101 protein-coding genes (2 of these 101 cut by a window edge) are annotated in these 111,926 nt (G+C 67.3%); 53 read left to right on the top strand and 48 right to left on the bottom strand.

Features of this window, described 5'->3' with window-relative positions; all coding sequences use genetic code 11:
• The 4 genes from P6144_RS16400 to P6144_RS16385 all read left to right on the top strand — a co-directional run.
• A protein-coding gene (locus P6144_RS16400; protein ID WP_277768873.1) for a FecR domain-containing protein crosses the window boundary here: on the top strand, positions 1 to 647 show its 3' portion. 376 nt of this gene lie to the left of the window's left edge; the window shows 647 of its 1,023 coding nt (coding positions 377-1,023); its start codon lies off the left edge, out of view; the stop codon is at positions 645 to 647.
• A gap of 542 nt (positions 648 to 1,189) precedes the next feature.
• Positions 1,190 to 1,843 carry a lasso peptide biosynthesis B2 protein gene (locus P6144_RS16395; protein ID WP_277768872.1) on the top strand — a complete coding sequence of 218 codons (654 nt, stop codon included), beginning with the start codon at positions 1,190 to 1,192 and terminating at the stop codon, positions 1,841 to 1,843.
• Complete coding sequence (locus P6144_RS16390) at positions 1,840 to 3,612, top strand: asparagine synthetase B family protein (protein ID WP_277768871.1); 1,773 nt, start codon at positions 1,840 to 1,842, stop codon at positions 3,610 to 3,612. The genes P6144_RS16395 and P6144_RS16390 overlap by 4 nt, the downstream gene beginning before the upstream one ends.
• 26 nt (positions 3,613 to 3,638) lie before the next feature.
• Positions 3,639 to 3,764, top strand: a complete 126-nt coding sequence (locus tag P6144_RS16385; RefSeq protein WP_277768870.1) for a hypothetical protein — start codon at positions 3,639 to 3,641, stop codon at positions 3,762 to 3,764.
• 45 nt (positions 3,765 to 3,809) lie between these two features.
• Here the strand turns inward: P6144_RS16385 and P6144_RS16380 are convergent, their stop codons facing one another.
• Complete coding sequence (locus P6144_RS16380; protein ID WP_277768869.1) at positions 3,810 to 5,918, bottom strand: Atxe2 family lasso peptide isopeptidase; 2,109 nt, start codon at positions 5,916 to 5,918, stop codon at positions 3,810 to 3,812.
• The gene (locus tag P6144_RS16375) at positions 5,912 to 8,506 is read right to left on the bottom strand and encodes a TonB-dependent receptor (RefSeq protein ID WP_277768868.1); all 2,595 of its coding nucleotides are present in this window, start codon (positions 8,504 to 8,506) and stop codon (positions 5,912 to 5,914) included. The genes P6144_RS16380 and P6144_RS16375 overlap by 7 nt, the downstream gene beginning before the upstream one ends.
• A 263-nt stretch (positions 8,507 to 8,769) precedes the next feature.
• On the opposite strand from P6144_RS16375, the gene P6144_RS16370 reads away from it, so the two are divergent.
• The 5 genes from P6144_RS16370 to P6144_RS16350 all read left to right on the top strand — a co-directional run bounded on the left by P6144_RS16370 (position 8,770) and on the right by P6144_RS16350 (position 12,243).
• A complete protein-coding gene (locus P6144_RS16370; RefSeq protein ID WP_277768867.1) occupies positions 8,770 to 9,501 on the top strand; it encodes a damage-inducible mutagenesis protein in 732 nt (243 codons plus the stop codon).
• Positions 9,422 to 10,978, top strand: a complete 1,557-nt coding sequence (locus P6144_RS16365; RefSeq protein ID WP_277768866.1) for a DNA polymerase Y family protein — start codon at positions 9,422 to 9,424, stop codon at positions 10,976 to 10,978. Before P6144_RS16370 ends, P6144_RS16365 begins: the two co-directional genes overlap by 80 nt.
• A gap of 248 nt (positions 10,979 to 11,226) precedes the next feature.
• The gene (locus tag P6144_RS16360) at positions 11,227 to 11,736 is read left to right on the top strand and encodes an Hsp20 family protein (RefSeq protein WP_277768865.1); all 510 of its coding nucleotides are present in this window, start codon (positions 11,227 to 11,229) and stop codon (positions 11,734 to 11,736) included.
• Positions 11,737 to 11,765: 29 nt separating this feature from the next.
• Entirely contained in the window at positions 11,766 to 12,032 is a 267-nt protein-coding gene (locus P6144_RS16355; protein ID WP_347275825.1) for a hypothetical protein, read from the top strand.
• A 1-nt stretch (position 12,033) separates the two neighbouring features.
• A complete protein-coding gene (locus tag P6144_RS16350; protein ID WP_277768864.1) occupies positions 12,034 to 12,243 on the top strand; it encodes a hypothetical protein in 210 nt (69 codons plus the stop codon).
• 88 nt (positions 12,244 to 12,331) lie between these two features.
• On the opposite strand, the gene P6144_RS16345 is transcribed toward P6144_RS16350, so the two are convergent.
• The 3 genes from P6144_RS16345 to P6144_RS16335 form a co-directional block, all read right to left on the bottom strand.
• Positions 12,332 to 12,589, bottom strand: a complete 258-nt coding sequence (locus tag P6144_RS16345; protein ID WP_277768863.1) for a GlsB/YeaQ/YmgE family stress response membrane protein — start codon at positions 12,587 to 12,589, stop codon at positions 12,332 to 12,334.
• Between the two features lie 84 nt (positions 12,590 to 12,673).
• Entirely contained in the window at positions 12,674 to 13,084 is a 411-nt protein-coding gene (locus P6144_RS16340) for a low affinity iron permease family protein (RefSeq protein ID WP_277768862.1), read from the bottom strand.
• 91 nt (positions 13,085 to 13,175) lie between these two features.
• The gene (locus tag P6144_RS16335; RefSeq protein ID WP_277768861.1) at positions 13,176 to 13,955 is read right to left on the bottom strand and encodes a transglutaminase family protein; all 780 of its coding nucleotides are present in this window, start codon (positions 13,953 to 13,955) and stop codon (positions 13,176 to 13,178) included.
• Between the two features lie 189 nt (positions 13,956 to 14,144).
• Here P6144_RS16335 and P6144_RS16330 point away from each other — a divergent pair, with 189 nt between their 5' ends.
• Entirely contained in the window at positions 14,145 to 14,387 is a 243-nt protein-coding gene (locus P6144_RS16330; RefSeq protein ID WP_277768860.1) for a hypothetical protein, read from the top strand.
• A gap of 35 nt (positions 14,388 to 14,422) precedes the next feature.
• On the opposite strand, the gene P6144_RS16325 is transcribed toward P6144_RS16330, so the two are convergent.
• Positions 14,423 to 15,214 carry a Crp/Fnr family transcriptional regulator gene (locus tag P6144_RS16325; protein WP_277768859.1) on the bottom strand — a complete coding sequence of 264 codons (792 nt, stop codon included), beginning with the start codon at positions 15,212 to 15,214 and terminating at the stop codon, positions 14,423 to 14,425.
• 175 nt (positions 15,215 to 15,389) lie between these two features.
• On the opposite strand from P6144_RS16325, the gene P6144_RS16320 reads away from it, so the two are divergent.
• Positions 15,390 to 15,641, top strand: a complete 252-nt coding sequence (locus tag P6144_RS16320; protein ID WP_277768858.1) for a hypothetical protein — start codon at positions 15,390 to 15,392, stop codon at positions 15,639 to 15,641.
• Positions 15,638 to 16,357, top strand: a complete 720-nt coding sequence (locus P6144_RS16315; protein ID WP_277768857.1) for a Crp/Fnr family transcriptional regulator — start codon at positions 15,638 to 15,640, stop codon at positions 16,355 to 16,357. Before P6144_RS16320 ends, P6144_RS16315 begins: the two co-directional genes overlap by 4 nt.
• 50 nt (positions 16,358 to 16,407) lie before the next feature.
• Here P6144_RS16315 and P6144_RS16310 read toward each other — a convergent pair whose 3' ends face one another.
• A complete protein-coding gene (locus tag P6144_RS16310; RefSeq protein ID WP_277768856.1) occupies positions 16,408 to 17,364 on the bottom strand; it encodes a methyltransferase in 957 nt (318 codons plus the stop codon).
• A 163-nt stretch (positions 17,365 to 17,527) separates the two neighbouring features.
• Here P6144_RS16310 and P6144_RS16305 point away from each other — a divergent pair, with 163 nt between their 5' ends.
• Positions 17,528 to 18,427, top strand: a complete 900-nt coding sequence (locus tag P6144_RS16305) for an iron-containing redox enzyme family protein (protein ID WP_277768937.1) — start codon at positions 17,528 to 17,530, stop codon at positions 18,425 to 18,427.
• A 104-nt stretch (positions 18,428 to 18,531) separates the two neighbouring features.
• Positions 18,532 to 20,676: a catalase gene (locus P6144_RS16300; RefSeq protein ID WP_277768855.1), complete on the top strand. Its 2,145-nt coding sequence runs from the start codon at positions 18,532 to 18,534 to the stop codon at positions 20,674 to 20,676.
• A 101-nt stretch (positions 20,677 to 20,777) separates the two neighbouring features.
• Here P6144_RS16300 and P6144_RS16295 read toward each other — a convergent pair whose 3' ends face one another.
• Both P6144_RS16295 and P6144_RS16290 read right to left on the bottom strand, forming a co-directional pair.
• Positions 20,778 to 21,005 carry a hypothetical protein gene (locus tag P6144_RS16295; protein ID WP_277768854.1) on the bottom strand — a complete coding sequence of 76 codons (228 nt, stop codon included), beginning with the start codon at positions 21,003 to 21,005 and terminating at the stop codon, positions 20,778 to 20,780.
• A gap of 72 nt (positions 21,006 to 21,077) precedes the next feature.
• The gene (locus tag P6144_RS16290; RefSeq protein WP_277768853.1) at positions 21,078 to 21,494 is read right to left on the bottom strand and encodes a DUF3597 family protein; all 417 of its coding nucleotides are present in this window, start codon (positions 21,492 to 21,494) and stop codon (positions 21,078 to 21,080) included.
• Between the two features lie 128 nt (positions 21,495 to 21,622).
• Between P6144_RS16290 and P6144_RS16285 the strand changes: the two genes are divergently transcribed.
• From P6144_RS16285 to P6144_RS16265, 5 genes are all read left to right on the top strand, one after another.
• Entirely contained in the window at positions 21,623 to 22,195 is a 573-nt protein-coding gene (locus P6144_RS16285; RefSeq protein ID WP_277768852.1) for a DUF4142 domain-containing protein, read from the top strand.
• 19 nt (positions 22,196 to 22,214) lie between these two features.
• Entirely contained in the window at positions 22,215 to 22,991 is a 777-nt protein-coding gene (locus P6144_RS16280) for a histidine phosphatase family protein (protein ID WP_277768851.1), read from the top strand.
• Positions 22,988 to 23,872 (top strand): NAD(P)H-hydrate dehydratase, encoded by an 885-nt coding sequence (locus P6144_RS16275; protein ID WP_277768850.1) that lies wholly within the window; start codon positions 22,988 to 22,990, stop codon positions 23,870 to 23,872. The genes P6144_RS16280 and P6144_RS16275 overlap by 4 nt, the downstream gene beginning before the upstream one ends.
• Before the next feature lie 87 nt (positions 23,873 to 23,959).
• Positions 23,960 to 24,118 (top strand): hypothetical protein, encoded by a 159-nt coding sequence (locus P6144_RS16270; protein WP_277768849.1) that lies wholly within the window; start codon positions 23,960 to 23,962, stop codon positions 24,116 to 24,118.
• Positions 24,115 to 24,264, top strand: a complete 150-nt coding sequence (locus P6144_RS16265; RefSeq protein ID WP_277768848.1) for a hypothetical protein — start codon at positions 24,115 to 24,117, stop codon at positions 24,262 to 24,264. Before P6144_RS16270 ends, P6144_RS16265 begins: the two co-directional genes overlap by 4 nt.
• On the opposite strand, the gene P6144_RS16260 is transcribed toward P6144_RS16265, so the two are convergent.
• The gene (locus P6144_RS16260) at positions 24,261 to 24,752 is read right to left on the bottom strand and encodes a YetF domain-containing protein (RefSeq protein WP_277768847.1); all 492 of its coding nucleotides are present in this window, start codon (positions 24,750 to 24,752) and stop codon (positions 24,261 to 24,263) included. The genes P6144_RS16265 and P6144_RS16260 overlap by 4 nt on opposite strands.
• Positions 24,753 to 25,037: 285 nt before the next feature.
• Between P6144_RS16260 and P6144_RS16255 the strand changes: the two genes are divergently transcribed.
• A complete protein-coding gene (locus P6144_RS16255; RefSeq protein WP_277768846.1) occupies positions 25,038 to 27,260 on the top strand; it encodes a hypothetical protein in 2,223 nt (740 codons plus the stop codon).
• 1 nt (position 27,261) lies between these two features.
• On the opposite strand, the gene P6144_RS16250 is transcribed toward P6144_RS16255, so the two are convergent.
• A complete protein-coding gene (locus P6144_RS16250) occupies positions 27,262 to 27,450 on the bottom strand; it encodes a hypothetical protein (protein WP_277768845.1) in 189 nt (62 codons plus the stop codon).
• 7 nt (positions 27,451 to 27,457) lie between these two features.
• Entirely contained in the window at positions 27,458 to 27,757 is a 300-nt protein-coding gene (locus P6144_RS16245; RefSeq protein ID WP_277768844.1) for a plasmid stabilization protein, read from the bottom strand.
• Between the two features lie 130 nt (positions 27,758 to 27,887).
• Between P6144_RS16245 and P6144_RS16240 the strand changes: the two genes are divergently transcribed.
• Together P6144_RS16240 and P6144_RS16235 are read left to right on the top strand one after the other, a co-directional pair.
• On the top strand, positions 27,888 to 28,670 hold the full coding sequence (locus P6144_RS16240) for an SDR family oxidoreductase (RefSeq protein ID WP_277768843.1): 783 nt from the start codon (positions 27,888 to 27,890) through the stop codon (positions 28,668 to 28,670).
• Complete coding sequence (locus P6144_RS16235; protein WP_277768842.1) at positions 28,667 to 29,785, top strand: glycosidase; 1,119 nt, start codon at positions 28,667 to 28,669, stop codon at positions 29,783 to 29,785. The genes P6144_RS16240 and P6144_RS16235 overlap by 4 nt, the downstream gene beginning before the upstream one ends.
• A gap of 27 nt (positions 29,786 to 29,812) precedes the next feature.
• Here P6144_RS16235 and P6144_RS16230 read toward each other — a convergent pair whose 3' ends face one another.
• A complete protein-coding gene (locus tag P6144_RS16230; protein WP_277768841.1) occupies positions 29,813 to 30,013 on the bottom strand; it encodes a hypothetical protein in 201 nt (66 codons plus the stop codon).
• A gap of 232 nt (positions 30,014 to 30,245) precedes the next feature.
• Between P6144_RS16230 and P6144_RS16225 the strand changes: the two genes are divergently transcribed.
• The 6 genes from P6144_RS16225 to P6144_RS16200 all read left to right on the top strand — a co-directional run bounded on the left by P6144_RS16225 (position 30,246) and on the right by P6144_RS16200 (position 35,186).
• Positions 30,246 to 30,752: a hemerythrin domain-containing protein gene (locus P6144_RS16225; RefSeq protein WP_277768840.1), complete on the top strand. Its 507-nt coding sequence runs from the start codon at positions 30,246 to 30,248 to the stop codon at positions 30,750 to 30,752.
• 43 nt (positions 30,753 to 30,795) lie between these two features.
• Positions 30,796 to 31,188, top strand: coding sequence for a hypothetical protein (locus tag P6144_RS16220; RefSeq protein ID WP_277768839.1), 393 nt, complete (start codon positions 30,796 to 30,798; stop codon positions 31,186 to 31,188).
• A 100-nt stretch (positions 31,189 to 31,288) separates the two neighbouring features.
• Positions 31,289 to 32,320, top strand: coding sequence for an ATP-dependent DNA ligase (locus P6144_RS16215; protein WP_277768838.1), 1,032 nt, complete (start codon positions 31,289 to 31,291; stop codon positions 32,318 to 32,320).
• A 244-nt stretch (positions 32,321 to 32,564) separates the two neighbouring features.
• Positions 32,565 to 33,170: an SRPBCC family protein gene (locus P6144_RS16210; RefSeq protein ID WP_277768837.1), complete on the top strand. Its 606-nt coding sequence runs from the start codon at positions 32,565 to 32,567 to the stop codon at positions 33,168 to 33,170.
• A gap of 34 nt (positions 33,171 to 33,204) precedes the next feature.
• On the top strand, positions 33,205 to 34,395 hold the full coding sequence (locus P6144_RS16205; protein WP_277768836.1) for a zinc-dependent alcohol dehydrogenase: 1,191 nt from the start codon (positions 33,205 to 33,207) through the stop codon (positions 34,393 to 34,395).
• Positions 34,396 to 34,400: 5 nt separating this feature from the next.
• A complete protein-coding gene (locus P6144_RS16200; protein ID WP_277768835.1) occupies positions 34,401 to 35,186 on the top strand; it encodes an SDR family NAD(P)-dependent oxidoreductase in 786 nt (261 codons plus the stop codon).
• Between the two features lie 158 nt (positions 35,187 to 35,344).
• On the opposite strand, the gene P6144_RS16195 is transcribed toward P6144_RS16200, so the two are convergent.
• Positions 35,345 to 38,548, bottom strand: coding sequence for a helicase-related protein (locus P6144_RS16195; RefSeq protein WP_277768834.1), 3,204 nt, complete (start codon positions 38,546 to 38,548; stop codon positions 35,345 to 35,347).
• 131 nt (positions 38,549 to 38,679) lie between these two features.
• The gene (locus P6144_RS16190; RefSeq protein ID WP_277768833.1) at positions 38,680 to 39,228 is read right to left on the bottom strand and encodes a PRC-barrel domain-containing protein; all 549 of its coding nucleotides are present in this window, start codon (positions 39,226 to 39,228) and stop codon (positions 38,680 to 38,682) included.
• 306 nt (positions 39,229 to 39,534) lie between these two features.
• Between P6144_RS16190 and P6144_RS16185 the strand changes: the two genes are divergently transcribed.
• The 4 genes from P6144_RS16185 (at position 39,535) to P6144_RS16170 (ending at position 43,639) form a co-directional block, all read left to right on the top strand.
• Positions 39,535 to 40,722, top strand: a complete 1,188-nt coding sequence (locus P6144_RS16185; RefSeq protein ID WP_277768936.1) for a DUF2252 family protein — start codon at positions 39,535 to 39,537, stop codon at positions 40,720 to 40,722.
• Positions 40,723 to 40,842: 120 nt separating this feature from the next.
• Positions 40,843 to 41,328: a hypothetical protein gene (locus P6144_RS16180; RefSeq protein ID WP_277768832.1), complete on the top strand. Its 486-nt coding sequence runs from the start codon at positions 40,843 to 40,845 to the stop codon at positions 41,326 to 41,328.
• Positions 41,325 to 41,741 carry a hypothetical protein gene (locus P6144_RS16175; RefSeq protein WP_277768831.1) on the top strand — a complete coding sequence of 139 codons (417 nt, stop codon included), beginning with the start codon at positions 41,325 to 41,327 and terminating at the stop codon, positions 41,739 to 41,741. The genes P6144_RS16180 and P6144_RS16175 overlap by 4 nt, the downstream gene beginning before the upstream one ends.
• A 191-nt stretch (positions 41,742 to 41,932) precedes the next feature.
• Positions 41,933 to 43,639, top strand: a complete 1,707-nt coding sequence (locus P6144_RS16170; protein ID WP_277768830.1) for a histidine kinase famiy protein — start codon at positions 41,933 to 41,935, stop codon at positions 43,637 to 43,639.
• Here P6144_RS16170 and P6144_RS16165 read toward each other — a convergent pair.
• Both P6144_RS16165 and P6144_RS16160 read right to left on the bottom strand, forming a co-directional pair.
• Positions 43,636 to 44,031 carry a BLUF domain-containing protein gene (locus tag P6144_RS16165; RefSeq protein ID WP_277768829.1) on the bottom strand — a complete coding sequence of 132 codons (396 nt, stop codon included), beginning with the start codon at positions 44,029 to 44,031 and terminating at the stop codon, positions 43,636 to 43,638. The genes P6144_RS16170 and P6144_RS16165 overlap by 4 nt on opposite strands.
• Before the next feature lie 148 nt (positions 44,032 to 44,179).
• Complete coding sequence (locus tag P6144_RS16160; RefSeq protein ID WP_277768828.1) at positions 44,180 to 44,383, bottom strand: hypothetical protein; 204 nt, start codon at positions 44,381 to 44,383, stop codon at positions 44,180 to 44,182.
• Between the two features lie 264 nt (positions 44,384 to 44,647).
• On the opposite strand from P6144_RS16160, the gene P6144_RS16155 reads away from it, so the two are divergent.
• The gene (locus P6144_RS16155; RefSeq protein WP_277768827.1) at positions 44,648 to 46,552 is read left to right on the top strand and encodes a PAS domain-containing sensor histidine kinase; all 1,905 of its coding nucleotides are present in this window, start codon (positions 44,648 to 44,650) and stop codon (positions 46,550 to 46,552) included.
• A 118-nt stretch (positions 46,553 to 46,670) separates the two neighbouring features.
• Positions 46,671 to 49,982, top strand: coding sequence for an error-prone DNA polymerase (locus P6144_RS16150; RefSeq protein ID WP_277768826.1), 3,312 nt, complete (start codon positions 46,671 to 46,673; stop codon positions 49,980 to 49,982).
• Between the two features lie 8 nt (positions 49,983 to 49,990).
• Here the strand turns inward: P6144_RS16150 and P6144_RS16145 are convergent, their stop codons facing one another.
• Both P6144_RS16145 and P6144_RS16140 read right to left on the bottom strand, forming a co-directional pair.
• A complete protein-coding gene (locus P6144_RS16145) occupies positions 49,991 to 50,350 on the bottom strand; it encodes a hypothetical protein (RefSeq protein ID WP_277768825.1) in 360 nt (119 codons plus the stop codon).
• 52 nt (positions 50,351 to 50,402) lie between these two features.
• The gene (locus P6144_RS16140) at positions 50,403 to 50,615 is read right to left on the bottom strand and encodes a hypothetical protein (protein WP_277768824.1); all 213 of its coding nucleotides are present in this window, start codon (positions 50,613 to 50,615) and stop codon (positions 50,403 to 50,405) included.
• Positions 50,616 to 51,012: 397 nt separating this feature from the next.
• On the opposite strand from P6144_RS16140, the gene P6144_RS16135 reads away from it, so the two are divergent.
• Both P6144_RS16135 and P6144_RS16130 read left to right on the top strand, forming a co-directional pair.
• On the top strand, positions 51,013 to 51,276 hold the full coding sequence (locus tag P6144_RS16135) for a DksA/TraR family C4-type zinc finger protein (RefSeq protein WP_277768823.1): 264 nt from the start codon (positions 51,013 to 51,015) through the stop codon (positions 51,274 to 51,276).
• Complete coding sequence (locus P6144_RS16130) at positions 51,276 to 51,662, top strand: hypothetical protein (RefSeq protein ID WP_277768822.1); 387 nt, start codon at positions 51,276 to 51,278, stop codon at positions 51,660 to 51,662. Before P6144_RS16135 ends, P6144_RS16130 begins: the two co-directional genes overlap by 1 nt.
• Here the strand turns inward: P6144_RS16130 and xth are convergent.
• Both xth and ligD read right to left on the bottom strand, forming a co-directional pair.
• On the bottom strand, positions 51,629 to 52,402 hold the full coding sequence (gene xth / locus P6144_RS16125) for an exodeoxyribonuclease III (RefSeq protein ID WP_277768821.1): 774 nt from the start codon (positions 52,400 to 52,402) through the stop codon (positions 51,629 to 51,631). The genes P6144_RS16130 and xth overlap by 34 nt on opposite strands.
• A complete protein-coding gene (gene ligD, locus P6144_RS16120; protein WP_277768820.1) occupies positions 52,399 to 54,282 on the bottom strand; it encodes a DNA ligase D in 1,884 nt (627 codons plus the stop codon). The genes xth and ligD overlap by 4 nt, the downstream gene beginning before the upstream one ends.
• A gap of 105 nt (positions 54,283 to 54,387) precedes the next feature.
• Between ligD and P6144_RS16115 the strand changes: the two genes are divergently transcribed.
• Entirely contained in the window at positions 54,388 to 54,564 is a 177-nt protein-coding gene (locus tag P6144_RS16115) for a DUF3606 domain-containing protein (protein WP_277768819.1), read from the top strand.
• Between the two features lie 27 nt (positions 54,565 to 54,591).
• Here P6144_RS16115 and P6144_RS16110 read toward each other — a convergent pair whose 3' ends face one another.
• On the bottom strand, positions 54,592 to 54,981 hold the full coding sequence (locus P6144_RS16110; protein WP_277768818.1) for a hypothetical protein: 390 nt from the start codon (positions 54,979 to 54,981) through the stop codon (positions 54,592 to 54,594).
• 33 nt (positions 54,982 to 55,014) lie between these two features.
• Complete coding sequence (locus P6144_RS16105) at positions 55,015 to 55,536, bottom strand: SOS response-associated peptidase family protein (protein ID WP_277768817.1); 522 nt, start codon at positions 55,534 to 55,536, stop codon at positions 55,015 to 55,017.
• Between the two features lie 49 nt (positions 55,537 to 55,585).
• Between P6144_RS16105 and P6144_RS16100 the strand changes: the two genes are divergently transcribed.
• A complete protein-coding gene (locus P6144_RS16100; RefSeq protein WP_277768816.1) occupies positions 55,586 to 56,212 on the top strand; it encodes an SOS response-associated peptidase in 627 nt (208 codons plus the stop codon).
• Between the two features lie 701 nt (positions 56,213 to 56,913).
• Here P6144_RS16100 and P6144_RS16095 read toward each other — a convergent pair.
• From P6144_RS16095 to P6144_RS16075, 5 genes are all read right to left on the bottom strand, one after another.
• Complete coding sequence (locus P6144_RS16095; RefSeq protein ID WP_277768815.1) at positions 56,914 to 59,769, bottom strand: pitrilysin family protein; 2,856 nt, start codon at positions 59,767 to 59,769, stop codon at positions 56,914 to 56,916.
• Between the two features lie 75 nt (positions 59,770 to 59,844).
• Complete coding sequence (locus P6144_RS16090) at positions 59,845 to 62,985, bottom strand: TonB-dependent receptor (RefSeq protein WP_277768814.1); 3,141 nt, start codon at positions 62,983 to 62,985, stop codon at positions 59,845 to 59,847.
• A 119-nt stretch (positions 62,986 to 63,104) separates the two neighbouring features.
• Positions 63,105 to 64,163 (bottom strand): FecR domain-containing protein, encoded by a 1,059-nt coding sequence (locus tag P6144_RS16085; protein WP_277768813.1) that lies wholly within the window; start codon positions 64,161 to 64,163, stop codon positions 63,105 to 63,107.
• Positions 64,160 to 64,675, bottom strand: coding sequence for a sigma-70 family RNA polymerase sigma factor (locus P6144_RS16080; RefSeq protein ID WP_277768812.1), 516 nt, complete (start codon positions 64,673 to 64,675; stop codon positions 64,160 to 64,162). The genes P6144_RS16085 and P6144_RS16080 overlap by 4 nt, the downstream gene beginning before the upstream one ends.
• Before the next feature lie 207 nt (positions 64,676 to 64,882).
• Positions 64,883 to 65,533, bottom strand: coding sequence for a TetR/AcrR family transcriptional regulator (locus P6144_RS16075; protein ID WP_277768811.1), 651 nt, complete (start codon positions 65,531 to 65,533; stop codon positions 64,883 to 64,885).
• Between the two features lie 101 nt (positions 65,534 to 65,634).
• On the opposite strand from P6144_RS16075, the gene P6144_RS16070 reads away from it, so the two are divergent.
• Complete coding sequence (locus P6144_RS16070; RefSeq protein ID WP_277768810.1) at positions 65,635 to 66,684, top strand: alpha/beta hydrolase; 1,050 nt, start codon at positions 65,635 to 65,637, stop codon at positions 66,682 to 66,684.
• A gap of 49 nt (positions 66,685 to 66,733) precedes the next feature.
• Here the strand turns inward: P6144_RS16070 and P6144_RS16065 are convergent, their stop codons facing one another.
• The gene (locus P6144_RS16065) at positions 66,734 to 68,920 is read right to left on the bottom strand and encodes a TonB-dependent receptor (RefSeq protein WP_277768809.1); all 2,187 of its coding nucleotides are present in this window, start codon (positions 68,918 to 68,920) and stop codon (positions 66,734 to 66,736) included.
• 182 nt (positions 68,921 to 69,102) lie between these two features.
• Here P6144_RS16065 and P6144_RS16060 point away from each other — a divergent pair, with 182 nt between their 5' ends.
• Positions 69,103 to 69,237 (top strand): hypothetical protein, encoded by a 135-nt coding sequence (locus P6144_RS16060; protein WP_277768808.1) that lies wholly within the window; start codon positions 69,103 to 69,105, stop codon positions 69,235 to 69,237.
• A 27-nt stretch (positions 69,238 to 69,264) separates the two neighbouring features.
• On the opposite strand, the gene P6144_RS16055 is transcribed toward P6144_RS16060, so the two are convergent.
• Genes P6144_RS16055 through P6144_RS16040 form a run of 4 tightly spaced genes read right to left on the bottom strand, consistent with a single transcriptional unit; the run spans position 69,265 to position 73,853 of the window.
• Positions 69,265 to 70,728 (bottom strand): bifunctional 3-(3-hydroxy-phenyl)propionate/3-hydroxycinnamic acid hydroxylase, encoded by a 1,464-nt coding sequence (locus P6144_RS16055; protein WP_277768807.1) that lies wholly within the window; start codon positions 70,726 to 70,728, stop codon positions 69,265 to 69,267.
• A complete protein-coding gene (locus P6144_RS16050) occupies positions 70,725 to 71,702 on the bottom strand; it encodes an amidohydrolase family protein (protein WP_277768806.1) in 978 nt (325 codons plus the stop codon). The genes P6144_RS16055 and P6144_RS16050 overlap by 4 nt, the downstream gene beginning before the upstream one ends.
• Before the next feature lie 22 nt (positions 71,703 to 71,724).
• Positions 71,725 to 72,672, bottom strand: coding sequence for an MBL fold metallo-hydrolase (locus P6144_RS16045; protein WP_277768805.1), 948 nt, complete (start codon positions 72,670 to 72,672; stop codon positions 71,725 to 71,727).
• Positions 72,673 to 72,731: 59 nt separating this feature from the next.
• Positions 72,732 to 73,853: a VOC family protein gene (locus tag P6144_RS16040; protein WP_277768804.1), complete on the bottom strand. Its 1,122-nt coding sequence runs from the start codon at positions 73,851 to 73,853 to the stop codon at positions 72,732 to 72,734.
• Between the two features lie 210 nt (positions 73,854 to 74,063).
• On the opposite strand from P6144_RS16040, the gene P6144_RS16035 reads away from it, so the two are divergent.
• The 3 genes from P6144_RS16035 (at position 74,064) to P6144_RS16025 (ending at position 77,810) form a co-directional block, all read left to right on the top strand.
• On the top strand, positions 74,064 to 74,927 hold the full coding sequence (locus P6144_RS16035; RefSeq protein ID WP_277768803.1) for a fumarylacetoacetate hydrolase family protein: 864 nt from the start codon (positions 74,064 to 74,066) through the stop codon (positions 74,925 to 74,927).
• Positions 74,928 to 75,011: 84 nt separating this feature from the next.
• Positions 75,012 to 75,719 (top strand): FCD domain-containing protein, encoded by a 708-nt coding sequence (locus P6144_RS16030; protein WP_277768802.1) that lies wholly within the window; start codon positions 75,012 to 75,014, stop codon positions 75,717 to 75,719.
• A gap of 99 nt (positions 75,720 to 75,818) precedes the next feature.
• Positions 75,819 to 77,810, top strand: a complete 1,992-nt coding sequence (locus P6144_RS16025; protein WP_277768801.1) for an acetoacetate--CoA ligase — start codon at positions 75,819 to 75,821, stop codon at positions 77,808 to 77,810.
• A gap of 104 nt (positions 77,811 to 77,914) precedes the next feature.
• On the opposite strand, the gene P6144_RS16020 is transcribed toward P6144_RS16025, so the two are convergent.
• The 4 genes from P6144_RS16020 to P6144_RS16005 are packed head-to-tail and all read right to left on the bottom strand — an operon-like array spanning position 77,915 to position 84,197.
• The gene (locus tag P6144_RS16020; protein ID WP_277768800.1) at positions 77,915 to 79,030 is read right to left on the bottom strand and encodes a hypothetical protein; all 1,116 of its coding nucleotides are present in this window, start codon (positions 79,028 to 79,030) and stop codon (positions 77,915 to 77,917) included.
• Positions 79,027 to 80,151 carry a hypothetical protein gene (locus P6144_RS16015; protein WP_277768799.1) on the bottom strand — a complete coding sequence of 375 codons (1,125 nt, stop codon included), beginning with the start codon at positions 80,149 to 80,151 and terminating at the stop codon, positions 79,027 to 79,029. Before P6144_RS16015 ends, P6144_RS16020 begins: the two co-directional genes overlap by 4 nt.
• Positions 80,152 to 80,173: 22 nt before the next feature.
• Positions 80,174 to 83,092: a glycosyl hydrolase 115 family protein gene (locus P6144_RS16010; protein ID WP_277768798.1), complete on the bottom strand. Its 2,919-nt coding sequence runs from the start codon at positions 83,090 to 83,092 to the stop codon at positions 80,174 to 80,176.
• A 40-nt stretch (positions 83,093 to 83,132) separates the two neighbouring features.
• Positions 83,133 to 84,197: a family 43 glycosylhydrolase gene (locus P6144_RS16005; protein ID WP_277768797.1), complete on the bottom strand. Its 1,065-nt coding sequence runs from the start codon at positions 84,195 to 84,197 to the stop codon at positions 83,133 to 83,135.
• A gap of 109 nt (positions 84,198 to 84,306) precedes the next feature.
• On the opposite strand from P6144_RS16005, the gene P6144_RS16000 reads away from it, so the two are divergent.
• The 3 genes from P6144_RS16000 to P6144_RS15990 all read left to right on the top strand — a co-directional run bounded on the left by P6144_RS16000 (position 84,307) and on the right by P6144_RS15990 (position 89,045).
• Entirely contained in the window at positions 84,307 to 85,359 is a 1,053-nt protein-coding gene (locus P6144_RS16000; RefSeq protein ID WP_277768796.1) for a family 43 glycosylhydrolase, read from the top strand.
• Positions 85,360 to 85,361: 2 nt separating this feature from the next.
• A complete protein-coding gene (locus tag P6144_RS15995) occupies positions 85,362 to 86,171 on the top strand; it encodes an FCD domain-containing protein (protein WP_277768795.1) in 810 nt (269 codons plus the stop codon).
• Positions 86,172 to 86,345: 174 nt separating this feature from the next.
• Entirely contained in the window at positions 86,346 to 89,045 is a 2,700-nt protein-coding gene (locus tag P6144_RS15990) for a TonB-dependent receptor (protein ID WP_277768794.1), read from the top strand.
• Between the two features lie 107 nt (positions 89,046 to 89,152).
• Here the strand turns inward: P6144_RS15990 and P6144_RS15985 are convergent, their stop codons facing one another.
• The 5 genes from P6144_RS15985 to P6144_RS15960 all read right to left on the bottom strand — a co-directional run bounded on the left by P6144_RS15985 (position 89,153) and on the right by P6144_RS15960 (position 98,627).
• The gene (locus P6144_RS15985) at positions 89,153 to 90,634 is read right to left on the bottom strand and encodes a tryptophan halogenase family protein (protein WP_277768793.1); all 1,482 of its coding nucleotides are present in this window, start codon (positions 90,632 to 90,634) and stop codon (positions 89,153 to 89,155) included.
• Positions 90,635 to 90,644: 10 nt separating this feature from the next.
• On the bottom strand, positions 90,645 to 91,682 hold the full coding sequence (locus tag P6144_RS15980; protein WP_277768792.1) for a cupin-like domain-containing protein: 1,038 nt from the start codon (positions 91,680 to 91,682) through the stop codon (positions 90,645 to 90,647).
• On the bottom strand, positions 91,679 to 92,380 hold the full coding sequence (locus P6144_RS15975; RefSeq protein WP_277768791.1) for a SapC family protein: 702 nt from the start codon (positions 92,378 to 92,380) through the stop codon (positions 91,679 to 91,681). The genes P6144_RS15980 and P6144_RS15975 overlap by 4 nt, the downstream gene beginning before the upstream one ends.
• Before the next feature lie 256 nt (positions 92,381 to 92,636).
• Entirely contained in the window at positions 92,637 to 95,798 is a 3,162-nt protein-coding gene (locus P6144_RS15970; protein WP_277768790.1) for a TonB-dependent receptor, read from the bottom strand.
• Positions 95,799 to 96,254: 456 nt separating this feature from the next.
• Positions 96,255 to 98,627 carry an ATP-binding protein gene (locus P6144_RS15960; RefSeq protein WP_277768789.1) on the bottom strand — a complete coding sequence of 791 codons (2,373 nt, stop codon included), beginning with the start codon at positions 98,625 to 98,627 and terminating at the stop codon, positions 96,255 to 96,257.
• A 173-nt stretch (positions 98,628 to 98,800) separates the two neighbouring features.
• Here P6144_RS15960 and P6144_RS15955 point away from each other — a divergent pair, with 173 nt between their 5' ends.
• Together P6144_RS15955 and P6144_RS15950 are read left to right on the top strand one after the other, a co-directional pair.
• On the top strand, positions 98,801 to 99,169 hold the full coding sequence (locus P6144_RS15955; RefSeq protein ID WP_277768788.1) for a response regulator: 369 nt from the start codon (positions 98,801 to 98,803) through the stop codon (positions 99,167 to 99,169).
• A 3-nt stretch (positions 99,170 to 99,172) separates the two neighbouring features.
• On the top strand, positions 99,173 to 99,562 hold the full coding sequence (locus P6144_RS15950; RefSeq protein ID WP_277768787.1) for a response regulator transcription factor: 390 nt from the start codon (positions 99,173 to 99,175) through the stop codon (positions 99,560 to 99,562).
• On the opposite strand, the gene P6144_RS15945 is transcribed toward P6144_RS15950, so the two are convergent.
• From P6144_RS15945 to P6144_RS15935, 3 genes are all read right to left on the bottom strand, one after another.
• Positions 99,559 to 100,083 (bottom strand): GAF domain-containing protein, encoded by a 525-nt coding sequence (locus P6144_RS15945; RefSeq protein WP_277768786.1) that lies wholly within the window; start codon positions 100,081 to 100,083, stop codon positions 99,559 to 99,561. The genes P6144_RS15950 and P6144_RS15945 overlap by 4 nt on opposite strands.
• 68 nt (positions 100,084 to 100,151) lie before the next feature.
• Positions 100,152 to 100,649, bottom strand: a complete 498-nt coding sequence (locus tag P6144_RS15940) for a type II toxin-antitoxin system VapC family toxin (RefSeq protein ID WP_277768785.1) — start codon at positions 100,647 to 100,649, stop codon at positions 100,152 to 100,154.
• Complete coding sequence (locus P6144_RS15935; protein ID WP_277768784.1) at positions 100,649 to 100,873, bottom strand: type II toxin-antitoxin system Phd/YefM family antitoxin; 225 nt, start codon at positions 100,871 to 100,873, stop codon at positions 100,649 to 100,651. The genes P6144_RS15940 and P6144_RS15935 overlap by 1 nt, the downstream gene beginning before the upstream one ends.
• A gap of 205 nt (positions 100,874 to 101,078) precedes the next feature.
• On the opposite strand from P6144_RS15935, the gene P6144_RS15930 reads away from it, so the two are divergent.
• A complete protein-coding gene (locus P6144_RS15930) occupies positions 101,079 to 102,446 on the top strand; it encodes a cation:proton antiporter (RefSeq protein WP_277768783.1) in 1,368 nt (455 codons plus the stop codon).
• Between the two features lie 62 nt (positions 102,447 to 102,508).
• Positions 102,509 to 103,717 carry an alginate export family protein gene (locus P6144_RS15925; protein WP_277768782.1) on the top strand — a complete coding sequence of 403 codons (1,209 nt, stop codon included), beginning with the start codon at positions 102,509 to 102,511 and terminating at the stop codon, positions 103,715 to 103,717.
• A gap of 108 nt (positions 103,718 to 103,825) precedes the next feature.
• Here the strand turns inward: P6144_RS15925 and P6144_RS15920 are convergent, their stop codons facing one another.
• The 3 genes from P6144_RS15920 to P6144_RS15910 form a co-directional block, all read right to left on the bottom strand.
• Positions 103,826 to 105,331 (bottom strand): tryptophan halogenase family protein, encoded by a 1,506-nt coding sequence (locus P6144_RS15920; protein WP_277768781.1) that lies wholly within the window; start codon positions 105,329 to 105,331, stop codon positions 103,826 to 103,828.
• 30 nt (positions 105,332 to 105,361) lie between these two features.
• Positions 105,362 to 105,796 carry a DUF559 domain-containing protein gene (locus tag P6144_RS15915; protein ID WP_277768780.1) on the bottom strand — a complete coding sequence of 145 codons (435 nt, stop codon included), beginning with the start codon at positions 105,794 to 105,796 and terminating at the stop codon, positions 105,362 to 105,364.
• A 113-nt stretch (positions 105,797 to 105,909) separates the two neighbouring features.
• Positions 105,910 to 107,511, bottom strand: a complete 1,602-nt coding sequence (locus P6144_RS15910) for a family 43 glycosylhydrolase (protein WP_277768779.1) — start codon at positions 107,509 to 107,511, stop codon at positions 105,910 to 105,912.
• 220 nt (positions 107,512 to 107,731) lie between these two features.
• Between P6144_RS15910 and P6144_RS15905 the strand changes: the two genes are divergently transcribed.
• The 3 genes in view from P6144_RS15905 to P6144_RS15895 are tightly spaced (each overlapping or abutting the next) and all read left to right on the top strand, a layout consistent with a single transcriptional unit that may run on beyond the window.
• Positions 107,732 to 109,333 (top strand): hypothetical protein, encoded by a 1,602-nt coding sequence (locus tag P6144_RS15905; RefSeq protein WP_277768778.1) that lies wholly within the window; start codon positions 107,732 to 107,734, stop codon positions 109,331 to 109,333.
• On the top strand, positions 109,315 to 110,901 hold the full coding sequence (locus P6144_RS15900; RefSeq protein WP_277768777.1) for a hypothetical protein: 1,587 nt from the start codon (positions 109,315 to 109,317) through the stop codon (positions 110,899 to 110,901). Before P6144_RS15905 ends, P6144_RS15900 begins: the two co-directional genes overlap by 19 nt.
• Positions 110,898 to 111,926, top strand: partial view of a cytochrome P450 gene (locus P6144_RS15895; protein ID WP_277768776.1) — the 5' portion only. Its footprint extends 204 nt past the window's final position; 1,029 of the gene's 1,233 nt are visible here — the first part of the coding sequence; the start codon lies at positions 110,898 to 110,900; the stop codon falls past the right edge of the window. The genes P6144_RS15900 and P6144_RS15895 overlap by 4 nt, the downstream gene beginning before the upstream one ends.

Genomic DNA, 111,926 nt, shown 5'->3' with positions numbered 1-111,926 from the left:
CGATCGCCGACGAGGCGCGCGTGGTGCGGCTCGCCGACGGCTCGACCGTGCGCCTCGGCGACGGGACGATCCTCGATGTCGATATCGGGAGCGGGCAGCGCGGCCTGAGGCTGCTACAGGGCCAGGCGCGGTTCGAGGTCGCGCACGAGCAGCGCCCCTTCATCGTCTTTGCCGGCGGGGGGAGCGTGACCGCGCGCGGCACGATCTTCGAAGTCGCGCTGACGCGCTCGGGCAAGGTCGACGTCCGCCTCGTGCAGGGCGCCGTCGATGTAGCGCTGCCCGGTGCACCGACTTCGCCGCAGCCGCCGATCCGCAAGCTCGCGGCGGGCGAAGGCGTATCCTTCGCGGCGCAGCCCGACGTCCCGGCGACCCCCGCGGCACCGGCCGGCGCGACGTCCGCGCCATCCGCCGCGCGCGAGTTCGAGGCAACGCCCGTCGCCGAGCTGGTCGCGCTCGCGAACCATGGGGCAGTCCGGCCGATCCGGCTGGCCGACGCCTCGCTCGCCGGCCAGCGCGTGTCCGGGCGGTTCCGGGTCGATGATACCGAGTTGCTGGCAAGGCGGCTTGGCGCGCTGTTCAACCGGAGCGTGGACACCAGCCGGGCCGGCGAAATCGTGCTGGCGCCGGCAGGCGCGCCCATTCGCTAGGATATCGGCAGCGGCACCCGTGCACGGGGAGAAAGCCGGCAACCGGAGCGCCCGGCCTGGCGAACCCCGCGATGATGATTAAGTCGATTTCGGAGTGATCGGCTTTTTCAGTCCGATATGGACAGTATATCATCTGGAAATAAAACTGTCACATAGACCAGCGCGGCCGGGTGGCCACCACTATGTCCAAGCCTCGCGGCCAAAGGTGGTGGCGCATGTTCCAAGACATGCTTTTCCCGCCCGGCTTCGTTAGCACAATAAGCCTCGACGAAAACAATCGGATTATAATTGGATTATAAACTACTCATATGTGCTGAGTCCGGTACATTGGGTCTGGTCATGGCCATGACGTTTCTCGTGAATGGAGGAATGCCATGAAAAGCGAACAGACCATCGAGCTCGGTGTCGTGAGCACCGACACCAAGGGCCTTCCGGTCGGCGCCGCCGACACGGAGTTCGGTCACCGCAAGCAGATCGAGCTCAGCGACGACTGACGGACCTGGCGCGTGCCCAATGGGCACGCGCCCTTCCGGCGCATCCCCATGTCGCACATCCTCCGCCCCGGCCTGTCATGGTGCCTATGCGCCGACCGGGCCGTATTCCTGGACCTGACGTCCAATCGCTATTTCTGCCTGCCCGAAATGGCCGACACGCTCTTCCGGCGCTGGGCCGCGGGCGAGATACTCGCCCCCGACGCGCTGGCGCCACTCCTCGATTGCGGAGTCATCGTGGCCGGGAAAGGCAGCCGCTCCGCGGCCACCATGCATCCCGCTGCTACCCGGGACTTCGGCCTCGACAACGTACGCGGCGCTGCGGCCACCGATGTGATGGCGGCGATCGCCGGCCAGCTCCAGGCGCGCTGGTGGCTGAAGCTGCGGCCGATGGCCAGCATCGCCGCCCGCCTGGTGCGCGAGCGGACAGCCACGGGCGGCCGAGCACCGGACGAGGCACGGCAGCGCCAGGTCGCGGGCGCGTTCGTGACCAGCGCGACGCTCCTGCGCGCCGCCGACCAATGCCTGCCCCGGGCGATCGCGGCACGCCGGCTGTGCCAGCGGCACGGCCAGGAGGGGGCACTGGTCTTCGGGGTGCGCCTCGAGCCTTTTGCCGCGCATAGCTGGGTCCAGTGCGGCGACGCAGTGATCGTCGGCGAGCTGGAGAATGTGCGGCTCTACACCCCGATCCTGGTGCTGCCATGAGGCCGCGCTATCTCGTCTTCGTCACGGCCAGCGCCGAGCTCGCCGAAGGCGCGCAGCGCATCGCCGAGCGGACCGGCCTGCGGCTGGCGCGCTGCACGCCGTGCTTCGCGGTGCTGGTCAACGAAGCCTGTTGCTGCCTCGAACTGGATTGCGACGGCGTGGTGCTGGGCACGCTGTTCCACCGGCACGGGCCGGCGCGTGCCATCCAGGCGCTAGGCGCTGCCGAGCGCAGCGTCCTGGCGCGCGGCGGGACCGAGGCGCTGCTCAAATCCTATTGGGGCGGCTATCTCGCCGTCCGGACCCAGGGCGGCGCGGTCGAGATCCTGCGCGACCCCTCGGCGGCATTGCCCTGCTATCGGGCGCAAGCGGATGGGATCGCGATGCTCGCGTCCGATGTCGAGCTGCTGGCGATGGCGGGCGGTGCGCCGGAGGGTGTCGACTGGGATGCGCTCGGACGAATGCTCTATTCCTGCGGTCTCCCCACGATCGAGACCGCGCTCGGCGGCATCACGACGCTCTTCCCGGGTGCGGCCATTGCGCTGAAGGACGGCGCCGAGCGATCCCTGCCGGGCTGGTCGCCCTGGGATTTCGTCGCGCCGAACGCCGGGGAGGAGACCGCCGCCACCGCCGAGCGCCTGCGCAGGGTGGTCGAGCAGTGCGTCGCCGCCTGGGCCTCGCTCTACCGGCACCCGCTGCTCAGCCTGTCGGGCGGCCTCGATTCCTCGATCGTCGCCGCGTGCCTGGCGCGTGGCGGTAGCCGCGCGACCTGCATGACCATGTACACCGACGATCCGGCCGGCGATGAGCGCGGCTTCGCGCAGACCGTCTGTACCAGCCTCGGCCTGCCGCTGGTCGACGCCCGCTACGATCTCGACGCCGTCGATCTCGGCCGCGCGCTCGGCGCCCATCTGCCCAGACCGCTGGGGCGGGCTGAGGCACAGCCCTATGAGGTCGCGCATCGCGAGGCGGCCGCGCGCATCGGTGCGGACGCGTTCTTCACCGGCAATGGCGGCGACAATGTCTTCGGCTTCTCGCAGTCCGCCGTAGCGCTGGCGGACCGCGCCCTGCACGAGGGCCCCGGTGCAGGGGCGTTCGCGACGCTGCGCGATATCTGCCGGCAGACGGGCGCCGGGCCGCTCAGGGTCACGCGCGCGGCGGTGGCGATCGCCAGACGGGCGCCCGCCTATCACTGGAAGCCGAGCCCGGCCTTCCTCCATCCCGACCTTATCGCTTCGCTCCGCGACCTCGAGCTGTCTCACCCCTGGCTAGAAGCTCCGCTCTGGGCGTTGCCCGGCAGGGCAGTCCATATCGCCGGCCTGGTGCGCGCGCATCCGACGCTCGAGTCCGATCGCAGCCGGACCGCGCCGGTGGTCAATCCGCTGCTGTCGCAGCCGATCATCGAGGCCTGCCTCGCCATACCGAGCTGGCAGTGGCGCGAGGGCGGCCGCGACCGGGCGATGGCGCGAACCGCCTTTGCCGAGCGGCTTCCGGCCACGATCGTCGAGCGCAGGGTCAAGGGAACGCCGGACCCGTTCTGCAGCGAGATCGTGCGGCGCAGGCGTGACGAACTGCGCGAGCGGCTGATGGACGGGCAGCTCGCTGCCCATGGAATTCTCGATCCCGGCGCGATCGAGGAGGCTCTCCGGCCCGGGCGACCGACTGCCAGCGAGCAGAATGTGCGCCTGCTCGAACTGGTCAATGTCGAGGCATGGGCGACCCTCTGGTCTTCCCGTCGCCCCGGCACGCCTGACCGGCTCGAGCACCAATGACTGCACCTGCAAACAGGAGACTGAAGATGCGTATCGAGGACAGGAAGATCGTCGAGCTCGGCAGCGTCAGCGCCGACACCCGCGGAGCCGTGATGGGTATCTCCGATCACGAGTTCGGCTGGATGAAGCCCACTGGCCTGCACGACGACTGATGCGGGGCGAGCGGGCGCCCCGGCGCCCGCTCGGTCCTGCCGGCTTCAGGGCGGCGGGGCGGTCGCCGAAGCACCGGCCGACCCCGACAGGCCGTGGCGAAGCGCTTCCCAATATGCCACTTCTCCGGCGCGCCCGGGGGCCTTCACCCCGTTTAGCCAATAGTCGAACCAGTCGAGCGCCCGGCTATAGACCGCGAGCCGGTGCGCCGGCTGCCATTTGACGTGATGCTCGTCCGGGAAGACGTAGAGGTCGATCGGGCGGTCCAGTTCGCGCAGCGCCGTGACGCTCTGGAGCGCGACCCAGAATTCGTCGTCCGACACCTGCGCGAGGATGGGCGCGTGGATATCCCGGGCGTTTCGGGAGACGGAGAAGCCACGCCAGAAAGCCTGGGCGGCTGCGTCGTCGTCGACGGTCCGGGGATAGCCCATCTCGTGGAACTGCCGCGCTGCCATCGGCCCCACGCGGAGCGGCAGGCTGCTATCCCAGCAGCAGCTGCTCATCGCGAATGCCGAGAACAATTTGCTGTGCAGCAGTGCATATTGGACCGTCGAGGCACCGTCGCTCAGGCCGGTCATCCCGATCCGGGCGGGGTCGGCGATGCCGCGCTCGATCGCAAGGCGTACCGGGCTCTCGATCGCCTCGAGGACGCTGCGGCGGTCGGCGAAGTCCTTGAGGTTGATCCGTTCGGCCTCGACGGGGTCTGTGGTGGACTTGAAGCCGACCGAGCGCGGCCGGTCGAAGCTCAGCACCGCGAAGCCGCGATTGGCGAACGCCTGGATCGGATAGTCGTCGCCGGTCCCGCCGCGCAGGAAGCCGCGCGAATTATATTGGACGACGACGAGCGGATAGCGCTGCCCGGGCACATAGCCGACCGGCAGGACGAGGTCGGCGAAGGACTCCATACCGAAGCTGTTGCGCGAGCGCAGTCGCTCGACCTGGCCCAGCTTTAGGCTCGCGAACTCCGGGTTCGGGTCGAACAGCGGCGTCCGCTCGCCGCTGGCAGGATCGAGCCGCTCGAGCCGCCGGGGCTGGAGCGATCCCTCGCGCAGGCAGGTGAGCGTCGCTCCCGTCGGCACGCAGCCGAGGAAAAGGTCCTCGGTCGCGTAGAGCCGTCGCACGCCGGGCGTGCCCGGCGTCCATTCGTAGATCGCGGTGACGCTGTTGGCCCAGCCTTCGTGCCGCACGAACCGAACCTTGCCGCCCACCCACCAGGGCTGGTTCGCGTCGGCGCATTCGGGCGCGCCGCAGGTCAGCGTCTGCCCATGCCTCGTCACGATAAGGCGGCCCCGCGCGGCGTAGAGCGTCCTGGCCGGCACCTGCAGCGAGGCGCGGTCCCCATCGACGGAAGTCGCCTCGCTCCAGCTGCCTTCCTGCATCGCGCCCTTGTCGAGCAGCGCGGTCTCCTCGGGCGTCGCCGGCCGCACCGTCCGGCTCGCCAGGTCGAGATACCATGCCGCCCGCGCGATCGGTGCCAGCGGGAAGGGGCGGCTGGCCGCCGCCGGCACGAAGCGATCGTCATAGCGGAAGCCCGACAGCCCCTCCTTGTCGATCGCGGCCGATGCGTCGCGCAGCCCCGGCTTGGTCGCATAGACGATACCCAGGCCGTCGATAGTGAGACGGAAAGCGTCCACGTCGTCGATGCTGTCGGTGATCGCTTCGCTGCCGCTGCCGTTCGCCTCGGCGCGCCACAGCTGCACGGCGCCGCGGTCGCGGCGGCGATAGACGATCGATTTCCCGTCGGGCGACCAGCGCGGCGTGACCGGATCGGTGAACCCGCTCGGGAAGCTTGCGACGCCGCGCGCATCGAAGCGCAGCCGCATGAAATCCCCGCCGCGGTCGACGACGCGCACGGCGCGGGTCCGAAGATCCACCACCAGCATCGCCAGGCAGAAGCCGTTGCTGGCGGGATCGCCGCGCCGGAGCTGGAACGCGGCGTGGCGACCGTCCGGCGATACCGAGAACAGCCCTTCGTCCTGCTGGTTCGGATCGACCGGCCCGATGTCGCGCAGGCGGACCAGATCCTCCGGCACGAGGTTGCGGGCGGGAAAACGTGCCCCGGACGGCATCAGGTCGGTGCAGTCCGGGGCGGCCCAGGCCGCCGCAGGTGCCAGGAGCGAGGCGGCGACGGCGAGCGCCATGCGGAGGCTCACCATTGCTTGGTCACCGAGAAGCTGACGAAGCGGCCGATCGGCGACTGGTTGGTCGAATCGAAGGGGATCGACGAGGCCGAGGAATTGCGGATCGGATCGGGCTGCTCGTCCAGCAGGTTCTGCAGGTTGAGCCGGAACTCCAGATTGGCGAGCGGTCCATGTGCGATGGCAGGGCGGAACGCCCCGCTCAGGTCGAGCGTGGTGAAGGCACCGATCGTCTCGACCTGGGGGAAGCGATTGTCGAGGGTGCTGCCGACATAGTTCACCGAGGCCGAGAGCTGAAATTCCCGGTCCTGCCAGCTCGCCGAGCCATGGGCCCGGAAATGCGGCGGGGTGAAGACCAGGCCCGCGCGCCCCTCATAGGGCTGGCCGGCGACGGGCTGGCGCTTGCCGTCCAGATAGCTCGCCGACGCCGCCAGCTGGAGCTGGCTGCCGCCCTTGAGCGCGGCGTTGTAGTCGATCGCGAGATCGACGCCGCGGGCATGTTCGCGCGCGGTGTTGCGCAGGCTGGAGTCCACCACCGCCGCGACCTGCGCCGGATCATAGGCCTGGCTGCTCTGGTTATCGAGGCCGAGTGGCGCCTGCGCGATCAGCACCTGCAGCAGGGACGCGCTGGGGGCGAAGGTCACGAAGTCCGCCGCGACCGGGTTGGTCAGCGCCGTCGTGAAATCGCTGACCGCCTCGGCGATGCGGCCGCGATAATCGATGTCGAACCAGCTCGCCTCGATGCGCAGGCCCCTGAGGAAGCGCGGCTTGAATTCGATCGACAGCGTCGAGCTGGTCGCCCGCTCGGCGCGCAGGTCGGGATTGCCGCCGGCCAGCAGCAATACGGTCGAGCCTGGGGGAAGCGCGGGGACGGGCTGCGGCGAGAATTCGCTCTCGTCCAGCAGTATGGCTTCGCGCGGCTGGTTGACCTGCTGCAGCGTCGGGATCTTGAACGATCGCCCCCAGCTATATTTGAGCGTGACGTCGGGATGCGGCGCATAGACCAAGCCGAGCTTGGGGGTCGCGACCGCGTCGATGCCCCTATAATCCTCGTAGCGGACAGCAGCGCTGAGCCGCAGCGCCTCGAGCCAGGGCATGCGATTGGCGGCGCCGACCAGCGGTACCGAAAGCTCGCCATAGCCGAAGCGGCTTTCCCGCCGCTCGACCGCGTCGCGCATCACCTGGGTGACGCCGCCGCTGGTCGCCCGGACGTTGAACGCGAGCCGGAAGCGCCGATAGCCGCCACCCAAAGCGAGCCGCATATCGCCGCCCGGCAGGCGGACCAGCGGCCCCTCGGCGCTCGCCTCGAAGTTGGTGAGATAGTCGTCATAGGCGGTGCGGCCGACCAGCAGGGCGCCGCCCGTGTAGCGCATCGCGGTGCTGACGGTGGAACTCTCCCCCTGCGTCGCCTCTAGCGTTGCCTCCCAGCCGCCGGGCCGGAGATGCAGCGACGGCGTGATCGCATAGGAGCGCACCACCGGCAGGTTGACCTGTCCGAAATAGGTTGCCGGGTCGGTCACCGAGAAGGCGTTGGTCTTGCGCGCGCGGCGATCGGCGAGCTGGGCGTCCAGCTCCAGCGAGGCCCAGCCGGCAATGTCCTGGTGCCCCGCAAGCACGCCACTGATCTGCCGCCCGCCGCTCGCGATCATCTGCGAAGGATGGAGGCTGCGCGTATAGTCTCGCTGGTCGGCGTAGATCGGCGTGGTCTTGCTAAAGTCGAGCGCGGCCATGAAGCCGCCGCCTGCCCAGCGTGCGCCGCCGACGCCGGAATATTGCTGCTGGAAATTGCCGCCTTCGGTCGAGGCGCCGAGGCGGGCGCTCGCCTGAAGGCCGTCATAGTCGCGGCGCAGGATCAGGTTGGCGACCCCGCCGACCGCGTCCGAGCCGTAGAGTGCCGATGCGCCGTCGGTGATCACCTCGATGCGCTCGAGCGCAGCCAGCGGAATGGTCGAGATGTCGACGCCCTGGTTGACGGCGTCGTAAGGAAGGCGGTGACCGTTGATGAGCGTCAACGTCGCGTCCGAGCCCAGCCCGCGAAGGTTGAGCGTCGTCGAGTTGTTGATGTTGTTGTAGCCGCCCTGGTCACCGCCCCCCGCGACCCCGGGGTTTTGCCCTCCGGTGAAATTCTGCGGGATGATCCGCGAGACGCTTGCCATGTCCGGCAGGCCCTGCGCCTCCAATGTGCGCCGCGTCATGACGATGACCGGCGAGGGTCCGGTCGCGCCGCGGATGCGCGTTCCGGTCACCGTGATCGCCGGATCCCCGGCGCTCTCCTCGGCCGGTTGGGGACGCACCCGCACGACGAGCGCGCCGGACTGCTCCTCGACGATGAGGCCGGTGCCGCCGATGGCAAGGCGCACCGCCTGCTCGACGGTAAAACTGCCCCGGACCGCTGGCGACCGCTTGCCGCGAACGTCCTCGTCCGCGAACAGGATCTCGCGGCCGCCCTGGCGGGCGAGCGCACGCAGCGTCACGCCCAGGTCCTGCGGCGGCAGCTCGAAGGCGATCGGCGCTTCCTGTGCGCTTGCCGGCAGGATCGCCATGCCGGCCGGGATCGCCGTCGCGCAAAGCAGCGCGGCGCAGAATGCTTTTCTCGAGACTCTCATTTCCACCCTCCCAAATCGCCGAGCTTCGTGCGGCGTTGGGGGATTGACGGGCGGGCCGGCGGACTACGGGGTCGGACCGCAAAATATTTTTCTTGGCTGACGGCACCGTAACGACCCGAGGATTTGCCTCTGCGCGAACGGCGTTCCCGGCGTTCCCGGCAAGCCGACCCCGGGGCCTCGACGTCGGTGCCCGTTCTTGACGGCCCGGCATTCTTCCGAACAAAAAGGGAACGAATCAACCTCTTGTCGAGTCTTGGACCTTCATGCGGCAGCCAGCTGTCATCGCCGATCTGCGTTCGCGCATCGCCGCCATCGAAGGCGTAGGGCAGCGGCACGCGGCGGTGCCGTTCGGGATCGCGTCGCTCGACGGGCGGCTTCCGGGCGGCGGCCTGGCGACCGGCGCGCTCCATGAGGTCGCCGGCAGCGCTGCGCTGTGCGACGACGCCGCCGCCACCGTCTTCCTTGCCGGCATCCTCGCCCGGATCGAGGGCCCGGTCTTCTGGTGCCTGAGGTGGCGCGACCTGTTCGCGCCCGCGCTCGACCTGGCCGGCCTGCATCCGGACCGCGTCATCCATGTCGAGGCCGGCAGCGACACCAACGTCCTGCTGGCGATGGAGGAATGCCTGCGCCATCCCGGGCTCGCCGGGGTGGTGGGGGAGGTCGCCAAGCTCTCGACGACGGCATCGAAGCGCCTGCAGCTTGCCGCCGAGAGCTCGGGCACCACGGCCTTCGTGTTCCGCCGCGCCTCCCCGGCCGACGCCGTTGCGGAAGGCACCGCGGCGGTCACGCGCTGGCGCGTGCTCGCCGCGCCCAGCGAGCCGCTCGGCATCCCCAGCCTCGGCCGCGCCCGCTGGGACCTGCGCCTCGAGCGGGTGCGCGGCGGCGAGCCCAAGTCCTGGATCGTGGAGGCCTGCGATGCGCAGGGTCGTCTCGCTCTACCTGCCAAGCTGGTCGACCGACCGGCTGCGGCGGAAGAGCGGCGTCTCGCGAGCTGAGTCTCGCGACGCCGCGCCGGCCGGCGACCGGCCGCTCGTCACTGCGCTTCCCGATCATGGCCGCAAGATCGTGGCCGCAGTCGATGCCGCTGCGCGCAGCCGGGGCATCGCCGCCGGCATGACCGTCACCAAGGCGCGCAGCCTGGTGCCCGGGCTGATGGTGGTCGATGCCGATCCGGAAGGCGATCTCGCCGCGCTCCGGCGCCTCGCCTTGTGGTGCTCCCGCTATTCCCCCGTCGTCGCCCCCGATCCGCCCCGGGGCATCTGGATCGACGTCACCGGCTGCGCGCCGCTGTTCGGCAGCGAGCGCGCGCTGCTCAAGGACCTGCACCGCCGCATCGCCGGCGCCGGCTTCGCGGTGCAGGTCGCGGTGGCCGATACGCCGGGCTGCGCCCATGCGGTCGCCCGGCACGTTCCGGCCGGCCGGCCGGTCGCGATCCCCTCGGGCGACCAGCGCAAGGCGATGGCGCTGCTGCCGCTCGCGGCGCTGCGGCTCGAGGCACAACTGGTCGAAGGGCTGCGCAAGCTCGGCTTCGAGCGGATCGAGCAGATCCTCGACACGCCGCGCGGCCCGCTCGCCCGCCGGTTCGGCCGGGTGCTGCACCAGCGGCTCGACCAGGCGCTCGGCCTCGCGCCCGAGCCGATCGAGCCGATCTTCGCGCCGCGGGTGCCGCGCGCCCGGCGCGCCTTGCTCGAGCCGATCGCGACGCCCGAAGCGTTCGGCCGGGTGATCGCCGACCTCGTCGGCGACATGACCGCGGAGCTCGTCCGGCTCGGCAAGGGCGCGCGCCGTCTCGACTGCCATTTCCAGCGCGTCGACGGCCTGGCGCAGGCGATCCGCGTCGGTACCGCCACGCCGACACGCGACACCGCCCATCTCGTCCGGCTGCTCCAGGCGCGTATCGACCAGATCGAGCCGGGGCTCGGCATAGAGGCGATGACCTTGGTAGCGCCGCTCGTCGAGCCGCTGGCCGCCGCCCAGGCCGACCTTGCCCGCGCCGGCCGTCGCGAGGCGGACCTGGCAGGCCTGATCGACACGCTCGCCAACCGCTTCGGCGAAGCGAGCCTTCGCCGCGCCGCGCCCTTGCCGGGCGGCATGCCCGAGCGGTCGGTGGCGACCTTGCCCGCGCTCGCCCCTGCCGCAGGCGCGCGCTGGGCCGAGGACCTGCCGCGCCCCGGCCGACTGATCGATCCACCCCAGCCGATCCAGGTGACGGCGATGCTGCCCGATCATCCGCCGGCGATGTTCGTCTGGCGGCGAAAGCGCTACCGGGTGGTCCAGGCCGACGGCCCCGAGCGGCTGCACGGCGAATGGTGGCGCGAGGGCGGCACGGAAGCACGGGCGCCCTATTCGGTGCGCGATTATTTCCAGGTCGAGGTCGAGGGCGGCGGACGCTACTGGCTGTTTCGCCTCGGCGACGGCGAGCGCGGCGCCACCGGCCCGATGACCTGGTTCATCCACGGTGCCTTTGCCTGATCGCGCCGCGGACGGGCCAGGCGCCGGAACGACATCGGCCCGCCCTTGGCAAGCGCAGGCGCGGCGCTGGCCTCCTCGCGACGGGCCCGGCGATCCCGCCAAAAAATTTTGGAAAGAGGGTCTTGAAGCCATCCCAGCGAAAACCATCTTCGCGCCGCCGGACGCGAAAACTCGGTCCGGCAGGACCTGAGGGCACCGGCTCTCCCGGTGCGCCTCGTGCTCAAATTGCTCATTTGGAGGATTTGGATATGAGGACTTTCGACTTTTCGCCCTATCGCCGCTCGACGGTCGGCTTCGACCGTCTGTTCGATCTGCTCGAGGCAGGCGCGCGCAGTGAGACCGACAGCTACCCGCCGTTCGATATCGAGCAGGCCGGCGAGGACCGCTATCGCATCACCCTGGCGGTCGCGGGCTTCCGTCCCGACGAGATCGAGATCGTGGCGCAGAGCAACCAGCTCACCGTGACCGGCCGCAAGGAAGAGGAGGAGGGCGACACTGGCCGCTTCCTGCACCGCGGCATCGCCACGCGCGCCTTCGAGCGCCGGTTCCAGCTGGCCGACTTCGTCGTCGTCGAGGATGCGCAGTTCGACAATGGCCTGTTGCGGATCGCGCTCAAGCGCGAGATCCCCGAGGCGATGAAGCCCCGGCGCATCGCGATCGGGGGCACGGCATCCGCGCCCGCCAACGACCGGCTCGAGGGCCCTTCCGCGCACGCCGGCGCCGCCGAGCCCGAGCCTGTCGAGCGCGACGCGGCGTAAGCCTGCATGCCCGCCCCGTAAGGGCGGGCATGTCCCTTTCGACAGCCATCGAGGAGGATTCGACGATGACCGTCCATTTCCTGGGGCTGCTGCGCCATCCGCGGGAACTGGTCGAGCACCCGCAACTCGAGCCCGAGGTCAAGCGCGCCATCCTGGCGTCCTGGGCCTCGGACGCTCACACCGTCCGCTCCCAGCCCAGGCTGCGCAAGCCGCCCGAGCTCAGCGATCCGGTCCCCGTAGGCGAGCTGCTCGCGGCGCTCCGCCAGCTCGACGCGGGCCAGCCGGGAGCCGCCTGACATGCCCGTGACGATCGCCCCGGAGATCGTCGCGTGCATCGCGCGCGGCGGCCAGCCCAGCGAGACCGATCTGCAGCGGGTGGCGGCGCACATCCGGCGCGATCTCGAGATCGCGCTCGGGTTCGGCAGACGGCCCGGACCATCGGCGCCGGATCGGGTCGCCACGGAGGCAATCCGCGCGGCGCGTGCCGCGCTGGAAGGTGCGCCCTGAAACAGGACGCCGGCCGCCTTAGGCAGCCGGCGTCCAGTCTTTCGGAAATAGCGCGACGCCGATATCGCCCGCGCGTCGCGCCGTGCCGTCAGCGAAGGCTGCCGCGCCGTACCAAGTTGACGATGCCGAGCAGCACGACGGCGCCGAGCAGCGAGACCAGGAACGAAGTCACCGTCAGCGGCGCGTTGTTGATCGAGCCGCCGGCGACGATGAGGCCGCCGATAAAGGCGCCGACGATCCCGACCACGATGTTAAGGAAGACGCCCTGCTGGGCATCGGTTCGCATGATCATGCTCGCGAGCCACCCGATCACGCCGCCCACGACCAGCCACAAAATGAATCCCATCGATCTTCTCCTTTGCGCAAGGCGAGACGCGCCGGCCACGGTGCAGGTTCCCGCACGCCGGAGCCCGAAAGCCGGACGGCGCCGTCAATAGCGCGCCAGCAGGCGCTCGACCGTCGGGCGGGTCGTCGTCTCCTTGCCATGGTCCTGGGCGATGTCCTTCTCAAGCGCGTCGCGGATCTCGCAAATCTGCGCATCGGTCAGGTGCTCGATGCCGACGAACTCGCCGCGCGCCTTATCGACGGCGCGCAGCAGTTCGTCGAGCTTGGCCTGCATCGCGGCGCCGTCGCGGTTCTGGCTGTTCTGGATCAGGAAGACGGCGAGGAAGGTGAGCACGGTCGTCGCGGTGTTCACGATCAGCTGCCAGGTGTCCGAATAGTGGAGCAGCGGACCGCTCGCGGCCCAGAGCAGCACGAACGCGACCGAGATGATGAACGCCAGCGGGTGGCCCATCAGCGAGGCCGACCGGCTCGCAATCCGCGTGAAGAACTGGTCCATTTAATCCTCCTTGCTCAGGTGGATGGCGCAACGAATCGCCATTCGCGCCGGTTTCACGCGGCCCTGCGAACGCAACCGGTCCTGTGCGCGATCATTGCGCCGGCGTGACCGAGACCGACTGGCTTTCCATCACCGCCTCGCCGAACGCGGTGAGGAAAGCGACGTCGGCCGCATCCCGGCCCACGCCGATCTTCGCCATCGCCGCCTCCGTCGCCATGCCGGTCGCGTCGAGCAGGTGCCATTCGCCGCCGAGGAATATCTCGGCGACCGCATGGAAATCCTGGGGCTCGACGCCCAGCGCGTAGACGCTGGCGATGCGCGCGGGAATGCCGGCGGCGCGCGCGAAGGTGATCAGGACATGCGCATAGTCGCGGCAGACGCCTTCGCGCCGGATGAACGTATCCGCACCGGTGGTCTCGGTGTTGCTCACGCCCGGCACGTAGCGGAAATTACGCTGGATCCAGTCGCGCATCGCAATCACCCTGGCCCCACCCGCGACGCCTCCGAACTCCGCTTCCACGAAGCTCTGGAACTGGTCGGCGGGACAATAGCGCGATGCCATCAGATACTGGACCGTCTCGCCGGGCAGCTGGTGGGGCGGCACGATCGCTAGGTCGGCGCATTCGGTCAGCAGGCGCTGGATCGAGACGGTGGCGCGGTAGTCGACGAGGAGCCGGTCCTCCGCGCGCACCCAGATCCGCTCGCCGATCCCGTCCTGGGCCGCGACGCGCGCGAAATGCACATGCGGGGACACCTCGATATGCGCTTTCTCGACGCACTGCTCGGGGATCGCCGCCGCCTCGAGCTGCAAGAGAATGTCGGTCGGCTGCGCCAGCCGATAGGCGATCTCGGTATGGATATAGATCTTCATGCGCGCCGCAACGCGCCGGGATCGCATTGGGAGCCAACTGCCTCGGGCCGGGAGAAAAGTTCGGCCAAAAGGCGCTGGCGCGACGATCCACGGGACGGCCGCGAGAGGCGTTTACAAGGCAGCTCACCCGATATTCCAGGCCAGGCCCGCGGCACTGCAACCGATTGATTAATCGCGCATTGTGCCGGCATGCCGCTCTATCACTTCCAGGTCACCCGCCACGGCGACGCCGAGATCTTCGGACGCGAGAGCCACGATTGCAGGGACCTGCCGGCGGCGCTGGGAAAGGCGCATGCGCGCGCCCGGGCGTTCCTGCGCCGCTACGCTCGTTGTCGGCCCGAGGAGCTCCGCGGAACCCTCGATATCGAGGATGCGCGCAACCATGTCGTTGCGCGCATCTATCTCTCGGAGCTGGCGCACCAGATCTCCTAGCGGTTTTGTCCATCGGCCGGGGCCGACCGAGAGCGTCAGCCGAGGGTCGCCTGGCCCGTGCCTTGGACGGTCATCATCGCCGCGGGCGGCGAAGCTGCCGCGAGCGCCGGCCGCAGGTAGTCGGGTTCGAATTCCGCGGCGCGCGCGAGGCGCGGCCAATCCGGAACCTCGATGATCCGTCCGCGGGCGATCGCCAGGCCCTCGCCGCGCAGCTCCTGCAATGTGCGACTCACATGGACGGACGTGAGACCCAGGACATCGGCGAGCAGCGCCTGCGACGCATCGAGCCGAAAATGCTGGCGCGACCCGAGCCCGGCCGCCTCCAGGCGCAGGCCCATCTCGCAAAGCAGATGGGCAAGACGGGATTTGGCGTCGCGGCGGCCGAGGCCGACCAGCCATTCCGCTGTGATTCCCGCCTGTAGCGCCGTCTCGCCCCACAAGGCGCGTGCAATTGGCGGATGCTCCTGTGCGATCCCCGTCACGGCCTGCCGCGACAGACTCAGCACGAGCGAGTCGCAGCTTGCGCAGACCTCCCAGCCGCGACGCGGCGCAACTGCCCGGTCGAGTCCGCAAAGGTCGCCGGGGATGTAGAGCGCCGATACCTGGCGCCGTCCGCCAGCGAGTTGACGCGCGCTGGCCAGCAACCCCTCGATAACGAAGTGGACCCGGGCATCGCCGTCACCCGGAGCGATCTCGGTCGCGGCGCGGCAGCGGACGACCGACCCCGGAAGCGCGAGCAGGGCCTGTCGCTCGCGCGCGCCGAGCCCATGCCGGGTGGCAAGACCATCGGCCAGGCGCTCCAGCGCAAATTTGCCAGTGCCCTGCATGCTCGCACTCCAAGGAGCGCGATCGGTGCTCCTGCCGCACGCTGCTGCCCGGTCGGGCGGGGGCAATTCCACAACCTGGGTTGGGTTCGGCGGCAAACGCGCTGCCTGGCGGCCGCATATCGTTGCAGCCGGGGAATGCTTGAAACCTCTCGCTTTCGCGGAAGTTTTCGCCGCCATGCGGTACTTTTTCCATATCCAGAACGGCAATGGCTGCACCCGGGACGAGGAAGGCCAGGAATTCGCAGATCTCGATGCGGCCCGCCAGTCCGCGCTGACCGGCATCCGCTCGGTCCTCGGCGAGGAACTGATGCGCGGCGTGGTCGATCTTTCCGGACGCCTCGATATCTGCGACGGGACCGACAGGGTGCTTCTGTCGGTCCCGTTCGGCGAGGCGGTCCAGGTCCAACAGGCGCGAGCGGAGCGATGATCGAAAAGCATCTCCGGATGCTCCGCGTCCGCGACGACGTGTCCGCGGAGGAAGAAGCGGTGCTGCGCGCGCTGATCTCCGAGACGCGGGAGGTTCCGGCCAAGGTCAATTTCATCCGGGCCGGGCAACGCCTGTCCAGCTCGACCTTGCTGCTGGAAGGCATGATGTGCCGCCACAAGGATCTGCGCGAGGGTGAGCGCCAGATCACCGACCTGCACCTCGCCGGCGATTTCGTCGACCTGCACGGCTTTACCCTCAAGCGTCTCGATCATCACCTGATGACGCTGACGCCGTGCAAGGTCGCCATCGTGCCGCACGAGCGCCTGAAGGCGCTGTCGGAAGACCATCCGCATCTGTCGCGGCTCTACTGGTTCTGCACCAACATGGACGCGGCATCGCACCGCGAATGGGAATTGTCGCTGGGGCGCCGCACCGCGATCGCGCGCGTCGCGCACCTGCTGTGCGAGCTCCGCGTCCGCTTCGAGGTGGTCGGCATGACCGAAGGCCTGGCCTTCGCGCTTCCCCTGACCCAGGTCGATCTCGCCGAGTGCGTCGGCCTGACCCCCGTCCATGTCAACCGGACCGTCCGGCAATTGCGCGAGCGCGGCCTGGCCGATGTCCGGCGCGGCCATGTCGAGATCCTGGACCTGCCGGGGCTGGAAACGCTCGCGGAGTTCGATCCGGGCTATCTCTACCTGGAGAAACTGCCGCGCTGAGCCTGGTCGGCGCCCGAAGCGGTGCACGCGATGTGCGACGGTCCTGACGGCTACGCCTCGCGCCGGAAGACCGCGGCCACGGCGGCGATCCGGTCGACCTCGCGATAGGCCTCGCGCTCCAACTCCTCCCCGAAAATATCGGGGTCGATCTCGTCATAGGCGAGCCGGCAGCCATGCTTCGCCGCCAGCGCATCGAGCGCGGCCGCCAGGTCGTCGCGCCCGTCCGCGATGGCGCTGCCCGTATAGAGAATGAGCCGGCCGCCGGGCGCCAGGCGCGGCAAGGCCTCCGCCGCCATCTCGACCGACAGCGCGCCGCCACGCATGCCGCCGCCGTCGCGGTAGCTGCGGTTCTTGCGATCGACGAGGAAGGGCGGATTGGCCAGCGCCAGGTCTATCGTTCCCGCGAGATCGGCGAGGCCAGGCCCATAGCTGCAATGAACCTTCACACCCGCGCTTTCGGCATTGACGCGCGCCAGCGCGAGCGCAGCGGGGTTGATGTCGGTCAGTGTCGCGCGAGCGAGGACGAGGGATCGCGCGGCCACGATCGCGCCGACGCCCGCGCCGGCGCCGATATCGACGAGGTGCGCCGGGTGGCCGAGCGGGGCGCGCGTCAGCTCCTGCGAGACGAGGCGGGCGAACCTGTAGCTGTCCGGCCCGAAGAAGACGGCGTCGCGCTCGGTGGTCGGATAGGCGCTGTGCAGGTAGAGGTCGTCGCCGAGGCTCGAGACGCGCAGCCTGCTCTTGAGACCGCCCTCGGCCGAGACGAGGGCGCCGGCTTCGCGCAGCAGCGTCTCGATCTCGGCATCGATGCTGCCGGGCCGGAAGGCGCGGCTCCAGCCCAGCACGTCCTCGAGCGATGCCGCCATCCGTCCCGGATCGCGCGCGAGAACGCGCGCATGGGTCGCGGGCGTCGGCGTCACGAAGCGGTAGCCGCGCACCTTGAGCGCCTCGAGCAACGACGCGAGCGCGGCGCGCCCGCTTTCGATCTCGTCGATTCCCTCCGCCATGCTGCCGTCTCTCCCGTCGCGGCCCGTCGGCCGGACGGAGCAACGCGGTCGCTGCAGCGTCGTTCCAATTTAATCCATGTTATCAGATGCTTGAAACTACCCCGACTTCGGGAACGGCGGGAATGGCGGCACGTTCAGCGGGCAGGAAAATTCGGAGACGATGATGCTTGCTACCGCCGACCGACGAACCCAGCGCGGTTCGCAGTTCCTGACCGACAGCTTCCAGCGCGGGCTTGCACACTGGAACCGCGAGCGGCTCGCGCCCGGCCTCGCCGATGACGAGTGGCAGAAGGTCTTTGAGCGCGACGTGAAGATGCAGCGGCTCGAGGGCGGCTTCCTCGAGGAGCTGCGGGCCCAGGTCGCGGACGAGGCCGCGGCGGCGCCCACGGATGTCGAGGGCTTCATCGCCTGGTTCGAGGAGTTGAAGGCCGTGGGTCCGGGCCAGGGCGACCCGCTCTTCCCCTGGCTCGCCGAGCAGGCCGACCGCGACGAGCTGCGCTGGTTCTTCGAGCAGGAAGCCGCTGGCGAGGCCGGGTTCGACGATCTCGTAGCGATGACCCAGGTCAAGCTGCCGGTGCGCCCCAAGCTGGAGCTCGCCCGCAACTATTGGGACGAGATGGGGCACGGCACCGAGAAGGGCATGCACGGCCCGATGCTCGATGCGCTCGTCGAGACGCTCGAAGTGAATCCCGTGATCGAGAACACGGTGTGGGAAAGCCTGTGCCTCGCCAATGCGATGACCGCGATGGCCACCCAGCGCCGCTATGCCTGGCATTCGGTGGGGGCCCTCGGGGTGATCGAGCTGACTGCGCCGGGTCGCGCCGCGCTGGTCGCCGAGGGACTCAAGCGCGTCGGCCTGACGCCGAAGGAAGCACGCTATTTCACGCTGCACGCCGTGCTCGACGTCAAGCATAGCGAGGATTGGAACCGCGAGGCGATCCGCCCGGCGGTCGAGGAGGATCCGCGCCGCGCCACCGCAATGGCCGAGGGTGCGCTGATCCGCCTGCGCTGCGGCAAGCGCTGCTTCGCGCGCTACCGCGCGCAGTTGATGCCCGGCAGCTGACCGGTCCCGCCGGGCGATCCCCGCGATCGACGAACCAACGACTTCACCGGGCAACCAGGCGATCGACACCGGGCATGGGCCCGGCTCAAAAGGGAGATGCGGACATGGTCAAGGGAACGAACGACAAGCTGGTCGGCGATGCGCCGGCCGAGTTCGAGACGAAGCGCGGCAATGGCGGCGAGCTCCACCAGCTCGCTGGCGACGAGGGCGCGCTCACGACGCAACAGGGCGTGGCGGTCGCAGACGACCAGAACACGTTGCGCCTGGGCGCGCGCGGACCGGCGCTGCTCGAGGATTTCCATTTCCGCGAGAAGATCTTCCATTTCGACCATGAGCGCATTCCCGAGCGCGTCGTCCACGCCCGCGGCTACGGCGTGCATGGCACCTTCACCTTGAGTGAGTCGCTTGAGGAATTCACGACCGCGCGCATCCTGACCGAAGTCGGCGAGAAGACGCCGATGTTCACGCGCTTCTCGACCGTAGCCGGCAGCAAGGGCTCGTTCGACCTGGCGCGCGACGTGCGCGGCTTCGCGTGCAAATTCTACACCAAGGACGGCAACTGGGACCTGGTCGGAAACAACATCCCGGTCTTCTTCATCCAGGACGCGATCAAGTTTCCGGATCTGATCCACGCCGCCAAGCCGGCGCCCGACCGCAACTTCCCCCAGGCGCAGACGGCGCACGATAATTTCTGGGACTTCATCAGCCTCACCCCGGAGGCGATGCACATGATCATGTGGACCATGTCCGACCGCGCGATCCCGCGCTCGTTCCGCTTCATGGAGGGCTTCGGCGTCCACAGCTTTCGGCTGATCAATGCCAAGGGCAAGTCGACCTTCGTCAAGTTCCACTTCAAGCCCCGCCTCGGCCTCCAGTCGGTGCTGTGGAACGAGGCGGTCAAGATTAACGGCGCCGATCCCGATTTCCATCGCCGCGACCTCTGGGACGCGATCGACATGGGGACGCCGCCCGAATGGGACTTCGGCGTACAGCTGTTCGACGAGGACTTCGCGGAGCGCTTCGAGTTCGACATTCTCGACCCGACCAAGATCATCCCGGAGGAGCAGGTGCCGGTGCGGACCATCGGCAGCTTCGTCCTCGACGGGCTGGTCGACAATTTCTTCGCCGAGACCGAGCAGGTCGCCTTCTGCACCCAGAATGTCGTGCCGGGCATCGGCTTCACCAACGACCCGCTGCTCCAGGGCCGCAACTTCTCCTATCTCGACACGCAACTGAAGCGGCTGGGCTCGCCGAACTTCACGCATATCCCGATCAACCAGCCGCGCGGCTGCCCGATCCACAATTTCCAGCAGGACGGGCACATGGCGATGCGCAACCCCAAAGGTCGCGCAAACTACGAGCCGAACAGCTGGGGCGGGCCGCGCGAGGATTCCAAGTCCGGCTATCGGCATTTCGCGGCGGAGGAAGCGGGCGAGAAGGTCCAGCTTCGTCCCGAGAGCTTCGCCGACCATTATAGCCAGGCGCGCCAGTTCTTCGTCAGCCAGACCCCGATCGAGCGGAAGCATATCGGCGATGCGCTGGTCTTCGAGCTGTCCAAATGCGCACGCGTCGATATCCGCGAGCGGATGGTCGGCCATCTGCGCAACATCGACGCGGCACTCGCCAGCACCGTCGCCGCAGGGCTCGGGCTCGCCAAGCTGCCCCCGGCGGCGAAGGCGGCGGTCGCACCGCGCGACGACCTGCCGCCTTCCGATGCGCTCAGCATCGTCAAGCGCGCACCCGGCAGCTTCGCCGGGCGCAAGCTCGGCATCCTGGTCAGTGACGGCGCACCGGCCGCACTGCTCGCCGCCCTGGTCAAGGCAGTAGAGGCGCTTCCCGCGAGCTACGAGCTCGTCACCCCCAAGGTCGGCGGCGTCGTCCTCGACGACGGCACGCTGGCGCAAGGCAAGCAGAAGATCGATGGCGGCCCCTCGGTCCTGTACGACGCGGTGGCGCTGCTGGTCACCGCGGAGGGCGCGGCACAGCTCGCGCGCGACGGGGCGGCCCGCGACTTCGTGGCCGATGCCTTCGGGCACCTCAAGTTCATCGGCTACACGCCGGAGGCGATGCCGCTTCTCGCCAAGGCGGGAATCGCGGAGGCCGACATGGACGAGGCGCTAGTCCAACTCGAGGGAGCGGCCTCCGCCAAGGCCTTTCTCGCCGCCGCCGGGCAGCTTCGCTTCTGGGAGCGCGAGTTCAAGGTCGACCTCGATGCCCAGGCGTTCCTCGAGAATAATCCCGTCGAATAGGGTGTCGCGTGGGACGCGCCGCGCGGCGGCGCGTCCCTTGCGCAACCAACTAATCGCCGGGCCGACAGCCCGCCGCCTGGATATCGCCGGCAGGGCCTTGGCTATGGCGTGGTGCCCGGTGCCGAGGGCGGGCGTCCTCTGCGCCGGGCCGTCTCGCCGCGCGCGCGCCGCGCTGTCTCGCGCAGCTGCCGCCGGATCGTCGGCCCGTCCAGATAGGAGGCGACGTGCGAATAGCCCTCGGCGGTGAGCTTGCGCTCGATTTGGTCGATACGCTCGTACGCGCCGGTCGCGGCGAGCTCGAGCGCGCGTTCGATCAGGTTCTTGTCCATGGCGGCAATTTGGCCGCAAAGATCGGCCCGCTCGCCAACCCAGGTTATGAAAGCTTGTCCGCTGACCTCGGCTCAGCCGCGCAGGCTGTCGGGCACCACGCCGCCATTTTCGGCGAGCTTCGCCATCACTGCCTTGTGCAGGGCGATATTCTGCTCCGCGCTTCCGTTTTCGCCGGCATGGACACCCAGTTCCTCTCCGAGCGCCTGGCGCGCCTCGAGGCTCGAATCGAGATCGAGCAGCTTGAGCAGGTCGACGATGGAGGTCTGGTAGTTGCCGCCTCCGCCCTTCATCTCCGCCATCTCCGAAAGGACGGCGCCGACATCGACGGCCGGACTGGGCGCGGGCGTCGCTGTCGGCGCCGGGGCGGGCGCCGGCGACGCGGGGCTCGGGGCCGGCGCCGGCGACGCGGGGCTCGGGGCCGGCGCCGGTGCGGACGCAGCGGCCTTGTGACCGAAGATCTTGTCCTTGATGCTGCTGAAGATGCCCATGGCCTGCTCCTTGTCTCCTGGCGTCGGCGAGAAAACGCGGAACCGCTTCAAAGGGTTCGCGCGGAACGCGCCGCAAATGCGGGCGTTGGAGGAGCGAGCCCGCAAGGGGCGACAATCGGGAGGCAAGGATGCACGCAGTTCGTTGGATGACGCTGGGCGCCGCGGCGCTGGCACTCGCAGGCTGTGGTTCGAAGACCGAGACCACCACGGATACCACGACCGTCACCGCCAATAGCGATGGCACGATGGCCAACGAAATGGCGATGGTCCCTGCCACCTCGGCCGGACAGACCTTCGCCAATGCGGCGGCGGCGAGCGACGCCTTCGAGATCGCGACGTCGCAGCTCGCCGATGCGCAGGGCGCCTCGGCCAAGACCAAGAAGTTCGCCGCCGACATGATCAAGGCGCACACCGAGTCGACCGCGAAGCTCAAGGCCGCCGCGAGCGCCGCGACGCCGGCGATCGTCCCCGATGCCACGCTCACCGCCGAGCAGCAGCAGGTGCTCGACTCGCTCAAGGGCGTGAAGGGGGCCGATTTCGACAAGGCCTATGCGACGGCCCAGGTCGATGCCCACCAGAAGACGCTCGATGCGCTCAAGGCCAATGCCGGCGACAACGCCGTACCGCAGTCGCTCCGGGACTTCGCGACCAAGCTGATCCCGACCGTCACCGCGCACCTCAACATGGCCAAGTCGCTCTGACCGACGGTCTCGCGAGGCAATGCGCGAGTCCGCCCCACGCTGGCCCCTGCAGCTCTGGCTGGTCCGCCACGGCCAGAGCGCGGGCAATGTCGCGCGCGACGAGGCGCATGCCGCCGGTCTCGAGCGCATCCCGCTGACGCTGCGCGACGTCGATGTGCCGCTGTCGACGCTCGGCGAGCAACAGGCGGAGGCGCTCGGCCGCTGGTTCGCGCGCGGCTGCGGCAACGGCCTGCCCGACGTGATCCTTTCCAGCCCCTATGTCCGCTCGAAGGACACGGCGCGCCGCTTCCGCGACGCGGGCGGCGCCGAGCCCGCCGAGCCGGTCTGCGTCGACGAGCGGCTGCGCGAGAAGGAGTTCGGCATCCTGGACGGGCTCACCACCGCAGGTGTCGCCGCGCAGGAACCACAGCAGGCGGAGTTTCGCCGGCTGCTCGGCAAATTCTATCATCGTCCGCCCGGCGGCGAGAGCTGGGCGGACGTGATCCTCAGGCTGCGCAGCCTGCTCGACACCGTGTCGCTCCACTACGGCGGACGCCGCGTCATGATCGTCGCCCACCAGGTGGTAGTGCTGTGCCTGCGCTACATCCTCGAGAATATGAGCGAGGAGGAGATTCTCGCCGTCGACAGGCTCGGCGATGTCGCCAATTGCTCGGTGACCGAATATCGCTTCGACGCATCGTCGGGCAAGGACGGCGGGCTCGTGCTGGTCCGCTACAATGAAGTGGCGCCGATGGAGGAAGATTCCGCGGCGCAAGTGACGCGCGCGCCCGACGCGCGCGTCGCCGCACGCGGATGAGCCCGCTCGACTCCGCCTGGCTGGCGGCGCATCCGCTGCCCGCGATCGGGCAGGAGACCGACAAGAATGCGCGCGGGCGCATGCTCTGCGCCGGCGGTTCGCTGACGGTTCCGGGCGCACTCGCGCTTACCGGCGAGGCGGCGCTGCGTGCCGGTGCCGGCAAGGCGCTGCTCGCGGTGCCGGAGCCGGCGAGGCTGGGGCTCGGCATCGCCATGCCCGAAGCCGCCGTCTTCCCGCTCCCGACGAATGACGAAGGCGAGCTGGCCGGCAAGGCCGGCGAACGGATCGCCGCCCTGCTCGATCGCTGCGACAGCCTGGTGCTTGGTCCGGGGATGGGCGAGCGATCTGCCGCGGCTACGATCCTGCGCCATATCCTTGCCGAGGCGCGTGCCGACTTGCCGATCCTGCTGGACGCTGCGGTCATCGCGGGCGCGCGCGGATGCGCCGACGCGGTCCGGGCTCGCGATGGCAGGGTAGTGCTGACGCCGCACCCCGGCGAGATGATCGCGCTGATGGAGTGCGACGCGGCCGAGCTTCGCGATGCGCCGGAGGAACTGGTGCGCCGCGCCAGCACGCATTTCGGTGCGGTCGTCGTGCTCAAGCAGGCCGAGACCTGGATCGCGGCCCCGGATGGGGAATTGCTCCACTATCGAGGTGGCGGCCCCGGCCTTGCCACCGCGGGATCGGGCGACGTGCTGGCCGGGATCCTTGGGGGGCTGCTGGCGCGCGGTGCGTCGCCCTGCCTCGCAGCCGCCTGGGCAGTGTGGCTGCACGGCGAGGCCGGACGCTTCGTCGCCGAGGAGTCAGGCCCGATCGGCTTCCTCGCCCGCGAGCTTCCGCCGCGCATACCGTCGCTGCTCGCCGCGTTCGGCACGCGATGAAAATTGCGGCGGGGCGCGGACCCCGGGGAAATCCCGGCGGGTTGAACCCTGGTGCACATTTCCTGTGTGCGAGCAGAGGATGACGAGATGGACAGGCAGATTTCCGAGCCGCCCGCCGATGCCGGGCAGGACAAGGACGACCAGACGCCGGGCGGCCTGCCGCCGGAACCGGTCGAGGACCGCCCGGGCGTGGGCAGCGTGAAGCCCGAGGACTATCCCGAGCCTGCCAAGGGAGACCAGGCATGACCGACAAGCGTAATGAGGGACCGGGCGAGGCGGAACGCGCCAACCCGGGCAGCACGGATGTGGACCCGGCGAACAAATCCTCGCAACAGCCCGCCGAGGGCGCCGACGATGCGCCGCCCGAGCAGCCAGGCTCGCCGCGCGGCTAGCGACGCCGCTTGGGCACGACGCTGAGCTTTCCGCTGCTTTCGAGGGTCGCCAGCGCGACATCGTCGATGTCGCGGATCTGCTCGCTGCGGATGCCCTGGGCAAGGTCCTGGTCCGAGAGGTTGGCGCGCCGCATCGCCCTGGCATCGACCTTGCCGTCCTCGACGAGCGTGATCGGTCGCGACTTGACCAGCGCCGCCACCCATTGCCAGCGCATTGCGACAAAGGCCAGCAGGCGGTGCAGGACCACCAGGGCCAGCGTCGCGGCAAGGACGGGGAAGAACGGCGCCTTGCCGGTCATGACGCGACTGATATTGGATCCGACGATCAGCGCGACGACGATGTCGAGCGGGGAGAAATGGGCGAAGGTCCGGCGCCCCGCGATCCGCACGCACAGGATGCCGAAGGCAAGGAGCGGCAGCACCCGGAAGCACAGCTGCAGCGCGCTGGCCCCCTCGTCGGGCCCGATGAGCTGGCGAAACCATTCCATGCCCGGCCAACGCCCGCGATTTAGCGCGGGTTTCACACAAGCCGGAACCGCGCCCATTCGGCAGGGTTTTCGCGCAAAAGCATCGGGAGGCTGTCGGATGATTAGCATGCGCGTGATCGACGAAGCCGGGCTCGTCTGTCCAGACAGACCGGGGATACGCGCACCCGGTCCCGGGGCCGCGCGGTCGTATTCAAGTCGCATGGCCGAGGATGGAACGCCTGTCCGACTTGCCGGCGAACGCTCTCGGCAGCCGCGCCGCGCTGCCCGGTGGGAGCGCGTCTAGCCATGCATGGTCGCAGCCATGACCCGGTTGCCGGCGCCACGCCGGGCGCGGTGCTACTGCGAGACGAGCTGCGCCGCGGCACGATGTCCGAACTGGGCCAGCTGTCGCTCGGCGCGCGGACGATCTCGCTCGCGGCAGGCCATGACGCGATCTGGGTGATCGTGCGCCGCCCGGGCCGCGGCGGCATCGCGATGCGGGCGGCCTTCTGCCCGGCGGGCTATCGGGAAGCGCGAACGGTACGCGCCCGGAAGGGCGAGGCGGCGCGGATCGAGGTCAGGAGCCCGATCGGTACGCACCGGATCGCGGTGCGACTGGTCGAGGGTGCGATTCCGGTGCTGGAGGTGGCGACGAGCCTTGAGGCCAAGGTCCCGTTGCTCACGTCCTTCGTGCCGCGCGACCTATATCCGCTCGACGCGCGCGACGATCCCTTGGGCGCGGTCGGGCAGGTCGAGGCGGCACAGCGCGGCTTCAACACCGGCGCCGTCTATTTCCGGCTCGAGGAGCCGGACTTCGGCAGCGTGCTCTACTGCCAGGACCTGACCCGGCTGAACCGTTATTTCGCCCTGACCGATACCAAGCCCGACGGCGCGGTCGGCGGCGTCTGGCCCGAGATCGGCTATCTCCTGCCGACGCCGCCGCAGCGCGGAACCCCGCCGGTCGATCCCTTGCCCGCGGGCGAGGAGGTTCTCCTTTCCCACGCCCTGATCGCGTTCCACGACGACAGCGATGGCGACGAACAGGCCATGGCGCAGCGCTATCTCTCGCTGCTCGGCGCCGTGTTCGGCCAGATCGAGCAGCCCGACATCGCCTATCGCGACTGGATCGCCCGCGCCGAGGGTTCGCTGCGCGACCTCGCCCATTCGCCCAAGGCCACGATCCGCCACTATGGCCATCGCTACGTCCATCCCTATACCGCCGCCGAATATCCCGATTCGATGGTCCAGCTCTCCGTGCTGAGCGCGATCCGCGACTGGGAGGTATGGGCCGGCGAGAAGGCCCCGATCGGAGCCGAGCTGGCGGGTGGGCTCGGCAAGTTCTACGATCCGCGGCTCAAGACACTGCGCCGCTACCTGCCCAATGTCGGCAAGGACAAGGACCGGAACGCGGTCGACAGCTGGTATCTCTACCATCCGCTATCAAAGCTCGGACGCCTCGCCATCGATGGCGACAAGCCGGCGCTGCGGCTGTTCAGCAAGTCGCTCGACTACGGGATCCGCGCGGCCCGCCACTTCGAGTACAGATGGCCGATCCAATATGACGTGCGCGACTTCAAGGTGCTGCAGGAGGCGCGCGACGATGCCGGGCTCGGCCAGACCGATGTCGGCGGCATGTACGCCTATGTCATGCTCCAGGCCTTCGAGCTGACCGATGAGTGGCGCTACCTAGACGAGGCGCGCGCGGCGATCGACGCGGCACGCGAGATGCGCTTCGAGCTCAACTACCAGGCGAATCTTACCGCCTGGGGGGCCGCCGCCTGCATCCGGCTATGGCGGATCACCGGCGAGGAAACCTATCTGCGCCAGAGCTATGTCTATCTGGCGAGCTTCTTCCACAACACCGCAATGTGGGAATCCGAGATCGGCCATGCCCGCCACTATCGCAACTTCCTCGGCGCGACGGCGCTCCACGATGCGCCCTATATGGCGATGTACGAGTGCTTCGACAGCTTCGCGGCGTTCGAGCGCTATCTGAAGGACGCCGGCCCCGAGCTCGATCCCGCCGCGAAGCTGCTGATCTGTGAATATTGCCGATATGCGCTCGACCGCGCCTGGTTCTACTATCCCGACGCGCTTCCGGAAGACGCGATCGCGCCGAAGCAGCGCCCGACCAACGGCCATATCGACCGCGCGCTCTCCTTCCCGGTGGAGGACCTGTATGTCGACGGGCAGCCGGCGGGGCAGGTCGGGCAGGAGATCTATGGCGCGGGCTCGGCCTTCGTCTTCGCCAGCCGCGCCGTCCACCGCATCGACGACGCGCCCTTCCTGCTGTTCTGCGATCACTTCCTGCTCGGCCTTGACCGCCCGGGCGAGAAGGCGCTGCGCTTCCAGCTCGCGGGTAGCCCGGGCCGCGACGCTCGGCTCAGCCTGATCCGGGCGGGAAGCGCCGGGCTACCGGAATTCACGCTGTCGGCGCACGGCGGCAAGGCATTGCGGCCGCGGCACGCGTCCGCGGGCCGCATCGAGTATCACGTTCCGGCGGACGCGACGATCGAGTTGCTCTGGTAGGCTAGGCGCCAAGCTCCGTCTTCATCGCCGCAAGACGCTGCTCATAGGCTTCGGCGAGCCGGCGATGGGCATAGGCCACGCCCATATCGTCCGCCTGCCCGGCGCGCGCGCGTTCCTCCCGGGCGCGCCGCTCGAGATAGTCGCGGTCCGTCGCGTCGCCCGCCCGGCGATCTCCCCATGGGTCGCTCATCGCCGCCTCAATGCGCGTGCGCCTGGTGGCGGCGGGTCTCCCAGCCCTTCTTCGCCGCCGCCGAGCGTTTGGCCGCACTTTGCGAGGCGCCGCCCTTCTCGCCGCCCTTGCGCGCGCTGCCATGGTTCTCCTGCTTGCCGCGTCCCGAGCCCGATTTCTTGCCGCCGCCGGACTCCTTGTTGACGGTCGCCCAGGCGCGGCGCTCGGCCTCCTCCCTGCCGACGCCGCGGTCCTCATAGCCTTCCTCGATATGCTTGGCCTTGCGCTTCTGCTTGCCGGTGTAACTGCTCTTGTCGCCTTGGGGCATGATCGCTCTCCCATCGTCTAACCGACTGCAACAACGCCCGATTTCGGCGGCCAGTTGCGCGCGATAACCTGGGTTATGCCGGGAACCCGCGCGCGTCCCTTTGGTTCGAGCGGGGAAGGAGAATGCAGCGATGACCGAGCTTGCCGACCCGCCCGCCCGCGACCTTTCCGACGCGCATACCGAGATGCCTGGCCTCAAGGGGCGCAAGGCGATCGTCACCGGCGGGACCACCGGCATCGGCCGCGCGATCGCAGTGCTGCTCGCCTCCGAAGGCGTCGATGTGTTCATCTGCGGCCGCGATCCGCAGCATCTCCAGGACGGGCTCGGCCGCATCCGCGAGGTCGGCAAGGGCGACGGCATCAATATCGACCTCGCCGACCCCGACGGCGTCGCCCGCTTCGTGGAGGCGGCGAAGGACTATTTCGGCGCGTTCGACATCGCGGTCGTCAATGCGGCGATCCCGGCGCAGGGCGTGACCAAGATGAACGCGGAGGAGCTCCGCTATGCCATCGCCACCGACTTCACCGCCTATCTCGCGAGCGTCGACGCCGCGGCGGAGGTGATGCAGGACCATGGCGATATCGTCCTGATCGGGTCGATGAGCGCGCATGTGCTGGGGCCGGATTCCAGCGTCTATGCCGGGATGAAGGCCGGCATCGCCGGCTTTGCCGAAGCGGTGCGCAAGGAACTCGGCCCCAAGGGAATCAAGGTCGCGCTGGTCGAGCCCGGCAAGACGGGCGCCGACTTTCAATATTCGAGCTTCACCGCCGAGGAGCAGGCCGAGCAGATCAACAAGGAGTGGATGCTGCGCGCCGAGGATATCGCGGTCGGCGTCCACTATGTCCTGACCCAACCCCGGCGTGCCGTCGTCCAGCAGGTGACGATCGCGCCTCGCACGCAGGACAAGGAATGAGCGGCCTCCCGATCGACCGGCTCGTCTTCGGCCCCGACGACATCGACCTGTCGCGGTCTCCGCTGGCGGGGCATTTCGGTGCCGAGACCTATGTGCTCGGCGCCTTCAACCCAGCGCTGACGAGGCTTCCCAACGGCAACCTGGCGATCTTCGTCCGGGTGGCGGAGGCGCTCCGCAATCCGATCGTCGACGGGCAAATTCACGCGATCCGCTGGCACGAGGGCCGCTATGTCCTCGATCCGTGGCCGCTCGAGCTGGTCGATACCGGCGATCCCCGCAAGTTCCTGATCCGCGGCGGCCGGTGGAAGGTGATGGCGCTGACTTCGCTTTCGTGGATCCTGCCGGTGGAGCTTACACCGGATGGCCTCGAGATCGTCGAAGTCCATTACGACAAGGCGATCGCGCCCCAGGGCAGCTTCCAATGCTACGGCGTCGAGGATGCGCGCGTGTCGAAAGTCGGCGATCGCTGGCTGATGACGACGTGCTCGGTGAGTCCCGAGCGCCACTCGACGACGCTGTACAGCTCGCAGAACGGCCTCGACTTCACCTTCGAGGACGTGGTCCTCGACCACCAGAACAAGGACATGCTGATCTTCGAAGGGCTGGTGAACGGCAAATACTGGGCGCAGACGCGGCCGCTCGGCGATCTTTATTTCACCTATCCCCCGGGCAGCGAATGGCGCGGCGGCCCCTCAATAAACCTCGCCACCTCGCCCGATGCACTCCACTGGAAGCCGCACCGCGAGCCCGGCATCCGGCCGCACGCTGCGACGATCGCCACAGCGCGGATGGGCGGTGGCACACCGCCGATCCTCACCGATGCCGGCTGGCTGACCTTGTGGCACGGCGTCGAGCCCAAGGAGATCGTCGGCATCTATCGCACCTATTGGTCGATCCTCGACCGCGACGATCCCGCCCGGGTATTGCGCACCGAGCATACGCCCTTGCTCGAGGCCGCGCCCGAACTGACCAGGCCACTTGAGGACAAGATGTATGTCCGCGACGTCGTGTTCACCACCGGCATCGCCGATGCGGGCGATCATTATGTCGTGGCCTCGGGCGAGGCGGACCTCGCATGCCGCATCACCCACATCCCCAAGAGCAGGTTCGCCTGACCGACAGGCGCGGCGCTGGGGCGCACGTCAGCGCCGGCGGACTCCCCGCAGTCCGTTGATCAGCGCCATCGCGGCGATCCCGATGAACGCGGCGCTGGTCCAGGGACGCGCCTTGGCAAAACCCTTGGCCTTTTCCGTCAGCGGCGCGTCGCCGGAGAAATGCTTGACGATGTCGTCGGTCAGCGCGGTCTTGCTGTTGGATTGCGGGGCGAAAGCGTCGTCGGTCATGCAAATCTCCTTGAAGCACCGGCGGATAACGCGGTCGCCGCCTCGAAGTTCTCTCCGGCTGTGGGCGGAGCAACTATTGCCTGCCGAGGGCCGGTCCACGCCGCAGATCGGCACCGCTGCGGCGAAATCACGATGCCCGCAAGACGCCCGCCTGCCAGTTGCAATCGATTCGCAGGCGGAACCGAAGGCAATTCCGGACCGCTTAGCTCGCGCGCAAGCGGGAGATCCGAACATGGCTGAATTCACCGACGCAATCGCACTGCTCAAGGCCGATCATCGCAAGGTCGAGGAGCTGTTCGAGCAATATGAAGGTACGTCCGGCGCTGCCGCCAAGAAGAAGATCGCGCACCAGATTTGCGTGGAACTGAAGATCCATACCGCGATCGAGGAGGAAATCTTCTACCCGGCGTTCAAGGGGAAGATCGACGACGATATACTCGAGGAAGCCTATGTCGAGCATGACGGCGCCAAGGTCCTGGTCAACGATATCGAAGCGGGCGATCCCGGCGACGAATTCTACGACGCCAAGGTCAAGGTGCTTTCCGAAGAGATCAAGCACCACGTGCACGAGGAGGAGATGCCGTCCGAAGGGATGTTCGCCCAGTGCAGGGCAACCGATGTCGATCTCGTCGCGCTGCGCGACGAGATGCTGGCGCTGAAGCAGAGCCTTCTTGCGCAGGAGGAAGCGTCGGGGCTTCCCGTGGCGAAGCCTCGGGCCGTGAATTTGATCACCGCCTGAGCGGGACAGGGTGCGGGCGCCGGTTCGCCCGCGCCCTGCGCACGTGCGGCGAAAGATCGCGAAAGGCCGGCCTTGCGCATCGCTCGGCTGGAAAACCCGTCTGGCGATCGATGCCGAGGCCAAGACGGAAACGGAGAACGCCATGGATCGCGAATCCCCGTTGGAAGCGTTGGCCATCGGCTTTCGGCTCTGGCAGCTTGGCGTCGAGGCGAGCATCGTGATCGGTCTGCGGTCCTGGAAGATCGCGAGCGGCGGGAGCGGCGCCGGCGCCGAGGCGAGCCGCATGGTGACCGAGAAATGGCTGGCACTGGTCGAGGCGAATACGCGACTGCTGACCGGCGGCTACGGCAGCTCGCCGCACGGCGTAGCCGATGCTTTGCTGCGTCTTTACGGCGGCAAGGTCCGCGCGAACCGCAGGCGGCTCACCCGGCGCTGACCCGGTCGCAGCATTTCGAAAACCTTCGCAAATTCGCAGGCATCCGCGCCGACCCGGAAACGGCACCGGGGTGGCAGGAACGGGCGCGGCGCGCCGATCGTTGCTCGACGCGATCATGAAGTCGCGTTCGATTCCGCAGCCGATGGAGGCAGTGCTGGCCGACGACCTGCCTACGGGCGGCGGCTGGCAGTTCGAGCCCAAATGGGACGGATTTCGCGCGCTTGCGCTGCGCGAGGGAGATGAGGTCGAGCTCTGGTCGAAATCGGGCAAGCCGCTCGGCCGATATTTTCCCGACATCGTCGACATGCTGCGGGGCCTGGCGGCGAAGCGCTTCCTTCTCGATGGCGAGCTCATCATTCCCGTCGGGGACAGCCTGTCCTTCGCGGCCCTCCAGGCCCGGCTCCATCCGTCGGCTTCCCGTGTCGCCAAGCTGGCCGCCGAGGCACCCGCACAGTTCATGCTGTTCGACTGCCTGCAGCTCGGCGAAACCTTCCTGGCAGACAAGCCGCTCGTCGAAAGGCGCGCTGCGCTCGAGACCTTCCACGCGGCGCATGCATTGCCCCGGCTGATGCTGTCCCCTCGGACCGAACGGGCGCAGGTCGCAAGGAACTGGCTCGCCGGAAGCGGCGGCGCGCTCGACGGCATTGTCGCGAAGCCGCTGGGCGAACCTTATCGCGCCGGCGAACGCGCCATGCGCAAGGTCAAGCTGCTAAGGACCGCCGACTGCGTCGTGGGTGGCTATCGGCAGGGTGCCAAGGGAAGCGTGTCCCTGTTGCTCGGTCTCTACGACGAAGAGGGATTGCTCGATCATGTCGGCTTCACCTCGAGTTTCGCGGCCGCCGACCGAGCTGAAATCCTGCAGAGGGTGACCGGAGCCGAGGGCGAGCCAGGGTTCACCGGCGACGCACCCGGCGCACCGAGCCGGTGGAGCGGCGTTGCCAAGCCTTATGTGAAGCTGCGCCACGCGCTGGTGGCCGAGGTGGTCTACGACCAGGTCAGCGCGGGGCGCTTTCGCCATGGCACGCGGTTCCTGCGCTGGAGGCCCGACAAGGCACCGGCGCAATGTACGCGAGAGCAGTTGATACGCGAACTCCGGCCCGCCGAGTTGGAGGTGATCCTGGCCAAGGCGTGAGTTACCCGGTCGAATTGCCCGGGAAGGACGATGCGCGAGCGCGCGCCGCGAGTGGTCGCCCGCGACAAGTCATTTTGGTCAAGGCGCGCCGCAGGCCGATCGGGCATGACAGGCACTCCCGCGCGAAACCCAGGTTGAACTGTGGCGGCAGATGGAGAGCGGCGCGCGACGGACGGATCGACGCACGCGGGAACAGCGGGAATAGCGCATTGTTCTAACGAGATAATCTCCCGGAGAGACGAAGATGGGCGAGACTCTCGACACGCCGCAGCGCGACGATGCGCCACTGGCGACTTCCAAGGATAGGGCCGCGGCGGATGCGGCCACCGATACGCTGATCGACAAGCCTGGCCAGGGTGACGCCGATGTGCTGGTCGGCCGCACCGTGACGATAAACCGGCCGCGCGAAGAGCTGTTCGCCTATTGGCGCGACTTCGCCAATCTTGCGATGTTCATGGAGAATGTCGAGCGCATCGACGTGCTCGATGACAAGCGCTCGCACTGGGTCGTCAAGGCGCCAGGGGGCAGGACCGTCGAATGGACCTCGGCCATCACCGAGGAGCAGGACGGTAGCTTCATTGCCTGGGCCTCCGAGGATGGCGCCGACGTCCCGAACAGCGGCCGGATCGACTTCCGCGACGCACAGGGCGGCCGCGGCACGATCGTGACTGCGACCATCCTCTACGATCCGCCCGCCGGTGCGATCGGCAAGCTGATCGCGAAGATGTTCCAGCGCGAGCCCGCCATTCAGGCGCGCCGCGACCTGCGGCGCTTCAAGCAACTGATGGAGACCGGCGAGATCGCCACCGGCGCCCGCAACAGCCGCCTCCAGGACGAAGGGAAGAACTGATGCGCGCAAGTCTTTTTGAAGAGGGAGCACGCTGATGCGCGCACTGGCCTGGCACGGAAAGCACGACGTCCGCGTCGATACCGTCGACGATCCCGAGATCCTCAACCCGCGCGACGCGATCATCAAGGTGACCTCGACCGCGATCTGCGGATCCGACCTTCATCTCTACGACGGCTACATCCCGACGATGATGAAGGGCGACATTCTCGGCCATGAGTTCATGGGCGAGGTGGTCGAGACCGGCCCGAAATCGACGCTGAAGAAGGGCCAGCGCGTCGTGGTGCCGTTCACCATCGCCTGCGGCAGCTGCTATCATTGCGGCAAGCACCAGTACTCGGCCTGCGATAACGGCCTGCCCGCCGACAACCAGGACATCGCCCAGGAACTGTATGGCCAGCCGATGTCAGGCCTGTTCGGCTACAGCCATATGACCGGCGGCTATTCGGGCGGACAGGCCGAATATGTCCGCATTCCCTTCAGCGATGTCGGCCCGCTCGTCATCCCCGACGGGATCGAGGACGAGAAGGTGTTGTTCCTCTCGGACATCCTGCCAACCGGCTGGATGGCGGCGGAGAATGCGCAGATCGAGCCCGGCGACACGGTGGCGGTCTGGGGCTGCGGCCCGGTCGGGTTGTTCGCGGTCCAGTCTGCCTTGCTGATGGGGGCCGAGCGCGTGATCGCGATCGACCATTTCCCGCGCCGGCTGGAACTCGCGAAGAAGTTCGGCGCGGAGACGATCAACTTCGAGGAGACGCGCACCTACGAGGCGCTGATGGAGATGACCGGCGGCATCGGCCCCGACGCGGTGATCGACGCGGTCGGGCTCGAAGCGCACGGATTCTTCGTCGACAATGTCATCGACCAGATCAAGGCGAGCACCTTTCTCGGCACCGATCGCATCCACTCGATCCGTCAGGCGATCCACGCCTGCCGCAAGGGCGGCCGCGTCTCGATGCCGGCCGTCTATGGCGGGTTCGTCGACAAGTTTCCCCTGGGCGCCTTCATGGAGAAGGGGCTGACGCTCAAGACCGGCCAGACCCATGTCCAGCACTACATGCCGGCGCTGCTCAACGCGATCCTGGAAGGCAAGATCGATACGACCTTCCTGATCAGCCACACGCTGCCGCTCGAGGACGCGCCCAAGGGCTACAAGATGTTCCACGACAACCAGAACGAAGTGACCAAGGTCGTGCTCAAGCCCGGCCTGGCGCTGGCAGCGGAGTAAGGAAAATGGCGAACAGACTCGCGATCGTCACCGGTGCCTCCACGGGGATCGGCTTCGAACTGGCGACACTCGCGGCGAAGGAAGGCTATGATCTGATCGTCGTCGCCGACGAACCGCTGATCGATGCGGCGGCAGCGGACTTCCGGCAGTTCGGCGCCCAGGTACAGTCGGTGCAGGCCGACCTCTCGACGCTCGACGGCGTCGATGCGCTGCTCGAGACAGCTGCCGGCCGTGCCATCGATCTGGTCTGCGCGAACGCGGGCATCGGCACCGGCGGTCCCTTTCTCGAGCAGGACGTCGCGGCTTGGCGACATTCGATCGACACCAACGTCACCGGAACCGTCTATCTGCTCCAGAAAGTACTGCGCGACATGGTAGCGCGAGACAGCGGGAAGGTTCTGGTGACGGGCTCGATCGCCGGATACATCCCCGGGAGCTTCAATGCCGTGTACAATGCCACCAAGGCGTTCATCGACAATTTCACTGAGGCGCTGCGCAACGAGCTCAAGGACGCCAAGGGCGTCACGCTGACCACGCTGATGCCTGGCGCGACCGACACCGAATTCTTTGCACGTGCCGACATGCTGGACACCAAGGTAGGCCGGGACGAGTCCAAGGCCGATCCTGCCAAGGTGGCGAAGGACGGCTGGGATGCGCTGATGGCCGGCAAGGGTCATGTCGTATCGGGCCTCGCCAACAAGCTGCAGGTGGCAGCTGCAGGGATCGCGCCGCAATCGGTGCTGGCGGAACTGCATCGGGGCATGGCCGAGCCTGGTGCCGATTCCGACTGACTAGATCTGGCCCAGGGTGGCGAGGCAGGCTTCGGTGCCTTCGCGGCGATGCCGGCGCTGGCGCCGGCGAGAGCCGATCGCGAGGACGGCTAGCCCGGGACGAAGTCCGGCAATGGCGTCCGGGTCGCGACGCGCTTCGCCGTTAGCCGGGCCTGGCCTTACCGAACAGAATTCGTGGATTCGCCGTCGCCGGTCTCGCGGATCGTCGCGAGCAATTCCTCTATCCGCTCGAGCCTGGCGAGCGGATCCTCGATGCGATCCCTTGCGATCAGCCGGTCGCCTTTCGGCTCGAGCGCGAGGCCCTCGAACGCTCGACCGCTATCGGGTCGCGGCGTCAGCGCGATCGCAGCCGGCCCGGCATCGATGCGGGCGATGCCTGCCGAGCGCGCTTCGGTTCGGACGCGGGCGATCGCAAGCAATGTCCTCGCTTCGGGAGGTAGCGATCCGAACCGATCTTCCAGTTCCTCCTCGATCCGATCGATCTCGCCCGCCGATCGCGCACGGGCGAGCCTGATATAGAAAGTGATCCGGATCTCACCTTCCGGAATCAACGATTCCGGGATCCGGCCCTCGATGCCGAGGCGAAGATCGGGCGTCCAGCGCTCCACGGATTCGCCGCGCTCGGCGCGAAGGGCCGCCCCCAGAAGATCCTGATACAGGTCCATGCCGATCAGCTTCATATGGCCGGCCTGTGCGTCGCCCATGAGGTCGCCCGCGCCGCGCATGTCCAGGTCCGCCGCACTCACCGCGAAGCCTGCGCCGAGCCGGTCGAAGGCCTCGAGCGTCCGCAGGCGCTTCAGCGTTCGCGGCGCCAGCGCCTTGTCCGGGTCGGTCAGGAGGATGACCTGGCCACGGCGTCCGCCGCGACCGACGCGTCCGCGCAGCTGGTGGAGCTGGCTCAGGCCGAACCGGTCCGCCCGCCAGATCACCATGGTATTCGCCCGCGGCACGTCGAGGCCGGCCTCGATGATGTTGGTGGCCAGCAGGACGTCGCCGTCGCCCCGGGCGAAGCGGACCATGGTCTCGTCGATCTCCGCCGCGCCCATCTTGCCATGGGCAGCCAGCACCTCGAGTTCCGGCACGAGCTCGCCGAGAATTGTGGCGAGCGGCGCCATGTCCTCGATACGCGGCACGACCACGAAGCTCTGGCCCGCCCGGCTGCGTTCGCGCAGCAGTGCGGCGCGTATCGCGGCCTTGTCGAACGCGGCGACCGCAGTGCGGATCGGCTGGCGCCGCGCGGGAGGCGATGCGATGATCGAAAGCTGCTGGAGGCCGACAAGTGCGCTCTGCAGCGTGCGCGGGATCGGGGTTGCGCTCAGCGAGAGCGCATGGCCTGCGCCCAAATCGCGAAGGCGTTCCTTGTCGGCTGTGCCGAACCGCTGCTCTTCGTCGATGATGACCAGGCCGAGCCTGTCGTAGGTGACGCCCTTGCCGGCCACGGCGCCCGTGCCGACGACGACCCGGATCGAGCCGTCCGCGATGCCGGCTCGGACGCGCCTGCGCTCGGCCGGCGTGGAAAGCCGGGACAGGCCCGCGACTTCTATTCCGGTTCCTTCGAACCGCGCGGCGAAATTTTCCAGGTGCTGACGCGCGAGCACGGTGGTGGGGGCGGCGATCGCGACCTGGTATCCCGCAAGCGCAGCGAGCGCGGCCGCGCGCAGCGCCACCTCGGTCTTGCCGTAGCCGACATCGCCGATGACGAGGCGGTCCATCGGCTTTCCCGAGGCCAGATCGGCGCGCACCGCATCGATCGCCTTGGCCTGGTCCCGCGTCTCGGTGAATGCGAATCCGCCGGCGAATTTCTCATACTCACCCGAGTCCGGCGAGAGCACCGGCGCCGTTCGCCTGGCGCTCGCCGCTGCCATCTCGATCAGCCCCGCTGCGGTCTCGGCGATCGCTGCGTCGATCGCGGAACGGCGCTTCTCCCAACTGGAACCGTCGAGCCTGTCCAGCGGCACTGCGTCGGCGTCCGCGCCGTAGCGCCACAGGCGATCGGCCTGGCCGATCGGCACAAGCCGCACTGCGCCCCCTGCATATTCGAGCGCGATCGCTTCCGTGTCCGCTGCCGGCGAGGCTTCGAGCCCCCTGACGCGGCCGATGCCATGGTCCTCATGGACGACGACGTCGCCGATGCGGATCTCGTCCAGCGCGAAGACCAATGCTTGGTGGCTGTCGGCGATCTCATCGCCGCGTTCCGCCCGGCTGCCGAGCAGGTCGGCGGCCGCAACGGCAACCAGATTGCCGCGGCGGAAGCCGCGGTCCAGGGGCACTTCAAGGGCGAGGAGGCGGCCGGACTCGGCTCCGACGACGCTCGCCCAGTTCGGCATGCCCGTGATCTCGGCCCTTGCCGCCTTGGCGACGCGTGCGCGAAGAAAGCGCAGGTCGCGGGCGGTTGCGAGGATCGCCAGGGTGCCACCCTCCGCGAGCAGCGCGCGCGCGAACGCGCCAAAGGCGCGCATCGGCGATCTTTCCTCCACGAACCGGGGGACGGGAGCCGGTTCGGCCTCGAGCTCTATCGCTTCGCGCTCCGCGATCGATGCGGACCAGTCGCGATCGCCGACGACGTGCCGGCGCGCCTTGCCAGGACGCCGCCGCTCGGCATCCGCGACGAGGGCGAGCAGTCGACGCCGGCGCTCCTCCGCGCCGGTCTCGATCGCCAGCCGGGCGCCGGGCAAGTGATCGACGAGCGAGACGCCTTCGTTCCCGATATCCGGTTCGGCCACGCGCCCAAGCTCGCGCGCGTCGAGTTCCTCTACCGAGCGCTGGTCGATCGGATCGTAGCTCCGGATGGAAACAACGACGCCATCGACAATCTCGACGCGCAGCGGCAGCTCGGCATCGGCCGGAAACACGTCGAGGACCTGCCCCCGAAGCGCCACTTCTCCCGGTTCGTCGACCCGTTCGTCGCTGACATAACCAGCTTCGACCAGCGCGTCGAAGAGACTGGCCAGGTCCAATGCCTCGCCGCGGGCAACCCTGGGCGGCTCGGCATCGAAAGCCTGTGGCGGCGGGTAGCGATGGCCGAGCGCCTCGCCGCTGGTCACCAATGCGATCCGGCGCTGGCGCGCGTGCGCCTGCGCGAGGCGGAGCCGGCGCAACGCAGAGACGCGTTGCCCGACATTCACCGGGGATGCCGGCGCGTCGTCGCCCGGAATCGCGTCGCTGCCGGGGCAGTAGAAAATCTCTGCCTCGGTGAGAGCGTCCAGGGTCCGGGCAAGCGCCGCCGCCCGCTGTTCATCGCCAGCGGCGACGATGACGTCTTCCACGGCAAGGACCTCGGCCAACTGGGCCGCGGCCGCACCGATCGGTGCGGGGCGCGCCGTATCGGCGGCAGCGAGGGCGCGGACCGCAGGCTCGGGCATGGACGACACGCTGTTCTACCTTTCAAAACGGGATGGTCATGCCGCCGGAGGCCCGGCGAGCGTCCTCCGGAAAGCCGCATCCCCACGCGCAGGGCGCAGACGGAGAGCTGCACCCGACCGGACGATGCAGATCAGGACGCATGGAGCAGGTCGACTTTCACGGGCCAGTCGCCGCCGTCGAGCGGCTCGATCGCGTCGAAGAAGGAACGCGGCATATCGAGCGCCAGGGAGTCGCAGCCGAAACGGATCGCCTGGCGCGGCACTGCGCGCAGCGCCTCGCCAATCCCGGTGGCCGGGCCGCTCGCCACCACTACATAGCTGATCTCGCCGGTCGCGCATTCGACAAGCGCCTCGACCGCCTTCCCCACGCGGTCGCCGACGCTGTCGACCACGGGCATCCCGGCCAGGCCGGTGGCAGTGAATAGCGAAGGCGCGGCGGCGCGCCGGCTCGCTTGGGAGGCCGACTTCCCACCATCCTCATAGACGCGCTGGCGGCCCAGCCAGCGCCAGATCCCCACCGCGTTGACGAGCGTCAGGAAGCAGTTGGTCGCGAGCAAATTGGTCTGCCCGCTGGAAAGGCCGACCGTCGCCCAGCCGATCGATCCGATGGTGAAGACGACGAAGCCCCATCCCGTCAAACGGGCGCCGAGGTTCGCGGCGGTCATCATCGCGGCAATCATGGTTGCGCAGGGCGCCACCCAGCCAGCAATCGCAATAAGCGTGGCGACCTCCCATCATAGCCCGGCCGCGACGCGCAAGTCGTGGCCTCGCGGCCTTTGCCAAAGTGGCGCGTCGCCCTATGGCGTCGGTGCGCTGCTCAACTCGAAAGCGGGCACAGCGTTCCTCAGAAATCTCGCGCTCGCTCAGGCACTTGCTTCAGGTTAAATCTATCGGCGACAGTCGGGAGCACGGCAGCAGCAACAGTTTGTTACAATCCGTCCGCTCGGGCGTTGCAGCGTTTCCCAATGAGGAAACCAGATTTGCCGATGCCACTCCCAGCCGACCGCAAGACCATGTTGGAAAGTCGCCGCGCCATGAAGATGGCCCGGTCCGCGCACGCCTTCGTCCGCGGCAACACCGCCAAATTCTACGAGTGGCTGGCGGCATCGCCCGCCGCGAGCCGGGTGCCGCAGGGGCCGGCGATATGGATTTGCGGCGACTGCCACCTCGGCAATCTCGGACCGCTCGCCAACGAACAGGGCGATGTGGAAATCCAGATCCGCGACCTGGACCAGGCCGTTATCGGAAATCCGGCCCAGGATCTGATTCGCCTGGGCCTGTCGCTCGCGACGGCGGCGCGCGGTTCGGATCTTCCGGGTGTCGTGACCGCCCGGATGATGGAGGAAATGGTGGACGGCTATGGTGCCGCGCTGCGCGATCCCGACCAGGACGACCCCGGCGTGGAGCCCGAGCTTGTCCGCAGCGTCAAGCGGCGTGCGCTGGGACGCCGCTGGAAACACCTCGCCAAGGAGCGCCTGGACGCGGTCGAGCCGAGGCTGCCGCTGGGCAAGCGCTTCTGGGCGCTCGACCCCGACGAGCGTGTCGCGCTGCAAAGCCTGTTCGAGGATGGCGATGTCGCGCGGCTGATCCTGTCGCTCGACCGCAAAGGCAAGGAGCGCAGCGTCCGGCTCGTCGATGCGGCCTATTGGATGAAAGGCTGCAGCTCGCTCGGGTCGCTGCGTTTCGCGGCGATCGTCGGCTTGGATACCGGCAAGGGGAAATCGGAATATGCCTTGATGGATTTGAAAGAGGCGGTCGAGCCTATCGCGCCGGCCTATCGAGGCGCCCGGCTGCCCAAGGACCAGGGGGAAAGGGTTGTCACCGCCGCGAAGGCACTCTCGCCTTACCTTGGCTCGCGCATGATGCCGGTGCAAATGCTGGATCGAAGCCTGGTGCTGCGCGAACTGGCGCCCCAGGACCTCAAGATCGAAGTCGAGCAGTTCAGCCAGGGACAGGCGATAAAGGCCGCACGCTATCTCGCCTTCGTGGTGGCCAAGGCGCATGCGAGGCAACTCGACGCCTCTTCCCGGAAGGCGTGGGGGGAAGCGCTGGACGCCGACCGGCGCGGATTGATCGACGCCCCCTCCTGGCTCTGGGAAAGCGTCGTTTCCCTCGCAGGGAGCCACGAGGCGGGATATCTCGAGCATTGCAGGCGCTACGCGCTGGCCGCCTGACGCGCGCCTCTCCTTGCCATCGCCGTGTCCCTCGTGGCGGACGGCCTGCCTCTGCCGGCAAAAGGGAACTGGGTGCATTCGCGTCGGTTGAGAGCGCGAATTCCGACGGGAGCAAATCACATGACCACGACTCCGACAGAAGCCGCCGGCGCCGCCGCGGCGCCCGAGGCGCCCAAGGCGACATCGCCCTCGACACTGTCCCACATCGCGAGCCGCATCGGCACCTCGAGCAATATGCTTGTCGACCAGGGTATCGCGCGGCTTGGCCGGATTGCCGAAGAGCGAAAGGCGGGGGCTGCCGACGCCATCGGCACCGTCGTCGAGATCGTGCGCCAGTTCGGCGACGATGCCGGGGAAAGATTCGGCGAGACTGCCGGAAGCGCCGTGCACCGTGGTGGAGACGCCCTCGATCGTCTCGCGGAGACGGTGCGGAACACGCATGTGGACGAAATCGCCGACGGCACGCGGCGCGTCATCGGGCGCAACCCGGTGATCGCGATCGGCACGGCCTCGCTGCTGGGCTTCGCGGTCGGACGCATTTTCAAGGCCGGGCTGCTTCGGTCCGGGTCGGGTAGCCAGGCACGCGCAAAGGAGGCGCTCGCATGACCCGTCAGACCGCTACGAAGCCCGAAGCCGCCACGAGCCAGGCACGGGGGGCGCGAAAGTCGCGCCGCATCGACACAGGCCGCGCCGCGATCGCCGGCGCTGGCGGTCGCCTCGGCCGGCTGGCATCGGCAGGTGCCCGGCAGGTCGCGGAAAATCCGATTACCGCCGCGCTCGGTGCCGCCACGATCGGCGCCGGAATTGCGCTGCTGTTGCCCGTCACGCGCCGCGAAGCCGAGGTTCTCGGTCCGCTCGCGGACACGCTGGAGGATGTCGCGCGCGGCGCGACGGAGAGTGCGATCGATATCGGCCGGCAGGAAGTGAAGGAGCTGGCGCAGACTGCGATCGCGGGCGTCGGCGGCGCCATGGTCGAATCGATGCTGGCAGGCGACACGGCGACAGGCGGCAAGTCCTAGCGCGATGCTTCGCCGGTGCCGTTGGACCTTCGGTTGCCAGGACATGTGCCACGGCATCGTCTCGATCCTTCAAGCTCGGGGCAGGCGCGATTGAAGGATTTCGCCATGGCCGGCTTGCCCCAGTTTAGAGCCGTTGCGGCAGCAGCGATGCTAGCCCCGGTTCGACGCGCGACCTGCGAAAGGCCTGTTGAGTGAATCAAGACGAAGAGAGAGGCGGCGGGCGCGAGGCGACGGGGATCCCCGCCGGGGACCTCCCGGACGACACCTCCTACTTTCCGACGGGCGACCGCCCGAGCCATCATTGGAAGAGCTCGACAGTCGCGCAGCCCGGGCTCACCGATCGCGGCACCATATTCTTCGCGGCATTGCAGATGACGCGGATGCCGATGATCATCACCGATCCCAGGCAGCCCGATAATCCGATCGCCTTCGCCAACAAGGCGTTTCTCGACCTGACCGGATATTCGGAAGCCGAGATCCTCGGCCGGAATTGCCGCTTCCTCCAGGGACCGGATACGGACCGCGGTTCGGTGCGCGAGCTTCGCGAGGCGGTCGCTGCCGAGCAGGCTATCTCTCTGGAGATCCTGAACTACCGTCGCGACGGCACCTCCTTCTGGAATGCGGTCTTCGTCGCGCCAGTCTATGACGATGCCGGCGCGCTGATCTACTTCTTCGCCAGTCAGCTCGACGTCACGCGCCGTCGCTCGTCCGAACAGTCCTTCCGCCAGGCCCAGAAGATGGAGTCGATCGGCCAGCTCACGGCCGGGCTGGCGCATGACTTCAACAATTTGCTGCAGGTCGTCGCCGGAAATCTCGATCTGCTGCGTAACGACCCCCTGAGCGAGCGCCAGCTTCGCCTGCTCGACAACGCCGCCCGAGCGACGGACCGCGGTGCCAAGCTGACGCGGCAGTTGCTCGCCTTTGCGCGCAAGACCCGGCTCGAACCCAGGAATGTCGACCTCAACGATCTCCTGCACGAGTTCGGGGATCTGCTCGACAATACGGTCGGGGCGCAGATCAGGCTGGTGATGGCGCTCGAGCGGCGCCTGCCGGCCATCAGCATTGACCCGACGCACCTCGAGATGGCGGTGCTCAACGTGCTTATCAATGCGCGCGACGCCATGCCCTCGGGAGGCACCGTGACGATCGCGACCGAACGGCTGACGCTGAACGGCAATGCCGAGGCCCGGCAACTGCCGCCCGGTGACTATGTCGTTCTGGCGATCCGCGACCAGGGCACCGGCATGTCCGCCGACGTACGCCAGCGGGCCACCGAGCCCTTCTTCACCACGAAGGGCAGCGAGCGCGGTACCGGACTGGGGCTCGCGATGGTGCATGGCTTCGTCCAGCAATCGCTCGGGCGGCTGGAGATCGAGTCCGCACCCGATCAGGGCACCGAGATCCGGATGCTTTTTCCGGTCGCGCAGGCCGAGGCGGCGAGCCTGCGCCGGGTCGAGCACGCCCGGGCGGGCGCGCTCCCGAAAGGAAGCGAAACGATCCTGCTCGTCGAAGACAGTGAGGATGTGCGGATGCTCGCGCGCGAGCAGCTAGTTTCGCTCGGCTACCAAGTCATAGCGGTGGCCAGCGGCGAGGAAGCGGTTCCGATCCTCGAAGGGCAACCCGTGGATCTCCTTTTCACCGATATCGTGATGCCGGGTGGCATGAGCGGTCTCGAGCTCGTCGAGCGAAGCCGCGCCATTCGGCCGTTGCTGCCCATCCTGATGACGACCGGCTATAACGAGGATCTTGTAGCGGACATCCCGCGCGGCACGCAGCTCGACGTGGTCGGCAAGCCCTATCGCAAGGAGGAGCTAGCGGACCGGGTCCGGATCGCGCTCGACCGCCGCAGCACGGCGGCGCGAGACGATATGGGCGACTTCGGACCCAAGGAGGGCTAGGCGGCGTCCCGCACGTCGACCAGCCCGGCGAAGGTGCCGCGGATCGACGGATCGGCATCCCGGCAAAGAGCGGCGATACGGCCGCCGAACTGGTCCTGCGTCTCCTGAAAGCTGCGGCGGGCCATCGACCATTCGCCAAATTCGCGCCGCGTGGTTTCGCGCCGCGAGAGAAGCACCAGTGCATGGTGGCGAGGATCGGCGATGATGCGAAGGAAGACGTCTTCGACCGCGGTCTTCGGTCCTTCGAGCGCCTGGAGAAACCGACGGCCATCGGTGTAGAGAAGGCCGGTGATCTCGTCGCGCGCATTGTTTCGCTGCGCCTGTGCAAGGAGCTGGTCGAGATCGATGACTTCGTTCCTGCGCGCCGAGCTGATGTAGAGAAGTTGCAGCATCGAATTCTCCTTGCAGAAGTCATCTGGGCGCTAACCTCCTAATAAATCACGAATTAACCCAGATCAGGCTCGGGCCGAATGGTAGTGCCGGGGGGCGCGCGCGATTGGGTAAGAGACTCGGCCCGGCAGCAGGCCGGCCGAGCGGAGATCATGTCTCGCCGTGCGACGCCGGATCGGCAACCAACAGGACGCCGCGACCCGAGGCGGCCAGCTCGACCTGGTCGAGCTGGCGCAACAGATCGTCGAACCCTCCGTCGGCCGGCACGGGTATCGCGCCCCGGAAGCTTTCTCCCAGCCGGTCCAGGTCCTGCCGGGTGAGCAGACCAATGGCGACGATTCGAGAATCCGACACAATGATTTCCTGCACTTAGCTGACTTTGGGGCATGCCTTGCACGCGGTGATATCAACCCCTTGGCAACGCGCACGTTCCGCCCGCAGCCATAACCGGCCCGCCGTTCTGAGCCATGCTCGCGTCTCGGCCGCTCTCGGGTCGTGGCGCGTCGTTCGGCCCGGAGGAGCTGGACAATTTCCAGCAATCTCCGCCCACTAGCGGGATTTGCGCGGCCGTGCCCATGCGCGCTATGGCGGCGCAGCGCCTTCTTTTCAGGGAATAAAATGGTCCAATCGCCGTTCGAGGATCCTGTCGCAAACCGGTTCGAGATACTGGTCCAGTCGGTGATCGACTATGCGATCTACATGCTCGATCGCGAAGGCCGGATCGTCACCTGGAATGCGGGTGCCGAGCGGCTCAAGGGCTATGCCGCGGAGGAGATCGTCGGCGAGCATTATTCGCGCTTCTTCACGCCGGAGGATCGCGCGGCCGGGCTTCCCGCCAAAGCGCTCGCCAAGGCGGCCGGCGAGGGCCGCTCTGAGGTCGAGGGCTGGCGGGTGCGCAAGGACGGCAGCCGGTTCTGGGCGCATGCCGTGCTCGACCCGATCCGCGCCGAGGATGGGACGCTGGTCGGCTTCGCCAAGATCACGCGCGACATCACCGAGCGGCGCCAGCTCGAACAGGCGCGCCTGGCCAGCGAACTGCAATTCCGCATGCTCGTGCAGGGCGTGCACGACTACGCCATCTACATGCTTGATCCGGTCGGACGCATCACCAGCTGGAACGCCGGCGCCCGCGCAATCAAGGGCTATGAGGAGCAGGAGGTGCTGGGCCAGCATTTCTCGCTCTTCTACACCCAAGAGGATCGCGCGCGGGGCGCGCCGGCCACGGCGCTCGAGACGGCACTGCGCGAAGGCAAGTTCGAGGCCGAGGCTCGCCGCGTCCGCAAGGATGGATCACTATTCTGGGCCCATGTCGTCATCGATCCGATCTACGACGAGGCCGGCACCCATATCGGCTTCGCGAAGATCACGCGCGACGTGACCGAGCGCAAGCTCGCGCAGGACGAGCTGCGCGACACCCAGGCCGCGCTCCTCCAGTCGCAGAAGCTCCAGGCACTCGGCGAGCTGGCCGGAGGCATCGCGCACGACTTCAACAATCTGATGACCGTGATCCGCGGCTCGACCGATTTCCTTCTGCAGCAGCCGGACCTGCCCGCCGAGAAGCGTAACCGCTATCTCCACGTCATGCTGGAGACCGCCGAGCGCGCCGCCAGCCTGACTTCGCAGCTCTTGGCCTTTGCGCGGCGCCAGCCGCTCGAGCCCGAGGTTCTTGATCTGAGCGTGCGTCTTGATGCGGTGGCCGAAATGCTCCAGCGTACGCTGGGCGGCAATGTCGCGCTCGAGCTCGACCTGGCGCCGGCGCTCTGGCCGGTCGAGATCGATCCGACGGGGCTGGAGACTGCGCTGCTCAACGCGGTGCTGAATGCGCGCGATGCGATGCCGAACGGAGGCCGGATCCGTCTCGTGACGAGCAACCTGTCGCGGCCCGAGGGCGACATGGTGTGCCTTGCGATCAGCGATACCGGGGAGGGCATCGCGCCCGAGAAGCTGGAGCGCGTGTTCGAGCCCTTCTTCACGACCAAACCGGCCGGAAAGGGCACCGGGCTCGGCCTGTCCCAGATCCATGGGTTCGCCGTGCAATCCGGGGGGGCCGCAACCATCGAATCGGAGCTCGGCCAGGGCACGACGGTCCGCATCCTGCTGCCCCGGACCGACAAGCCGGCGCAAAAGTCAGCCGAGCTCGATCCCCAGGTCTCGATTGCCGCTGGCCTCAAGGTGCTGCTGGTCGAGGATAGCGACCATGTCCGCTATTTCGCGCGACAGCTGCTCGAGGATCTCGGTTGCGAGGTGGTCGAGGCTGCGAGCGGCGAGGAAGCGCTCGAGCGCCTGAAAGACAACTCGGTCGACCTGATATTCTCCGACATCGTCATGCCGGGCATGAACGGCTTGGAATTGGCCAAGCGCGTGCGCGAGCAGAACGATCGGGTCGCGGTGCTGCTTGCGAGCGGCTATAGCAGCAAGCAGTTCATACCCGCGGACCAGCGGGAATTTCCGATACTTCGCAAGCCATACAAGCTCCAGACGCTTGCGGTGGCGATCCGCACGTTGCTGGCGCAGGGCGACTAGGCGGCAGTCGGCCCCGGACACGAGCGTCGGTCCGGGGCAACGAGCGAGGCTCGAAGATCGATTCGACCCGCCCGGCAAGAACATATAAGGAACATCGTTCCTCTTGCCGACTCGTCCCATGTCCCGCCCCTCTTATGTCGAACTCCAGGTAACCACGCATTTCAGCTTCCTGCGCGGCGCCTCCTCGCCCGAGGAATTGTTTGCCGCGGCGGCACTGCTCGGTCTTCCCGCGCTCGGTATCGCCGATCGCAACTCGGTCGCGGGAATCGTTCGCGCCTGGGACGCTCAGAAGGCGACCGGCGTGCGCTCTATCGCCGGCTGCAGGCTCGATCTGGCCGATGGCACTGCGCTGCTCGTCTATCCGACCGACCGGACCGCCTGGAGCCGGCTCACGCGCCTGCTTTCGATCGGCAAGAGCCGCGCCGGCAAGGGCGCCTGTCATCTCGACTGGGGCGATATCGAGACCTGGAACCAGGGACTTATCGGCGTGTTGGTTCCGGACCGGGCCAATGCCGATACTCAGGCGGCATTGGACCGGACCAGCCGCATCTTCGCCGACCGATCCTATCTGGCGCTTGCGCTGCGCCGCGGCCCGCGAGACGCGGTGCGACTGCGCGACCTGTCCGAGATGGCGGCGAAGGCGCGGGTCGCCACCGTGGCGACGGGCGATGTGCTCTATCACGCGCCGGAGCGGCGTTTGCTGCAGGACGTGGTCACCTGCATCCGGGAGAAATGTACGGTCGACGCGCTGGGCGACCGCCGCGAAAGCATCGCCGACCGGCACCTGAAGACCGGCGCGGAGATGGAGCGGCTGTACCGCCGCTATCTCGGCGATACGCGTCCGGTCGCACGAAGCCTCGAGATTGCGGAGCGCTGCAGCTTCGACCTCGAGCACCTCCGCTATCAATATCCCGACGAGATCAAGGGGGCGGGGCGCACTCCCCAGGAGGAGCTGGAGCGCCTGACCTGGGAGAAGGCCCCCGGGCGCTATCCGGACGGCGTGACGCCGAAGATCCGCGCGCAGCTCGAGCATGAACTGCGCCTCATAGGCCAGCTCGACTATGCGCCCTATTTCCTGACCGTCCATTCGATCGTCGCCTTCGCGCGCTCGCGGGACATCCTCTGCCAGGGCCGCGGCTCGGCCGCCAACTCGGCGGTATGCTATTGCCTCGGCATCACGTCGATCGATCCGGTCCGCTCCGAACTTCTGTTCGAGCGCTTCGTCAGCGCCGAGCGCAGGGAGCCGCCGGATATCGACGTGGACTTCGAACATGAGCGGCGCGAGGAAGTGATCCAGTGGATCTACGAGACTTATGGCCGTGACCGCAGCGCGCTCACCGCGGTCGTCAGCCGCTACCGCGCGCGCGGGGCGGTACGCGAGGTCGGCAAGGCGCTGGGGCTCAGCGAGGACATGACCGCCGGGCTGGCGAGCCAGGTCTGGGGCTGGAGCCGCGAGGGTGTCACTTCCGCCCAGGCCGAGGAACTCAATCTCGACATGGCAGATCCCCGGCTCGCGCTCACGCTCGAGCTGGCGCGGCAGCTGATCAACACGCCGCGGCACCTCTCCCAGCACCCCGGCGGCTTCGTGCTGACCCGGGACCGGCTCGACGACCTGGTGCCGATCGAGCCGGCCGCGATGGAGGACCGCCAGGTCATCGAATGGGACAAGGACGACATCGATGCCTTGGGCTTCATGAAGGTCGACGTGCTGGCGCTGGGCATGCTGAGCTGCATGCGGCGGGCCTTCGAATTCCTCGAGGCCGACAAGGGCGTCGTGCTCGACCTCGCGACCATCCCGGCGGAGGATCCAGCCACCTATGCGATGATCCGCAAGGCCGACACGCTCGGCGTCTTCCAGATCGAGAGCCGCGCGCAGATGGCGATGCTGCCGCGCATCAAGCCGCGCACCTTCTACGATCTGGTGATCGAGGTCGCGATCGTGCGCCCGGGCCCGATCCAGGGCGACATGGTCCATCCCTATCTCCGGCGTCGCGAGGGCAAGGAGGCGGTCACCTATCCGAAGGAGGAGCTGCGCCGCGTGCTCGAGAAGACGCTAGGCGTACCGCTTTTCCAGGAGCAGGCGATGCGCGTTGCGATCGAATGCGCCGGCTTCTCGGCGAGCGAGGCGGATCTGCTCCGCCGCGCCATGGCGACGTTCAAGCTGACCGGCGGCGTCAGCCATTTTCGCGACAAGCTGATCGACGGCATGGTCTCGCGCGGATACGCCCATGACTTCGCCGAGAAGACCTTCAAGCAGATCGAGGGATTCGGCAGCTATGGCTTTCCCGAGAGCCATGCGGCGAGCTTCGCGCTCATCGCCTATGCCTCGAGCTGGATGAAATGCCATCATCCCGACGCCTTCTGCGCAGCGTTGCTTAACGCCCAGCCGATGGGTTTCTACGCGCCCGCACAGATTGTCCGGGACGCCCGCGAGCATGGCGTCGAGGTGCGCCCGATAGACGTCAACGCCAGCCGATGGGACTGTACGCTGGAGCCGACCGACGGGCGCTACATGGCGGTGCGCCTGGGCCTGCGCATGGTTCGCGACCTCGCCAATGCCGATGCGGCTGCGATCGTCGCCGCGCGGGGCGAAGGGCGATATGCCAGCGTAGAGGAAATCCAGCGGCGCGCCGGAATCGGCGCCGGCGCGCTCAACCGTATCGGCGAGGCCGATGGGTTCGGCTCGCTGGACCAGACGCGCCGGAGCGGGCTTTGGCAGGTCAGGGGCTTGGCGGACGCGCCGCTGCCGCTGTTCGCGGCCGCCGACCGGCGTGACCAGGCCTGGCGCGACGAGACCGTCGAGCCCGAAGTGATACTGACGCCGATGGGCGAGGGCCAGGAAGTGGTCGAGGATTATCGCAGCACGAGCCTGTCGCTGCGCGCGCATCCGCTCGCCTTCCTTCGCAAGGAACTTGCCGACAGGCATATCCTGCCCTGCTCGGCGACCCGGACGACGAGGGACGGCCGCTGGATCAATCTCGCGGGACTGGTCCTGGTCCGGCAGAAGCCGGGCTCGGCCAGGGGCGTGATGTTCATCACGATCGAGGACGAAACCGATATCGCCAACCTCGTCGTCTGGACTGGCGTCTTCGAGAAATATCGCAGCGTCGTGCTCGGCGCCTCGATGATCGGTCTTCGCGGAAAGGTGCAGCGCGAAGGCGACGTCATCCACGTCATCGCCGAGCGGCTCGACGACCTGTCCTCGCTACTGGCGAGCGTCGGGAGCCGGCGCGAGGTCGCCGACATCTACCGCGTCGCGCGGGCCGATGTGGTCAGGCACGGCCAGGGCCCCGATCCGCGCGATCCGGCGGAGCGGCCGCTCGGCCGCAATCCTCGCGATATCTATATCCCGGACCTCCGCCTGGGATCCGGCATCATTCCCGGACAGCCGACCGAGGGCATCAAGATCAAGCCACGGGACTTCCGCTAGATCGGCGGTCAGCCACTCGGGCCGGGCCCGGTCACGCCAGCCACCTCAATGTCCTGCGCCGAGCCCGGGATACGACCGGGCTCGATGCTGTCGCTACCGTCCACCGACTCCTGCGGCGCCTCGGCGCGCTCAGTGCGCGCGAACTCGGCGGCACCCGCGCTCGAATCGCCGTCGCTCACCTGCGCGAGCGGATCCTCCTCGCCGGTCTGGGGGATGCCATCGGCATTCTGCCATCCCGGATCGTCGCCGGCCGGTACAGCCGCGGCTGCGTAGCTGGCGCTCTCATCGGCGATACCTGCATCGAGGCTGCGTTCGGCAGTCTCGCGGAAATCCTGGGGACTGGCCCCTTGGGGAACATGATCGGTCATACGTCTCTCCTAGTCCTTTCCCAACCGTCCCGCCGGGTGCCCGTTCCGGGCCTCAGGCGGCCGCGCGCATCCCGTCGGTCCGCGCGCACCACAGGCCGCTCTCGAGCGGCGGCAAATCCGCGTCGACCTCATTCAGCCGCCAGGCTTCGTCGAGCAGGCGCTCCGAGCACATCACATGACGGTCGCGGGCGTCGACGGACTGTGCGGTCCTGGCCCGGCGAAGCTCCGTTTCGGATTGAGCGATGAGGCGGTCTATCTCTGTCATGGCACGCTCCAGTGCCCCCATCGACAGAACGAGGAGCCATCGGCGCGGGTTCCTGGGAAGGCGTCCGGTCCCGAATGGCAGGGCCCGGCCGGGCTTCGAGAGGCGTCGTCGCCCGAAAAAATGCGTGCGATGTCAGCTCCTTGCGATTGAAACAGAGGCACCGGCATCCCACATCCAGGCCATCGTCAACAACGGAAAGGAGGTGGTCGGATGTCTCATTGTCACATGCCGCTCGCGGCAAATTCTCTGAGCATGGCCTCCACCGCGGTGGTCCGGCTCGGCTGAGCTGTCCGGGTTCGGATGACAATGGAAGGGCCGTCCGAAAGGGCGGCCCTTCGCGTTTCACTTGTCGGCACCCAGGAGCGCGCCGCGCGTTCCCGTGCAGAGAGGATCGGAAATGGCCAATGGCTGGGCGCAAGATGGCGCCGTTCAGGAGCAGATCGAGGATACCGTCACCGACGCAGTGAGCCTTGCGCGGGCGAGACTCGCGACCGGCGAAGGCACGCGGTATTGCGAGGATTGCAGAGAAGAGATTCCCGAGGCCCGGCGCAAGGCGCAGCCGGCAAGCCGCACCTGCATTCCTTGCCAGTCCGATCGCGATGCGGCGGTCCGCTCCACCGGAATCAACCGGCGCGGGAGCAAGGACAGCCAGCTACGCTGATGGTGGAAAAGGTAGGTCCTGCCGGCAAATATCCGGTGACGCCGGACCGTCGGTATTTCGTCGTGCGCGGACGGCTCTGGCGGATGGCTAATCCCGCTTTGCCTGACCGCGAGCGAGAGACGCTCGTGCATGCCCTGATGGCTGCCAGGCGGGCGGTCGGCGTTGCGAAGCGGCGTGACGACCCATCCGGAGAGGCCGAGGCGCGCGCCGCGGTCGATCGCGCGAAGCATGCCTTGGGCGAGCGCGGGCCGGTCTGGTGGGACGACGGCGCACCGGACCTGAACCGGCGCATGGCGAGGACCACCGACTACGCCGAATGGTTCGCCGGTCTCGAGGACGCGGTCCGTCCTGGTCAATCCGATAGTTCGACCCACACGGGGGCGTGATCGCTCGTCTTCTCCCAGCCACGCGGGCGCCTGTCGACTTCCGCCGCGATCAGTCTTCGGGCAGCGACCGGGTTGAGTAGAAGGTGATCGATCCGCAGGCCCGCGTTCCGCTCGAAGGCAAAGCGTAGATACTTCCAGAAGGTGTAGATCGTCTCGTCCGGATGCATATGGCGTAGCGCGTCCGTCCATCCCTGGTTGAGGATCCGGAAATAGGCTTGCTTCACCTCCGGCGCGAAAAGCGCGTCGTCGCGCCAGCGGTCGGGCACGTAGACGTCCAGATCGGTCGGCATGACGTTATAGTCGCCCGCGACGATCACTGGTGCATCTAAGGCGACCAGCCCGGCCATGTGCTGGTGCAGGCGCTCGAACCAGCGCAGCTTGAAGTCGAATTTGGGTCCCGGCCGCGGATTGCCGTTAGGAAGATAGAGACCAGCTACCAGCACTCCGCCGATCGCGGCCTCGAGGTAGCGGCTCTGAACGTCCTCGGGGTCGCCGGGCAGCCCTCGCCGCGTCTCGTGGATTTCGCCGACCCTGCTGAGGAGCGCGACGCCGTTCCAGCGGCTCTGCCCGTGCCAGACGACCTCATAGCCGAGGTCCCGGATGGGTTTTTCCGGAAACTTGTCCTGCGGGGCCTTCAACTCCTGGAGGCATACGATGTCGGGTTCGGCCAGCTTCAGCCAGCGCAACAGCACCGGTAGCCGGCCGTTCACGCCGTTCACATTATAGGTGGCGATCTTCACAGGTCCGGGAGTTCCTGATCGGCGCGACCCCAGTTGGACAGCGCCTTGGATCCGGCGCGCCGTAGCAGCTCGCCCGCGTCTCGGATGCAGAAGTGTGAAGGCTTGTCGATCGTTTCCATTTCCTTCCAGGTGATCGGCGCCGCCACGGGCGCCCCCTCCCGGGCACGCACGGCATAGGGCATCACTGCGGTCGCCCCGCGCTGGTTGCGCAGATAATCGACGAAGATCCGGCCCTTGCGCTGTGCCTTCGGCAGCGCCGCCGTGAAATTCTCCGGGTCGCTTTGCGCGACCGCGAGCGCCAGCCGGTGCGCAAAGTCCTTCACCTCCGGCCACTCCGCGCGCGGAGTCAGGGGTGCGATGACATGCACGCCCTTGCCGCCGGTAAGCATGGGGAAGGTCTCCAGCCCGATCGAGCGCAGGATATCGCGGAAATGGAAGGCAGCTGTCCTCACATTCTCGAAGTCTAGGCCAACGTCCGGGTCGAGATCGAACACCAGCCGGTCGGCCTTTTCGACATCCTCGATCCTTGCGCCCCAGCCGTGAAACTCGATCGTGCCCATCTGGACGCAGGTCATCAGGCCGGCGGGCGTGTCGATATAGAGATAGGGCTCCTCATGGCCGTCCTTCTCCAGTATGCCGACATGCCGGACGGCATCCCCGAAACTCCCCGCGTCATGCTTCTGGAAGAAGCACTTCCGGGCACGCCCCTGCGGGCATCGCACCAGACTGATCGGTCGCGATCCGACCCAGGGCAGCATGATCGGCGCGACCGCTTCGTAATAGTCCGCAAGTTCGCCCTTCGTGATCGCGCTTTCCGGATAGATCACACGTTCGCGATTGCTGATCTTCACGCCTGAACCGGGCGCGCCCGCCGTGGCGGCAGGCGCTTCCGTCTCCAGCACCACCGCCTCGGGCTTCTTATCGGCCCGAAGACCCAGATAGCTGGGATGACGCAGCGTCCCCTCGTTGGTCATCTCGGTATAGGCGATCTCCGCGACCAGCTTCGGCACGATCCAGTGCGCTCCCCGAACCTCGGCGCGCGGGGCCTCGACGGTGGGACCCTCGATCTCGAGGGGGCGCATCAACTCCATGAGCCGGAATAGTTCGTCGGTGCCGAAACCGGTCCCGACCTTGCCAGCGTAGCGAAGATGGCCCTGATCGTGGAGACCAAGGATGAGCGAACGGAAAGTTCGCGACTTGTCCGAAGGCGTCCAGCCGACGATCACGAATTCCTGCCGCTTGATGCACTTGGTCTTGACCCAGCTTCCCGAGCGCGACCCGACATATTTGCTCGACGCGAGCTTGGAGATCACGCCCTCGAGACCGGCCCCGCAGAACTGGCCGAGCAGCCGCTCGCCATTGCCGACGATATGTTCGGAATAGCGCAGGCGGCTTGAGCCCGCGGGAAGGATCGCCTGGAGCCGCTGCTTGCGCTCAAGGAGTGGAAGCCCGGTCAGGTCTTCACCGTTCAGTTCGAGCAAATCGAAGGCATAGAAATCGATCTGTCCGGGCGCGCCCTTGAGCGCATTCTGAAGCGCCTGGAAGCTGGAGCGGCCGTCGCGGTCGAGCACGACCGCCTCGCCGTCAATCAACGCCGAAGAGACAGCGAGCGACCGTGCCTCTTCGAGGATCGCCGGGTAGCGATCGGACCAGTCGAGGCCGGAGCGGGTATATCCGCGCGCATCGCCGCCGCCGATCGCGATGAGCGTGCGGTACCCGTCATACTTCATTTCATGAAGCCAGCGATCGCCCGCCGGAACGGTGTCGACGAGCTGGGCGAGTTGCACAGGACGAAACGCCGGTGGCTTCTGGGCATCCTTGAGGGAGGAGCCTTTGCGGCGCCGGGGAGGATTGACGGATTTGACGGCCATGCGTGCCATCTCTCCTAGACTCGATTCAGCAACGGTTCGTTCCGCTCCGACGCAACCCACCGGAAACTCACGGGAATCGGAAGCGTTGGGCCCTCAGCAAAAGAGGAGGCCGACATGGCGGACAACAAGACCCTGCGCGCGCCGCAGGACAGCTCCCGCATCGCAATGGGTGAGGATTACGAGGTGCAATATTGGACGGACAGGTTCGGCGTGAGCCGAGAACGTCTGCAGGAGGCCGTCGATGCCGTCGGCAACGGAGCCGATGCGGTCGCAGCCTATTTCAAACGATAGGCGGTAGTCGCTCGATCCGGCCGGACGCTACCAGGGCAATTCCTCGATGAAGAGGATCATTTCCTGAAAGGCCGCACCTTCGAAGCCAATTCCGCCATCCGCTTCGACAAGCGGGTGGCGGGCCGTCGCTTCGATCGCCGCTTCCGGATCTGATTGCCGTAGCGGGTCGTGCAGAGCCGTCCATTTCGCGAGAGCCGTAACGCGTGCGTGCAGCGCCGCACCGGCGATCGCTACGTCGGAAAAGCCCGCATCGAGCGCGTAGGTCTGAAGCGCAACCGCCTGTGCAAGCGGATCGTCGCGTTGCCGCTCCGGTAACCCCGCAAGGATCTGGAGCGCCGCGGCGATCTGGGGGCCTGTCAGCGCAACCGAATTGAGTTGCGCGGTCGCCGCGGAGGCTAGCTGGACGGGCGCGGTCATGGGAGATGTCTGGCTGAACATGTGCGATCTCGATCAAAGAGCCAGCATGCGCTGGCGGTCGGCGAGGCCCCGCTTGCCCACTTCCTCGATCTGATAGCTGTGCTTGGGCAGCGCCCTCAGCAGCTCGGATTGGGGTTGAGTGAAGTCGAGCCAGGCCATGTTCTCACGCCGAAGCAACACGGCGCCCTGACGCTCCTGGTAGAAGAATATGTCCGGATTGGCCGGAATCGTGATGATCGCGTAGCTGACGTCACGCTCGCCCGAGCTGGGGCGCCAGATCCCGGCAAGATAGAAAAAATTCCCGTCGTCGAGCGTGACGCGGAACTTGCGCTCGCCATTGGTCACCTGGAATTCGCTCGCTGGCACCAGGCAGCGCTGATGGGGGAATGTCCGGCCTTCGGAGCGAATGAACCTGAAAGGCTTGCCGTCCGGCTCCCACGGCTCGAGCCCCCAGCTGGCCTCGATCGCCTGGGGCTTGCCCGACCGCGGGTTGCGCCGGATGATGATCTTGCGGCTGCCAAAGGGTGCATCCGACTCGAAGGGACTCGCTTGCATGGCGAGAACATAATGCGAACGAAGCCTGCGTGCAAATCGAGGATCTCTCATGTGCAATGACTATCGCCTCGAGGTGGACATCGCCTCGATCATCGAGGATTTCGACGAGCTGGAGATCGACATCGATACGCCGGAGGGCACACCCAATGTGGCCGCGCGCGAGGACATCAAGATCACCGACGTCGCTCCGATCGTCACCAATCCGCAGGGCGAGAGCGGGCGAGGCGCACTGGTCAACAGACGATGGAGCTGGCCGGGACCGACGGGCAAGCCGGTCTATAACTATCGCGCGGAGGGCCGCGAGTTCGCGGCCAATCGGTGCCTCATCCTCGCCGACGGGTTCTACGAATTCACCAAGTCCGATGATCCGAAGCAGAAACGGCAGAACAAGTGGCTGTTCACGCTCAATGATCACGACTGGTTTGCCATTGCCGGAATCTGGCGCAGGGATCCGGTGATCGGCGAGGCCTTCACGATGCTGACGTTGGATGCTGGTCCTGATGTAGCGCCATATCACCATCGACAGGTCATTCCCCTCGCGCGCGATCAATGGGCAGCGTGGCTCGACCCTGCTACTCCCGCCGCAGGAGTGCTGCGCATCCTTCCGGCCGGCAGTCTCACGGTCCGCCAGGTTCACGGCACTCCGCCCGCCGAACCGTTGCCGACGCTTCTCTAGACGTTACTCGCCGCCATCCTCCGGCACCGTGCTGGACCTAACTCAATCTGTACCAGCGCGAGCCATCGGTGTGTTCAACGGCGGCAGCCTCCTACAAGTTCATCATAGCAAGTTCTTGGGCGTGCGCCGATGTCAGTATGGACATTTCGGGTGACATAGAGTATATGTTCGGTGTCGGCGAGATAAGGAGAAGGTTGGCAACTCAGGACTCGAACCGTTGACGCGGAATGATATCGTGGTGCTATTTGTGGGCACAATTTCTGCGTCAGAAATAGTTTGAGAAATCATCTCAAATCGATGTCAATATTTCGTCGGTTCTCTTCTGGCACCATTTTCCTGTGCGCGAATGTGCGCGACAGGTTGGGAAAATCTGAGAAATCTGCTAAAAATGCGGGCGAGCACCCCGTGCTTGTTCGACCGCATTCGCAGCGCGTTGGGGTTTGTCGAGGCCTCGCCAGCCAGGAAGCGCGCGCCGGGCCCAAAGTCGATGCGCCGCAACCAGTGCAAGGACAGGAAGAGCAGACCCTTTTCCTGACCTTCGCGGTACGCGGAGTTCGCTTGCGCTGATCCATCGCCGGGGCGCGATAGTCCGCGCAAATCGTCGGATGGGTGCACGCCGCGGCCACGCCCCGCTAAGGATTCGAGGCGCAGCCGCGGCGGGGCGGGGGAGGGATTCGTACTTCCGCCCGCCGGAGACTTCGTCAGGGCTTCTTCACGACATTGCCGTCGGGATCGAGCACGGTAACTTCGCCAAGACCCAGCGCGCGGACCGATGCCTCGATCTTGTCGAGCGGGCCGACGATGATCCAGGTCAGCGCCTCGGGGTGGATCGCCTGGCTGAATGCCTGCTGCGCCTGGGCGGGCGTCATCGCGCGGATGCGCTCGATCTTCTGCTCGACATAGTCCTCGGGATAGGATTTGCGCAGGATCTTCATGACTTCGCTGCCGATCGCGTCGCCGGTGTCGAAGCGGCCCGGATAGGAATAGAGATCGAGCTGCGCGCGCTTGACGTCGGCGGGACCGATCGGCGCAGTGCCGTTCGCCAGCCGATCGATCTCGCCACGCATCTCCTTCGCCGATTCCGCGGTCTTGTCCGCCTGCACCGACGCGTTGGCATACCAGATCGCCTGACCGTTGCCGTCGCCGGTCCCCGATCCCGCGCCATAGGACCAGTGCTTGTCCTCGCGCAGATTGAGGTTGAGCCGCGACATGAAGCCGCCGCCCAGCGTGGCATTGGCGACGCCGAACGCATCGCTCTCCATCGTGTTGGCGCTTTCGGGGATGAGCTGCGTCGCGAAGATTTGCGACTGCGGCGCACCCGGCTGATCGACCAGGATCACCCGGGCCCCGGCAGGCAGCGCGGCCCTGGGTGCGCTCGCCTGGATCGAGGGACCTGCCGGCTTCCAGGGCGCACCGAACCGCGCCTCGAGCATCGGCTGGATCTGCGCCATCGTCGTGTCGCCGACGATGATGATCCGCGCGCCGTCAGGGCGGATGCGCGCCTGCTGGAAGGCGATCAGATCGTCACGCGTAAGCGCCGCCACGCCCTGCTCGGTCATCATCTCGCCCAGCGGATGACCGGCGCCGTAGAGCAGCGGGTTGATCAGGCGGCCGGCGATCGACTGGCCGTTGACCTTGCCCGCCTTGATGCTGGCGATCGCCTGGTCCTTGCGCCGCTCGAACTCCCTGGCGTCGAAGCTGGGGTGAAACAGCACATCGGCCATCAGATCGAGCGATTCCGGCAGGCGGGCGCTGAGCGCGCTGAGCGTGACCCCGGTATCGGTGAGGCTGGCGCCCGAGCCCACATTGGCGCCCAGTTCCTGCTGGCGCTCGCTCAACTGGGTCGAGTCATAGCTGGTGGTTCCCGCCGACATCATGCCGGGCGCGAACGAGGCGCGGTTGACCTTGCCGCCCGAAAGCCGGTCGGCAACGGTGCCGCCGGGCATCATCAGCGTGAACGACACGGTCGGCGCATTGTGGCGCTCGACCAGCACCAGCTCGATGCCGTTCGACAGCCGGGCGTGCTGGAGCGCCGGGAAATCGAACTTCGGGAAGCTGGTCACCTGCGGCACGCCGGTGCTGCGGTCGACACCCGGCCCGCTCGCCTTGAAGCGCGTGTCCGCCGGCGGCACCGGCACCGGGGCGCGGGTGATGTTGACCACCGGCTCGGGGCGCGAGGCGGCGGCGACGTCGCTCTTCTGCGTGTCGAGCGTGAAGCTGTGCCTGGTCAGCCACTTCTGCCCGGCGGCGCGCACGCTTTCCGGCGTCGCGGCGAGATAGCCGCGCATCTCGTCCTGCCAGCAATCCGCCTTGCCGGTGGTGATCGCGCATTCGCTGAGCGTCTGCGCGCGATAGGCGAGCTTGGGCAGCGCCTTGGTCATGCGCGTGACGAACACATTGCGGGCGCGGTCGAGCTCGGCCTGGGTCGGCCCTTCGGCGAGCAGGCGCTTCAGCTCCTCGTCGATCAGCGCTTCGACGCGCGCCTTGTCGATCCCGTCCTTGATCGCGGCATCGATGCTTAGGCGCCCCGCCAGCACGCTGCCCGAATAGAAAGCGCCGGCGCCGGTCGAGACCTTCTCGTCCTTGACCAGCCGCTTGTAGAGCCGCGAGGTCGAGCCGCCGCCGAACACGGTCATGAACAGCGTGAGCGCAGGCGCTTCGGCGCTGGCGCCTTCCGGCGCCTGCCACGAACGCGAGAAGCGATTCTGGGTTACGCGATCGAGATAGGTTTCGCGCGCGTCCTTGGTCAGCACCGGGATATTGGGCTTGGGCATCGGCACCGAGGCGCTCGGCTTGATATCGCCGAAATAGCGCGCGACCTTCTCCTTCGCGGTGGCGAGATCGATGTCGCCGGCGAGCACCAGTACGGCGTTGTTCGGGCCATACCAGCTACGATACCAGTTCTTGACGTCCTCAAGGCTGGCAGCGTTGAGATCGGCCATCGAGCCGATCGGGGTGTGGCGATAGGGATGGCCCTCCGGATAGAGGCCGGCGAGGATATGGTCGATCGCCATCGCGCCGGGCTGGCCGCCGCGCTGGCGCTTCTCGTTCTGGACGACGCCGCGCTGCTCATCGAGTGCCTTCTGGTCGATCGCGCCGAGCAGATGCCCCATGCGATCGGATTCCATCCACAGCGCCATGTCGAGCGCCGGCGTGGGCACGGTCTCGAAATAGTTGGTGTAGTCGGTATTGGTCGATCCGTTGCGATCGGTCGCGCCGACCTGCTCGAACGGGCGGAAATACTCGTCCTTATGGTTCTCGCTGCCTTGGAACATCAGATGCTCGTAGAGGTGCGCGAAGCCGGTATGGCCCGGCGTCTCGTTGCGGCTGCCGACGCGGAACCACAGATTGACCGAGACCAGCGGCGAGGTGCGATCGGTATGGACGATCACCTTCAGCCCGTTGGGCAGGGTGAATTCCTCATAGGGGATCGAGATGCCCGCTACCGCCTGGTTCTTCGCCCCGGGCCGGGCCGGCGCCTTCTGGGCGTGGCCGATGCCGGTGAGGCAGGTTGAAACCAGCGCGAAACCCAGCAGGCCTTTACCGATACGCTTCATGATAACCCTTTCCCATATGGGCGCGCCGCAACACCCCGGCGAAGCCCGGGCGCGTTGCGACGTCGCCTTCAGTCGTCAGAATTTCTGCGAGATGCCGAAATACCAGGTGCCGCGCCGCGGATCGCCGAACTGGCTGTAGCTCGTGCCATCGAAGGGCGGCTGCTTGTTGAGCAGGTTGCGGACCCCGGCGCGGAATTCGGTCTTCTCGAACAGCCGATAGCTGCCGTTGAGATCGAAATAGATCTGCGCCGGGATCATCGACTTGCCGAGCACCACGTTGCGCTGGTGATCGGGCGTGAAATAATAGCTGTCGTAGTAGCGCGCCGCGGCGCCGAGGGTCCATTTGTCGCTGGCATAATGGATCGCGGCAGAGCCGCGCCATTCGGGGCCGCCATCGGCGCCGGCGCCGAAGAACGCCGTGCCGGCGACGCCCGCCCAGTTGGTGATCGGCGCGCCCTCGGCAACCTGGACCTTGAACTTGTACAGCCAGCTTGCGGTCAGGTTGAAATAGAGCGTGCCGTTGCCGACCGCGGTCTCGTAGCTCCCGTTGAAATCGAGCGCGCCGATATTCGCCCGGGCCAGGTTGATAATCGTGCCGTCGATATAGGTGATCGGCGCGACGCTATAGGCACCGAGCGCGCCCGAGCGGGTGAAGCGCTCGGGATAGGCGGCGAGGAACTGGTTGAACAGCGTCTGCGCCGCCGCATTGTACCCCGCCGAATTGGCGAGAAAGAGCGTCGAGGGCACGAAGTAATTGTCGCGCTTGTCGGTCTCGGTCCAGTCCACCGACAGGCGCAGATGCGGGATATATTGCGGCGTCAGCACGAAGCCGGCGGTGTAGCTGGTCGCCTGTTCGGGCCGCAGGTTCGGATTGCCGCCGGTGAGGCCGGGCACGAAGGCCAGTCCGCCGGGGATCGCCGGGTTGCCGACCGATTCATTGCCGCGCTGCGGGTCCTGCGCGACGACGAGGAACGATCCGGCGGCGGACACCAGCTGATCGGTGCTCGGCGGGCGATAGCCGGTGGCGTAGGACGCACGCAGCATCAGATCCTTGGCCGGCTTCCACTTCACGCTGTAGGTCGGGTTGAACGACGAGCGCGAATTGGTGCCGGACCGGATGACGGAGGTCGTCAGCGGGCATGGCAGGTCGAGGTCCGCCTCGGTGAGCGGGCGCCCGGTGAAGCTGTAGCAAAGCGTGCTGCTGACCGTGCCGCTGACCGAATATTTCTCGTATCGACCGGCGACCTGGAACTCGAGCGTGTTGAGGAAGGGAATGTGGTTGGCCTCGGAGAAGAGCGGGATCCGCCCCTCGAAATAGCCGCTATCGGCCGAAACCACGCGCCGCGGGCGATAGCTGATCGACGAGCCGGTGGCACCCGAGCTGTAGCCCACCGAGCCCGGCAGCGTGGTGTTCACCCGCTGCAGCTGCATGGTGAGCGTCGGCTTGCCGCCGGGCAGGCCGATCGGGAGCGGGCCGGCAAGTCGTAGCGAGGTGGTCTGCGCCGTCGAGGGCACATTCTCCTGGAACGAGCCGAGGTCAGTCAGCTGATAGGCGATCGGGTAGGCCGCGACGTCGCGGATGATGTCGATCGCACCGCTGCTCAGCCCGGTGATCTGCGAACTGACGACCCTGCGCGGGCTTTCGCTGTCATAGGAGGTGCGGTTCCACGAATAGTCCGCCGCGCCCGTCCAGCCGAAGGGCAGCTTGAGCACCGCGCCGCCGGTCAGGCGGATGCCCTGCGTCTTATAGTGGAGGAAGTTGTCCGAGTAGAGCGGCAGGGTGACCGCGATCGCCTGCTGGAACGGGTTGTTCGGCGCCGTCGCCGCCAGCGTGATGACCGTGCTGTCGAGGATGTTGTTGACCGAGGTGCCCTTGCTCTGATCGCCGGCGGCCTCGACGAACAGGTTGAGCCACTTGGTCACGTCCTGCCGGATCGCGAAGGTACCGGAGATCGTCTCGACGCCGGTGAGCACGCGCGCATAGGCGCCGGCGACGCCCGCGCTGGTCTGCGCGGTCGGCGAGAGATCGTAATTATAGTGGCCGGCATTGGCGAGCAGCCCCGCGCCCACCGCCAGCGCGCCCTGCGAGGCGACGCCGGCCGAGCCGAGCGGGACATAGGTGATCGCCGAGCCGAGCGACTGGCCGCCATAAGCGGCCTTGAGCACGAGGTTCGCACCGGTGGTGCTGCGGATGTTGGGCGTCCTGCCGAACGGCAGGACCGCGGGATTGGCGGCGATGTAGAGCTTGCCGTAATCGGTCAGATAGTCCGCGTCCTTGAAGTAGAGCGGATTGGTCTTCTGCCAGCTGCCGGTGACCATCACCCGGGTGCCGCCGCCGAACAGGTTGGCGCCGGCGGAGAAGTCGACGCGGCCGTTCTTCGCGGCGCCGTTGTAGCTGCTGCCCAGCGTGCTGCTGATATCGATCCCGCGATAATCGCGCTTGAGGATGATGTTGACCACGCCGCCGGTGGCGCTGCCGCCATAGATGCCCGAGGCAGCGGAGGCGAGCACCTCGATCCGCTCGACCGCACTGATGGGAATGCTGCTCACCATCGGCTGGTTGACGCCGCCGCCCAGGTTGATCGGCGCGATGCGGCGGCCGTCGACCAGGATCAGCGTCTCGTCGGTGCCGAGGCCGCGCAGGTTCACATAGCCCTTCTGTCCGCTCGACCCGCCCGCCTGCGTCATCGGGCCGCCGACGTTGGAGTTCAGATAATCGCGCAGGAATTCCTCGACATTGTTCGAGCCCGAGCGCTGGATTTCCTCATGGGTGAACACCACGAAGGGCTGGGAATCATCCTCGGTGCGGCGGATGTCGGTGTTGAGCGTCCAGCCCTTCTGGCCGGTGACGAGGATCTCCGGCCGCGCGCCATGATCCTCGCGCTGGCTGTCGTCGTCGCTCACCCGCGCCGGGCCGACCGGCTTGATCACGAAGGTGTTGGCATTGGCTTTTTCGAAGGTGAAGCCGGTGCCCGTGAGCAGCCGCTTCAGCGCTTCCTCGGTCTTCATGCGCCCTTTGATCGCGGTCGAGCGGGCCCCCATGACCTTTTCGCGCTCGAACATGATCGACTTGCCGCTCTGCCGCGCGAAGCTCTCCAGCGCGCTGGCAAGGTCGCGTGCCGGGATCGAGAAGCCCGACGCCGCCTGCGCCATGGCAGGCGCCGGCAGCGCCACCGCGATCGCGGCGACCGAGCTGGTCGCCAACACCGAAGTCATCAACTTGATACCAAGCGTACGTCCCATCATTTCCCCCCGGAAATTTCCCCCGGCCCCGAGATACGGCGCCTTGGGGATTAGGACGTAGGCGGCGCGCCATTCCGAACGGGATGTGGCATTTATTTTACAGATTTACCGGATTTCGTGTCGGCGCGCAGGCTGAGCAGGATCGACCGGCCGGTGCGGCGGCTCTCCACCGGATAGAGATTCTCGAGCGCGGCGACGAAATCCTCGGGCCGGTCCGCCGGGAACACGCCGCTCACGCGCAGCGCGGCGACGCGGGGATCGGCATCGAGGTTGAGATCGGAGGCGCGACCGAAGGCGCGCAGCGCCTCTTCCACCCGATCGTCGCGCAGGATCACCAGGCCACGCTGCCACGCGGTCTCCTTCTCGACATCGCCGACCTTCACGGCAGGCTCGCCTGCGACCGGCGCGACGAACTCGTCGCCGGGCTGAAGCTCGGTGGTCGGCGCCAGCGCCGGCACCAGCCGCGTCCAGCCGCTGCGCTCGACCGGATCGACGCGCACATGGCCTTCGATCAGCACCACGCGCACTTCGCCGTCCGCGCCGATCTCGACATTGAAGCTGGTGCCGGTGGCGGTCACCATCCGGTTGCCCGCCGCCACGATGAAGGGCCGCGACGGATCCTTGGCGACATGGAAGAAGGCCTGGCCCGAAAGCAGGCGGATCTCGCGGCGATCGCGGGTGAAATGCGTCTCCATCACGGTGCCGCCGTTGAGCGCGATCTTCGAGCCGTCAGGCATGGTGACGTTGCGCCGGCCCGCCTTGGCGGCGGTCAGCCGCTCGACATTGGCCAGGCCGTCGATGCGCATCTGCGCCTGGGGCGGCAGCGAGGCGACGATCGTCGTACCGATCGCCAGCACCAGGCTGGCGGCGAGCGCGCCCGATATCCAGTAGCGGTTGCGGCGCCCGAAGCTCGGCATGGTCTCGAGCGCGGTGCTGCGCATCGCCAGCAGCTCGGGCCGCGAGGCGAAGCCGCCGATCCTTGCATCGAGCGCCAATTGCCGCTCCCACGCCTCTGCGTTGCCGGCATCCTCGAGCCAGCGGGCGAAGCGCGGATCGCTGGCGAAGCGCTCGGGGTCGACGGCACGGCGCGTCGCCCACCAGATCACCGCCTCGCTGCGGCTGAGCGGCGGCATGTTGCCCGCGGCCCTCACGACAGCCGCTCCCGCAGATGGGAGAGCGCGCGGCTGATATCCTTCTCCACCTGGCGCTGCGAGATGCCCAGGCGATAGGCGATCTCGCGCCCGGTCATCTCCTCGAACCGGTTCAGCACGAACACGTCGCGCGCGCGCTGGGGCAGCTCCTGGAGCGCCGCGATGAAGCCGGCATAGGCTTCGCGGCCGAGCAGTTCGCGCTCGGGCGAGATTTCGTCGACGAGTTGCTCATGCGGATCGGCGCCGCCGTGCAGGTCGATCGGTGGCCGCGCCCGCACCCGCCGGGCACGATCGCGCAGCTGGTTCGCGGCGGCCTGGAACACGTAACGCTCGACATTCTCGATTCCCTGCGGAGTGCCGCGCCGGCTGAGCGCCGCGAACAGCTCCTGAATGGCATCCTCGGCATCCGCCGGATTGCGCAGCCGCCGGAGGAAAAACGCATAGAGCGCAGAACGATAGCTGTCCGCAATCGCCGCGACATCGGACCGCGCGGGTTCGGGGGCGGGCTTCATGGCCTGGCGGAAAGACGAAACTGCATCACTACAAGGACGCATGCTGGCGGCGTTTCCGAATGCCACAAGCGAATTTATTTGGCGCGTCGCTGCAGTTTGCCGTCGGGGACGGGGAAGGAACATCCTTGACCCGCTTCCCCTGCAGCGGGGCGAATTGCGTGGCAGTTGGGCCGGCAGGCGCTGCCCGAAGCTATCCCCTCGGCCCGGTCATGGTTTGAAAGCGATCCACGCCGCGCCGATCCGGCGGGCATCGGCATCGGGAAGCTCGGCGCCGAGCGGCGGGGCATCGGGCCGCGCGCGCAGCGAGCCAAGGATCAGATCGACATAGCGCCGCACGGCATCGGGAGCGACCGGCTGGCTGCGATGGCCGAACTCGACGAGCATCAGAATCAGCATCACGACATCGGCGACGGTGATCTCGGGGCGGAGCATGCCTTCGGCGCGAGCACGGTCGAGCAATTGCGCGAGCGGACCGGCGAGCACCTCCTGATGCGAGGCGAGCCTGCCATCGGCGCCTTCCACGCCGAAGATCGCATCGCGCACCCCCAGATTGGCGATGTTCATCGCGACCGCCCCGCGAAAGACCAGTTCGAACGCCGCCCAGGCGCTGGGTGCAGCGAGCGCCTGTTCGAGGAAACCGTCCATTTCCGCGATCCGCCCGTGCATCACGGCTTCGATCAGCGCCTCGCGGCGGGGGAAATGCCGGTAGATCGTACCGACGCCGACTCCCGCGCGGTGCGCGATCTCGTTGAAACCGGCGCCCAGCCCCTTTTCGGCCAGCACCGCCGCCGCCGCCGCGATGATCCGCTGACGGTTGCGTTGCGCGTCCGCGCGCAGGGGAGTGTCGGCATCGTCCATTGGAGCGTTCCTGAAAGCGGATTGACTCTATCCACTTTAGGGATAGGGCATCAAGCGGATAGTGATTATCCGTTTATGAGTCGCTCAGAGAGGAGTTTGGAATGCGCGAAGAGATCCAGCCAGCTTCCGGCAACGGCACGGCGTCGGCGAACCGGAGGGCATTCCTGGCATTGGCTACCGCGCCGGCGCTCCTCGCTGCGGCCGGCGCACGAGCGCAATCCGCGACGCCTTCGCCTGCCGCACGCAACATCTATGTGCCCCACGCCTATCCGGAGAAGCAGGTCGATCTGGGCGAGATCCGGATGAACTATGCCGAGGCGGGTTCGCCGTCGAAACCGGCGCTGCTGCTGATCCCCGAGCAGACCGGATCATGGTGGACCTATGAAAAGGCGATGCAGCTGCTCGAGAAGGATTTCCACATCTTCGCGGTCGATCTGCGCGGGCAGGGGCGCAGCAGCTGGACGCCGGGACGCTACAGCCTCGACAATATGGGCAACGATCTCGTCCGGTTCATCGCGACGGTGATCCGCAAGCCGGTGATCGTCGCAGGAAACAGCTCGGGCGGCGTGCTGTCGGCATGGCTGTCGGCCTTTGCGCTGCCGGGGCAGATCCGCGGCGCGATGTACGAGGATCCGCCGCTTTTCTCGTCCGAACTGACGCCTGCTTATGGCCATGGCATCCGCCAGACGATCGCCGGTGTGATCTTCCGGCTATACCGGGATTATCTGGGCGACCAGTGGCAGGTGGGCGACTGGGACGGCTATCTGCGCGCGGTGAAGACCTCGCCGGTCAAGGTACTGCAGATGCTGCCCGCCCCCGCCGAGGCGCCGCAGAGCATCAAGGAATATGACCCCGAATGGGCGCGCGTCTTCTACGAAGGCACGGTTGCGCAGAGCTGCCCGCACGACCGCATGCTGGCCCAGGTCAAGGTGCCGGTGCTGATGACGCATCATGGCCGCACCATTCCGCCGACCGGGCTGCTGATCGGCGCGATCTCGGACCTGCAGGCGCAAAAGGTGCAGGAACTGGTGAAAGGCGCGGGACAGAAGATCGACTATGTCTCCTTCCCCAGCGCGATGCACGTGATGCACGCGAGCGATCCGGAACGCTATGCGGGCACGCTGACCGGATGGGCGGCGAAGCTGCCCTGACGCGAAGGGGCCGGGCCACGCGCATGCGTGACCCGGCCCCGTCCCCCCTTCAGTATTTCATCCCCAATTGCAGTGCGATCGTGCGCGGTTCGCTGGGGATGGCCAGCACGTTTCCGGCGGGCATCAGCGGCGCCGGGAAGACGAAGCCGAAGCCGCGCTCGTCGTTGAGGTTCTTGCCGATCAGGCGGATGCTCCAGCCATCCTTGTCGCTGAGCAGGCCGATGCTGGCGTTGATCCGCTGCGACGGCTGGATGCGGATCACGTTGGCCTGGTTGCGCTGGCCGGTTTCGCTCGAGCGATAAGTGAGGTCGCCGTCGAGCGAGAAGCGGATGCCGTCGGCGATCTCGGGGCTGAACGATCCACCGACGACGCCGGCCCAGCGCGGCGCATGCGTGGTGTCGCTGTGCGTGATCGTGTCCTGCGCATTGGCATAGGTGTTGTTCCAGTAGAAGCGCATGTCGCGCCGCGGCGCCCAGGCGATCTCGGATTCCACGCCATAGGTGCGCAGATTGGTGTTCTGCACTTCGAAGGCGAGGCCGGTGAAGGTGACCAGCTGGAAGTCCTTCACTTCGGTGTAGAAGGCTGCCGCGTTGATCGTCAGCCGGCGATCGGCGAACTGGCTCTTGAAGCCGAACTCGGCCGTGCGCGCGCGCTCGGGATCATATTCGGACTTGTCGAGGAACGAGGCCGACTGGGCATAGCCGCCCGCCTTGGTGCCCTGGCCGATCGACGCATAGACCATCGCCGTGGGCGAGAGCTTGTAGCTGAGCCCGAGCGAGGCATCGACATTGCCTTCGGTCTTGGACATCGAGAAGGGCGCATAGGGCGGCAGCACGACCGTGCTGTACAGTCCCGGTACCACCGCCTTGCGGCCGAGATCGACCGACTTGGTCTCGCTGGTGTAGCGCAGGCCCGCGGAGATGGTGAGGTCCTTGACCGGCTTCACATCGACCTGGCCGAAGCCTGAGAACGCCTCATTGTCCTGGTTGAAGTTGGTCAGCGAGGTACCGGTGACCGGCGGCGTTCCCGGATAGGCGAATTTGCCGGTGGTATCGTTGTCGTAGCTGCCGTTGAGATAGAGCGCGCCGACGATGAACTGGACGTCGCGGCCCTGGGGCGAGGTCAGCCGGATTTCCTGCGTCACCTGCTTCGACTTGTCGGTGACCCATTGCAGCCCGTAATTGCCCGGCACGAAGGCGACGTTGCTGTTCGAACTGGTGTCCGACTGGGTATAGCCGGTCTGCGCGGTGAGCGTGTAGTCGCCGAGCTTCCAGTTGACCGTGAGCGCGCCGCGCTGGCTGTTCATCACGCCGTGGCCAGCGCCGCCAAGCGCCGGCGAATAGACCGAGGTGCTGTTGTCGAGATTGGTCTCGATCGTGCCCGGATAGCCCGCCGCCGCGGCCAGCGCGCCCGGCACCGGCGTGGCCTTGACGAACTCGGCGGTGGCGCCGTTGTTCACTTCGCGGGTGACCTGGTACATCGCGGTGACGTCGAGATCGGCGCTGGGCTTCCACACCGCCTTTATCCGGCCGGCGCGCGCATCGGTGCTGGGGCCGTAGCTCTTGTCGATCCGGTTCTGGATCGCGCCGCGGTTGTAGTCGTACAGGCCCGAGATGCGGACCGCGAAACTGTCGCTGAGCGGCAGATCAATCCCGCCTTCGACCCGGTTCTTGTAGATCTCGAACTCGTGGGTGGCGCGAATGTCGTAGCCGACATGGTCGCCGGGATTGCGCGTCGTCAGATTGACTGCGCCGAGGCTGGTGTTCTTGCCGAGCAGCGCCGCCTGGGTGCCCTTGATCGTCTCGATCCCGCCGACATCGAACAGCGAGGTCGAGAATTCGCGCGAGCGCGGCGTATAGACGCCGTCGACGAACAGCGAGACCGAGCTGTCGAACGAGGGGTTGCCTGGCTCCGAGCCGAGGCCGCGGATCGTGATCGAGAAGGCGTTGGGGCTCGGCGCGTCCGAGATGTTGATCGACGGCGCGACCAGCGAGATGTCGGTGAAGTCCTGCACCGCCTTGGCGGCGATCGTGTCGGCATCGATCAGGCCGACCGTAGCGGGGACATCCTGCACGCGCTCGCTGCGCTTGCGCGCGGTGACGACGATCTCGTCATTGGTGGTAAGTTGCGCTTCCGGATGCGCGGCGGGCGCGTCGGGGGTCTGCTGCGCGAAAGCCGGCGCTGCAATGCAGGTGGCCAGGGCGGCTGAGCAAGCGAGTGCAATCTTTCCTTTCATATACCCTCCCAATGTTTCAATGTTTTTATGATTAAAAAATATATTATTTGCGGAGCGAGTCAACGTTTGCCCGGCGGGATGCCAAGTGGCGGGAAACGCCGGATTTCGAGTGTTCAGGCGGCCGGCGTCATCGGCAGGCAAGGGAAGCCGGGTGCCGACGGGCAGGCGAAACGGAGGCGAACATGGTCGGCAGGGGTATTTCGGCCGATCGCATCGTCACGCGCAACCACGGCGCGGCGATCGCGGATCGCACGATCATGCAGATGGGGATCGGCGATCCCGGCTTCCGAATAAATATCGTCGGCATGGCCCGGTAGCATTGTCGCCTCCCTTCTTCCCGGCGCTCAGGCTGGGCACGCCTCCCCGGCGACCCGCTGGTGCCAGGCGGCGGCGAGCGCGTCGGCATCGCCGGCGCCGAACACATAGCGATCGGGGCGAACCAGCACGGCCTCGGCGCCGCGCTCGAACAGCCACGCCTCGATCGCCGCGCGGAACGGCGCCAGCCGGACATCGTCGAGCGCGAAGCCGGTGAGGCCGTTGCCGGTCTCGCCGCCGATCAGCCAGGCGCCGGCGCCAAGCGCGTCGTCCATGCGGCCGCCGTCCTCCGCCAGGAATTGCGGGAAGATCGTGCCAGCCGCGACGTCTCCGGCGACGAACACCCCGCCCTCGCGCCCCGGCCCGTGCGGCGGGGGCAGGGGGAGCGCGGCGCCGGCCGCGAGCGCGGCCATCATCATCGCGTCGCGCTGGGCGCAGACCTGCGGATCGCGCGAGCAGACGATGCGGCCCATGTGGATCGCCAGTTCGATATAGCTGCGCGTGCAGGGTTCGCGCTCGGTCTGATAGCTGGCGAGCAGCGCATCATCGGCACCGCGGCCGAGGATCGCATCAAGCTTCCAGGCGAGGTTGACCGCGTCGCGGATGCCCGAGCACATGCCTTGGCCGGCAAAGGGCGGGGTCTGGTGCGCGGAATCGCCGGCGAGCAGCACGCGGCCATCCCGCCACTGCTTCGCGACGAGGCCGTGGAAGCGATAGACCGCCTTGCGTTCGATCTCGACCTTGGCCTTCCAGGGTTCGAGCAAGGCTTCGAGGAAGCCCGGCGCCATGGCCTGTTCCGCCGTCTCGTCGGGCGCCAGCATGAATTCCCAGCGGTGGCGGCCCGGGCCCATGCGGACGCAGGTGGTGGGCCGGGCGGGGTCGCAGATCTGGAGATTGACCTTGGGCACCGTCTCCGGATCGACGGGGATGGTATCGACAACCAGCCAGGGCTCGTCGAACTGGTAATCGTCGAGCGCGACGCCCATCGCTTCGCGTACCGCGCTGCGCGCGCCGTCGCACCCGACCAGATAGCGCGCAGTGACGACATCGCCGCCGGCCAGCGTGACCTCGACATGATCGGCATGCTGGACATAGGATTGGAACGCGTCGCCGAGACGGACTTCGACATTGGGCATCGCGGCCAGACGGGCGCGCAGCGCGCGCTCGATGCCGGGCTGGTTGAACATGTACGACCCCGCCCAGCCGGACAGGCCCTGCGCGTCGAGGCGCGCGTCCATCAGCAAGTCGCCGGCTGCGTTGCGGAACTCATATGCGCCCGCGGGCTCGGCATGGTTGAGTGCCTCGTCAGCAATGCCGACCGACTGGAAGACGCGCATGATCTCGTGATCGAAATGCGCGGCGCGGGGCAGCGGATAGACTTCGTGCGAGCGCTCGACCGCGAGCACACGCAGCCCCGCCTGGCCGAGCAGGCAGCTCAGCACCGCACCGACCGGGCCAAGCCCGATCACGACAACCTCTGCACGCGCGCTCATTGTCCGCATCCGCATTTGCGCCCGAAGGCGGGGAACAGCCGCGCGGCATTGCCGTGCAGCACCTGCGCCTGTTCGGCGGCATCGAAGGGCAGATGCGGGAAGGCCCCCGCCGCCATGCGCGCGAGGATCGCCGGCGAGAAGGGATAGTCGGTCCCGTAAACGATCTGCGAGGTGGGGACCATCGCCTTGAGCACCGAGACTTCGGCGGGCGAGCCGATCAGCGTGAGATCATAATGCCAGCGCGCCAGCCATTGCCGCGCCTCGGCCATCGGCAGCGCGCGGGGGCCCAGCAAGGGGGTACCGCCGATCATCGTCATCCGCGAGGCGAGGAACGAAGTCGGCCCGCCGCCATGGCTGAAGATGAAGTTGATCTTCTCGCGCCGCGGCAGCGCCTGCGAATAGAGCAGGCTGGCGATCGCGCGGGTGGAGTCGAAGGGGAACTCGATCATCGGCGCGGGGAGGCCGAGGCCGAAGGATTCGAAACAGCAGGGCATGGTCGGGTGGACGAAGACGGTGGCGCCGCGTTCGTTGAGCGCATCGAGCACGGGCGCGAGCTTTTCCTCGCCGAGATAGACGCCGGCGGCATTGGTGGGCAGCGCGATGCCGTCGAGCCCGAGCGTGTCGAGCGCGCGTTCGATCTCGGCCAGGCTCTGGTCGATGATCGGCACCGGCAGCATCGCCAGCGCCCCGAAGCGCGTCGGGTAACGCTGCTTCATCTCGGCGGCATAGTCGTTGACCGCACGGCAGAGCTCGGGCGCGTGGCTGCCGGCGAGCGACACCGCGAAGGGCGAGGAGACCGAGAGCATCGCGCCGGCGATGCCGAGCTCGTCCATCAGCGCGATCGCCTCTTCGGGCGACCAGGCGGGGATGGGCATGCCGCCATCAAGAAGCGTGAGGCCTGCGCCGCGCAGAGCCTCACGATAGGCGGGTGGAAGGAAATGGGCGTGAACGTCGATCGCCTTGGCGGGCAGCATGGCTATGTCCTCCCTGGCGCGATCAGAATTTGTCGAGATCTTGGGCGAAGGTGACGGGACCCTTGTAGTTCTTGGCGATCGACGCGCGGGCGCCCTCGATCGCATCGTCGGGCAGCGCGTTATGGGTGAGCACCAGCTGCTTCACGCCGGCGCGCGACGCCATCAGTCCGGCCTCCAGCGGCGAGACATGCTCGCGGCGGAAATGCTCGGCGATCATGTCCTTGATCTGCTGCGGCGCATTGGGCGTGCCGGCGAAAACCTTGGCGAGCGCGATGTCGGGGTCCATGATCTCGCTGACCAGCAAGTCGGCGCCCTTGGCCAGCGCGGTCACCGCATCGCTCGCGCCGGTGTCTCCGGTATAGACGATCGCCTTGCCGCCCATGTCGAAGCGATAGGCGAAGGACAGCGCATCGGGCGTGTCGCCGCCGGGCGTGGCGACGAAATGGGTGTTGCGCACCGCACGGACCTTCACCGCGCCGAGATCGAAACTGGCGCCATCGGCGAGCTCGACCACGGTGACATTGCCGCCGGCGGCACCGGGCATGAAGGCGCGCATGTTGTTGCCGCCCTTGCTCGACGCCGTGATGGTGGCGACGATCCCGTCGACCAGCGCCTTGGTGCCCGGCGGGCCATAGACGGTGAAGGGGCTCGGCTCGAGCATCTGGTAGCGCTGGCTGATCAGCGCGAACAGGCCGCCGGTATGATCGAAATGGAGATGGCTGATCAGGATCGCGTGCAGGTTCTTGAGCGGCACCCCCGCCTTGGCGAGCTGCCAGGCGGCGCCGTCCCCTGCATCGATCAGGATGTCCTGATCGCCGAAGCGCAGCAGATTGGCCGGCTCGGCGCGCTTCGGATTGGGGATCGGCCCCGAATTGGTGCCGAGCGTGACGAAGCTGGCCTCCTGCGCCGCCGCAGGGGCAACGCCGCCCAGAACCGAAACCAGCAACGCAATCGCCAAACTCGTCCGCATCCCGAACTCCATGTTGTCCGCCGCCTCTTGCGGGCGCCTGTTGGTTTGAAAGAGAGTGATCAATGCCAGGGCCGGGGGGGATCCTTCAGCGCCTGCATCAGCGTCTTGGCCCGGCCGAACGACATTTCCTTGCTCGCCCGGATATTGCGCCACGCGCGCCAGAGCAGGCCGAGGCTCATCTTCGGCTTCTCGAAATCGGCGGGGACCGCCGGCCCCCATTGATAGAGCCCGCCGCTGGTGAGCGGCGAGACATCGACCTGGCGGTCCGCGGTGAACTTGTCGCTGTCGATGAAATGCTCGACCTTGTCGCCCGCCGGATCGCGCCAATAGTCGAAGATCTGGCTGCCGAGCAGATGGCGCCCGAGCCCCCAGGCATGTTTCCAGCCATGCGCCGCCAGCCATTCCTGGCCCATCGCGATATCGTCGATGTCGAGGCATTCGAAGGCGCAGTGGCTGAAGCCGTTGACGACGTTCTGGGCGATCACCAGCGTATGGTGATCGGCGGGGGTGTCGCCCCGGTCGCAGCGCATGAAGACGAGCGCGGGATCGCCGTCGCCGATCGTCTGGATGTCCGACGGGATCAGCCCGAAATGATCGATGTACCAGCGCACCACCGCGAAGAAATCGACGACGCCGAGCACGGCATGGCCGATGCGGAGCACCGTGGCCGGCTGGGCGGGCGGGCGCTGCATCGCGTTCAGCCGGCGCAGTTCGCCATCGATATTGTGCGAAAGCGACTGGCGGGGCAGCGCGGGCGCAGTGTGCGGGCCATGCACGGCATGGACGGCGTTGCCCGCCGGATCGGTGAGCCGAACCTGCTCGCCCTCCGGCCAGCCCAGCGCCGGCTCGATCGGCGAGGCCCCCGGCAGCGCGGCAAGCGTCTCCAGATCGGCGCGCGACCCGACTGCCAAGGCGATGCCGCGAAACCGGTCTTCGCCCTCGCGCAGCAGATAGCAGGGGCCATAGCCGCCCAGGCCGGAAAAGCCGGTCCATTCCCCCGCCCGGCCCGTTTCGCGGAGACCGAAATCGGCGAGGAAGCGGGACTGACGGGCAATATCGGCGCGGCTGAAGCGGACATGGGCCAGGTCGATCGCCTTGACGACCGGCGCGGCGCTGCGTGCCAGCCGCGGGTCGCTGCGGACCTTATCCACTATCGCGGACTGAACGGCATTGTCGTTCATTGCCTCTCTCGCTCCCACTCCAACCGACCGGCCAGCTGAAGCCGATCGCCCCCGAGGGCAGATCCTAGCTTCGCATGCGCTCTTTCGTCTGCACATTTCATAAAAACATTTTTTTCCTAGTCAAATCGGTTTTTTCGCTTCTATGAATGCGCCCATGGCATGAAATCCGGACCCGGCGAACGACCGGGACGAGGGCAAGGAGGAAGTCTGATGCGGCTGGTGCGCTTCGATTCTGCGCAAGGAGTGCGGCTCGGCGTGATGCGCGGGGACGAAGTCGTCCCGCTCGATTCGCTTGCGGATCGCTATCCGACGATGCTCGCGGTGATCGCGGACGGCGCGGAAGCGCTGGAGGCGATCGCCACGCTCCGCGATTCGGGGGCGGCCGGCCTCTCGCTCGGCGACGTGTCGCTGCTCGCGCCGATTGAGCGGCCCGGCAAATATCTCGCGATCGGCATGAACTATCGCAAGCATATCGAGGAGGCGAAGCGGCTGGGCGTCGCGACGCCGACCAACCAGTTCTGGTTCAACAAGCAGACCAGCTGCATCGTCGGCCCCTATGCCGATACCGATCCGGGCGTGTCCAAGGCACTCGATTATGAGGTCGAGCTGGGCGTGGTGATCGGCAAGCCGGCGAAGCACGTCACCGCCGACCAGTCGCGTGACCACATCTTCGGCTATGTCGTATGCAACGACGTCTCGGCGCGCGACTGGCAGCAGCATTCGCCGACCTTCACCATGGGCAAGTCGTTCGACACGCACGGGCCGATCGGGCCGTGGATCGTCACCGCCGACGAAGTGGCGGACCCGCACACGCTGGGCCTGCGCAGCTACGTCAATGGCGAGCTGCGCCAGGACGGCAATACCGAGCAGCTGGTCTATAATATCTGGGACCAGATCGCCTATCTCTCGACCGCCTTCACGCTCGATCCCGGCGACCTGATCGCCACGGGCACGCCCGACGGCGTGGGCGTGGCGCGCCAGCCTCCGCTGTTTCTCCAGCCCGGCGACGTGGTGCGCTGCGAAGTCGAGCAGATCGGCGCGATCGAGAATCGCGTCATCGCACCGGCGGCCTGACCCGTCCCCTGCCGCCGGGATATGGCGCCGCGGCGCCGATTATGCGACACCGGCGCAAATAGTGGTTCGATACGAAAAAGGATTATGTCGCTGATTGGAGAGATTCGGGAGCTGGAGAATGGCGGCGCGCGCAGCCAGACCACGCTTGCCTATGAGGTTATCCGATCGGACATCCTCAAGGGCCGGCACGTTCCCGAGAAGAAGCTGAAAATCCAGGAGCTTGCCGAGGAACTCCAGGTGAGCCCGGGCGCGGTGCGCGAGGCGCTGTCACGACTGGTGCCCGAGCAGCTGGTCGTCTCGCGCGATCAGCGCGGCTTCGTCGTCGCCCCCCTCTCGATCGCCGATCTCGAGGACCTGACCGACCTGCGCTGCGAGATCGAGGCCGTGGCGCTGCGCCGCTCGGTCGAGCGCGGCGATGTCGAGTGGGAAGCCAATATCCTGGCCGCCGAGCATCGGCTGCGGCGCGAGCCGGTGGTCGTCGGCGAGACCCAGGAAGCGCTCAATCCTGAATGGGTCGATCGCCATGCCGCCTTTCACTATGCGCTGGTCAGCGCTTGTGGCAGCCGCCGCCTGCTCGCGCTGCACAGCCAGCTCTACGAGCAATCCGAACGCTATCGCGGCCTGTCGCTGCACGTGAAGGCGCCGCGCGACGTCGACGACGAGCATCATGTGATCGCCGGCCTGGCGCTCAAGCGTGATGCCGAGGGGCTGGTGCGCACGATGGTCGCGCATCTGCGGCGGACGACCGATCTGATCGTCAGTGCCGCGGCCCAGACCAAGCGGGTCGCCTGATTACATTTATTCTATCAAAAAATATTGATTCTTGACGAGCCGCCCGAATAGGGTCGGTGCGAGCCGGCGGGTAGCGCCGGCCGCAGGAGAGTCGCCAGAATGACCACGCTGATCGCGCAGTTCCGACAGGCGCTTGCCGCCGCCGGCCATCCCGAATTCGCGGACTTCGAGGCGCTGCACCGCTGGTCGGTCGAGCAGCCCGAGGCATTCTGGCGGGCGCTGTGGGAGTTCGACGCGATCGAGTCGCCCGACACGCCCGGCCGGGTGCTGGCCAGTGACGCGATGCCGGGCGCGATATGGTTTCCCGGCGTGCGGGTCAATTATGCGCGGCAGGCACTGCGCCATGCCGCTGCCGGGCAGGCATCGGGGCATCCGGCGATCATCGCCGAGGATGAGCGCGGGGCGGTCGAGACGGTCGAATGGCGGGAGCTGGCGCGCCGGGTGGCGGCGTTCTCGGTGTCGCTGCGCCGGCTGGGGATCGGGCGCGGCGACCGCGTCGTCGCCTATCTGCCCAACCGGCCCGAGGCGGCGGTGGCGTTCCTCGCCTGCGCGGCGATCGGCGCGATCTGGGCGATCTGCGCGCCGGACATGGGGGTGCCGGCGATCCTCGAGCGTTTCCGCCAGATCGAGCCCAAGCTGCTGATCGCCACCGACGGCGTGCATTATGCCGGGCGCGACCTCGACCGCAGCGACGTGGTGGCGCAGCTGCGGGCCGAGCTGCCGAGCGTCGAGGCGCTGGTGCTGGTGCGATCGGGGCTGGCGACGGGCGATATCGGCGATGCGCTGGATTTTGCGGCGATGCAGGCGATCGACGGGGAAGAGGTTGAGAATTTCGAACCCGAATGGCTGCCCTTCGATCACCCGTTGTGGATCGTCTATTCGAGCGGCACCACCGGCAAGCCCAAGGCGCTGGTGCATGGCCATGGCGGCATCCTGCTGGGCGGCGCGGCAGGGCGCATCCATAGCGACCTGGGCGCCAGCTATGATCCCCGCACGCCGGGCGAGCGCTTCCACTGGTTCAGCTCGACCGGCTGGATGATGTGGAACACCCAGATCGGCGGGCTGCTGGCGGGCGCGACGATCTGCATCTTCGACGGCAGCCCGGCGGGTTCGCGTGACGCACCCGACTGGGGAACGCTGTGGCGCTTCGTCGCGCGCAATCGCGTCACCTTCTTCGGCTCGGGCGCGCAATTCTATTCGATGTGCGCCAAGATGGGGCTCGACCTGGCGGCGCAGGGCGACCTCTCGGCGTTGCGCGCGCTGGGCAGCACCGCATCGCCGCTGCCCGCGGCAGTGCAGACCGGCATCTCCGCTGCGCTTGCCGGTGCCGGAGTGCCCGGCATCTGGTGGTTCAACAGCTCGGGCGGCACCGATATCTGCGGCGCCTTCTGCACCGGCAATCGCGAGCTGCCCGAAGTGCCCGGCAAGCTGCAATGCCGCCAGCTCGGCGCGGCGGTGGAGGCATGGGACGAAAGCGGCAGGGCGGTGACCGACGAGGTCGGCGAGCTGGTCTGCACCCGCCCGCTGCCCAACATGCCGCTGTTCCTGTGGGGCGATGCCGATGGATCGCGCTACCGCGATTCCTATTTCGACACCTATCCGGGCGTGTGGCGGCACGGCGACTGGCTGAAGATCGAGCCCGACGGCACCTGTGAGATATTCGGGCGCAGCGATGCGACGATCAATCGCGGCGGCCACCGGATGGGCACCAGTGAGATCTATGCCGCGATCGAGCAGCTCGACCAGGTGGCGGATTCGCTGGTGGTCGATGTGCGGGTGGCGGAGGGCGACAGCCAGCTGCTGCTGTTCGTCGTGCCCGGCGGCGGCGCGCGGGCAAGCGATATCGCCGATCTGCTGCGCGGCACGATCCGCAGCGCGCTGTCGCCGCGCTTCGTGCCCGACCGGATCGTCGAGGTGGCGGCGGTGCCGCGCACGCTCTCCTCGAAGAAACAGGAACTGCCGATCAAGCGGCTGTTCGAAGGCGTGGCGCTTGCCAAAGTGATCGATCCCGCGGCGATGGCCAACCCGGAATGCCTGGACGAATATGTTGCGCTCGCGCGCGTGTTCAAAGCCGCCGCGGCGCCGGCCTGAAGGGCACCCCGCGGCGAGGCACATCGGGTTTCGATGCCTCGCGCCATTGGCGATGAACACACGCGCGCCCGATCTACGCCTTAAGGACGCGTGTCTGCCGGCCTCTACGGCTTTTGCAGCGCCCGAAAGTCATCGATCCACGCATAGCCGAATGCCGCGCTGCCATCGGGATTGGGCCGGACGGTGCGGCTGGCGAAGACGCTGTTGAGCAGCCAGGGCGTGGTGGCTTCGCCGAAGTTGCGGCTCATCGAGCTGGCCTGCTTGAAGCCATAGGTGGCGACGGCCAGCCGGCCCGAGGCGCGGAAGATCGCCATCTGATCGCGCAGATAATGTTTGTGCGCTTCGAACCACGGGCTCTGCGCCAGGAAGTCGTCCCATTCGGGCTTGGGGAAGGGGGCGTTGAGCGCCGCCTTGATCACCTGCCAGTTCCTGGCGTCGGGCGGCAGGCGATATTGCGCGAGGAACGCGGCCGGCGCCGCGGCCTTCATCTGCTGCTCCCACCAGCGCACGATCGAGAATTCGGTGGCGATGAACTTCTGGTCCGGTCGCATCCGCGCGGTCACATAGTCGACGAAGATGCGCGAGCCTTCGATGTCGGGAAGGTGTGGGTGGATGTCGACACCGTCGATCTCGGGCGTCGCCTTGACGAACGCCATCCAGCGCTCGGTCGAGGCCGTGCGGTTGATCGCCAGGTCGAGCCGGTTGAGCGCGCCCATGTAGAGATGCGTCCGGCAGCCGCTTGCGCAATGCGCCTTGCGATAGGCGATCGCGCGGTTCGCCAGCGCTTCGTAATAGACGTTGAGATCGAGGTCGCGGTCCTCGCGCCGGCTCTCGATATAGGGCTCGTTGCCGATCACCAGCATGTCGACCTTGCCCATCACCAGCGGCAGCACCTGATCGAGCCACGCCGTCTCGCGCGCCATTTCGGGGTTGCCCGGCGCCGGGAAATCCTGCCGGTTGCGCGGGAACTTGAGCGAGAGGATCGTCTTGTAGCGGCCCGACACCTTCAGGATGGTCCGTACCGCGCCATGCTCGGCCGCGGGGATGCGGTCGAGCTCGGGCATGGTCAGGAACAGGCGGACCCAGCGCGCGCCGGCCTTGTCGAGGTCGCGGCTGTCCACGTCCTCGAAATGCTCGTTGTAGTTGGCGCCGAGCGCGCCCTGGGCCTGCGCCGCCCCGATGCTCAGCAGCGCGGCGCAGGCCGTGAGCAGGGTCTTCATGGCTTCTGCACCGCCTTGAAATCGTCGATCCAGCCATAGTTGAACGCCGCGCTGCCGTCCGGATTGCGCTTGACGCTGCGACGCATGACCACGCTGTTCAATTGCCATGCCGCGGCGCCCGGGCTGAGCTTGTCCGCCGGGGCCAGGCCCTGGGGGAAGGCGATGGTGGCGACGGCGAGGCGGCCGGTTTCCCGGAAGACCTGCATCTGGCTCGCGATGAAATGCTTGCGGCTCTCCAGCCAGGGGCTCTGCGACAGGAACTCGTCCCACTGCGCCTTGGAGAAGGGCGTCTCGAGCGACGCCTTGACGATCTGCCAGTTCTGCGCGTTTCGCGGCGCGCCATATTTGTCGGCGAAGGCCTTGGGGATCTCGGTGCGCATCGCCTGTTCCCAGGTCTTGACCAGCGAGAAGTCGGTCACGACGAACTTCTGGTCCGGGCGCATGCGCGGCAGGATGTATTTCAGATAGGCCTTGGACTCGTCGACTTCGGCCACATGCGTCTGGATCGCCACGCCGTCGATCTCGGGCGTCGCCTTGACGAAGCTCATCCAGCGATCGACCACCTTGCCGCGCTCGGCGGGCATTTCCAGCCGGATCAGCGCGCCCATGTAGAGGCGCGTCTTGCAGCTGGCCGCGCAGTTCTTCGCGCGATGCTCGATCACATGCTTCGCGATCGCTTCGTAATAGGCGTTGAAGCTGTCGTCGCGGTTCTTCTCGGGGACCTCGAGAAAGGGATCGTTGCCGATCACCAGCACGTCGACCTTGCCGGTCACCAGCCCGAGCACCGCGTCGAGCCGGGCGATGTCCTTCAGCCAGGCGTCACTGCCCAGCTGCGGCGGGATGGTGCCGACATAGCCGAGCTTGAGCGACAGCACGGTGCTGTAGCCCTTTTCGGAGACTTCGAGGACCTTGTTGAGCACGCCGTTGCTGCCGACGCCCTTGTCGAGCTGGGGCAGGGGCAGCGACATCCGCACCCATTTCGCGCCGGAGCGCTCGAGGTCGCGATAGTCCAGCTCGCCGAACTGGTCGTTGTAGCTGGCGCCGAGCGCGCCCTGGGCGTGCGCGGGCAGGGCCGTGGCGGCGCCGAGCAGCGCGGCGCCGATCATCAGTGACTTCAACATCCTTCCCCCTTGTTTGCTTGGCTTATTTCGCGATGGTCTCCGGCGGCGCGAGATAGGCGGTGGCGAGCCCGCCCAGATCGAGGACGAGCGAGTCGAGCACCACGCCCGGATCGAGCGCGTAGATGCGCAGCCGATGCTCGCCGGCGGACAGCGTCGGCCAGTCGGTGACCGAGGTAATCGCGTTGCGCTCCACCCCGTCACTCCAGTCGCGCTTGGCTTCGGCATCGACGAGCTGGATCGGACCGCCATCGATCGAGACGGCGTAGCGCAGCTTGTTCTCGGCATTGAGCGCGAAGCTGGGCATCAGCGTGGTGCGCAGCTTGGCCGCGCCCGCATTGGTCACGCGGAAGCGATATTCGGCATAGGGCGCCTTGGCCGGATCGGCGGCGCTGGGCAGATCGACGCTGCTCTGCAGCGCCAGGCCCGAGCGGCCGAGCCGAGGCATGTCCTGCCAGCCGAGCCCGCCGACCGCCTGGAGCTTCGCATAGCGCTGCGCCGAGAAGGCGATGATGCCATTGTCCTCGACCAGCATGCCCCTGGGCGCGGCAAGGTTGCGCGCGGTGACCGCGATGCTGCGGGTGGCGCCTGCCGCCGAGACGGTGACGCTGCCGGTTGCAGTCTCGCCTGCCTTGAGCTTCGCCCAGTCGATCGAGACCCAGAGCCGCTGGTCGCCGCCGGGCTGCATCTCGCGCTCGATGCGGATCCAGGGCGCGGAAGGCGTGGCGGCGATGTCGAGCGGGCCGGTGCCGGTGTTGAACGCATCGATGAAGTGGCGTGCATCGGTCGCGCGCTCGAAGCCGGGCAGCCGGTCGCCGGGCGCGCCGGGCGTGCGCCAGCGCTGGACGCGCAGCCTGGTGTCCGCGGCCTCCGCTGCCTTGGCCGGATGCTCTGCCCAGGCATCGATCGAACCTTCGACAGCAACGCCAAGCCCGGGCGCGGCGGCGGGCGTCACCCGGCCGAGCGGCGGCATGTTGAACACCGCCTGATAGCGTGGCTCGTCGTGCATGAAGTGCGCCCATTGGCCGCCGCCGACCGCATTATAGGCCTCGGTCGCCGTCTTGGTGCGCTTGTACGCGTCGATCGCGGCATCGGCATAGAGATTGGCACTGGCCCGGCCCTGATGCGCGTAGAGGAAGCTGCGATCGGCATCGAGCATCTTCACGTTCATCATTGCGCTGCCGCGCACCGGATAGAGCACCAGGTGATAGAAGCCGTCGCGCTTCCCGGCCGGCAGCCTGGCGGCGATCTCCTCGGCGCGCTTGTCGAGCTCGCGGAACTCGGCGGTGCGCCTGCCGGCCTCGTCGCCATAGGCGACCGGCGAGAATTCGGTGGGCCGCGGCGCGGTCTCGGCGTCGTTCCAGCCCATATGCTCGGGCTTGCGGGCATAGTTGAGCCGGTAGAAGTCGCCGAGCAGCGCGGCGATCGCATCGGCCTGGTCAGGCCCGAAATTCTCGGTCGCCCACTGCTTCAGCCAGCCCTGCTGGCCGAGCTTCGCGGTGCCTTCGTAATCATAGGCGAGGTCGAGGAAATAGTTCAGGCCCTTTTCGCCGGGCTTGATGTCCCCGACGTTGAGCACCCAGAGGCGCTTCGAATTGGTGGCATAGGCCTTGCCCATCTCCTCGCCGATCAGCGCGGGCGGGGTGGTGTCGAGCCACAGATAGTCGTTGGGCACGCCCCAATAGGAGATGTGGTAATAGACACCGCCGCCGCCGGGGCGCTGCTGCTCCGCCTTGGTCGAGAGCTGGCGGATATAGCCGTAATTGTCATCGACCCAGGCGAGGGTGACATCCTCGGGCACCTTCATGCCCTTGCGGTAGATGTCGAGCACTTCCTTGTAGGGCACGAAGATCTGCGGGACCTTGGTCGGGTCCTCGCCGACCTCGCTGAGCAGGCCACGCTGGTCGCTCACCACCCTTTCGAGCAGCCGGACCCCGTCGAAGCCCTTGTTCATCTCGGCCGGGCTGTCGTGGATACCGCGCATGCCGACGGTATAGACATTCTCATACTGGTGATTGGCCTGCACCCGGTCGCGCCAGTACTGCAGGATGTTCTTGCCGTTCTTGGCGTAATTGAACTCACCGCGCTGCTCGAAATTCCACTCCGCAACATTGTCGCGCAGCATCGGCTCGGCGTGGCTGGCGCCCATCACGATCGCGTAGCGATCGGCCATCGCGGCATTGCCGTCGACCTGGTTGAAGGCCGAGCTGACCTTGTGCATCGCCGGCCACAGGAAATTGGCGCGCAGCCGCAGCAGCAGCTCGAAGACATGCGCATAGGTGGTCGGCCCCATGTCGCCGGTCGGGTCCTTTGCCGTCGCCCAGGGGCGGATCGACCAATCCTCGTCGTTAATGAACAGCCCGCGATAGCGCACCGAGGGCGAGCCCTGGACGATGGTGCCGCCGCCGATGCGCAACCGGTCCTGGTGCGCGGGCGTGACGTTCGCCCACCAGACCCAGGGCGACACGCCGATCTGCTCGGAGAGGCGGAAGATGCCGTATGCGGTGCCGCGACGATCCGCCCCGGCGATCACCAGCGCGCGCTCCACGCCCGGCACCGGCTTGTCGACCACCGCGATCGTATAGGCCTCGCTCTGGCCCGCCACCTTGTCGACCGTGATGCGCCTGTCGGCGATCAGCCTGTCGATCAGCGGCGAGCCGCCGATCGTGCCGGCCAGGATCGCCAGCTTGCCCGAAGGCGCTTCCTGCGAGACCCTGGGCTTCACGCCCGAGACGCGCTCGACATCCCCGGCAAAGGCGCGCGCGGCGATCTCGACCACCGGCGCATCGCCCGCGCTGAGGAAGATCGTCGGCGCGGCGCCATCGGCGACCAGGTCGAAGCCGGGGGCAGGGGCGGGCGCCTGCTGCGCCAGTGCCTCTGCCGGCAGCATGCCGGGAACGGTCGCGGCAAGGCTGAGCGCAGCCAGGATGCGGACAAGGGCCAAATCTACTCTCCTGCTTATCATTGTCTCGGCATGGCCGGGCTTATTTCAGATAGGGGCCCTTCGCATTCCAGCCGATCTCGGTGGCGGCGAGCGTCCAGCTCTTGCCGCGGTCGTTGTTGCCCTGGAAGAACAGGAAGGTGCGGCTGCCGTACTGGAAGATGCCGGGATGGCCCGATTCCGAGCTGTTCCAGCTGCCCTTGGGGCCATTGGCGAGGAACGGCTTGTCGGAGAGCCGCTTCCACTTCACGCCGTCGGTGCTCACTGCGACGCCGATCTGCTGCGGCTCGTTGTTATAGCCGCCGGCATAGAACATGTAGAGCTTCTTGCCGTGCCGGACGACGCTCGGCGCCTCGATGCAGGCGCGCTCCCAGCCCAGCTCGGGCTCGAGGATCGACTTGTCGTTGTTGATGTTGGTGAAGTCGCCCTTGGTGAACTTCGAGTCGAGCGGCGCGCTCGCCACGCCGACCTTCTGTACTTTGAATTCGGGATCGCGCGTCGCGTAGTAGAGCATCAGCTTGCCGTTATGGACAAAGGCATCCGCGTCGATCGCGCGGCCGACGCTCCACTTCGCGGTGGCGGGATCGGGATGGAAGACCGGATTGCCGGGGTCGCGCTCGAAGACGATGCCGTCCGACGACCAGGCATGGTTGATCGCGTCCCTCTCGCGATTGCCATAGGTCTGGTAGAACAGGTGGACCTTGCCGCCGATCACGACGGCGCCGGGCGCGGCGATGCCATTGGCCTCGACCTGCTGCTTGGGCAGGATCTCGCCCACCTTGGTCCAGGTCTTGAGGTCGGTGCTCTCGGCGATGCCGATCGCCAGGCCCTTGGGGAAATCCTTCACGCCCACCGGATTCTCGCGCGGGGCGGGGACGGTGTAGTACATCAGGAACTTGCCGTTGAAGCGGACCACCGACGGGTCCTTGGCCCAGGGCGTGCCGAGCCGGGTGGTGTCCGAATATTTGGCGATCAGCTTCGCCTCTTTCACCGGCGCTTCCTGCTTGGGCGCCTGCTGCGAAATCGCTCCGATCGGATAGGCCAGAAGCCCCGCTGCGAGCCCTGCGCTGGCCAGGAAAATATGCGCTCGGCGCGTTTCGGTGCTCATGCGGTCCCCTCCTTGTTTTGGTCAGGCCAATATAGTAACATTTATCTGACCAATCTAGCTAGAATCGCACGCCGAGGTGAAATCCGGCAAGCGCCAGGGGGAGAGTTGGATGTCGCGTGTTTTTCTGGGCGGGTTCGTGGCCGCTCTCCTGCTCGGCAGCGGCGCGGCCGGGGCGCAGCAGGGGCCGGTGGAAACGCCGCCCGGGGCGCCGGTCATTCCCTATGAGGATCCGGCCAAGGCCTATCTGTTCGCGCACATGACGAGCGAGCATTACGGTACGCTCTACTATTCGGTGAGCCTCGACGGGCTGCACTGGCGCCGGCTCAACGGCGGCATGCCGGTGTCGGAGGACTATCACGGTCATCCCTCGATCGTGCGCGGGCCGGACGGGCGCTACATCCTGGTCGGCAACAAGAGCGACAGCGACAATCTGATCCGCTTCTGGAGCTCGCCGGACCTGATCCGCTGGACGCCTTACGGCACCTATGAGCCCCGGCTTTCGAACATCCGCGGCTTCCCCAACCCGCTGCCGCGCCTCGGCGCGCCCAAGCTCTTCTTCGACAAGCCTTCGGGCAAATATCTGCTGACCTGGCACACTCCCAACGTGCCGCACGTGCCCGAGGACCCGGAGCGGCTCTGGGCGAGTCAGCGCACGCTCTATGCGCTGTCCAGCGATCTCAAGACGTTCGACGGGCCGCCCAAGCTGCTGTTCGACTGGGATATCGCGACGATCGACACGTTCATCGTGCCGGGTGACGGCGGCAAGGGCTATTGCGCGGTGGTCAAGGACGAGCGCTATCCCTCCTACAACTGGACGACGGGCAAGACGGTGCGGATCAGCTGCGCGCCGGCGCTGCTCGGCCCCTATCCGATGCCCGGGGCGCCGGTCAGCCCGAACTTCCGCGAGGCGCCGACGCTGATCCGTGCGCCGGGCGGCCGCGACTGGCTGATGTATTACGAGCAATATGCCGGCGTCAGCTACGGCGTCTCCAAGGCGCCGCGGCTCGAGGGGCCGTGGTTCCAGATGCAGGGCAATAGCGGGGTGGAGCGGTGGAACCGCTTCTCGATGCCCGCGGGCACCCGCCACGGCTCGATGCTCGAGATCAGCCGCAAGGAATATGACGCGCTCGTCGCGGCGTTTCCCGAAGCGCGGAAGCCCTAGGCGTGAACGCCTGGTCTCCCCTGGCATTTCCCGGGCCGGCTGTGGGTGGCGAGACGCGCCCGCAACTGGGGCACAACCTCACCTTCGGGCTGCTCCATGCGATCGGCGGGGCGATCGCGGCGGGCCATTATGACGGCAAGCCCTTTCCGCCCGAGGCCGAGCTGGCCGAGCAATATGGCACCAGCCTGTCGGTGACGCGCGAGGCAGTGAAGATGCTCACTGCCAAGGGGCTGCTCGCCAGCCGCCCGCGCCAGGGCACCTTCATCCTGCCCGTCTCGCATTGGAGCCTGCTCGATACCGACGTACTGCGCTGGCTGCTCCAGCAGCGCCAGTCGGCCGAGGTGCTGCGTCAGTTCAACCAGCTCCGCATCGCGATCGAGCCGGCCGCGGCGGAATTCGCGGCGCGCTTCGCCTGGCCGCGCGACGTCCACCGCATCTCGGGTGCCTTCGAGGCCATCCGGCGATCGAAGCGGCATCAGGAAGATCCGCTCGATGCGCAGATCGCCTTCCACTGCGAGATTCTCGAGGCCTCGCGCAACCCGTTCTACAAGCAGTTCCAGGCGGCGGTGGGCACCGCGCTGCGCATCTCCAGCCGCGTGCGTGGCGCGGGACGGGCCACGGCGCCCGACATTCCCGCCTATGCCGCGGTGCATGGCGCGATCGCCAGCGGCGACTGGGCTGCGGCGCGCGAATCCATGCGCGGCATCGTCGCCGCGGCGCCCGGTTTTCTCGACGAGTCCGGCCGGCAAACTGAGGGTGCAGCCGCGAGAAGCTGTCATGCCAGCGCGGGGGCTGCCTGGATTTCGCTATGACATGAAGTACTTGCGCGGAAATCGGTCAGACATCGGCCTTGATATTGTCAGGCCAATTTTAGTATGATAATTCGGATAGATAAGCCCCGAGTGGCAAAACTCGGACGAAATGGGAGGGGAAGAATGGTTCGCTGCAATTCTCGTTGGTTGGTTTCGGCTTCGGCCTTTGCACTGATGGCGGTTCCGGGTGTCGCCGCGGCGCAGACTGCGACGCCGGCGCCGACGACCGTGCCGGTGGCGCAGGAAGAAGAATCCACCGATCCGACCGAGATCATCGTCAGCGGCTTCCGCGCCAGCCTCGAGACCGCGCAGGCGATCAAGAAGGATTCCGACGACATCGTCGATTCGCTGGTCGCGGAGGATATCGGCAAGCTTCCCGATTCCACCGGCGCCGAATCGCTCGCGCGCATCACCGGCGTGCAGGTCGACCGCCTGAACGGCGAGGCCGGCGGCGTTCGCCTGCGCGGCCTGCCCGACATCACCACCACCTATAACGGCCGCGAGATTTTCACCGCAGAGGGCCGCAACGTCGCGCTGCAGGATTTCCCGGCATCGTCGGTCTCGCGCTTCGACGTGTTCAAGACCGCGGGCGCCAACCTGGTCGAAGCCGGCATCGCCGGCGAGATCGATGTGAAGTCGCACAAGCCGTTCGACTTCAAAGGCTCGCGCATCGTCGGCGGCATCACCGGGCTGCACTGGCAGCAGTCGCAGGAGTTCGGCATCGACGCCAACCTGCTGATCAGCAACCGCTGGCAGACCGGGATCGGCGAGATCGGCATCCTGGTCGAGGGCAGCTACACCGACAACAAGTTCGTCGATTCCTATCGTGACAACAACACGCAGATCCTGCGGCATGCGGCGAACGTCGTGGTGGGCGGCGTGTCGAACTATCCGAACGTCCGCTACCCGACCCGCGTCTCGTTCCAGTATCCGAGCTCGAACCGCTTCCGCCCCTCGGCGGCGGCGGCGCTCCAGTGGCGCCCGAGCTCGAGCCTGGAATTCTATGCCGACTTCCTGTTCCAGGGCTTCCGCGCGGCGGGTGAATCGAGCGCGCTGCACTTCGATACCGGCAGCAACGCGCCGCTGTACGACGTCACCATGTGCCCCAACAGCACGACCCTGGTCTGCCAGATGACGATGCGCGGCGCGGGCAACGGCATCACCGGCTACCAGGTCGCCCAGTGGAACAAGACCGACACCTATCAGGGCGGCACCGGCTTCATCTGGAAGGTGCCCGGCGGCGGCCGCATCACCGGCGACGTTGCGCTCACCGATTCGCGCAACTGGAACCGCAACATGCAGTTCAACATCTTCACCAACTCGCTCGGCACGCGCGTCTTCAACTTCGACGACCAGTCGGGCGGCGGCGGTGCCTCGGCCTATGTGACCGACATCGACCTGGCCAGCCTGTCGTCGTGGCGCATGCTCAACTTCGCCGAGAACGGCGCCGACAACCATGGCAAGAGCTTCCAGGGCCGGCTCGACGCGGACCTGCCGATCGACTTCGGCATCTTCGATCGGCTGCAGGCGGGCGTTCGCTACAGCAACCGCGACTCCGATTCGTACAACGATCCCGCGGAGAACCGCACGCCGGTGCTCGGCGCGACCGATCCGCGCATCCAGTATGTGAACCTGCCGCTCGACTTCCACATGTCGATGATCGGCTTCGACGGCGATCCGACGGTGCATCCGCGCACCTGGATCACGCCGACCCGCCAGAGCATCATCCACAATGCGGACTATCTGCGCATGCTGGTGGGCCAGCCGGCGGGCTATCCCAAGCTCGACTGGGTCTATAGCGCGAACGAGAAGTCCTACGCTGCCTATCTCCAGACACACTACAAGTTCCCGATCGGATCGATGCAGCTCGACGGCCAGATCGGCCTGCGCGTCGTGCGCACCACCAACGACATCAGCGGCACGCTGAAGATCGGCAGCGGCGCCGGCACGCCCTATGCCAAGACCAACGACTATCTCGACTATCTGCCCAATGTCAGCGCCCGGCTGAAGCTGTCGCGCCAGCTACAGGCGCGCTTCTCCTTCACCAAGACGCGCACGCGCCCGGCCTTCGGCTCGCTGAACCCGACGCTGACGATCAACGCGACGCTGGCCTGCGACAACAGCGTGACTCCGCCGGTGTGCAACTACCGCACCGCGAGCGGCGGCAACCCGGACCTGCAGCCGGTCGAATCGACTAACTACGACGCCTCGCTCGAATATTATTTCTCGCGCTCGGGCTCGGCGACGGTGCAGGTGTTCCGCCGCGACGTGGTCGGCTTCATCAACAACGCCACGGTCTTCCTCAACGATCCGGACCTCGGGCCGCTGCGCGTCGATCGCCCGGAGAACGGCCAGAAGGGCTATATCCAAGGCATCGAGGCGGGCTTCCGCACCTTCTTCAAGATCCCGTCGCTGCCGCAGTGGATGCAGAATTTCGGCGTGCTGGCGAACTACACCTATCTCGACCATGGTTCGGAGCTGTCGCCGAGCGCGGCGGCGACGCTGCCCGGCATCCAGCCGCTCAGCGGCGTGTCTTCGCACCTCGCCAACGCGCAGTTCTTCTATGACAGCAAGCCGCTGTCGCTGCGCCTCTCGTACAATTACCGCTCCAGCTTCCAGACCTATGGCGTCGTGACCGATCCCGCGGTGACCACGCAGCTCACGCTGCCCACCGTCGAGAAGGGCCGCGGCACGCTGGACTTCTCGGGCTCGCTCAATCCCACGGACTTCGTGTCGCTGAACTTCAGCGTCGCCAATCTGCTGGGATCGCAGCAGCGCACCTACCGCGCGTTCAACGCAGCGGGCGACACCTATGCCGCGCAGGTCCGCTACCTCGAGACGGTCTATCGCCTGGGCGTTCGCTTCCGCTTCTGACGCTTACCGAAAACCGGCTCCCCGTCGGTTTCCTGGCGCTGCACGCGGCATGCCGCGGGCAGCGCCTCTTTCGTCCGGTTCCCGGAGGGGCGTAGCCCTGGCGTCGGTCAGCCGGTGACGTAGCGCTCCAGAAAGGCCTGGTGCGCCGGCATCTGCGCCACCGTCCCGGCGATGTCGGACTTGAGGCGGCCGAGCGCCTCCTGCAGCTCGCCCTCCACGATCATCCGGCCCATATGGTGGTGGCTCCTCGGCTCGAGCCGCTGGCCGAGCATCACCTGCACCCAGGAATCGACGCGGAACAGGTCGTCCGAGGCCTGCCAGGCGATCGCGCCGTCGCGGAACGCCGCTATGCGTTCCGCGAGGGTATCCGGGATTTCCATCGTCCGGCACTGGTCCCAGAAGCTGCCGTCCTCGCGCTGGTTCAGGTGATAATGGAGGATGATGAAGTCGCGGATCTTCTCGATCTCGGTACGGCTGAGCGCGTTGAAGCGTTCGGCGACGCCTTCGCCCACGCCGCCGAACGGGAAGAGCTGCACCAGCCGGGTGATCGCGATCATGATCAGGTGGATGCTGGTCGATTCCAGCGGCTCGACAAAGCCGCTGGCCAGCCCGAGTGCGACCACGTTCCTGTCCCACACCTTGCGCCGGCGCCCGGCCTTGAAGCGGATGATCCGCGGCTCGATCAGCTTTGCGCCTTCGATCCGGCTGTCGAGCAGTGCGCGGGCGCCGTCGTCGTCGAGATGATGCTGCGCATAGACCAGCCCGTTGCCCACGCGGTGCTGGAGCGGGATGCGCCATTGCCAGCCGGCCTGATGCGCCGCAGCGCGCGTGTAAGGTACGGCCGGGCCCATCGATTCCGTCTGCACCGCGATCGCGCTGTCGGTGGGCAGCCAATGCCCCCATTCCTCATAGCCTGCCGCCAGCGTCTGCTCGATCAGCAGCCCGCGGAAGCCGGTGCAGTCGAGGAACAGGTCGCCTTCGATCCGCGCGCCCGAGGCAAGCTTGAGCGCAGTGACGAAGCCTGTCTCCGGGTGCTGCTCGACCGCGTCGATCTTGCCCTCGATCCGGCGAACGCCCAGCGGCTCGGCGAAGCCGCGCAGGAAGCGCGCGTATAGCCCGGCATCGAGGTGATAGGCATAGTTGATGTGCCCCTGTTCAGGGATCGCGAAGCGACCGGCCTTCGCTGCCTGCAGCTCGAAGCAATAGTCGCCCAGCTCGCCGCCCCAGCCTTCGTCGCGGGCGTGCAGCCAGAAATGGTGGAAGTCGCCCATCCAGGTCGATTTGCCGATCTGGCCGAAGCTGTGGATGTAGCGGTCGCCCTGGCGCGCCCAGTCCTCGAACAGGATGCCCAGCTTGAAGGTCGACTGTGTCTCACGCAGGAACGCCTTCTCGTCGATGCCGAGCAGCTGGTGGAAGGTGCGCGCGGTGGGGATGGTGCTTTCGCCCACGCCGATCGTGCCGATCTCGTCGCTCTCGACCAGCGTAATCTCGAGCAGCGGCCCGAGCAGCTTGGCGAGCGCCGCCGCCGCGATCCAGCCCGCGGTGCCGCCGCCCGCGATGACGACGCGCCGCACCGGTGCCTGCTCCATCTTCCCCCTCCTAGCGATTGAGCTTGTTGATGATCTGCGCGCGCAGCCGCCTGGCCGACAGGGCGTCGATCGGCGCGAGCGGCCCCTGCGCATGGTCCGGCAGGTGCGCCGCCGCCTGGCCGGCGGGGCCGAAGACATAATAGTCGAACATCGCCTTCCACGCCGCCTTCTCGGCATCGGGACGGTCGCGCAGGCTCAGCATGGCGTGGAGCAGCGTGGTCTGCGGCGTGTCGAGAAACGCCGGCGCCTCGTTCCACCAATAGTTGACCAGTATATTGAAGCGCTCGAGCGCCTCGACATGATGCCACCACAGGGCAGGGTAGAAGAGCAGGTCGCCGGGCTCCAGCTCGGCCACCTGTGCCGCCGCCAGCGCATCGCGGAAGCGCGGATGCTGCACCGGATCGGGTGCAGCAAAATCGACCATCGAGATCACCTGGCCGCCGGGCGTCGGCTCCAGCGGGCCGGGATAGAGGTTCGCGACCTGGTCGGGGGGAAACAGCGTGAAGCGCCGCCGCCCCGCCGCGCACACCGCCATATTGTGCGACATGTCGTGATGCGCCTGCGCGGTGGTGCGGGTGCCGATCCAGATGCTGGCGAGCACGCCGTGCGCGAACATCGGATCGGCGAGCGGCAGGTCGTTCTCCGCGCGGAAGCCGGGCAGGTAGCGGTCGAGATCGGTCGAGCCGATATAGACGCTGTCGGCGGCAGGCACGTCCAGGCTCGCGCGGATCCGCTCGAGCAGGTCGGTAAGCCCGGCGCGGCCGCCCTTGAAATTGAAGCCGGTCAGATCGGCATTGTAGTGGAAGCGCCCCTCGATCTCGGGCGGCCCGGTGAAGCCCACCACCGGCTGGCCGGCATCGAAGCGCTCCAGATAGGCGATCGCGGCTTCGTCGCTCTCGCGCGCGGCAACGATCAGCGGCCAGTCCCGCGCCACGCCGCGCAGGATCACCGGCGCCTGCGCGGCCAGCAGTTCGGCATAGGGGATGGCATCGGGCGCGATGCCGTGCAGCTCGCGCACCCGCGGCGCGTCCTGAACGACGGCGTTCATCCCGCGCGGTTCTTGCGCTCGATCAGCCGCGCCATGTTGCCCAGCGACGCGGCGAGCAGGAAGGCGGTGCCCAGATGCCCGGCGCGGTTGAGCTGGTCGAGCGCATCCGGGCCGAGCGCGGCGAGCTTCTCGGCCGACAGCACTTCGTGATCGCGGATCACATAGCGGCGCTCGTCGTCGAGCAGCAGCTCCAGCGCCATCGGCTGGATCAGCCCCAGTGCATCGAACGCGGCGTACATCGGCGGCGCGTCACTCATGCCGACATGGATGGCGGCGAGGATCTTGCCGACATGGTCGAGATAGCGGCCCTGCCCGCCATGCGGCAGGAACAGCGGCTCGCCGTCCGCGGCATCGACGCGGGGGTCGTCGAGATCGATCTGGATCACTGGCGCGCTGCCGTCCGGGTTGAGCCCGATCAGGAAGGGGCCGCGCTGCAGGCTCAGGGGCACGTGCCGGCTGGTCCAGCGATCGCCGTCGAGGAACAGGTTCTCGTCGCGGTCGAGCCCGAGCAGGGCAATCGCCTGGAGCCCCTCGGCGGGATCGCGGCGGAACAGGATCGGGAAATCGCGCTGCGCCTCGGCGAATTCGGTGGGGAAGAGCAGCGCCTGGTTGACCGCGTCGCCATAGGCGGCGCCGTGGCGCAGCGCGACGCGCAGATCGGCATGGGCGACATTGTCGAGGGCGACCGGTCGGGTCATTCGGGGCGTCCAGCTTTCGGGCGGCCAGCATGGCGCAAAGCGCCGCGGGCCTCAACTCGGAGAGAAAAGGGGCCGCCGCGCATGGCGGCAGCCCCCAGTCCCCCTTTATATCTCTCTCTCCCCATCGGGGAGAGGGTGGCGAGGCGAAGCCGAGCCGGGAGAGGGGCAGTGCGATGTCCTCTCGATAGGCCCCTCTCCCCGACCCTCTCCCCGGAGGGGAGAGGGAGAAGAGCAGGGCGGCCCCGCCGCGATTGCCTCAGAACTTGAAGCGCGCGCCGAGCAGGAAGCGCCGGTCGAGCTCCTGCGCGTACCAGAGCTGCTTCTCGTCGCGGGCATAGGTCCGCACCGCGGTCTCGGTGAGGTTGATGCCTTCGAGCGTGATCGCGATGTTCGGCGTGATCTCGTAGCTGATCGATGCATCGAGCTGGCCGAACGGCGCGGTGAACTCGGGGTTGCGCGAGTCCTGGCGGTTGATCCCCGAGAGGAACTTGTCGCGCCAGTTATAGGCCACGCGTGCCGAGATGCCGTGCTTCTCGTAGATCAGCGTGCCGCTGAACGTGTCCGAGAGGCCGAGCAGCGCGAACTGATCCTGCGAAGGATCGGCCCCCAGGTTGAAGCCGACGTCGCCGCGCACCAGCGTATAGGCCGCCGCGATGCCGAAGCCGGTATTGCCGAGGAAATACTGGCCGGCCAGTTCGACGCCATAGATCTCCGCGTCCTTGTTGTTGATCGGGCGCGTCACCTGGAACTGGTAGAGCGGATCGCTGGCGATGCCCTGCAGGTCATAGGTGTTGTTGATCTGCTGGACGAAGGCGTCGTTCAGCTGGCGGGTCACCGGGTTGTAGTTCGCCGCGAAGGTCGCAGTGGCGGCGGCGACCGAGCCGGTGGCCTGGATCAGCGCCGACATCACGAACAGGTTGGCGTCGCTGGTATCGGCGCCCAGTCCGGTGATCGCGGCGCGGGCGCTGCCCGAACGGCTGCCCGCCGCGCCCGAGCTCGGATCCCGAAGGCCGAACAGCGGCGAGGTGAACTGGCCGTTGCCGATGAAGTTGCGCACCCGCTTGTCGAAGAACGCCACCGACACATAGCTGTCCGGCTTGAAATACCATTCCAGCGAGGCGTCGAAATTGTCCGATTCGAGCGGCTTCAGCCGGGCGTTGCCGGTGGTGCCGGTGGGGATGCCGCCATTGTAGATCGGCCGCGACGGGCCGCCCACCGTGGTGGAGGTATAGAGGTTGTTGTAGTTCGCCCGGGCGATCGTCCGGCTGTACGACAGGCGGCCGACGACGTTCTTGGCGAATTCCACCTGGAAATCGACCTGCGGCAGGATGTTGTCGTAGCTGCCGCCGTCGCTCACGAACTGGGTGGCGTTCGAGATCGACACGGTGAAGTCGTTGTCCGAAACCCAGGCGATGCCCGCCGGGATCGCTTCGAGCGACGTGGTCGAAGACTTGGTGTGCTCGTAGCGGACGCCCGCGACGAGCCGTGCCGGCGCGCCGCCCAGCTCACCCTTCCAGGTCAGCTGGCCATAGGCCGCCCAGATCTCTTCCTTGACCCGGTTGTCCTGCTTGCTGGTGATGCCCACCGCGTTGCCGCGGCTCGCATAATAGGGCGAGAGGATCGAATAGAGGTCCGATGCCACGCCGCGGAAGGCGAGCTGCGATTCGGGATCGCCGCCCGGATTGAACTTCGAGAATTTGCACTCGAGGCAGAAGGCCGTGAGCGCCCCCGGCGCCAGCGTGTTCACGTCGCCCGGGCTGGTGATGCCCCAGTCGCCCAGCGTCTGCTGGGTGGCGAGGAAGGTCTGGTGCATGTCGGTGGTGCGGTAGTTGCCGCCGAAGTCGAAGCGGCTCTCGCCGCCCAGATCCCAGCCGAAGTCCGCACGCAGCTCCTTCACCTTCTGGCGCTGCGTCGAGCGGAAGGTGCGGCCGACCTGCGAGCCGACATCGTTGACGTCGAGCGGGCCGCTCGCGCCCAGCGTGATGTCCTGCTGCGGGATGCCGTTGGAGAAGTCGACCGAATGCGCCGCGACGACATTGGCGCCCATGCCGACCAGCGTCGACGAATTGCCGTTCGCATTGTCCGGCGTGCTCGCCGAGGTCGAGATATGGCCGTCGAGCTTCAGCGAGAAATTGCTGGCCATCTCCCATTCGAGGTTGAGGCCATAGTCCTCGAGCTTGCCCTTCTGCGCGCGCGACTGGGCCTCGAAGCCTTCGTCCTTCTGGCCGTTGATCGTCTCGTGCAGATATTGCGCGGTGGCGACGGTGGTGTTGCCGTCGAAGGTCACCACGTCGAACGGCCGGCTGAACCAGTTGGAGAGGTCCGAACGGGTCTCCTTCTGCTTGTTCTGCGCATAGAGCGCGTCGGCGGTGATCGTCAGCGAGTCGGTGGGCCTGAACTGCACCACCGCCTGGCCGTTGATGCGCTCGCGCGTGCCCTCGGCATAGTGATAGCGGCTGTCGTTCGGGATCGCGACGAGCTGGTTCGGGTTGCTCGGCGCGTTGTTGACCACGGTGCAGTTCGGTCCCGGGGTCGAGGTCGGGCAGGCGCCGCCCGAACGGGCGAAGCCGCCGGTCAGGAAGGTGCTGTAGGGGATGATGTTCCAGTTGTTCGACGTTGCCGCGATCGACGTGTAGTTGCGCTTCTGGTAGCTGCCGAACAGCATCACGCCGAAGCGCTCGTCCGGATCGGCCCAGCTCAGCACGCCCGAGACTTCGGGGGTGACCTTGGAGCCGCAGTCGAGGCAGCCATCGACGCTGGTGTCATAGACCGCCTTGGCGCCGATGCTGCCGTTGAAGCCTGGCTTGCCGTCGTCGAGCGGGCGGCGCGAGACGACGTTGATCGTCGCGCCGATGCCGCCCGACGGGACCGCCGCGCGCCCGGTCTTATAGACTTCGAGCGTGCGCACGCCTTCGGTGGCGAGGTTCGAGAAGTCGAACGAGCGGCTGGTGCCCTGCGAACCGTCGGCATTCTGGTCGCCGCCGACCACGGACACGGCTGCGGTGGCGAGCTGGCGGCCGTTCAGCGTGACCATGTTGTAGGTCGGGCCGAAGCCGCGCACGGTGACCTGCGAGCCTTCGCCGTTGGTGCGGTTGATCGACACGCCCGGGATGCGCTGCAGCGATTCGGCCAGGTTGGTGTCGGGGAACTTGCCGATGTCCTCCGCGGAGATCGCATCGACGATGCCCGGCGCCTCGCGCTTGATCTGGATCGAGCGCTCGAGGCTGGCGCGGATGCCGGTGACGACGATGGCATTGTCGTCCTGGACGTCCTGGCCGCCGCCGCTGTCCGCGGTCTGGGCTGCGCTGACAGCGTTGTCGGCTTGCGCATGGGCAAGGCTGGGCAGCGCAAGCCCGGCAGCGACAGCGATGATGGATGCGGAGCGCGCAAGTATAGGCGTACGCCTCAAGCTCTTCATAACCCCTCCTCAGTGCGCCCTTATTTGGCGCGACTTTTTCTTTATTGTCGGGCGGGCAATATGCCTCCCTGATGTTATCGCTATCATCATCGGAACGGCTGTCAATCGGGCTGAATCAACTGGAACCGTTTACAATTTCGGATTGATGCAAACTGTTGCATTGGAGCGACAGAATGAGGGCGCGGGCAGGCCGTCGCGGCGCCGGCGGACCCCGCTGCCGTGCTGCTTTTTGAACCGTTTCGGTGGTGCTGCCGCTAGTCGGCGGCGGCGCGCAGCGTTGCGAGGAAGTCGCCGGCCAGCGCCGCGCGTTTGCCAGCCGGCGCGGCTTCCAGCGCATCCTCGAGCGCCGATGCCTCGCTGCCCAGCGCCGCCTGGCCGAACAGCCCGGCCGAGCCTGCGAACTTGTGGAGCAGGCCGCGCAGCGCCTCGTTCCCGGCATCATCGGTGCCGCCCGCATCAACGAACGCCTCCGCGGCGGCCAGCAGTTCGTCCTTGCGCGCGGCGAACTTGGCCCAGAGCGCAGGGGACAGCGTCAGGCCCGGCTCCTTCGCCTCCGGCGCGGCAGGGGCGGGCGGTTCCTCGGCTTCCGGGGGCGTGGCGGCGGACCAGCGCTCGATCGCGGCGGCGAGCTCCGCGAGCTGGATCGGCTTGGCGAGATGCGCCTGCATGCCCGCCTCCAGGCAGCGGGCGATGTCGTCGGCATAGGCGTTGGCGGTGAGCGCCAGGATCGGCAGCTTCTGCGCGGAGAGCCCGGCGGCGCGGATCGCCTTTGTCGCGCCGATGCCGTCGAGCACCGGCATCTGCATGTCCATCAGCACCAGGTCGAACGGCATGCCTTCCGCATCGGCGGCGACCGCGCGCTCCACTGCCTGGGCGCCGTCGGGAACGATCGCCACGGCATGGCCGAGCCGGCCGAGCATATCCTGCATCAGCAGCTGGTTGACGTCGTGATCCTCGGCAACGAGCAGGCGCAGGCTGCGCACGGGGGCGGTGGGTCCCTGCGGCACGGCCGCGCCCGTCTCTCCCCCCCTCGGCGGCGGTCAGCGGCAGGCACAGGGTGAACACGCTGCCCTGGCCCTCGGCGCTGCGCAGGCCCAGTGCGCCGCCCATCAGCGAGGCGAGCCGGCTGCTGATCGCCAGTCCCAGCCCGGTGCCGCCATAGCGGCGCGCGGTGGACTGCTCGGCCTGGACGAACTGCTCGAAGATCGCGGCGTGGCGATCGGGCGGAATGCCGATGCCGGTATCGGTCACTGCGATGTCGATCCGCGGGCTGCCGTCCTCGCCCTCGGTGCGGGTGGCGCTGAGCGTGACGCTGCCCTGCTCGGTGAACTTCACGGCATTGCCCAGCAGGTTGAGCGTGATCTGGCGCAGCCGCAGCCCGTCGACCATCACGAAGCGGGGCAGGGCGGGGTCGATCTCGAACTCCAGCGCCAGCCCCTTCTGCGCGGCAGCGGGCTCGATCAGCTTGATGCAGCCCCTCAGCGCGTGGCGCAGGTCGATGCGCTCGGCGCTGACCTGCATCTGGCCGGCCTCGATCTTGGACAGGTCGAGGATGTCGTTGAGCAGCCGCATCATCGCCCGGCTCGAATCGACGATCAGCTGGGCCTGGCGATGCTGTTCGGGCTGCAGGTCGCTGGCGAGCAGCAGGTCGGCAAAGCCCAGCACGCCGTTCATCGGGGTGCGGATCTCGTGGCTCATATTGGCGAGGAAGCTCGATTTGGCCTCCATCGCCGCCTCGGCGCGGGCACGCGCGGCCTCGAGCTCGTGCTCGAGCTCCTTGCGCCGGGTGACGTCGCGCAGCGAGGCGATGATCTCGGCCGGGGCGCCGGTGGCGGGATCGCGGACGAGCCCGCAATGCGCCTCGATCCATTGCGGGTTCGCAGCGTGCTCGATCGGCTGGGTGCGATAGGTGATCACGCCGCGTTCCACCGTGCCGTTGGTGAGCAGGCGCTGGAACTCGAACATCTCCTCGCGATGCTCGGCCGCCACGCCGAAGCCGATCTGGCGTCCCAGCACATGCGCGGGCTCGACGCCGAGCACCGGCTCGGTCGAGGGCGAGGCATAGATGATATAGCCGTCCAGATCGAAGCGCAGCACGGCGTCGGTCGCGTTCATCGCGAGCAGCGCCAGCTCGGCCTCGACCACTTCGCGGCGGGCGATGTCGCCGTGCAGCCGGCGATTGGCCTCGCGCAGCACTTCCATCCGCTCGCGCCGCTCGCGCGCGATCAGAAAGGCAAGCAATAGCACCAGCAGTCCACTGGCCACGCCGGCAATCTGAATCGGTACTTCATACCCCCGCGCCCGCGCGAGGCGCTCGTTGAGCAGCGCCTCTTCCTCTGTGCGGATCTCGCCGATCAACTGGAGCATCCGCGCCGTCTCGCGCCGATTGGCGTTGCTGGCTAGGATCGACGTGGCCTCCGCCGCCCGGTTCGCGCCGCGCATCTGCAGCGTCTGCTCGGTCTCCACCAGCCGCTGGCGGATCAGCGCGGCGAGATAGGCGACGCGCTTGCGCTGCGGGGGATTGTCCTCGGTCATGCCTTCGAGCGCGGTCAGCTCGCCGGGCAGCTCGCGGCGCACGCTCTCGATATTCTTGCGGGCATCGGCATCGCCGGTGAGCAGGTAGCCGCGGCGATAGACTTCGGCGCGAAGCGTCAGGATGCGGACATGCGACAGGCGGTCGGCGACCTGGAAGGTGTGGCGTACCCAGTTGTCGGCGCGCTGCTTCTGCGCGAACAGCCAGATGCCCGATGCGGCAGTGCAGGCGAGCAGCGCCAGCGCGGCAGCGAGGATCCAGTGCGACCGGCGCGTCATCATATCCGCCATCGGCATCGGCAAGCCTCCTGTCCTGTCACCCGGTCCCTAAGGGCCGAGCGTTAACGCCCTGTTCGGTTCCTCTCCCGCAAAACGCGGAAAAGGCGCGAAGGGCACAAAATTTGGCACGGACCTGCAACCATCTGCGGCCCACGCGTTATAATTTAGGTTAGTATCGAGCGAGAAGGGCGATGGCGCGCATCATCATAGCGGATGACGACGAACTGGTGGGGGAGATCGCCCGCGATGCGCTGATTGCGGCGGGCCATGGCGCCGGCCTGGTCAAGGACGGCGCCGAGGCGCTGCGCGTGATCAAGGCGCGCAAGCCCGATCTGGTGATCCTCGATTGCAACATGCCGGAGATCTCGGGCGTTCTGCTCGTCCAGGAGCTGCGGAAGATGCCCGATTTCGCCGATCTGCCCGTGATGATGCTCACCGGCCGCCGGAGCGATCGCGACGAGGAGCTGGCGCGCTTCGCCGGCGGCAACGAATATCTGAAGAAGCCCTTCGACCCGGACGAACTCGTCTTCCGCGTCGAAGAGATGCTGGGGAAGGCCTGAGCCATGGCGCGCATCATCTATGTCGAGGACGACGAGCTGGTCGGCGCCGTGGTGCAGCAGGTGCTCAGCCGCGCCGGGCACATCGTCGGCGTGATCCATCACGGCACGCTGGCTTTCGATACCATCGCGTTCAAGAAGCCCGATCTAGTGATCCTCGATCAGTCGCTGCCGGGCATGCAGGGGCTCGACATCCTGCGCGCGCTGCGCCGGCTGCCGGCGCTGTACCTCACCCCGATCCTGATGCTGTCCGCCAAGGGCAGCGAGCGCGAGATCGACGAGGCGATGGGCGCGGGCGCCAACGACTATCTGGTCAAGCCGTTTGAGCCCGACGAGCTGGTGCAGCGGGTGACCGACGTGCTGCGCAACAACAATCTGCGCCGGGAGAGCGTCTAGCCCTGCGCGGTGGCGAGGATGCTCGCCGCCTTCTCCGCCAGCGCGCGCAGCCGCTTGCTCTGCTCGGGCAGCAGGCTCATCCGCGGGCGCGAATCGATCGCGCACAAGGCGCCCAGCGCCTCGCCCTCGGACGAGATCAGCGGTGTGCCGACATAGAAGCGGATATGCGGTGTCCCCAGGACCAGCGGATTGCCGGCGAAGCGCGGATCGTGCGTTGCGTCGAACACGCACATGATCTCGTCGGGCCGCGCAATGGTGTGGCCGCAGAACGAGATGTCGCGCGGACCCGATTCGAGTTCGCCGCCATGGCAGGCGAGGATGTGCTGGGTCTGCCGGTCGATCAGCGTAGCGATGCCCATCTCGGTGCCGAAGATTTCGGCGACTTCCTCGACGATCGCCTTGAGCTCGGCAGACTGCTTGGTCTCGGCGACATCGACCTTGTCGACCGCGGCCTGACGCTGCTTTTCGCCGCGCAGCAGCGGGGCAAGGGCGTGAAAGATCGGCTTGAGCTTCGGTACCATTACGCTTTGTTGCCGGAAAATGTCTAACTCATCGTGAAGCCGGGGCTACGCGCTTCCTCGGGCTGGCGTCAGGCGCGGACGAACAGGTTCTTGAGCCATAGCGGGCCGGTGCGCGCCGCGTCGCGCCAGTCGCCTTCGTCCTCCGCCGCATCGGCGGTGTAGCCGCGCGGATCGAACAGTTTCACGCGCGCGCCGCGGAATGCCGCGGTGTTGCGCGTCACCAGCGTGAGCCCATGTTCGAGCGCGGTGGCCGCGAGCAGCGCGTCGCGCGTCTCGGCAAGCGCGAGCTGCCCGCGCCGGCGCGCCACCGCAGCGTCGAGCGGCAGCACATGGCCGTCGAAGGCCGGGATCAGCTGCTCGTCGATCCAGCTGCGCAGCATCGCCCCCGCCGCCTTGTCGCGCCGTGCGGCTTCGGCGGCGCTGGTCTCCAGTTCGACAAGGCTGATCGCAGATAGGAACAGCCGCTCGCGCGCCACGCTCGAAGCCCAGGCAGTCAGCCCCGGCTCGGCGCGTCCGGAGCGGGCACTTCGCAGCTCGAAGACGATCGGCGTGTCGAGCAGGAACATCACCAGCGGCCCGGCGGCGCCAGCTCGGCATCGGGGCTGCCGGCGGGCAGGGCGAGCAGGTCGACGATGCTCTCGCGCTGGCCGGTGAGCTGGCGGAACTGATCGATGCTCATCAGCACATGGGTAGGCCGCCCGCGATCGGTGACGAACACCGGCTCGGCGCGCGCGACTCGCTTCGCAGCGCTCACGTCCTGGTTGAATTCGCGGCTGGTGACCACCTTCATTTTGTACCTACGTACCTAGATTGTCCGCGTTGTCATGTAGGTACGTTACTACTGTGTGCGCTCGATGCAACAGAAAGCGCGACGGGGACGGAAAAATGCGGGGGGTGCCGAATTTTGCTGTTGCATGCTGGCGCCGGGCTGCGCTCCCTCAGGCCATGCGACAGGCCGGCAAGCGGCCGCGCGAGAGGATCGTGGGGGAAGGTTGATGCTCGAATTGCTGAACGAAGGCCTGCGTGCGCTGGGCGATGTGCTGGGAGCGCATGGGCCTGCGGTGAACGCCGTCAAGTCGATGGTGCCGGGCGATTATTCGATCCACTTCTTCCTCCAGATCGCCGTGATCCTGGTCACCTGCCGCATCGTCGGCTGGGCCGGCCAGAAGTTCCTGGGCCAGCCCCAGGTGGTCGGCGAGATGATCGCCGGCGTGCTGCTCGGGCCGTCGCTGCTCGGCCTGGTCTTCCCCGATTTCCAGACGGCGCTCTTCCCCAAGGAGACGCGTAACGTCCTTTATGTCGGCGCCCAGTTCGGCGTCGGGCTCTACATGTTCCTGGTCGGCTGCACGCTGCAGACCGATCACTTCAAGTCCAAGGCGAAGAGCGCCGCCGGCGTCTCCGCCGCGGGCATCGTCACGCCCTTCATCCTGGCCGCGATGATCACGCCGTTCCTGCTCACCGTGCCGGGCCTGTTCGCGCCGGGTATCAGCCAGTCGAACGCCACCTTGTTCATGGGCGCCTGCATCGCGCTCACCGCCTTCCCGATGCTCGCGCGCATCATCAACGAGCGCGGCCTGGCCAACACCTCGCTCGGCACGCTGTCGCTCACCGCAGGCGCGTTCGACGACGCGGTTTCCTGGTGCGTGCTGGCGATCGTCCTCGCCACCTTCGGCGCCGGGCCGGGCGTCGCGGTGATCGCGATCGGCGGTGGGCTCACCTATGCGCTGTTCATGATCCTGTTCGGCAAGCGCCTGCTCGCCCCGCTCGGCCGTGCGGTCGAGGCGCGCGGCGAGATGAGCTACACGGTGATGGCGATCACGCTGACGCTGTTCAGCCTCTCTGCCTTCCTGATGGACGCGATCGGCATTCACGCGGTGTTCGGCGGCTTCCTGCTCGGCGCCTGCATGCCGCGCGGCCTGTTCGTCGAGGAGCTGAAGAAGAAGGTCGAGCCGTTCGCGGTCGTCCTGCTGCTGCCGATGTTCTTCACCTATTCGGGCCTCAACACCCGGATGGACATGGTCAATTCGGTGCCGCTGCTGCTGATCGCGCTGGGCATCCTGATCGTCTCGATCCTCGCCAAGTTCGGCGCCTGCTGGGCGGCGGCGCGGCTGGCCGGTGAGGACAACCGCACTGCGCTCGGCATCGGCGCGCTGATGAACTCGCGCGGGCTGATGGAGCTGATCATCATCAACATCGGCCTGCAAAAGGGTGTGATCGGGCCGACGCTGTTCTCGATGATGGTGCTGATGGCGATCGTCACCACGGTGATGGCCACGCCGCTGTTCGAGCTGGTCTATGGCCGCAAGGCGCGCGCCTCGGGCGAGCTCGAAGCGCTCGATCCCAAGCTGGCCGTCGCCGCGTAAGAGCCCCCCCGGTGCCCGCTCCGCGCGCGTGACGCAGAGCGGGCACATCCCGGAGAAATTCGATGCGACATGCGCTTTTCTGCGCCGCGGGGCTGCTCGTGCCCGCGGCCGCCCATGCCCAGCAGGTGAAGCTCATGCCGACCGCCGAGGTGCGGCTGCGCTATGAGCATGTCGACCAGGGCGGGCTGCCGGAGGACGCCGATGCAGTCACCCTGCGCGTCCGCCCTGGCCTCGCCGCCAGCTGGAAGCGCTGGTCGGCGCTGGTCGAGGGCGAGGGCGTGATCGCGCTCGCCACCGGCTACAACGACGGCACCAACGGCAAGACGCGCTATCCGCTGGTCGTCGATCCCGAGAATATCGAGCTCAACCGCGCCCAGCTCCGCTATGCCGGCAAGGACGGGCTGGCGTTCACCGCGGGCCGCCAGCGGCTAAACTTCGCCGATGATCGCTTCGTCGGCACGGCGCCGTGGCGGCAGAGCGAGCAGACCTATGACGCGGTGCGCTTCCAATATGGCAAGCCGCTCGGGCTGAACGCGGACATTGCCTATAGCTGGAGCGTCCGCACCGTGAACGGTCGCAACGGCACCGGCGCGCGGCCCGTGTCGATCGGCGGCGACAATCTCTTCGCCGTGCTCGGCTACGGCACCGGCGCGGGCACGCTCAGCGCCTTCGCCTATCTGGTCGACCAGGACCAGGCGGCGGTCCAGGGCTTCCGCCTGTCGAGCCAGACCTATGGCGTGCGCTTCGCCGGCAAGCAGACGCTCGCGAAGCAGGTGTCGCTAGGATATGTCGCCAGCTGGGCCCGCCAGAGCGACTGGCACCGCAACCCCAATCGCTACACTGCCGATTATTGGCTGGGCGAGCTGAACCTGACTGCCCGGGCGCTCAGCCTCACCGCCGGCTATGAAGTGCTCGGCGCCGACAAGGGCGCGGCGCTGACCAGCGTGCAGACGCCGCTCGCCTCCTATTTCAAGTTCAACGGCTGGGCGGGCAAGTTCGGCACCACACCGCCGGCCGGGCTGCGCGATCGCTACGGCACGGTCGGCTATGGCTGGAAGCAGGTCGGCCCGCTCGACGCGATCACCCTCGGCGCCACCTGGCACCGCTTCGATAGCGACCGGCAGGGCCAGCATTATGGCGACGAGCTCGACCTGATCGCCGGCGTCAAGCGCGGCCGCTACGCGCTCTCGGCGCGCTATGCCCATTACCGGGCGGACAGGTTTGCGACGGATACCGACAAGCTCTGGCTGCAGCTCGACTGGAGCCTCTGACCATCAGCCAGCCCAATGGCCGTCATCCCGAGCGGCCCTTGTCCCGCGCCTTCGCCTGAGATCCCGGCTTTTGCCGGGATGACGACAAGGCTTATGGACGCCTCGGGGTCACCCGTTGATCGCCCGGATCAGTGCCCGGTGCGTCGGCAGGTCCTCGGTCGCGCGTTCGGAGAAATTCCGGATTCGCGCGAACAGCTTCTCCGCGGCCGCCATGTTGGGGAAGTCGCCGCGCCCGCCTGACAGGTCGGTGCGGAAGTCCATCCCGTAGAGGATGTACTGATAGTTGAAGAAGGCGAAGCTCTCGAGGTCGAGCGTGAAATCGAACCGGCCCGGCGGTCGGTAGCGCCACTGGGCGAGCAGCTCCTGCAGCGCCTGCGGGATCGACGCCGGATCGGCATTGTCGCGCCAGAAGGGCTCCTCGCGCCGGCTCAGGCAGTAATGGAGCTTGAGGAAGTTGATGATCCGCTCGTAACGCGCGACAATCAGCTGGTTGAAGCGCTTCGCCGGCGCATCGATCGGGCCGCCATGCGGAAACAGCTCGGCGATCATCCCCACCGCCGCCTCGATCAGCACCACGCCGGTCGATTCGAGCGGCTCGAGGAACCCGCCCGACAGGCCCACCGCCACGCAATTCTTCACCCATTGCGCCTCGCGGTAGCCGGGCTCGAACGGGATGATCCGCGCCTTGTATTCGTCATGCCCGATATAGCCGCGCAGCACCTGCGCGGCCTCGTCGTCGGACATATGGGTCGACGAATAGACGGTACCGATCCCGCGCGCGCCCTCCAGCCCGATGTCCCAGGTCCAGCCCGCCGGATGCGCGGCGGCGATGGTGAAGCTCTCGATCGGCGCGTCGGGATCGCCATAGGGGATCTTGCAGGCGAGCGCCCGGTCGGTGAACAGCACGTCGCGCACCGAACGGAAGCCGACGCCCAGCGCCTTGCCGATCAGCTCCGCCCGGAAGCCCGAGCAGTCGATATAGAGGTCGGCCTCGAGCGCACCCTGCTCGCGAGTGACGATCCGCGCGATCGCGCCGTCCGCGTCCAGCTCGACATCGGTGAGCAGTCCGGTGACGTGCCGCACGCCCAGCTCGATCGCCCGCTCCTCCAGCACCTTGGCGAGCCGCGCCGCGTCGAAATGATAGGCGTAGTTGAGCGGGCCGGAGAACTCGCCTTCGCCTTGCTTCTTGGGCGCGCGCCGGCTCTCGGCGACGCGGTTCTGGATCGTCACCGCCTCGGCGAAGGGCGGGCGGGTCGCCGTATCCTGGAGCAGCCAATAGGGCACCAGGCTGGTGCCCTCGGTGTAGAAGGGTGCCTCGAACGGGTGCAGATAATGGTGGCGCGTGCCGTCGGGCAGCGGCGCGTGCAGCCAGTCGTTGAAGCGGATGCCCTGCTTGAACGTCGCCGAGGTTGCGCGGATGAAGCGTGTCTCGTCGATACCGAGGAATTTGAGCGTCGAGCGGATCGTGGGGAAGGTGCCTTCGCCCACCCCGATGATGCCGAGCTCGGGCGATTCGAGCAAAGTGATCTCGATCTGCGCCTGGTCGGCCAGGTCGAGGAAACGCGCGAGATAGGCGGCCGTAAGCCACCCCGCGGTGCCCCCTCCCAGGATCAATATGCGCCTCTTGCCCATGTTGCGGCGAGCTTAGCGGCGACGCCAAGGCTGCGCCACCTCCTCAATCCTCCCCCGGAGGGGGAGGGGGACCGCCGAAGGCGGTGGAGGGGGCTCGCCGCAGGTGGTGAAGACGATGTGGCGGATCACTGCGTCCAAATCACTCAGCACCTCCCGCACGGGAATACGAAGCGTCCGCACGCTCTGCATCGCAAGCCAGGCATCGCGCACGGCATCCAGTGCCGGCCTGTTGCCGCGCTCATGCACTTCGCCGTCCACCTCGATGGCCAGACGAACGGCGTCGCAGTAAAAGTCGAGCACATAGGGGCCGGCAGGATGCTGGCGCCGGAATTTCAGGCTTGCTGGGCGTTTTCGCAATTCGCGCCATAACAATGCTTCCGGCAACGACATCTCGCGCCGCAATCGCTTCGCCTGCCGGATTGTCCCTGGCGGGCCGGTGATTTCCACGGCGCTCCCCCTCCACCACCAGCTACGCTGGCGGTCCCCCTCCCCCTCAGGGGGAGGATTTGGGGATTAGCACATCCGCGTGGCGTCTAGCGCCAACCCGCTCCGTTTCGGGCCTAAAGCGCCCGGAACCGGAAATCCCGGAACTTCGCCTCGCCGGCGCCGGCCGAATAGAGCCCGGGCCGCAGCATCAGGAAGCCGCCGCGGACATTGTGGTGATAGCCCGACACTTCCATGCCACGGTCGAAGCGCTTCCAGCTCTTTCCGCCGTCGCCCGAGATATGGAAGGCGATGATGTGCTGCCGGTTCGACACGCGCATCTTCAGCCGCCGGCCATGGGGATTGGCCGGGCGGCCGCGCTCCATGCCATATTGGTGCGTGACGAAGCGCTTCTCGTCGAAGCCGAGCCCGCAATAGAGCTTCTCGTCGTAGAAGAGCACCAGCCCGGCAGTGCCGCCCGGCGCGATCTCGATGTCGCATTCGAATTCGTAGCCGGTGTCGCCGGCGATCAGCAGCAGCGGCGAGCTATCCACCGGCGCCTTGCCCGATGCCTTGAGGATCAGCGCGCCGCCTTCGGTGCGGGCGCGGCTGCTCTCGTCGGGCGCCGGCTTGAAGAAATTCCATTTCTGCCCAAGCGCGAGCGGCCCGGCGAAATCGTCCGACAGCGGCTGGCCGTGCGGCACCGCCGCGCCGCCCTTCGGCTTGCGGATCGGCCTGGACAGGTCGCCGCCGGTCATCCGGAACCAGCCGTCCGTGGTCCATTCGATCGGATCGAGCAGCGCCTGGCGCCCCAGCGTCCAGTATCCGTTCTCGAAGCCGTGATAGATCGACCACCAGCTGCCGTCCGGCGCCTCGACGAGCGAGGCATGCCCGCGCGACCACCAGGCCTCGTCGTTGCGCACGGTGCGCACCAGCGGGTTGGCCGGGCATTGCTCCCAGGGGCCGTGGATCGACCGCGAGCGCGCCGCGATCACCATGTGCCCGGTCGGCGGGCCCGCCGTGCCGCCCACTGCGGTGATCATGTAGAACCAGCCGCCATGGCGGTGGATCTTCGGTCCCTCGGGCGAGAAGCTCTCGACGTCCCATTCCTCGGGATAGTGCCAGGGATCATAGACATGCTCGACCGGCCCGACGGTGGAGAGCCCGTCCTCGGACAGGCGCACCCGGTCGCCGCCCGAAAGGAACAGCCAGCGCGATCCGTCCTCGCCCACTGCGTGGCAGGGATCGATATGGTTGTGCAGCCCCAGGTCGATCGGCTCGCTCCACGGCCCGTCGATATGATCGGCCCAGATCACGAAGATCGAGTTCGGGCTCGCCTTGACCGGGATGTAGAGGAAGTAGCGGCCCTTGTGCTTCTCCAGGCTCACTGCCCAGACCGATCCGATGTTCTTCGTGAGCGCGGCCTTGCGCGGCTGCCAGTTCACCAGGTCGCGGCTGTGCCAGATCGTCAGCCCCGGATAGGAATCGAAGCTGGAGAAGGTCATGTAATAGTCCGCGCCGTCCTTCAGGATGGCGGGGTCGGGATGGTCGCCGGCGAGCAGCGGGTTGAGGAAGCGGCCGTCGCCCAGGTCGCAGATGCGCTGGTTGTCAAAGCCGCGCTTCCAGTCGGGCGCGGCCGGCGCTGGGGCGGGGGCCGCGGAGGCGCTTGCCGGGCCGATCAGCGCCGCGGCGCCTCCCGCAAAAGCCGCACCGAACGCTTCGCGCCTGCTGATATTCATGCTGATCCTCTCCTCTTTCCTGCCTTATGACACCGGGGTCATTGGTCGGAAAGAGCCTATTGTTCGCGCTAACATTTCGTCACGAAGGTGAACGTTGCGTCCACTTCGGCGCGAAGTCGAAAATTTCCTATCCTTCATCGAAATGCAGACTCTACAAACGGCACCACGTTTGAGGGGGCGTATGGGGATGCGGCAAACCACGCTGTCTGTGGCCTTGGAGGTGAAGCCCGAAAGCTTCGACCATCTTTCGGGCCTGCTCGATGCACTGCGCGATCGGCGCAGCCAGAATCCGTCGGGCGGCACCGGGCCGTTCGCCGATTTCCTCACGACGGTGCCCGCAGTGCACTTCATGTCGCTCACGGCCTTTCCCGGCTTCGACTATGATCCGCTGTTCGTGATCGAAGCCAATTTCGATGGCGCGCCCGGCCCGTTCTGGGCGCAGCTCGAAGCGGCGATCGGGCCGGACCTGCGGGCTTTCCTGCGCTGCTGCAAGCGCCCGCTCGACAATAGCGGCCCGCTCTACGATTCGGTGACGGCGCCGGACAGCCGCGCCCCGATCGCGCCCTATCTCGAAGCGCGCACGCTCACGCCCACCGTCTATCACCACGGCAATCGCGGCATGACGCGCGACCGTATCCTCGACGAGAGCAAGCTGTTCCTCGGCACGCGCACCGAGCTGGCGCACAGCAACGATGGCGGGCCGAGCCCCTATCGCAAGCTCGATCCGGTGCAGATCCATGCGAAGCTGCGCGCGGCGCTGCTGCCGCAGTTCGGCTGGCTCGATCAGAAGGCGCCGGGCCGCATTCCGCTCAGCCAGAGCATCGGCGACTATGCCCGGCTCGCCGGGTTCGTGCTGCTCGTAGTCTTCGCGTTGTCGATCCCCGGGCTGATCCTCAAGAGCCAGCTCGCCTGGCAATGGTATGCCGCGCTGTGCGTCGCCCTGTTCGCGCTGTTCACCGGGCTGCTCTACCGGATGGGCAAGGCGCTGCCCGGCACCGCGACGCCGACGCGGTTCAGCTTCCTCGCCTTTTTCCTGCGGCACCTGCTCGTGCCCGTCGCCATCGCCGTCGCTGCCTATGTCGCGATCGCCGCCACCGTCACTGCGCCGGTCTGGTCGTGGATCGGCCGCAAGCCCTTCTGGCCGGCCTGGTGGGACATGGCGGTATGGGCTGCGTGGAGCGGCGCCAGCATCGCGGTGACGGTCGCGGGTATCCTGGTCTGGCTGCGCTGGCTCGAGCGGCGCGACGCATCGCAGGACGCGCCGCCGGTCGATCCCAAGATGCTGCGCGAGATGGCGCGGCGCGAGGACTGGATCCCGCAGAACCACATGGGCTCGATCGTGCTGATCAAGCCGGGCGTGCTGCGCGCGATCCTGATCCGCGTCGGCCATCACGGACTGCACCTGCTGCTGCGGGCGCAGAAGGCGGCGCGCAACGGCTATCTCGGCTCGATGCGGACGATCCATTTCGCCCATTGGGCGCGGGTCAACAACGACAGCCGGCTGATGTTCTTCTCGAACTTCGACCAGACCTGGGAAAGCTATCTCGATGATTTCATCGAGAAGGCGCATGCCGGCCTCACGCTGGCCTGGAGCAGCGGGGTGGGCTTCCCGCCGACGCGCTTCCTGGTGAAGGACGGCGCCAGCCATGGCCGCCAGTTCAAGGAATGGGCGCGCCATTCGATGGCGGTCAGCCGCTTCTGGTATTCCGCCTACAAGGATCTCACCGCGGAGCAGGTCGAGCGGAATTACCGCATCGCCTGCGGCCTCCGCAAAAAGCAGCTCAGCGAGAAGGAGGCCGCCGCGTGGATCATGGACCTGTGAGCGAAGGCTCCAACGCGCCGAGCTGGCATCTCTCCGCCCCCGCCAACACCCAGGCCCAGGGCCTGGTGGTCAGCGGCTTCGCCAACCTGCCCACCGGCCGCGCGCTGTTCCTCGAGCTCGGCTGGAAGGGCGCGAAGAAGAAGGGCGGCGGCGCCTGGCTCCAGGCGCTGGCGGAAGTGGCGAAGGTCACTGATGCCGATGGCCGCGATCCGCGCGCGGTGGCGCTCGGCTTCACCTGGTCGGGCCTGCAGAAGATGGGGCTGAACGAGAATGCGCTCGCCTCGTTCGATCGCCCGTTCAAGGAAGGCATGTTCCAGGAAGACCGCCTGCGCCGCCTGGGCGATCGCCGCGGCGAGGCATGGCAGGGCACGGTGATCCCGGGCGGCCCCAAATGGAGCGGCAACACCCCGCTCGACGATGCTGCCTCGGACGACGAGGTTCGCGCCTTCGACGATCGCGACGAAATCCGCGAGGCGCGGGTGAAGACGCCGGTGACCGTCCATGCGCTGCTGCTGCTCTATTGCGAGCATGACGAGGCGGCCGAGGCCTGGTGCGCCGAAGTGAGCGCCAAGCTCGCGCCGCTGGAGGTGAACGTCGTCCACCGCCTGCCGCTCGACCTGCGGCTCGACAAGCAGGGCATCGCCCGCGAGCATTTCGGCTTTGCCGACGGCATCTCGCAGCCGATCCCGTTCGAGCCCGGCACCGTCGTCCACCGCGACGGCAGCGACGTGCCCAAGGATTACTGGAACGGCGTGCCGCTCGGCGAGATCCTGATGGGCCATATGAACGGCCACAATGAAGTGGCGCAGGGGCCGGTGATCGCCGACGGCATCGGCGACACCAGCGGGCTGCCGGCGCATCCCAAGGGCGTGGGCTTCAAGGATCTCGGCCTCAACGGCAGCTACATGGTCGTCCGCGAGCTCAAGCAGGACGTCTATGCCTTCTGGCAGTCGATGCGGGCGAATGCGGCGCATCTGCGCGAGCGTGATCCGGAAGGCTCGGCGCACGTCACCACCACCTGGCTCGCCGAGCGCGTGGTGGGGCGCGACACCCACGGCAATCTGCTCTGCCCGCTCGGCGGCACGATCCCGGTCGCGAACAATGATTTCGGCTTCTGGGACCGCGACCGCCACGGCGCGGGTTGCCCGCTCGGCAGCCATGTCCGCCGCGCCAATCCGCGCGACGGGCTGGCGCCGACCGAGGCGGACAAGCAGACCCTGCTCGATGCCGCGAACAACCACCGCATCCTGCGCCGCGGCCGCAAGTACGGCGCGACGATCAGCGTGCCGCCAACGCCCGATAACGTCGATCGTGGCCTGCTTTTCGTCTGTCTCAACACCGACATCACCCGCCAGTTCGAATTCGTCCAGCAAACCTGGATCCTCAACCCGAACTTCGCGGTGCTCTATGACGAGACCGATCCGCTGATCGGCCCCAAGGGCAGCATGACGATCCCCGAGCAGCCCTATCGCCGGATCATCGACGTCGAGACCTTCGTGCAGATGGCGGGCGGCGAATATTTCTTCCTGCCGAGCATGCCGGCGCTCACGTATCTGGCCTCGCTGTGAGCGCGCTCACCTCGCGCGACGTGCTGCGCCCCGGCAAGAAGGGGCTGGCCCGCTGGATCGAGGGGCGGGTGTTCGCGCTGATGCCCTATGCCTTCGCCTTTTTCCGCCGCTGGAAGCCGGTGGTGAAGTTCGGCGGGATGACGCTTACCTCGCGCTATGACGACGTCCGCCAGGTGTTCGCCACCGATCCGGTGTTCGGCACGCCCTACAAGGCGAAGCTCGACGTGATCATGGGCGGCGAGCCCTTCTTCCTCGGCATGGGCGACACGCCGCTCTATCACCGCGACACCGATGCGATGCGCATGGTCGTCCTCCCCGGCGACCTACCCGAACTGGGCAGGCGGACGGAGGCGATGGCCGCGGCGATCGTCGCGGCGGCGCCCGGGCGCGTGGAAGTGGTCGACACGCTGGTGCGCCGCGTCACCTTCAGCCTGCTCGGCGATTATTTCGGCGTGCCCGATCCGGTCGGCGGCGATCTTCGCGTCTGGGGCACCCGGCTGTTCGAGTTCCAGTTCGCCGATCCCAAGGGCGATCCGGCGCTGCGTGCCGAGGTCGACCAGATCGCACCCGCTCTGCGCGCGCATATCGATGCCGAGATTGCGAAGCGGAAGGCGGCACCGGGCAAGGACGACGTGCTGTCGCGCTGCCTCGCGCTGCAGAAGAAGGGCGTGCCCGGCTTTTCCGATGTCGAGATCCGTACCAATCTGATGGGCTTCATCGTCGGCGGGCCACCCCAGCCGCCGATGGTCGTGCCGCAGGCGATGGAGCAGCTGCTTCGCCGCCCGCAGGCGCTCGCCGGCGCCCAGGCGGCGGCGCGGGCAGGGGATGACGACCTGCTCTGGGGCTATGTGGTCGAGGCGATGCGCTTCGATCCGCTCGCGCCCGGCCTGCCGCGCAACGTGCTGACGGACGGCGTGATCGCGGCGGGGACGGCGCATCAGGCCGCGGTCAAGGCCGGCGACACGGTGCTGGCCGCCTTCGCCTCGGCGATGATGGACCCGCGCCGGATCACCGATCCCGCCCGC

The sequence above is a fragment of the Sphingomonas sp. HITSZ_GF genome (assembly GCF_029543155.1).
Taxonomy (GTDB): Bacteria; Pseudomonadota; Alphaproteobacteria; order Sphingomonadales; family Sphingomonadaceae; genus Sphingomonas.
Note: the sequence above shows the minus strand (reverse complement) of the source record. Positions and strands in the feature narration are given on the sequence as shown.

Excerpts from the sequence above, each read along its gene's own strand:
- P6144_RS16150 (WP_277768826.1), top strand. The coding sequence starts at position 46,671 with ATGTCCCGCCCCTCTTATGTCGAACTCCAGGTAACCACGCATTTCAGC.
- P6144_RS16315 (WP_277768857.1), top strand. The coding sequence starts at position 15,638 with ATGATCGAAAAGCATCTCCGGATGCTCCGCGTCCGCGACGACGTGTCC.
- P6144_RS16030 (WP_277768802.1), top strand. The coding sequence starts at position 75,012 with ATGTCGCTGATTGGAGAGATTCGGGAGCTGGAGAATGGCGGCGCGCGC.
- P6144_RS16020 (WP_277768800.1), bottom strand. The coding sequence starts at position 79,030 with ATGAAGACCCTGCTCACGGCCTGCGCCGCGCTGCTGAGCATCGGGGCG.
- P6144_RS16045 (WP_277768805.1), bottom strand. The coding sequence starts at position 72,672 with ATGCGGACGAGTTTGGCGATTGCGTTGCTGGTTTCGGTTCTGGGCGGC.
- P6144_RS16135 (WP_277768823.1), top strand. The coding sequence starts at position 51,013 with ATGGCCAATGGCTGGGCGCAAGATGGCGCCGTTCAGGAGCAGATCGAG.
- P6144_RS16265 (WP_277768848.1), top strand. The coding sequence starts at position 24,115 with ATGACCGACAAGCGTAATGAGGGACCGGGCGAGGCGGAACGCGCCAAC.
- P6144_RS16380 (WP_277768869.1), bottom strand. The coding sequence starts at position 5,918 with ATGGTGAGCCTCCGCATGGCGCTCGCCGTCGCCGCCTCGCTCCTGGCA.
- P6144_RS16395 (WP_277768872.1), top strand. The coding sequence starts at position 1,190 with ATGTCGCACATCCTCCGCCCCGGCCTGTCATGGTGCCTATGCGCCGAC.
- P6144_RS16050 (WP_277768806.1), bottom strand. The coding sequence starts at position 71,702 with ATGCTGCCCGCCAAGGCGATCGACGTTCACGCCCATTTCCTTCCACCC.
- P6144_RS16140 (WP_277768824.1), bottom strand. The coding sequence starts at position 50,615 with ATGACAGAGATAGACCGCCTCATCGCTCAATCCGAAACGGAGCTTCGC.
- P6144_RS16100 (WP_277768816.1), top strand. The coding sequence starts at position 55,586 with ATGTGCAATGACTATCGCCTCGAGGTGGACATCGCCTCGATCATCGAG.
- P6144_RS16230 (WP_277768841.1), bottom strand. The coding sequence starts at position 30,013 with ATGACCGACGACGCTTTCGCCCCGCAATCCAACAGCAAGACCGCGCTG.
- P6144_RS16270 (WP_277768849.1), top strand. The coding sequence starts at position 23,960 with ATGGACAGGCAGATTTCCGAGCCGCCCGCCGATGCCGGGCAGGACAAG.
- P6144_RS16335 (WP_277768861.1), bottom strand. The coding sequence starts at position 13,955 with ATGAAGATCTATATCCATACCGAGATCGCCTATCGGCTGGCGCAGCCG.
- P6144_RS15990 (WP_277768794.1), top strand. The coding sequence starts at position 86,346 with ATGGCGGTTCCGGGTGTCGCCGCGGCGCAGACTGCGACGCCGGCGCCG.
- P6144_RS16155 (WP_277768827.1), top strand. The coding sequence starts at position 44,648 with ATGGTCCAATCGCCGTTCGAGGATCCTGTCGCAAACCGGTTCGAGATA.
- P6144_RS16025 (WP_277768801.1), top strand. The coding sequence starts at position 75,819 with ATGACCACGCTGATCGCGCAGTTCCGACAGGCGCTTGCCGCCGCCGGC.
- P6144_RS15925 (WP_277768782.1), top strand. The coding sequence starts at position 102,509 with ATGCGACATGCGCTTTTCTGCGCCGCGGGGCTGCTCGTGCCCGCGGCC.
- P6144_RS16365 (WP_277768866.1), top strand. The coding sequence starts at position 9,422 with ATGCGCAGGGTCGTCTCGCTCTACCTGCCAAGCTGGTCGACCGACCGG.
- P6144_RS15935 (WP_277768784.1), bottom strand. The coding sequence starts at position 100,873 with ATGAAGGTGGTCACCAGCCGCGAATTCAACCAGGACGTGAGCGCTGCG.
- P6144_RS16060 (WP_277768808.1), top strand. The coding sequence starts at position 69,103 with ATGGTCGGCAGGGGTATTTCGGCCGATCGCATCGTCACGCGCAACCAC.
- P6144_RS16345 (WP_277768863.1), bottom strand. The coding sequence starts at position 12,589 with ATGGGATTCATTTTGTGGCTGGTCGTGGGCGGCGTGATCGGGTGGCTC.
- P6144_RS16210 (WP_277768837.1), top strand. The coding sequence starts at position 32,565 with ATGGGCGAGACTCTCGACACGCCGCAGCGCGACGATGCGCCACTGGCG.
- P6144_RS16385 (WP_277768870.1), top strand. The coding sequence starts at position 3,639 with ATGCGTATCGAGGACAGGAAGATCGTCGAGCTCGGCAGCGTCAGCGCC.
- P6144_RS16055 (WP_277768807.1), bottom strand. The coding sequence starts at position 70,728 with ATGAGCGCGCGTGCAGAGGTTGTCGTGATCGGGCTTGGCCCGGTCGGT.
- P6144_RS16105 (WP_277768817.1), bottom strand. The coding sequence starts at position 55,536 with ATGCAAGCGAGTCCCTTCGAGTCGGATGCACCCTTTGGCAGCCGCAAG.
- P6144_RS16250 (WP_277768845.1), bottom strand. The coding sequence starts at position 27,450 with ATGAGCGACCCATGGGGAGATCGCCGGGCGGGCGACGCGACGGACCGC.
- P6144_RS16260 (WP_277768847.1), bottom strand. The coding sequence starts at position 24,752 with ATGGAATGGTTTCGCCAGCTCATCGGGCCCGACGAGGGGGCCAGCGCG.
- P6144_RS16110 (WP_277768818.1), bottom strand. The coding sequence starts at position 54,981 with ATGACCGCGCCCGTCCAGCTAGCCTCCGCGGCGACCGCGCAACTCAAT.
- P6144_RS16340 (WP_277768862.1), bottom strand. The coding sequence starts at position 13,084 with ATGGACCAGTTCTTCACGCGGATTGCGAGCCGGTCGGCCTCGCTGATG.
- P6144_RS16090 (WP_277768814.1), bottom strand. The coding sequence starts at position 62,985 with ATGACTTCGGTGTTGGCGACCAGCTCGGTCGCCGCGATCGCGGTGGCG.
- P6144_RS16390 (WP_277768871.1), top strand. The coding sequence starts at position 1,840 with ATGAGGCCGCGCTATCTCGTCTTCGTCACGGCCAGCGCCGAGCTCGCC.
- P6144_RS16005 (WP_277768797.1), bottom strand. The coding sequence starts at position 84,197 with ATGAGCACCGAAACGCGCCGAGCGCATATTTTCCTGGCCAGCGCAGGG.
- P6144_RS15985 (WP_277768793.1), bottom strand. The coding sequence starts at position 90,634 with ATGGAGCAGGCACCGGTGCGGCGCGTCGTCATCGCGGGCGGCGGCACC.
- P6144_RS16075 (WP_277768811.1), bottom strand. The coding sequence starts at position 65,533 with ATGGACGATGCCGACACTCCCCTGCGCGCGGACGCGCAACGCAACCGT.
- P6144_RS16240 (WP_277768843.1), top strand. The coding sequence starts at position 27,888 with ATGACCGAGCTTGCCGACCCGCCCGCCCGCGACCTTTCCGACGCGCAT.
- P6144_RS16130 (WP_277768822.1), top strand. The coding sequence starts at position 51,276 with ATGGTGGAAAAGGTAGGTCCTGCCGGCAAATATCCGGTGACGCCGGAC.
- P6144_RS16165 (WP_277768829.1), bottom strand. The coding sequence starts at position 44,031 with ATGCTGCAACTTCTCTACATCAGCTCGGCGCGCAGGAACGAAGTCATC.
- P6144_RS16040 (WP_277768804.1), bottom strand. The coding sequence starts at position 73,853 with ATGAACGACAATGCCGTTCAGTCCGCGATAGTGGATAAGGTCCGCAGC.
- P6144_RS16035 (WP_277768803.1), top strand. The coding sequence starts at position 74,064 with ATGCGGCTGGTGCGCTTCGATTCTGCGCAAGGAGTGCGGCTCGGCGTG.
- ligD (WP_277768820.1), bottom strand. The coding sequence starts at position 54,282 with ATGGCACGCATGGCCGTCAAATCCGTCAATCCTCCCCGGCGCCGCAAA.
- P6144_RS16200 (WP_277768835.1), top strand. The coding sequence starts at position 34,401 with ATGGCGAACAGACTCGCGATCGTCACCGGTGCCTCCACGGGGATCGGC.
- P6144_RS16175 (WP_277768831.1), top strand. The coding sequence starts at position 41,325 with ATGACCCGTCAGACCGCTACGAAGCCCGAAGCCGCCACGAGCCAGGCA.
- P6144_RS16095 (WP_277768815.1), bottom strand. The coding sequence starts at position 59,769 with ATGAAGCGTATCGGTAAAGGCCTGCTGGGTTTCGCGCTGGTTTCAACC.
- P6144_RS15980 (WP_277768792.1), bottom strand. The coding sequence starts at position 91,682 with ATGAACGCCGTCGTTCAGGACGCGCCGCGGGTGCGCGAGCTGCACGGC.
- P6144_RS16275 (WP_277768850.1), top strand. The coding sequence starts at position 22,988 with ATGAGCCCGCTCGACTCCGCCTGGCTGGCGGCGCATCCGCTGCCCGCG.
- P6144_RS16255 (WP_277768846.1), top strand. The coding sequence starts at position 25,038 with ATGCATGGTCGCAGCCATGACCCGGTTGCCGGCGCCACGCCGGGCGCG.
- P6144_RS15950 (WP_277768787.1), top strand. The coding sequence starts at position 99,173 with ATGGCGCGCATCATCTATGTCGAGGACGACGAGCTGGTCGGCGCCGTG.
- P6144_RS16190 (WP_277768833.1), bottom strand. The coding sequence starts at position 39,228 with ATGATTGCCGCGATGATGACCGCCGCGAACCTCGGCGCCCGTTTGACG.
- P6144_RS15960 (WP_277768789.1), bottom strand. The coding sequence starts at position 98,627 with ATGCCGATGGCGGATATGATGACGCGCCGGTCGCACTGGATCCTCGCT.
- P6144_RS16360 (WP_277768865.1), top strand. The coding sequence starts at position 11,227 with ATGAGGACTTTCGACTTTTCGCCCTATCGCCGCTCGACGGTCGGCTTC.
- P6144_RS16000 (WP_277768796.1), top strand. The coding sequence starts at position 84,307 with ATGTCGCGTGTTTTTCTGGGCGGGTTCGTGGCCGCTCTCCTGCTCGGC.
- P6144_RS16290 (WP_277768853.1), bottom strand. The coding sequence starts at position 21,494 with ATGGGCATCTTCAGCAGCATCAAGGACAAGATCTTCGGTCACAAGGCC.
- P6144_RS16235 (WP_277768842.1), top strand. The coding sequence starts at position 28,667 with ATGAGCGGCCTCCCGATCGACCGGCTCGTCTTCGGCCCCGACGACATC.
- P6144_RS16115 (WP_277768819.1), top strand. The coding sequence starts at position 54,388 with ATGGCGGACAACAAGACCCTGCGCGCGCCGCAGGACAGCTCCCGCATC.
- P6144_RS16180 (WP_277768832.1), top strand. The coding sequence starts at position 40,843 with ATGACCACGACTCCGACAGAAGCCGCCGGCGCCGCCGCGGCGCCCGAG.
- P6144_RS16330 (WP_277768860.1), top strand. The coding sequence starts at position 14,145 with ATGCCGCTCTATCACTTCCAGGTCACCCGCCACGGCGACGCCGAGATC.
- P6144_RS15910 (WP_277768779.1), bottom strand. The coding sequence starts at position 107,511 with ATGAATATCAGCAGGCGCGAAGCGTTCGGTGCGGCTTTTGCGGGAGGC.
- P6144_RS16310 (WP_277768856.1), bottom strand. The coding sequence starts at position 17,364 with ATGGCGGAGGGAATCGACGAGATCGAAAGCGGGCGCGCCGCGCTCGCG.
- P6144_RS15930 (WP_277768783.1), top strand. The coding sequence starts at position 101,079 with ATGCTCGAATTGCTGAACGAAGGCCTGCGTGCGCTGGGCGATGTGCTG.
- P6144_RS16080 (WP_277768812.1), bottom strand. The coding sequence starts at position 64,675 with ATGAAGCCCGCCCCCGAACCCGCGCGGTCCGATGTCGCGGCGATTGCG.
- P6144_RS16370 (WP_277768867.1), top strand. The coding sequence starts at position 8,770 with ATGCGGCAGCCAGCTGTCATCGCCGATCTGCGTTCGCGCATCGCCGCC.
- P6144_RS15945 (WP_277768786.1), bottom strand. The coding sequence starts at position 100,083 with ATGGTACCGAAGCTCAAGCCGATCTTTCACGCCCTTGCCCCGCTGCTG.
- P6144_RS16245 (WP_277768844.1), bottom strand. The coding sequence starts at position 27,757 with ATGCCCCAAGGCGACAAGAGCAGTTACACCGGCAAGCAGAAGCGCAAG.
- P6144_RS16280 (WP_277768851.1), top strand. The coding sequence starts at position 22,215 with ATGCGCGAGTCCGCCCCACGCTGGCCCCTGCAGCTCTGGCTGGTCCGC.
- P6144_RS15975 (WP_277768791.1), bottom strand. The coding sequence starts at position 92,380 with ATGACCCGACCGGTCGCCCTCGACAATGTCGCCCATGCCGATCTGCGC.
- P6144_RS15955 (WP_277768788.1), top strand. The coding sequence starts at position 98,801 with ATGGCGCGCATCATCATAGCGGATGACGACGAACTGGTGGGGGAGATC.
- P6144_RS16300 (WP_277768855.1), top strand. The coding sequence starts at position 18,532 with ATGGTCAAGGGAACGAACGACAAGCTGGTCGGCGATGCGCCGGCCGAG.
- P6144_RS16225 (WP_277768840.1), top strand. The coding sequence starts at position 30,246 with ATGGCTGAATTCACCGACGCAATCGCACTGCTCAAGGCCGATCATCGC.
- P6144_RS16185 (WP_277768936.1), top strand. The coding sequence starts at position 39,535 with ATGCCACTCCCAGCCGACCGCAAGACCATGTTGGAAAGTCGCCGCGCC.
- P6144_RS16145 (WP_277768825.1), bottom strand. The coding sequence starts at position 50,350 with ATGACCGATCATGTTCCCCAAGGGGCCAGTCCCCAGGATTTCCGCGAG.
- P6144_RS16355 (WP_347275825.1), top strand. The coding sequence starts at position 11,766 with ATGTCCCTTTCGACAGCCATCGAGGAGGATTCGACGATGACCGTCCAT.
- P6144_RS16205 (WP_277768836.1), top strand. The coding sequence starts at position 33,205 with ATGCGCGCACTGGCCTGGCACGGAAAGCACGACGTCCGCGTCGATACC.
- P6144_RS16375 (WP_277768868.1), bottom strand. The coding sequence starts at position 8,506 with ATGAGAGTCTCGAGAAAAGCATTCTGCGCCGCGCTGCTTTGCGCGACG.
- P6144_RS15940 (WP_277768785.1), bottom strand. The coding sequence starts at position 100,649 with ATGTTCCTGCTCGACACGCCGATCGTCTTCGAGCTGCGAAGTGCCCGC.
- P6144_RS16295 (WP_277768854.1), bottom strand. The coding sequence starts at position 21,005 with ATGGACAAGAACCTGATCGAACGCGCGCTCGAGCTCGCCGCGACCGGC.
- P6144_RS16305 (WP_277768937.1), top strand. The coding sequence starts at position 17,528 with ATGCTTGCTACCGCCGACCGACGAACCCAGCGCGGTTCGCAGTTCCTG.
- P6144_RS15970 (WP_277768790.1), bottom strand. The coding sequence starts at position 95,798 with ATGAAGAGCTTGAGGCGTACGCCTATACTTGCGCGCTCCGCATCCATC.
- P6144_RS16325 (WP_277768859.1), bottom strand. The coding sequence starts at position 15,214 with ATGCAGGGCACTGGCAAATTTGCGCTGGAGCGCCTGGCCGATGGTCTT.
- P6144_RS16070 (WP_277768810.1), top strand. The coding sequence starts at position 65,635 with ATGCGCGAAGAGATCCAGCCAGCTTCCGGCAACGGCACGGCGTCGGCG.
- P6144_RS16285 (WP_277768852.1), top strand. The coding sequence starts at position 21,623 with ATGCACGCAGTTCGTTGGATGACGCTGGGCGCCGCGGCGCTGGCACTC.
- P6144_RS16320 (WP_277768858.1), top strand. The coding sequence starts at position 15,390 with ATGCGGTACTTTTTCCATATCCAGAACGGCAATGGCTGCACCCGGGAC.
- P6144_RS16015 (WP_277768799.1), bottom strand. The coding sequence starts at position 80,151 with ATGTTGAAGTCACTGATGATCGGCGCCGCGCTGCTCGGCGCCGCCACG.
- P6144_RS16195 (WP_277768834.1), bottom strand. The coding sequence starts at position 38,548 with ATGCCCGAGCCTGCGGTCCGCGCCCTCGCTGCCGCCGATACGGCGCGC.
- P6144_RS16350 (WP_277768864.1), top strand. The coding sequence starts at position 12,034 with ATGCCCGTGACGATCGCCCCGGAGATCGTCGCGTGCATCGCGCGCGGC.
- P6144_RS16065 (WP_277768809.1), bottom strand. The coding sequence starts at position 68,920 with ATGAAAGGAAAGATTGCACTCGCTTGCTCAGCCGCCCTGGCCACCTGC.